This window comes from Corynebacterium aurimucosum ATCC 700975 (genome assembly GCF_000022905.1).
Taxonomy (GTDB): domain Bacteria; phylum Actinomycetota; class Actinomycetes; order Mycobacteriales; family Mycobacteriaceae; genus Corynebacterium; species Corynebacterium aurimucosum_F.
In genome coordinates this window covers 2632974-2746750 of sequence record NC_012590.1, presented here as the reverse complement: position 1 = coordinate 2746750, position 113777 = coordinate 2632974, and the positions used below count along the sequence as shown (strand labels likewise).

Here is a 113777-nt window from a genome sequence, read left to right as displayed (position 1 = left end):
GACGCGGCGGCGTTCGGCCGTCGAAATTGCCGGCGTGACAGTTGTGTGCGACATGGTGTGATTCCTTTCGGCATGTGGTGTGCCATATACGGAAGTGCGTGTGAGTTGAACCACTTGCGGTGGTGGTAGGGATAATATACGATCTGGGCAAGGATTTGTTCACAATTAAGGATTCTTCATGGCTGTACCTGAGTTCTTGCCGGTTAAACCGGGCAAAATGATCGCTGTCCATGTGGCCTTTGAGTCCCGCGCAGCGCAGCGCGGTCGCTGGCCCAAGACCCCGAGTTACTTCCTCAAGGCAACCAGCACGCTGGCTGAGTCGGGCGGGATCGTCGAACGCCCCCAGGGGACAGAGCTGCTGGCTTTCGAAGGTGAAATTGCACTCATCATTGGCACTCCGGCCCGCAATGTCTCCCTCGAAGATGCGTGGAAGCACGTTGCGTACGTGACGGCTTCGAATGACATCGGCCTGTATGACTACAAGGTGCAGGACAAGGGTTCCAATACCCGCTCCAAGTCCCGCGATGGCTACACCCCCATCGGGCCGGAGCTTATCGACGCCCAGGGGATCGACCCGAAGGGTCTTCGCCTCCGCACGTGGGTCAATGGCGAAGTTGTCCAAGAGGGAACCTCTTCCGATGAGGATCTCATTTTCCCGCTCGCACAGTTTGTTGCCGACCTTTCCCAGCACATGACACTAGAGGCCGGTGACATCATCCTCACCGGTACCCCGGCCGGCTCCTCTGTCATTGAGCCGGGTGACGTTGTTGAGGTCGAGGTTGACGTGCCAGGTGGCGTGAGCTCCGGCAGGCTGAAGACCACCGCGAAGGAAGTCCCCGCCTCCTTCGACCCGCAGCTGGGCAACCTGCCCTACGTGGACGATAAGCAGCGCGAGGACGCCTATGGCGACCGCGAATCCGCCGGCCTTCCTCCCAAGGATGAGGGCGGCCTCGCCCCAGAGCTCAAGGCGGCTTTGGAGAAGGCCCCGACCGCTGGCTTGTCCGCCCAGCTGCGCAAGCGCGGCATCAACCAGTCCGTGATCGAAGGCGTGTACCCGCAGGCTACGGGAACCAAGATGGTGGGCGTTGCCCGCACCCTGCGCTTTGTGGCTGGCCGCGAGGATCTGTTCAAGTCCCACGGCGGTGGCCTCAACGAGCAGAAGAAGGTTTTCGACACAGTCAAGGAAGGCGAGGTCATCGTCATTGAGGCTCGCCAGGAATCCGGCTCCGGAACGCTGGGTGACATCCTAGCGCTGCGGGCGAAGGTCCGCGGTGCAGCCGGTGTTGTCACCGATGGTGGCGTGCGTGACTACGAGGCTGTGAAGGAGATTGGCCTGCCCGTCTTCACACAAGGCGCACACCCCTGCGTTCTCGGCCGCAAGCATGTCCCGTGGGATAGCGATATCGCTGTCTCCTGCGGCAATGCCACCGTTCTCCCGGGCGACATCATCGTTGGTGATGATGACGGCGTCGTGGTCATTCCCCGCGATATTGCAGCCGAGGTCGCTGAAGACGCGCTGGCTAAGGAGCACGAAGACGAATGGGTCGCCTCCCAGGTGGAGACGGGCGCCAGCCTGGATGGGCTCTTCCCGCCGACCGGAGCGAATAAGGAAGCCTACATCGCGTTCCGTGATGGAAAGGCGGGTGGTCAATGACGGAACCCGCACTACCAGCTGGGGAAAGCAAGTCCCAACAGGCCTATAACTGGATAAGCGAAAAGATTCGTACTCGCGAGTATGAGCCCGGGTACCGCCTCGTGTTGGCAACAATCGCGGAGGAACTGGGCGTCAGCGTGGTTCCCGTCCGCGAGGCCATTCGCCAATTGGAAGCGGAGGGGATGGTCACCTACGAGCGCAACGTCGGTGCCAGCGTGACCACCTACAATCGCGAGGCCTATTACGAATCCATGGACATCGTGGCCACGCTAGAAGCAAATGCCACGGCCCAATCCGCCCAGTATCTCGATGCGGAGGATATTGCCCGAGCGCGGGAGATCAACCAGCGCATGCGGGAGCTCGATATCCTCCACGATCCAGAAGAATTCACCCAGCTCAACAAAGAATTTCATAGCGTTCTCTTCTCCAAGTGCCCGAACGAGAGGATGAAGAACTTGGTGGTGGACCAGTGGAAGCAATTGGAATACCACCGCGTCTCAACCTTTCGGTATGTGCCCGAGAGAGCTCAAGAGTCAACGCGCGAGCACGAGCAATTGCTCAGCCTCATCGAGGCTGGAGCCGAACCCGCCTACATAGAAAAGGTGGCCAGGCAACACCGACTGACCACTCTCAGCACCTATCGCAAGAAAAACGACTAAGGAGTATCAACCACCCATGGCTATCAACAACGATGCTGCTAAGCCCACCGACCTTCCAGAGAAGATTCTTCACTACATCAACGGCGAGTTTGTTCCGTCGATTGACGGCGATGAATTTGAGGTCCTGGATCCGGTAACGAACAAGACCTACATCAAGGCCGCGTCTGGCAAGCCGGAAGACATTGACAAGGCTGTTGCCGCCGCGAAGGAGGCCTTCGAGAACGGCCCGTGGTCCAAGGCCCTGCCGCGTGAGCGCGCCCGTGTGCTCAACAAGATTGCGGATATCGTCGAAAGCCGCGCGGACAAGCTCGCCGCGTGGGAATCCTTCGACTCCGGCTTGCCCATCACTCAGGCCAACGGCCAGGCGAAGCGCGCTGCGGAGAACTTCCGCTTCTTCGCTGACCTGATTGTCGCCCAGGCCGACGACGCCTACAAGGTACCGGGCCGCCAGATCAACTACGTCAACCGTAAGCCGATTGGCGTGGCGGGCCTGATTACCCCGTGGAACACCCCGTTCATGCTGGAGTCCTGGAAGTTGGCCCCGGCCATCGCCACCGGTAACTCCGTCGTCCTCAAGCCGGCTGAGTTCACTCCCCTCTCTGCACAGCTGTGGGCAGGAATTTTTGAGGAGGCCGGCCTCCCGAAGGGTGTCTTCAACCTGGTCAACGGCTTCGGCGAGGAAGGCTATGCAGGTGACCCGCTGGTTAAGCACCCGGATGTTCCGCTGATTTCCTTCACCGGCGAGTCCCGCACCGGCCAGATCATCTTTGGCAACGCAGCCCCGCACCTCAAGGGCCTGTCGATGGAGCTGGGCGGCAAGTCCCCGGCCATTGTCTTCAGCGATGCCGATCTAGAAACTGCCATCGACGCCTGCATCTTCGGCGTCTTCTCCCTCAACGGTGAGCGCTGCACCGCCGGCTCCCGCATCCTGGTTCAGCGCGATATCTACGATGAGTTCGTGGAGCGCTACGCCGCCCAGGCTAAGCGCGTGAAGGTGGGCCTGCCCTCCGATCCGACCACCGAGGTCGGCGCCCTGGTGCACCCGGAGCACTACGAGAAGGTCACCTCCTACATCGAGATCGGCAAGCAGGAGGCCACCCTGGCCGCCGGCGGCGAGCGACCGGAAGGCTTCCCGGAAGGCAACTTTGTCCAGCCGACCGTCTTCGTTGACGTCAAGCCGGACGCACGAATCTTCCAGGAAGAGATCTTTGGCCCCGTCGTTGCTATCACCCCGTTCGATACCGACGAAGAGGCACTCGAGCTGGCAAATAACACGAAGTACGGCCTTGCTGCCTATGTCTGGACCTCGGATCTGAAGCGCGCCCACAACTTTGCTCAGAACGTGGAGGCCGGCATGGTGTGGCTCAACTCCAACAACGTCCGTGACCTGCGCACCCCGTTCGGCGGCGTCAAGGCTTCCGGCCTGGGCCACGAGGGCGGCTACCGCTCGATCGACTTCTACACCGACCAGCAGGCCGTCCACATCAACCTAGACAAGGTACACAACCCGGTCTTTGGCAAGCAGGACTAAGACGTCCACTCTCTACTCCCCCACCACTAACTAACTAAGGAGCCATCATGGCTGACATTCAGGCCCCCGACATTTTGCGCTGTGCCTACATGGAGATCATCGTTACCGATCTCGCTGCATCCCGTAAGTTCTACGTTGACACCCTCGGTCTTGTCGTCACCGAGGAGAACGAGAACGAAATCTACCTGCGCACCTACGAGGAGTTCATCCACCACAACCTCGTGCTGCGTCAGGGACCCGTTGCTGCTGTCGCTGCATTTTCCTTCCGCGTTCGTTCGCCGGAGGATCTGGACCTCGCCGAGGAGTTCTACAAGGCACGCGGCTGCGAGGTGCGCCGTAACAAGGATGGCTTCGTCAAGGGCATCGGTGATTCCGTGCGTGTACAGGACCCGCTGGGATTCCCGTACGAGTTCTTCTATGAGGTTGAGCACCGTGAGCGTCTGGCCTGGTCATACGACGCCCATATCCCTGGTGCGCTGGTTCGCCTCGACCACTTCAACCAGATCACCCCGGATGTTCCTGCTGCCGTGAAGTACATGGAGGAGCTCGGCTTCCGTACCACCGAGGACATTCGCGATGAGGAAGGAACCGTTTACGCTGCATGGATGCGCCGCAAGCCGACAGTGCACGACACCGCCATGACCGGTGGCGATGGCCCGCGTATGCACCACATCGCATTTGCTACCCACGAGAAGCACAACATCATCGCGATTTGTGACAAATTGGGTGCGCTGCGCGAGTCCGACCGCATTGAGCGCGGCCCGGGCCGCCACGGTGTTTCCAATGCGTACTACTTGTACCTGCGTGACCCGGATGGGCACCGCGTGGAGATCTACACCCAGGACTACTACACCGGCGATCCGGATAACCCGGTCGTGACCTGGGATGTCCACGATAACCAGCGACGTGACTGGTGGGGAACCCCGGTTGTTCCCTCCTGGTACCGCGATGGCTCTACCGTCCTCGACCTCGATGGCAACCCGGTGCCACTGGTTGCCCGTGAGGATGAGTCAGAGCTGGAGGCCACCATTGGTGCGGACGGCTTCTCCTACACCCGCAAGGAAGATGCAGAAGAAATGCCGGAGTGGAAGCAAGGCGAGTACAAGCTGGGACACCAGCTCTAAAACGACCTAAGTACTCAAGTTGATGAACGTGGCCCCGTGGCGTCGAGAAGCAAGCGCACATATCGCGGGGCTGCGTTGTCGTTTCACGTGAAACCTTCAGGTTTAACAAACCTGTTAAACAGAACAAATACGTTCTACAACACCTTAAGGAGCGAAGTACATGCTGGATGAGAAACAGCACATCGCTATCGCAGATGAACTGGCGCAAGCCGAAAAAGATCGCACCATGGTCCCGCTGCTGACCGCCCGTTTCCCTGGGATGAGCATCGAGGATTCCTACGCGGTGCAGCGAGAGTGGGTACGCCGCGGTGAAGAAAATGGGCGCCGCCTCGTCGGCCGCAAGATCGGCTTGACCTCGAAGGTCATGCAGGAGGCCACGGGAATCACCGAGCCGGACTACGGCGCCATCTTTGAAGACCAGGTCTATGAGAACGGCTCCACCATCGAGCACGCGCAGTTCTCCAATGTCCGCATCGAGGTCGAGCTGGCCTTCGTGCTCAAGGAAGAGCTGAAGGGCCCGAATTGCAGTATTTTCGATGTCCTGCGCGCGACGGAGTATGTCGTCCCTGCTCTGGAGATTCTCTCCTCCCGCATCGAGATGGAGGGACGCACCATTGTCGACACCATTTCGGATAACGCAGCCCTCGGTGCCATGGTCTATGGCGGCAACCCGGTGGACCCCGCAGACGTCGATCTGCGCTGGGTGTCCGCGCTCCTCTACCGCAACGAGTCCATCGAAGATACTGGCGTGGCAGCCGCGGTGTTGAACCACCCGGCAATGGGCGTGGCATGGCTTGCCAATAAGCTTCACGCGCACGGCGATAGCCTGGCCGCCGGCGACATCATCCTGGCCGGTTCTTTCACCAAACCCATGTGGGTCGAACCGGGCGATACCGTCCACGCAGACTACGGAAAGTTGGGGTCCATCACATGCCGATTCCAGTAAAGTTGCCGCCAACCTTTGCGGACGTCCTAGAAAAGGCCGAGCAACCGCTCGTTGGCGCATGGATCTGCTCCGGTTCGGAGGCTGCGGCTGAGATCATTGCCTCTGCGGGTTTTGGCTGGACGCTTATCGACGGTGAGCATTCGCCCTATGGCCTGGAGACCATTCTTTCCTTGCTTCGCGCCACCGATGCCTACGGTCTCACGCGCGTGGTTCGCGTGCCCGTGAACAACACGGCGCTGATCAAGCAGTACCTTGACCTGGGTGTACAAAACTTGATGGTGCCCATGATTGATACCGCCGAGGAAGCGGAAGCAGCCGTAGCGGCTATGCACTACCCTCCCCGCGGTGTGCGCGGCGTCGGCTCGGCGCTGGCCCGCTCCTCGCGCTGGAACGGCGTGGAGAACTACCTCGCCAACGCGTCAGACACGGTGAGCCTCACGGTGCAGATCGAATCTGCGACGGCGGTGGAGAATGTGGAAGAGATCGTGGCTGTTGAAGGCGTGGACAACATCTTCGTCGGCCCCTCGGACCTGGCGGCCTCGATGGGGCTGTTGGGCCAGCAGACCCATCCGGATGTGCTCGAGGCGGTCAATCACACATTTGAAGCAGTTCGTGCTTCCGGAAAGAAGGTAGGCGTCAACGCCTTCAATCTTGAACAGGCTCAGAAATACATGGCTTCTGGTGCATCATTTGCCCTGGTTGGGGCGGATGTTCAACTTCTTTCGGGTGCGGCACGCCAACTGGCAGACAAATTCCATTTGGGAGGGTAAAAAAGAACCATGAGTGAAAACAACAAGGTCAATATTGACGAGCTGCTGGCCAAGGTTCCGACCGGCTTGCTGATTAATGGTGAGTGGGTAGAAGCCTCCGATGGCTCCACTTTCGACGTGGAAAACCCGGCGACCGGTGAGGTCATCGCCACCCTTGCCTCCGCTACTTCTGAGGATGCGAAGAAGGCTTTGGACGCCGCCTGCGCCGTGCAGGATGAGTGGGCACGCACGTCCACCCGCGAGCGCTCAAACCTGCTGCGCCGTGCTTTTGACCTGGTGCAGGAGCGCAAGGACGAGTTCGCTGCGCTGATGACCCTGGAGATGGGCAAGCCGCTGGCGGAGTCCTATGGTGAGGTTACTTATGGCGCTGAGTACCTTCGCTGGTTCAGCGAGGAAGCCGTTCGTGACTACGGCCGCACTCTGCCGGCGCCGGAAGGCACCCTGCGCATGGTGACCCGCCGCAAGCCGGTGGGCCCGTGCTTGCTCATTACCCCGTGGAACTTCCCGCTGGCTATGGCTACTCGTAAGATTGCCCCGGCCATCGCCGCTGGTTGCACCATGGTGGTGAAGCCGGCCAAGCTGACGCCGCTGACCACCCAGTACTTCGCACAGACCATGATCGATGCCGGCGTTCCGGCAGGCGTGGTCAACGTGGTGTCCGGTAAGTCGGCCTCTGCCATCTCTGAGCCGATCATGGCGGATTCCCGCCTGCGCAAGGTGTCCTTCACCGGCTCTACTCCGGTGGGCAAGACTCTGCTCAAGGCCGCTGCCGACAACGTCCTGCGCACTTCGATGGAGCTGGGCGGCAACGCTCCGTTCATCGTCTTTGAGGACGCCGACATTGACCAGGCCGTCGAGGGCGCAATGGGCGCCAAGATGCGCAATATCGGTGAGGCCTGCACCGCTGCCAACCGCTTCATCGTTCACGAGTCCATCGCTGATGAGTTCGCGGAGAAGTTCGCCAAGCGCATCGGTGAGCTCAAGGTCGGCAACGGCCTCGACGAGGGCGTCACCTGTGGTCCGCTCGTGGAGCAGAAGGCGCTGGACAACATCACCGCGCTTGTCGACGATGCCGTGGCCAAGGGCGCCAAGGCTATCGTCGGTGGCAAGCCGGGTGAGGGCAAGGGTTACTTCTACTCCCCCACTGTTCTGACGAACGTTCCTCGTGATGCCCGCGTAGCACAGGAGGAGATCTTCGGCCCGATCGCTCCGATCCTGACCTTCTCCGATGAGAAGGAAGCGATTGAGATTGCTAATGACACCGAGTACGGCCTGGCCTCCTACGTGTTCACCGAGGACTCCGACCGCATGTGGCGTATCGGTGACGGCCTTGAATTCGGCCTCATGGGCTTCAATGCTGGCGTCATCTCCAACGCCGCTGCCCCATTCGGTGGCGTGAAGCAGTCCGGCATGGGCCGCGAGGGCGGCGCTGAGGGCTTGGACGAGTACACTTCGCTGCAGTACATCGCTATGCGCGACCCGTACGCGAATGCATAAATAGTGCATTAAATACGCTGATAATAATGCTGGCATCTCCTTTGTGAGAGGTGCCAGCATTATCTTTTGTGCATAGTATTTGCGCCGATGTGGTGTGACAGCACTCATAGACAAATCGTGATCACGCACAAACAACAATACTTCTGTGCGACGGGACACAATTACTAACTACACACCGAGATGCGTTGGGCTCGCTCCAAGGCATCATCGGGCCGACATAGTTAGTAAGGAGGAGTTGGAGTGGACACATCGACGCAGTCACCAGTGCTACCCGCTCGAAACGTACAGCCCGGGCACCGGGCTCCCAACGACCAAGAGGGTGGCCTGGGCGCCGGGCGCCTAGGGACAACGTCGCTAGTCTTTATGATTATTGCGGCTTCCGCCCCCCTTACTGTGCTCGCGGGAGGAGTACCGACCAACTTTGCGGTATCTGGATTGTTGGGGGTCCCTTGGAGCTACTTAGCGCTTGGGATCATCCTCGTGTTCTTTGCAGTCGGGTACGGAATTATGAGTTCGAAGATTCAGAACTCAGGAGCCTTCTACGCCTATGTGTCTGAGGGGCTGGGCAACCGTCAAGGAATCGCAGCGGCGATTCTAGCGCTGGTTTCTTATAACATGATGCAGGTTGGTCTGTACGGTATCTTCGGTTTCTCCCTCGCCAATCTGATCAATGGTTGGTTCGGCACGAGCATTTCGTGGTGGATGGCGGCCTTGGTTGGCTGGCTTTTGGTAGCAGTCATGGGAGTCAGCAACGTCGACTTCTCGGCCAAGGTCTTGGGAGTTTTGGTAGCGCTTGAATTCCTCGTCGTTGCCGGTGTTTCTTTGTTGTCGCTAGGCGTTGCTCCCGAGGGAATCACCGCGGAGACGATGCGTCCAGACCAGTTCTTCACTGACGGCATTGGCGTGCTTCTCGCTTTCGGAATCGCGGCCTTCATGGGCTTTGAGTCTGGTGCGATCTACTCGGAAGAAGCACGAAATCCGGAGCGGACGGTTCCGAAGGCCACGTATATCGCTGTTGGAACTATTGCCCTTTTCTACGCCTTTTCGGCATGGGCATTCGCTCAGGGAGTGGGGCCCTCCGTCGTCATCGACAAGGCAACTGAGTTTGGTCCCGACCTAGTCTTCGTGTGGTTGGGCGACTATTCAGTGTTTGCTTCCAACGTAGCGAACTGCTTGTTTGTAACCTCGCTTATTGCTGCTCTCGTGGCGTTCCATAACGCCGCAGCGCGATACTTTTTCTCCCTCGGGCGCTCACGCGTTCTTCCTAAGAAGTTCGCGACATCATCTGCTAAAGGCGCGCCTATAGCTGGGTCTCTTACCCAGACAACACTTGCAGTCGTTGTCGTGGCTGGCTTCGCAGTGGCTGGAAATGGGAGTGAAATGGGCGAGCTGTTCCCAGTTCTTACTCTCTTTACGTGGCTTACTAACGCGGCGGCATTTGGCCTGGTCTTCCTGCTCGCAGTGGTGAGTGTGTCCATCATGGTATGGCTCAACAAGCAAGAAAAAGGCTACAACCTATTCACTCGCATCATTGCACCGCTTGTGTCAGCTTGCGGACTCTCAGCTGTCTTCGTACTGGTGCTGATGAATTTCCCGCTCATGATTGGCGACACCGGCCCGGATGCCCTCGTGTGGGTAATGCCGGGAATCATCATCGTATCCGGAATCCTTGGCCTTGTCTGGGGCGAATACTTGAAACATAAGAAGCCGCATATCTACGCAGGTCTTCAAGACAATCTTGATCAAATCTAAAACTTGAGGAAGGCAATCATGGAAAAGAAGAATGTAATCGTCGTTGGTGCAGGATTCGCAGGTCTAACGGCAGCGCGCGAGTTGCAAATCGCAGGAATTGACTATCACATCGTGGAAGCACGCGACCGCATCGGTGGCCGTGCATGGACGGATGACAGGCTCGGACGTCCGTTGGAGATTGGCGCAACCTGGGTGCACTGGCATCAGCCGCATGTCTGGTCCGAAATCACTCGTTATGGCCAGGATATTATCGCTTCGCCCGTTGTAGATACCGCCTACTGGTATGCCGGCGGAGAGTTGAAGTCTGGCACGGAGGCAGAAATGGATGCCAAACTGGCGCGGCCGATGGAGAAGATCTTCGAAAATTCTCGCGAATTCTTCCCAGAGCCGCACAAGCCGCTGCTTGTGCTGGATGAAAAATTCGGTGCATCCCAAGAGTTAAAGGATGCTTTCCTAGCTGCAGACCAGGCTGGAGTTCTCGATGCGTTGGAGGACGGTGACTTTACCCAGGAAGAAAAGGACCTCTGCAATGCGTATTGGTCGGCCGGGTACATCGGGTACCCAGAACAGGGCTCCTCTTTGATGGCCAAGCAGTGGGCAGCCTTGTGCGATCACCGTCTTTCCTTGGTGGATGAGCAAACACTGCGATACAAACTCGTCAATGGCATGCGGGGTATCTACGGCAACATTGCAAAGGATCTGACCGGAGAAATCCGTTTGAACACTGTGGTGACTGCGATTGAGCATGGAGAGGATTCAGCCACCGTTACATATGCGGACGGTACTTCCGAAACGGCAGACGCAGTGATTGTCACGGTTCCGGTCGGTGCGTTGGGGAACATTACGTTTACGCCAGGGCTGCCCGAGGGCGCGCAGAAGACTGTCGAGCAGAAGTGGAACTCAACTGGTTTCAAGGCGTGGATCAAGATCAAGGGGCACCACAATATTTTCGGCTACGCGCCTCAGCCGGCCGTTGTGTCTGTGCTGCGTTCGGAGTACTTCGAAGATGACGACACGACCATTTGTGTCGCCTTCGGCTCCGATCACGAGAAGATTGATCTGGAAAGCATTGAGGATGCCCAAAAGGTCGTTGACCAGTGGCGCCCAGATCTTGAGGTTGTTGGTGTCACCGGTCATGACTGGGTAGCCGACGAGTACTCCGGCCAGGCCTGGGCCACACTGCGGCGAGGCCAGTTCACGGAGGGGTGGCACCACTTCCGCACTTCCACTTCCTCGTTACACTTCGCAGGAGCCGATTGGGCTTCCGGTTGGCGTGGAGTGGTTGTTGATGGAGCCATCGAAACCGGAATCTCCACCGCACGCGAGGTCATCAATAAGCTGCGTGGTTAGTCGCTGGCCGCCGCTCGGTACGCACTCGGCGGCTTGTGGAACTCCGCCTTGAAGATGCGTGAGAGGTGCGAGGGATCGTGCAGACCATAGCGGGCGCTGATGTGGCTGATTGATTCCTCGGAGTGCCGCGGGTCCACGAGCTCGCGGCGGATGTGCTCGAGGCGCCTCGTTCTGATGTAGCTGCCTACGGAAAGGCCTTGCTCGGAGAACTTGGCGTGGAGGTGGCGTACCGATACGAAGAGTGCCTGGGCGATGGTGCTGGGGCCTAGGTCCGAGTCGCCCAAGTGCTGTTCGATGTAGGCGGTGGCCTGGTTAAACAGGAGCGTACCCGCAGAGGGTTCGTCGGCCACATCCGAAGCCAGGACTGACACCAGCATGGTGAGCGCGGAGCGGACCAAGGCCGTGGCGTGCGGGCCCTTCAATAGGTCCAAGTTCTCGGCCAGCTGCTCAAAGAGGGGAACCGCCACCGCGCCTAGGCCGTGCGAGCGTGAGATAGGGTTCGCCGTGAGGCGTTGGATCTGCGCGGGTGAAATATCGAGGAAGCTCTGCGGGAAATGCACAATGAGTGTGTTTTGCTCCTCCGGATAGTGCAGGGTGTAGGGCCGCTGGGTCACATACAGAGCAAGGTCCCCTGGACGCAGTTCACAGGTCCGCCCGTCTTGGCTCATGGTTGAGGATCCGGTGATTTGTAGGCTGAGCTTACAAAATGGTGTCTCATCAGTGGCTATCTTGGAGCGATTCACGGTGTGCGGGGAGGTGCACATATCGAAGAGGGAAATATCCCCCACCTTCGTTGAGCGCAGCGTTGCGTGAAAGGAAGAGGGGTCCTCAGCGTCCACGTCGAGTTGGCCAAAAGACTCGGATGACGCGGTGCGCCATGACGCGATATCGAATTGTTCAACGGCGGAAGCAGACATAACTGGAATCATATCGTGAGAGCTGGCACATTTTTGGACAAATTGTGTGCACTCAGAGTCAATCCTGTAGATGTGGTGCAGGTAACATCGTGGGCAAAAGTTTCTTTGGGCTTTGTTCGCGGGGCCCACGACTTCTTCACAAGGAGATCTCATGACTCAGTTCGCTACCTACGCTGATCTACTTAACGCCATCACGGACGAGAACGGACGCGACATCCTCAACCCCGCCACCGGTGAGGTTGTTGGCCGCGCGCCAGAGAACACCGTTGAGGACCTTAACGCTGCAGTTGAGACCGCACGCGCTGCGCAGAAGGACTTTGCCAAGCTTAGCGACGAAGAACGTTGCGCGCTGCTCACCAAGGCGGCCGCCGCCATCGACGCTAATGCGGAGGCACTCGTGGAGCTTCTCTCCCGTGAGCAGGGTAAGCCGCTCAACGGGCCAAACGCCCGTTTCGAGGTCGGTGCGTGCTCCGGCTGGCTGAATGCTACCGCCTCCTTCGAGCACCCCAACTACACCGCTGTCGATGATGACATCACCGCCACCGTCAACTACCGCCCGCTCGGCGTCGTCGGTGCTATTGGTCCGTGGAACTGGCCGATGATGATCACCATCTGGCAGATTGCGCCGGCACTGCGTATGGGCAACGCGGTCGTCGTCAAGCCCTCCGAGTACACCCCGCTCTCCGTACTGGGCCTGCTCAAGGTCGTGAACTCCGTGCTGCCGGAGGGTGTTCTCCAGGTTGTCAGCGGCGCCGGCGAGGTTGGCGCGGCGCTGACCACCCACGAGGGCGTCGATAAGATCATGTTCACCGGTTCCACCGCCACCGGCAAGAAGATCGTGGAGGCTAGCGCGGCCAACCTTACCCGCCTCACGCTGGAGCTCGGCGGCAACGATGCCGGCATTGTGCTGGATGACGCCGACCCGAAGGAGATCGCCGGCGACCTCTTCTGGGGCGCGTTCATCAACACCGGCCAGACCTGCGCGGCGATGAAGCGCGTGTATGTGCCGGAGTCGCTGTACGACGCCGTCTGCGAAGCCCTCATCGAGGTAGCCAAGGCCTCCCCGATGGGCGTGGGCCTGGAGGAAGAAAACGTGCTCGGCCCGCTGCAGAATAAGCAGCAGTTCGACATCGTGGACAAGCTCGTCACCGCGGCCAAGGATTCTGGCGCCCGCGTGCTGCTGGGCGGCGACCCGGACTACGACGCGCCGGGCTACTTCTACCCCACCACCCTGGTGGCGGACATCGACCCGGATAACGCGCTGGTCGTGGAGGAGCAGTTCGGCCCTGCACTGCCGATTATCAAGTACACCGGCCTCGATTGGGCCATCGAGCAGGCCAATAAGCTGGATGTGGGCTTGGGCTCTTCCGTATGGTCTTCCAACCGCGAGCGCGCTCTGGAAGTTGCAGCTCAGCTGGAGGCTGGCACCACGTGGATTAACAGCCACGGTGCCGTGGATCCGCGTGTACCTTTCGGTGGTATCAAGTCCTCCGGCTACGGCGTGGAGTTCGGCACTGAGGGCCTCAAGGGCCTGGCCTACCCGCAGATCATCAACGGCTAAAACCACCATGGCGCTGCTATTCTTAGCGCCATGAGCACTGCCAAAGTCCCGGAGATCGAGTACGCAGCCTTCGACGCCATGAAGGAGGTTGCGTCCTCGCTGAAAGCTGCCTATTTCCGCCAACAGCTCGCGACCGACAGCGCGCTGGAGATTGAATATTGGACTGCACAAGAGGATTTTGTCCAGCGCACTGTGAGCGGTGTTGATAACACCGATCTTGATGAAATCCGTGCGGCAGCGGAGTTCTTTGCTCGCTTGCTCGATGAACTTGAAACCCGGGCAAAGGTGGCGTGACAGTGCTGAAGGCCGCGGATTTTCCGGTAGATGATACTTTTAAACGCCGCGTCCTTGAGCGGCGTATTGCTTATCTTTTTCGTCAGCCATCCGCTGAGCCTGAGGTCATCTATGTAGCAGGACAACCAGCATCGGGAAAGTCCTCGGTGATTGAGATGCTCACGGATGACCACGTCGTTCTAGATTCGGATGAATTACGCAAATATCATCCCGCCCTCGACGAGATCATGGAGCGCGACCCCCTGCGCATGGATGTGCTCACCAACGGTCCGGTCCCCTATTGGATGTCCTCGCTGATCGAGGATGGCCGGCAGCACGGCCACTCCCTCATCATTGAGAACACGCTGTCCAACCCGGAATTCATCGCGGGTGAGATAGCCAAGTTTCGCTCCGCGGGTTTCCGCGTGAGGGTCGTGGGCTTGGCGGTGGCGCAGGAGGTCTCCAGGCTCGGTGTCGTCCAGCGCTACCTGGAGGCGCAGCGCGTGAGCCGCTACCCGCGCTGGACCAATGAGGTTTCCCATACGTCGGGCTTTAAGGCCATCGTCCCAGGGCTTCAAGCGATTGCCCCGCTTGTCGACGACCTCGAGATCCGCACCCGCGACGGCCGCACCTTGAGCGGTATCGAGGATATTGAGGCTGAGCGCGCAACCTGGTTCGACTCCCCCGCTGTTCGGGCCGACTGGCTGGCCCGTTTTGACAGCTGTGACTTGAGTGGCCTTGAAGCGGAAAAGCTCACGCACAACCTCGTGGCTGATGCAGAGCGTATCCGCAAACTTTAAGGCTGTGCCCGTGGAACTATTAGGTTCACCCACAGTTCCCGTGCCTGCACGCATCGAGAAGGACCAGGCGGTGAACTCGAATGACTCGCCTGGTCCAACGTGTGTGTGCGCTCGGCGCGTGGTTCAACCCTTATAAGACTTGCCGGTCACAGCCTCAGCGTTTCGCTCGTGCAGCCCGCAGGCCGTTCAAGATCACGATGACTTCGGCGACTTCGTGTACCAAGACGACGGCGGCCAGGCCCAGTACACCGCTGATCGCCAGTGGCATCAACACGATGATGATGGCCAGAGACAGCACGATGTTTTGGTTGATGATCCTGCTGCCTCGGCGGGCGTGCTGCAGCGCCTGCGGGATCAGCCGGAGGTCGTGGCCAGTGAAGGCGACGTCAGCGGACTCGATCGCGGCGTCAGAGCCGGTTGCTCCCATCGCAATGCCCACCGTTGCGCCCGCCAGTGCCGGCGCGTCGTTGATGCCGTCGCCGATCATCGCCGTCGGCGTCTTGGAGGAGAGTTCGGCGACGATGCTTGCCTTGTCCTCCGGTCGCAGCTCGGCGCGCACGTCGTCGATTCCAGCGATTTCAGCCAGCGCCCGGGCGGTGCGAGTGTTATCGCCGGTGAGCATGCTCACTTCCACGTCGTTGTCGTGCAGGGATTGCACGGCATCGGGCACCTCGGGCCGCAACTCGTCGCGCACCCCGATCGCCCCGGCGAGAGCGTCATCGACGGTGACTAGGACGCAGGTCTGGCCTTCGGACTCCATACGCTCAACGTCCGCCTTCAGTGGCCCGGCGTCGATCCATCGGGGGCTGCCGACCAGCACCCGTCGGCCTTCGACGGTGCCGCCGATGCCATGACCGGCTTCCTCGCTGATATCCAAGGCGGTGGGCGCTTCGGGCTCCGCTGCCACGATCGCCGCGGCGAGGGGGTGCGTCGATTGCTGCTCAACCGCCGCCGCGAAGGAAAGCACCTGCGCCCGATCGAATCCGTCTGCCGGGACCACTCCGGTAACCTCGGGCTGGTTGCGAGTAAGGGTTCCGGTCTTGTCTACCGCTAGGTGACGGATGCCGCCGAGTCGCTCGAACGCCGCGCCGGACTTGATGACTACTCCGAACTGGCTGGCCGCGCCGATCGCGGCCACGACCGTCAGCGGCACGGAGATTGCCAGCGCGCACGGCGACGCTGCGACCAGGACCACCAGCGCACGGGTGATCCACGTCTCGGGGTCGCCCAGCAGCGAGCCAATCACACCGACCAGCACCGCCAGGATCATCACCCCGGGCACTAGGGGTCGGGCAATCCGGTCGGCGATCCGGGCGCGGTCACCCTTCTCCGCCTGCGCCTTCTCGACGAGATCGACGAGTGTGGTCAGCGAGTTGTCCGTTCCAGCTGCGGTCGTCTCGACCTCCAGCACACCGGCGGAGTTGATCGCTCCCGCGGGTACCTCGTCGCCGGGTGCGACCTCCTCCGGAATGGATTCTCCGGTGATCGCTGAGGTGTCAAGGCTGGAGCGTCCGGACCGAATGATGCCGTCCGTGGCGATCCGCTCCCCGGGGCGCACGAGCATCAGCTCGCCAGCCTCAAGGTCCTTCGCAGCGACCTCGGCCGTCGTACCGTCGCGCAGCACGGTCGCGGTTTGCGGTACCAGTTTCAACAGTGCCCGCAGTCCGCCTTGGGCCCGGTCCATCGCCTTGTCTTCAAGCGCCTCGGCGATCGAGTACAGGAACGCCAGCGCCGCGGCCTCTCCGACGAAACCAAGGATCACCGCGCCGACCGCGCTGATCGTCATAAGCAAGCCAATGCCGAGCTTGCGCTTCGTGACAAGGTTCCGGATCGCTCCAGGTGCGAACGTATAAGCGCCCAGCAGCAGGCCAAGCCAATACAGTACCGTTGCGGGCGTCTCCAAGTCGGACCAGTCCAGCGCCAGTCCTGTAATGAGGGCTACACCGGAGAAGATCGGTAGCAGTAGCTCGGGGTCTTTCCACCATGGCCGATCGAGCTCTTCGATCTCCGTGGCGGGTTCGTGTTCGCATCCACATGCTGAACTCATGCGTCCGTTCCTTTCTCGCCGCAGCCGGGCACCGAGCACTCAGTGTCGATGCAGGGGGCATTCTCGTCGACGGCCAGCGTCGCGTTGACCAGCGCTTCGAGCGCCGCCGCGAGGTGCGGATCGGCAATTTCGTAGCGGGTCTTACGGCCCTCCGGCTCAGCGACGACGATGCCGCAATCGCGTAGGCAGGACAGGTGGTTCGAGACGTTCGAGCGCGTCAGATCCAAGCTTTGCGAAATCTCGGCCGGGTAGCCCGGACCGTCGAGTAGGGTCATCAGGATTCGGGAACGCGTCGGATCAGCCATGGCCCGGCCGAGCCGGTTCATGACGTCGAGGCGTGAAGCAATAGTCAGCATGTACTGAACAATACAACGTGCGCTGAACTATTCAAAATGCACTGAACTGACGGTTGCGCGAAGGTCCTGCGATCTGCAGGAATTAGTCGATGGGATAGCAGATGACTGATCCTTTGTGGTTCGGCTGCCACCCAACGCGGGAGCGACGTGCGCGGCGAGGTTCTCCAGAATCTTCACGTTGACGTCCACGCCATCCCGCACAACCTTTACGTGTTTCCATGCGCCCATATGTTCTCTGTGTGCTGACGTAATGACAGTTTTCTGATTGTTGCAGGCTAACGAGAAAGTAACTTTGCAACTACATACCGTGGAGTTCAAATTTAACGCGTAGCGTTATTGACGCTTCGCGTTATGGGGGATCAGGTGAAGCATGATCCAGTCGTTCGCTGACAAGGACACTGAGCGTCTGTGGAATCGAGAGCGGATTCCCCCGGGAAACCGGCTCGAGGCGTTGAAAGGTGATCGGCGGGGCCAGAGGAGGTTGAGATCGTTGACTACCACTGACAAGCTCCCTCCGGTTCACCCCGGTGAGATCCTCATGGAGGACTTCCTCAAAGGAATGGGGATCACCCAGCACAAGCTCGCCGTCTCCATCGGCGTTCCGCCCCGCCGGATCAACGAAATTGTTCACGGTAAGCGCGCTGTAACCGCTGACACGGCCCTTCGTCTAGCGAAGTTTTTCGAGATGAGCCCCCAGTTCTGGCTCGGGTTACAGGCTCAATATGACTTGGACGTGGCGGAAGACAAGATCCTCTCGGAAATCGAGCGGATTCAACCGGTCCAAGCTGTCTCAGCGTAGCGGTTACCCGAACCAGGTCCGTCAGCGTGAGGATATGCATGCGGATGGTTCGAACTAGGGAATTTGGGGCCGCCGTCGCGTGGACTTGAGTTCCGAGCGCCGCTTTTTCGCTTCGAGACGGCGTCGCACCGAGCTCCGCGTCGGCTTGGTCCTGCGCCGCGGGGGAGGAGGCGGAGCGAGCGCCTCGCGCAAGAGGGCGGCCATGCGTTCGCGTGCCTCGGCGCGGTTGCGTACCTGCAATCGCTGGGTCGATGCGGTAACGGTAAGGACGGTGCCGTCTAGGCGGTGCTCGTGGTTGTGGAGGACGCGGCGACGCTGGGCGTCGGAAAGCGATGAGCACGTAGCGATATCGACGGAAAGCTGCACTTTGCTGTCCGTAGTATTGACGCCTTGGCCACCTGGTCCCGACGACTTCGCGAACCGCTCCGTCAGGTCGGCGGCGACGATGACCAGACCCCCGGGGATCCCTGGGCCAGGTGCGATGGTCAGGTCGTTCATACCGCCCAGCTTAGTTAGAGTTGCTTCCGGATCAGACCCGCCGTGCGAGATCAGGGTAGTGTACGACCACGCCGCCACCGTCGACCTCCAACTCGACGTCGACTCCCCGTGTTCCGCTTTCATATCGGACAGTTTCAGAATCGACGGAGCTGTAGTACTGGTCTGATGCGATCACCTGGAGGGACGGTATATCAATCCAAGCCATGATCAGCTGCGTTTTCGGCACCTGAGTCTCAAGCAGCGTCAAGCGACGAATAGGCATTGTGTTGGTGAGAGGGCACAGACCGAGAGCGCAATCGAGTGCGGCTTTCAGGTCGGCTGACTGGACGATACCGGGGGAGGGCAGATCTTCAAGCTGGGCGCCCTCTTCATTGGTTTCCGCCGACCACACGCCTTGCTCGGACCTAAACAGCTCGAGGCTTCGCCCCCATCCGTCGCCTTCAACGTTCACCGACACACGTTCAGTCACCCAGTTCTCCGCGGCGCGCAGCTCCCACGTGGCCTCGTATCCATCGCCGTATTGCACTCCGGAAGCGGTCAAACCGGCTCTTAAAAAATGAACTGCGGCCTAGTTCCGGATGAGGGGAATCTCGACATGCTCCCACTTATACGTGCGCTTTATGGTGAGGATTTTCCCACGCTTGATGGTGCGAAAAGGCAGGTAGCTTTCGATTTGGACCACGTACCGAGGACGAGGCATACCGGCAGAATGGTGTATTCAGTAAGTCCGCGACGCAGAAGAATCCCATGAATGAGAGCACGGCCCACACGGCCGTTGCCATCTGCAAATGGGTGAATCGTTTCGAATTGAGCGTGAGCAATCGCGGCCTGGATGAGAGCACCGTGCGAAGCGCCATCGAGGTAAAGACATAAGTCGTCTACGAGGTCATGGACTAGACGTGGGGGCGCTGGGATGAACTCGGCCCCAATGGGTGTGTGGTTACTTCCACCGATCCAGTTCTGAATAGTGCGAAGACCAGTGGGGATAGAGCCCTTCTCCCCCATCAACTCTCTTTGGAGCTTTTCAAGAAGGCCGACGGATATTGTCGGTTCGGTGGTGTCGATTTGGGGTAGTTGGTACCGCGAGTCCGCGTAGTTGGTACCGGTGTTCCGTGTATCCGGTACTGTAAGGGGTTTTCTTTCATAGTTGATGTTGGCGACACCACAATCCGCTGGTGTTGCGTCAACTTCTACTTGGAAGGAGCTGGTCCTTGTGGCCAACTTCAAGCAGATCATTGCGATGTGCCTTGATGGTGCTAGCTAGGCGCAGATCACACACGCATTGGGGTGTTCACGACGGGAAGTATCTCGTGCAAAGAAAGTCATCTCTGATGAGGGTTTGACTTCAGAGATTTTCCGTCAGCTCTCGCCGGGGTGGTTTGATGATCGATTCAGTGATGGTCGGAGTAAGAGGTCTTTGTCCTATGACCTGCTGTATCTCGGCGGGGCATGTCGGCGTCAACGTCTAGGGGTATTGAGCAGAGTGATATTTAGCCCGCTGCGTTCGGCTTGGTCGATGTGGATTTGGTCAGGAAACCAGGATGAGGCCGCCGATCCAGCTAAGGAAACGGACGGGGCCTATCGGTGCCAAATGGTGCTACCCTAGTGTTATTGCCACCTGTTACGACAGGATCGGAAGAAGACCCTGGGACCCCAGCCGGACGACTGGACTCAGGGTCTTCGCCTGCCTCTAGAGGGAATCCGGGGTGGGACGGTTGAGGACCACTTTCTCGTGCAGCTTCTCCCAGTACTGCTCTTCCCCTAGATGGACGGTGTTCAGTGCTCCCAGAACGGCATCTGGAATCCAGAGCAGGGGATCATCGCCACCGCGTACGTGTCGCAGTCGGATGCCAGCACTTTGTCCTTGGCCCTGCAGGGCAACTATGTGGGCGACGTCTCGCCTGTTTTGTGCTTCTTGCCGGCTTTCCAAAGTGACGTTGTGGACGTGCATCTCGGAGAGCTCGAAGTACATCTGCTCCAAGCATTTCCTGCGGTGCCTCTCCGTCTTCTTGCTCACTTCACTCTGGTGGGTGATGATCGCTTGCATGGAGTCGATCTCAGAAAGGGTGTCCACGATTTTTCGGCGTCGGCTATTACGTTCGTCGGTCCGGTGAAGTTTGACCTGGCCAGGAAGTCGTAGTGGACGTAGCTCCTCGCGTATTTTTTCCAAGTCTTGAGTGTCGATGATGGCTGCACACACCATGTACTCCTGCCGGTCTGGGGGTTTAAGGGCGGAGGACTCATCGATGTAGGCGACTAGCTGTGATTCCACCCTGAAATTGTAGCCCGTCCGGGCCGACCCACCCCTCGGCCCGGTACCAACTACCCGGAACACGGCAGTACCGAGTCCCCAGAACACCGGTACCAAAAACTCGCATCTGACACGGTGGCAAAGCTCTTCTCGATGGAACGCAGAACGGTGAGATTACGGGCAACCTCTTCCGCGCTTTCCTTAAAGCCGCGGACTTCCTCCTTTTGGGCGAGTTCCGCGAGGACAACCTTGTCGACGTTGGGCGCAATACCTTCAATGCGTGAGGAAGAAATCGCCTCAGAACGCATGAGTAAGCGGGCCACAGATTCCAACTGGCCAGAAGCAGCATGACGGTTGAGATCCAAGATCTCTCGCTCGATACGTGCTGCCCGGCTGGTGAGCTCTGGGGAAAACTCCATGCCTTACTTACAAGATGGTCAGGGACATAGACCTAAAAAGGGCCTCCGGCCTTATCGCGCCGGGGAATGCCGGAGCCTGATTCGGGGATCCAGCTCTCGGTAACGTAGTGAGGCTTGTAGAGGCTATCCATTCGTCAGACAGCAAATGAGTGGTTGGATAACTCTTATCCAACCACTCATTGCGGTTTATGCGCTAGATAAAGCTTAAACATACGGGGTTTCAGGGCCATAATTTGGCCTCAATGAGAATGTCAATGACACCTCAATGGGAAGATCAATGAGAACTCTTGTCATTGAAGAGGAATGAAGTTAGCATTGAGCCGTCATTGTTAACATTGAGGGCGGGTATTCATCGTGAACAATTGGTCCGAGAATCAGCTGAGAGAGCTATTGGCTGAGCTTGAGTTGCGCGGCGGTGATTCAACAACAGTCGAGGTCAAAACCGCTCAAGGGGGCATTCCGGACTCTCTACCGCAGACATTGTGCGCGTTCGCAAACATGCCGAGTGGCGGCCTTATCATTCTCGGTGTCAATGAGAAGGAAGGATTCGTTGTCACTGGCATTGAGAATCCTTCGGAGATGGAGGCTGCTCTGGCCTCGCAGGCGCGTCATGCCATCACCCCTCCAGCCACAGTGCATACCGACAGTGTGGCAATAGATGGCACGCATGTCGTGATTGCGGAGGTTACGGGTCTTCCGATTATTGATAAGCCTGCTATCTACAGGGGAGAAGCGTATCTTCGAATGGCTGATGGGGACTACCGTATGAGTGCCTCGGAGCTGCGCATGATGGACGTGGCAAAGCTGCATGCCGAAGAGGCAGTGTCCTATGACACGACGATTGTGGAAGGCACGAGCCTTGCAGACCTAGATAGCGACGTGGTGCAAGATTTCTTGGTTCAGGCGCGGAAAAAGAATCGGCGACTATCGGGACTTACTCAAGATGAGGACGTCTTACGGGCGCTAGCGGTGACGACCGCGACTGGAGAGCTGACGCTTGCTGGCCTGTATGCGCTGGGTTTCTATCCCCAAGGGCATTTTCCCTCCTTAGCAGTAACGGTGGCGCAAAGGCTACCAAATGGTTCGAAGCACGGGCGAGTGTTGGGGTTGGAGACCTTTGAGGGGCCCGTTCCGGTGCTGTTGAACTCGGTAATGGGATGGGTAAGGCAACGTTTAGCCGCCGTACGGCGATATCGAGAGGACGGATCAATGGTGGAAGTTCCTGAACTTCCCCTTCCGGCCATTCGAGAGGCCGTGGCTAATGCATTGGTGCACCGTGATCTTGGGCCAAATACGTTGGGTGCGGGTAAATCGATTGATGTCCGCCTATTACCGGACAAGATGGTTATCTCCAGTCCAGGAGGCCTACGAGATCTGACGGTTGAACAGCTCAAGTCGAGAGATCTGGCGCGCCAGGAGATTAACCAGCGGCTCTATAGACTGTGCCGATATCTCAAAGCAGACGATGGCTCTTTTGTTATTGAGGGCGAAGGCGGCGGCGTGCAGCTCATGCTGGATGCCGCGCGAGAGCAAGGACTACCGGAGCCTGACCTGATAGATTCTGGCGTGCAATTTACGGTGAAAATGTGGCGGCCGGACACTCGTGGAGAGGCCCGTATCTGGGAGCCACTACGCAAGGAGGAATCAGGCACCGGCCCGGAACGACGAGTGGATGCACCAGTGACCTTGGAACGCCTGGGTGTTAACGCCCCGCGCGTAGCGGAGGCGCTGCGTACGGCGGCACAACCGCTGTCTATCGGCGAAATAGAAACAGCCACAAACCTTACTCGAGCGCAGGTCCGATATGCGCTGAAGTCACTGGTGAAGGCACGATTCGTGCGTATGGATGGCACGCGCGGTTCACAAGCGACAACCTATGAATGGCTAGCTAACCGCGGGGCTGCAGACGCTTAACCAGCTGATCGTGGTGGACTGGGGCGAGGCAGCCGGCGTCGACGACGCGCCGGGCTAGCTCCTTGTCCCCCATCTTGGCGGCAAAGGCCATGCCCATGGTGATGTCATGGTCGGGGCGCCCGATAAGCGTGATCTCATTGCCAGGAGTGATGCGGCCAGGCTCGATGATGCGCAGGTAGGAACCGCAATCGCCGCGCTCCGTGAAGGACTTGAGCCAACCGGGCTCGTCCATCCAACCGGAGAAGGTGGCGCAGGGCGTGCGCGGGATAGACACTTCGAGCACGCACTCCCCCACCTGAATCCGCTGGTTGATCAGCATATTCGGCCAGGAAATCCCTTCGGTGGTGAGGTTCTCCCCAAAGTAGCCATCACGCAGCACGCGGTTGAGCGTGCCCTCCCAGTAATCGAGCTCCTCACGGGCCACCGCATACACAGCCTTCTCAGCACCGCCGTGGTGGGCGTGGTCACCGATGGAATCCCCCACCACGCCGGAGCCGTCACCATAATTGGGCCCGGGGATCTCCAGATCCAGGAAGGGGCGCGGCTGCTTATCGATGCCCGTGTACTCGTGCCGCCCATGCGGCTCGGGGCGGCGGACAGCGACGTTCGTGGAGATAACCTTCATGCTCACCTATTGTGGCACACCTCACGCGGTTATAGGTCGCGATTGTGGAAGAGCGCCTCTGCGGTCACGAGGTCGTAGAAGAAGAGGCGGGGGGCGAGGGGGAGGACGTCGGCAAGCATGGGCATGTCCTCCTTGAGCAAGGGGCTTTCCATGATGATGTCATTCGCCGCGGCGCGGGACGCCAGGGCGAAGGCATAGGAAATATAGGGCATCCAGGCCGCCGCATTGAGCTCATCTGCCGTATTTCCGCTGGCGAAGGCGCCCAGCGCGATGAGGGTGTGGCTGACGGACATGTCAACGCCCGCGTTCTGCACCAGCGAGGCCAGTGCCGTGGCGTCCTTGCGCAGGTGATCGATGGTGCCCAGCGCATCGAGGGCGCCGTTGTTGGCAAAGCACTCGCGCAGCGCGGCGACGCGGCCGGCCTCCCCCATCAGATCGTCGACGGGCGGTGTGGGGCTGTGAATGGTTGCAGCATTGAGCAGCATCGGGCGGGTCAGCCCATCAGCGCCGGACTCGCGCAGGGCGGTGAGCTCGGGGTTCTCGCTGGCGGAGGGATCGAGGAGGAGGTCCAGGTAGCTATCGACGCCGGACTCGGCGGTGGCCTCCAGCGGGGAGTGGAACAAGCGCGTGCGCGCAAGCGAGCGGGCCTGTTGGTTCACGCTGACGCCGGTGCGGGCCAAGGCGTGGACCGCGGCCTCCGGTTGGGCGCGCAGGCGATCGATGGTGCTGTCGAACATCGCCTGCAGTTTCGGGTTGGGGCTGCGTTGCGAGAGCACGTGAAGCGCGCGGAAGGTGCCCCAGAGCTGCTCCGGGGTCCAGTCCTTCGAAGCCAGGGCGGCCGGCGAGCCTTCCGGCGTGATCACGATGGAGGCGCTGGATGGGCGAGCGGGGGCGGCGAGGTTGGAGGAGGAGCGGAGCTCGCGGACGTCGACAAGCAGCGAGCCCTGCTCGGCAAGGTCGGCGGGCAGCTCAAACCCCTCTTCGGAGGGAGTGAGTTGGGTAGGCGCCACGGTGGGCTCAGCCAATGGCCAGGCCCAACCCACTACTTCTGCTGGCGGCTCTGCGTTCTGTTCGATGACGATGTTGGCATCGGCGTCGAGGAGGCCGCGGCTGACGAAGGGGGACTTGCGGACGGTGGCCAGCGCCGCATAGATCAGGCTGGTGGATGCGGAAGCCTCGTACTCGACGATGCGCCGCTCCAGGCTGCGGGCCTCGTGGGCCGCGCGCTCCTCTGCCGGGAGCGAATCCAGGTAGTCCTCGTAGGACAGCGTGGACCACATGAGGAAAAGTTCGGCAGAGGGCTGCTTGCGCACGGCGTTGGCCAGCGCGGCGTTGGGAACGGCGAGGCTGGTGACCGCCTGCGTTGTCTTCGAGGTGCGCGCCAGCTCCTTGATTTTCTGCCGGCCATCGATGGTGACGAACTTCGCCAGCGGCAGCGGGCGCGGTGAGTGGACGGTAAACATGTCGTCCTGATCGAGCTGGCCGGCAAAAATCACCGGCTTATCGGAGTGCTCGGTGGGCTCCAGGCCGATGCGCTTGACGCGGCTGAACAGGGCCTCGGGCCAGACATCGAATTCCAGTTCATAGCCGGCCTCGCTGGCCACGACCTCGCGGCGCGAGACCTCGGTGTCCTCGAAGGTGCGCAGCCCCTTTTCCAACGCGATGGGCTTCTTCGGCGGGGAAGCCAACGTGTAGCTGAAGGCCGAGTGCGCGCCGAGAGCATCGATGATGCGGAAATCCATGCCGCGCGGACCGTCGTTGGTGGCGCGCATGTGGAGGCCCTCGGCGAGGGAAATGAAGCGGACGTCGACAAGCTCCTCGTCGTGCCACAGCGACACTTTGTAGCGGCCCACCCACGGGTCTTCGTAGAGGTCACCCGGGAAAGGTTCGGCGATGCCCGCGTCGAAGGTCTGCTCCGAAATCTCCTCCTGCTCGCCGCCGAGGGGCGCATAGGTGAGATCGATGCGCCACTCCCCTTCCGCGATGAGGTGCACGCGCGGGGACTTGGTGAACACGGGCTCGTTGTCGAGGCCACGGGCGTTGGGGAGGATGGCGACGTCAAAGTCCCACTCGAAATCGCCGTGCTTGGCGACGTCCACCGGTTCCCTCTGCGGAACCTTAACCTGATCCGGCAGTGGGCCCACTTCCCAGCCGGCCCAGATGCCGAGGGGCTCAGCGGCCTCGAGCGTGCCCTGCGGCGCGATAAGCGTGGTGCGGTCATAGACGATAAACGGCGCGTCCTCGGTGATGCCGGTGAAGGTGACGGTCTCGATGAGATCCTCATCGCCATCGCGCAGGGTTACCTCGATGCGGGTAAAAGGCCCAGGGATGCCGACTTCCAGCGGTTCTTCGGTGGCGAATTCGCGCACCGAGTGCGGGCGGTCGATGAAATGGGACTTGACCACCCACCGCGGATCCGTCAGGTCCGCTTCCGGGTAAGTAGCGGGCAGCTCCAGCATGAGGATGTTGCTGCCCCGGCGCAGTGAAATCCGGGGGCCCTGCTCGATGATGTCAGTAGTGACCACAGGCGTTGTGGGAAGTGAATAAATCTCCGCGCTCATTTGCCTCATCATAGGACACAGCGGGGTGCGGTTGCCATGTCGCTGGTAGACGGGTTGACTGTCCTACGCTTAGGACAGGTGTCCTATCAGTAGGACAGATGGCTATAGTGGGCTTATGGACCCAGTACAACTCCTCAAGAAAAGCCCGCTGAGTCTAAGTGAGGTTTCTCGGCGTTCGGGGGTCTCGCGAAATACGCTCAATCTGTGGTTGCGCGGGACAGCGCAACCGAGTTTGGCCGGGTTGAACAAAGTAATGCGCGTGCTCGGATATGAGGTTTCCGTATCGGTGCACCGCATGAGTGACGCCGCCGCTGCGACTGCTGCCCGAGTGCTTCTTGGGGAGCTAATAAGTGAGGATCCAGACGTTAAAGGGTGGATTGACCGGTTTGTGCAGTGGGGCGACGCTCCGGGTGAGGACGGAGACTATCAGGCACTCATAGAACGGGCCGGATGGGCGTCCAACCCCTATGGCCGCCGCGGGGCTCTCCACTTCTTGCCGTCGAATCCCATAACGATTGCCTCGGCGGTTGATGCGAGCGGGCAGCCGTGGGCGATGTCGGGTGCTTTTGCAGCTCAACGCAGATCGAAGCAAAGCGCTGGTAGAGCAGAAAAGCCTCACTCGACGTTGATTTGGTGCACAAATCCAGCGGAGATAGTTCCCTCGTTGCCCACTCGGATTCGTGCGAGTGCCGAACCCGTATCCGGAGGAATCACCCTCGTGCCTGCCGCTGGTGAAGAGTTAACGGGCGCAACGAAAGAGTCAGGAATACACTACGTATCACCGCATCAGCATTCTATTGATGTGTGCGCAGAAAACTATGTGGGAGGGGCATAGGTGATGAGAAGAGCAACGAGCCGAGTGAGATGGGAACACCATGAGCGGCCGCACGTTTCGGAGTTGGGGACCGACCGTGCGTTATTTCGATTAACCAAGCAACTTCCTGACTTGGTGTGGAATGCCGCCGCGCTGGAAGGAAACACGTTTACCCTCCCAGAAGTCCGTACGTTGCTCGATGGCGTCACGGTGGGTGGAAAGGCGCTTGCTGAACAGCAACAGATCTTGGACTTGTCAGAAGCTTTCAACCTGCTCCATGAGCTGGTCCTCAAAGAGGAATGTGCGGTGGATAAAGCCACCAGTAACGCACTCCATGCCGTGCTAGCAAGGAACGAGGCCCTGGACGCTGGTCTTTTCCGTGGTGAAGGCCATGTGGAGGGAGATGGCGGTGGAGTGCGGCTCATGGATGGCGGGTTCATCCCTTTCGACCCTGCTGATGAATTGGGTGAAGCTCATGCCGATTTGCTGGTCTCCCTTCAAGGGCTTGAAAACCCAGTCGAGCAAGCGTTGGCCTATTTCTGCTCTGCCACGCGTAGCCAGTTTTACTTCGATGGAAACAAGCGAACCGCACGGCTTGTGGCGTCAGGCCTCTTGATGAGCAATGGCTACGCAGCACTTAATATCCCTAATGCGAGAAGGCTGGAATTCAACCTTGCCCTCGATGAACTGTTCCGATCCGATGACGCTACGACCTTGATGGACTTCCTGTATGACTGCCTAGAGGAGTCCTCCCAGTAAGCGCAGTAGGCCCTCCGCTTCCGAAGCGGAGGGCCTACGTGGGGGCTGAATGCTCAGCGCATCCTTTAGTGCATAGTGCTGTAGTGCTTAGCGGAACATCTTCTGCAGAGCGGAGAAGTCAGCCTTGACCACGCCGACAGACTGCAGGAATGCGGCGATGGCGCCGAGCAGGGCAGCCACAACGCCTGCGCCCAAGAAGCCGGCGCCGACGGGGTGGCGTGGCTAAAAGGAACAGAGTTGACGACACCAGCGGACTTGTTGTGGTCAATTGCCTGCTCGGAGATTTCTTCAGGGAGTGGCCGTATGGGGACTTGTCCAGAACACTGTTGACGTCGGCAAGCACTGCGTGGACACCATAAAACGACAAACGGTGAACCCCAGGAGGTGGGATTCACCGTGGTGAGTGAATGGGCAGATTATGCCATCTGCAGCGTGGTCACGCAGGTACCGCCTTCGTCAGAGGTATCCAGGGGAACCTCGCCGGTCTTGCCGTCCTGCTCGATGGTGATGGTGCCCTTCTTGTCGGCCGGCAGCCAGTAGCCAATGAAGCCGTTGTCGAACGTCGTGGTGTCTTCGTTGACTAGCTCATTTCCTTCGTCATCCGTGATGGTGACGTGGATGTCTTCCTGGCTGAGCTCACCGGTGCAGGTGGTCAGGGAGTGGTTGAAGCAGTCGTGCGTATGGGAGAGGTACGGCGCAATAGAGAGGTAGAACTTGTCCTCCGGCAGCGGCAGGGAGGCCTGACCCTGTTCAGTAGCGAGGATGAGCTCGTTCGGGCGCACGGATGCGAGGAGATCGCTATTGCGCTCGTCCTTGGACTGGCGGTCCAGCTTGTCCACGATTTCCTGGCCATCCAATCCTTCGAGATCGAACTCGGCGAGGATCTCCTCGGCAGGCACCTGTTGGATGTCGGTGCTGGAAGCGGCGCTTTTCGAGGCTTCACTCGGTACGGGGCTGTCAGTAGAGCAAGAGGACAGGGTGATGGCTGCGGCGCAGGCGGCAGCAAGAGAAATGAGGCGTTTCATAAGTCTTCCGAATGGGTCCGATTGTGTTGACCCAAGCCTATACCCCACCGGGGTATCCATCAATGGAATGAGAGAAGGATCATCTTTTCGCGCTACGCGGGCTGAGCCTTCCCATATAGCTGTCTCAATGGCTGCAACAGCTACCCTGAAGTACATGATTACCGGCGCCCTCAAAAACAACGTCGACCGCATTTGGGACACCTTCTGGTCCGGCGGCATTTCCAACCCTGTTTCCGTCATCGAGCAGTTCACCTACCTGCTCTTTATCAAGGACCTCGACGAGCGTCAGGTCCAGATTGACAAGCGCCGAGCGCTAGGAGATCCCACCGCGACGGAAGACATCTTTGACGCCAGCCAACAGGATCTGCGGTGGCGCAACCTCATTGAGGACCGTGACATCGCCCGCCGCAAGGCCACCATTATCAACAAAGTCTTCCCCTTCATCAAAGAGATGGGCGGCACGGGCTTCCAAGAACACATGGCCAACGCCTCCTTTGAGATCGAATCTGAGGCCACGCTCTCGCGTGTCATGGAGCTCATTGACCAGCTGCACTTCTCCAACAAGGACATGAAGGGCGACTTGTATGAGTACATGCTGGACAAGCTGTCCACCTCGGGTACGAACGGCCAGTTCCGCACGACCAGCCACATTATCGAGCTCCTCGTCGCGCTCATGGAGCCCACACCACAGCAGCGCATCATCGACCCAGCGTGTGGCACTGCCGGGTTCCTGGTGGCTGCCAATGATTGGATTGCCCACCATCACCGCGCAGACCTGTTTAACAAGGACACGCGCACAACGTTTACCAATGAGGGCCTGACAGGCTTCGACTTTGACAAAACCATGGTGCGCATCGCGGCGATGAACATGTTCATGCACGGCTTTGAAGAACCCAACATTTCTTACCGCGATTCGCTGCAACAGCTGCCCACAACGTTCGATGAGGCCTTTGACCTTGTCCTGGCCAACCCGCCTTTTGCGGGCAGCCTGGATAAGGATGCCGTCGATCCCAAGCTCAAGTCGGTGACGACGGCCAAGAAGACGGAGATTCTTTTTGTCCACCGCTTCCTGCAGCTACTCAAGCCGGGCGGTCGCGCTGCGGTGATTGTCCCTGAAGGTGTCCTCTTCGGCTCTACCAAGGCGCACAAAGCCCTTCGCAAAACCTTGGTTGAGGATCAGCGCCTTGATGCGGTCATCAAATTACCCTCCGGCGTGTTCAAGCCCTACTCGGGGGTGTCCACCGCAGTTTTGTGCTTTACCCGTACGGACTCCGGCGGCACTGATGAGGTGTGGTTCTATGACGTCACCGCGGACGGTTACTCGCTGGACGACAAGCGCACTCCGCTTCTCGACGCCCCGCTGCTCGGCCCCTCCCCCGCCTCCCACATCCAGGACTTAAGCGATCCCGCGCTTGCCGACGACCCCACGCCCGTCACCCTCACCGACGAGCAGCTGAAGCTCAACAACCTTCCGGACGTGGTTGCCCGTTGGCACTCCCGCACCACCGACGAGCGTGAGCGCGCCCGCACGGACTACTCCTTCACCGTGCCGAAGGAAGAGATTGCTCAAGCCGACTATGACCTCTCCATGAACCGCTACAAGGAGATCGTCCTCGAGGTAGAAGAAACCCGCGACCCCATGGACATCATCGCCGAAATCGAAGAACTCGACCGCGACATAACCCAAGGCCTTGCCAACCTCAAGACCATGCTCAGCGAGGGGAAATAACATGGCGAGCACTGCAAAGCATGACTGGCCGATGGTGCCACTGCCGAAGTTGGTGCAATTCCAATCAGGTGGGACGCCTTCTACCAAAAAACCTGAATATTACAACGGTGAAATACCTTGGGTGACAAGCGCGGATATTTCTGAAAGTCACTGTATAGATGCAAAAAAGTTCATCACAGAAGCAGCGATAAGAAACTCAGCGGCCTGTATCGCTCAACCCGGTTCTGTCCTTTTGGTTACGCGAATCGGTGTGGGGAAATCTGCGTTGGTTGAAGCCCCGGTTAGCTTCAGCCAGGATGTTACAAATTTGAATGATCTGTCAGAAGAATGCAACGCAAGATATTTGCTTCATTTTCTACAGTCTGCTCGTTCTTTCTTCCAATCGAGGAGTCGTGGAGTAACCATCAAAGGGATCAAGAGGACGGACCTAAATGACTTATTGGTTCCCCTCCCTCCCCTCGACGAGCAGCGCCGTATCGCGGCGATTTTGGATGAGGTGGAATCAGCAATTGTCGCTGCGAAGTCGCAGTTGTCAGAGTTGAGTGCAATTCCGTTTTGGATGGGCGACCGAAAGTTCGAACTAGTCGCACTAAGCGAACTGGTCGATATTCGCTCAAGTCTGGTTGATCCGACGAGCGAACCATATATGGATATGCCGCATATTGCGCCAAACAATTTGAGCTCGGGCTCTGATGACTTTGTTGGAGTTAAATCCGCTGTTGAAGATAGGGTGACTAGTGGAAAATATGCTTTTCAAGCAGGCGATATCCTTTATTCAAAAATTCGTCCGTACCTAAACAAAGTTAGCATTGCTGCTTACGACGGAGTCTGTTCGGCGGACATGTATGCGCTGGTTCCTAGAAACAGAACGCAGACTGATTGGATTGTTTGGCAGTTACGATCTAGTCGCTTTTTAGCCTATGCCGCATCTTCATCAGGGCGCGCCAGCATACCTAAGATCAACCGTAAGGCGTTGGGGGCTTTTAAAGTTCAGATAGTTGAACCGGCGGTTTTGGAACAGTTCAACCGTGAGCAAAATGTGAAGAAGACCATAGAAAATTCTGTACGGAAGAAACTTTATCTCCTGCAAGAATTACAAAGTTCCCTATCTACTCGCGCTTTCCAAGGAGAACTCTAATGGCAATTTTGAAGTGGCATGGATACATGGTTCCAGTGCTTCACGTATTGGCGTCAGATGGCCAGGTGTTTAAGCGCAGTGTGCTTATCGAGGAGGCTGCGGTACGCGTTGGCGTTACGGACGAAGAACGTCTTGAGACCATTCCTTCCGGACAGCCGCTCTATGAAAACCGTGTTGGTTGGGCGCTGACATTCCTTAAGAAGGCGAACGCCATCATTTCGCCGGCGCGGGCGCGTTTTCAAATTACAGACTTTGGCCGTGACTTGTTGGCACGCTATCCGGAAGGGATGACGGAGAAGCAGCTGCGTGCAGAAATTGCGGGCACGGAAGCGGAATTAACATGGCGGGGCCCGAGTCAGGGAAGCAAGGCTGTGCACAAGGCGAATTCTGATAAGCAAAGCGACCTTCCGGAGGTCGAAAGTGAGCTCGACCCACTGGAACAGGTGGAAACCGGTGTTTCCCGCAACAACGAGTTGGTGGCTGGTGATCTGCTCACGCGGTTACACGAGAATGAGCCGGCGTTCTTTGAACAAGCAGTACTGGACCTGCTCATGGCCATGGGATACGGCGGAACGCAGGGAAAGGCCACGCGTACGCAGCTATCCAATGATGGTGGTATCGACGGGATCATTGACCAAGATGCGCTGGGTCTTTCCCGGATCTACGTGCAGGCTAAACGGTATGGACTGGATAAGAGTATTGGGCGGCCGGATATTCAGGCCTTCGTGGGCGCGCTGCAGGGCGCGCAGGCGGACCGCGGGGTGTTCCTGACTACGGCGAAATTCTCCGATAGGGCGCAAGAGTACGCGGATGCGGTGGCCTCACGCGTCGTCTTAATCGACGGGAATAGGCTGGCGGAACTGATGATTCGCTATGGCGTGGGTGTTCAGGTCAAGCGGACTGTAGCGCTGGTTGAAGTGGATGAGGATTACTTTGAGTAGTTAGCCTAGTAGGGCCCGGTTTCCCTTTCGAGTATTTCGAATTGCTCTAAGATGGCCCTATGAATGAGGTACGGAATCACCGCCCCCACACGACCGTCCCGCCGCAAGACCTAGAGGCCATGCTCGATGTGAGTAAGTTCCTGGAGAGGTTGGAGGGGCCGCCTGCGCTCGTGGGGTCCGACGGGCAAGCGGTGGATCTGCCCGAAGAGGCACTTGGAGTGTTGTCAGAAGCCGTTCGCGCGATGCAGCAGGGAAAGGCCATCACTGTCGCACCTGTGGACCAGTTGCTCACAACGCAGGAAGCAGCAGATTTCCTTGGTATTAGTAGGCCAACTCTGGTGAAAAAGCTCGAGGACGGGTCGATAGCGTTCGAACGCACCTCAGGAGGCAAGCATAGGAGAGTTCGGCTCGTTGACGTGCTGCAGTACCGGGATGAGCAGCGGGCTGAACGTCGTAAAGCGCTGCGAGAGCTCGTTTCTGAGGCGCAGCGCGCGGGCGCCTATAGCGCGGGTACTGATGATGCAGATGCAGAGGATATTGCCTTGTCCCTCAAGGGCGCACGCAAGGAAGCAGCAGAGAAAGCGCGGCGTGGCTAGGATTTCGGCTCTTTTGGCTGCGTGCACGCTGTTCCCAAAGAGTCCAGGCAAGCTATCACACGCGGTCTTCCCTACCCAGAAGCGAAACAACGTCGGTCTTAGAAGGTAGATAGCTTGTGGTGTCCGGCTCTGGAGCCGTAGTGGTCAGCGGGGAGTAAGGCGCCGGGGTGTGGCTCAAGATTCCGGCAGCTACTAGTTGCTGTACGCGGCTATTGGGGTGTAAGACGGGAACAACCCTAGCAATGGGTTGAGTCCGGTCAGTGTTGATCACAGTCTCTCCGGTAATTGGTGGGCTTTGGGACAGCTCGCAGTTGAACAACGGGATAGTGCTGATCTTAGCGGCGCGTGAAGAAATAACAACGGGGAGTCGGAGCCGTTGGCCAGAGAATGAAGTGATGGCGGTAGCTAGGCCAAGAGCCGTGACTTAGAATTACTGGAATTAAGACGTATCCGATGTGAAACCATGTCCCTGGAGAATTCTATGGTGACCCCTACTCCCCCGTCTCACCCGAATACTGGGCGTAACTCTGTGCAGGGTGGGCCAATCCGCAGCACTAACTTCGGTTTTGTGCGCTACGTCTGGCCCACGGCGTATGAGGAGTGCTTAAAGGTAGAGCGGTTCGTGGACGCGGATCCGGTGATTTCCTGCTTCTATGCGCGCAAGGTGTTAGAGCGAGTAGTCAACCACATCTGGGCATTCCGGAGCTTAGGTGATACTCGGTATCTCAGCTTGGCGGAGATGACCAGGGACCGTGGTTTCCTTCAGTACGTGAAGAACGAGACCATGCTGCGCAAGATGACCATCTTGCGTAAGAGCGGTAATGACGCCGCGCACGCCGATGACATGGAGGGCAAGCAAGCGCCGGCCACCTCGCAGAAGGCGCGGGCAGTGGTAGCGCATTTGTATGACCTCATGGCGTGGGCGGTGCGATACCACTCCGCGAACCCGAAGGCCGCGCCAGGCCCGCAGGCAACCTTTGATACCAGCCTGCTGGGCCAGAGCGCAGCTGATGCCTCAGGTATCCACGTTGCTGGGCGCTCCCAAGCGCAGACCGCCGCCTACCTCAAGAAGCTGGCGCAACAGGATGAGGAGCTAAAGAAAAACCGGCTGCTGCTCGATGAGGCGCAGGAAGCTGCCCGCGAGGCGGAGGAGAAGCGTCTTCGTGAGGCGGCCCAGTTCGAGCTCAAGCGGCGGAGTGCGGAGGTTCGCGCGAAGGCGGATCTCGCCGATGCGCAGGAACAAGCCGAAGCAGAGCGTGCGGCTGCACAGCAGGTAGAAGAGAAGCTTGCTGCCAAAATTGAGGCGCTTGAGGCGAAGCTAGCCGAGCAGGAAGCGGCCGCAGCCGAGCGCGCCGGGGCGGGAGCACAGCCTGATGCGCCTTTGGCGATCGGTGAAGCCGAGACTCGCCGACAGCTCATTGACCCGATGCTGGAAGTGGCCGGTTTTAGTGGTGACTCCGTCACCCGGGAGCTTGAGCTACACGGCATGCCTAACACGTCCGGTGTTGGTTATGCGGACTATGTCCTGTGGGATGATGACCGCACACCGTTGGCCGTCATCGAGGCGAAGAAGTCCATGGAGTCCATGAGCGTGGGCTCCCAACAGGTGAAGCTGTACGCGGACTGCATCGAGCGCGAATACGGAATACGGCCTGTCATGTTGTGCACTAATGGTTATCACATCGACCTGATCGATGATGCGGCCAACCTTCCTGGTTCTGGTGCGGGCTATCCCGCCCGCGAGGTGGAGGGCTTCCCCACCGCGCAGCAATTGCGCCGCATGATTGGCCGGCGCACCATGCGCACCCTGTTGAGCGAGACGCCGGTAGACACGGACATTGCTGGCGGCGGCGCCCGTGCGTACCAACTCGAGGCCATCCGTGCGGTGACGGAGACGTTGGAGGCGCGGAGGCGTCGCCAAGCATTGTTGGTCATGGCAACAGGAACTGGTAAGACCCGCGTGGCCGTAGCCACCGCCAAGCTGTTGCGTCAGGCCGGCTGGGTGGGCAAGGTGCTGTTCCTGGCGGACCGAACTGCCTTGGTCAATCAGGCGCACAAGGCTTTTGTGAGCATGTACGCGGAGTCCACGCCCGTGAACCTCATCAAAAATCCTGAGCAGGTGGGTGATGTGTATGTCACCACCTACAACACGATGATGAATCTCATTGGGGATGACGGTGACAAGCCGGCGAGGTACGGGCCTTTCGACTTTGACCTCATCATCGTGGACGAGGCCCACCGCTCCGTGTACAACCGCTTCAAGCGGATCTTGGAGTACTTCGATGCCTACGTAGTGGGGCTGACGGCGACGCCGAAGAGCGAGATTGACCATGACACGTATGCACTCTTTGAGATGGAGGATAAGACTCCGTCCTTTGAGTACGGACTTGATGAGGCCGTGGCAGACGGTAACCTCGTGCCCTTCAAGACGGCTCGGCAGGACTCGCTGTTCCTGCGGCGGGGCATGGCCTATGACGAACTTTCCCCGGAGGAACAGCTGGCATGGGACACGTCCGACTGGGGTACCGACGAGGACGGCGGGCGCTTGGATCCGCCTGGTCAGGTTTCTTCGGCGGAGATTAACCGTTACCTGTTCAACAAGGACACCATACGCAAGGTGCTGAAAACCGTGGTGGAGAACGGGATCCGCGTGGGCGGTGACCAACTGGGCAAAACCATCATCTTCGCCCGGACTCAACGTCACGCGGAGCTCATCAAGCAAGTCTTTGACGCTACGTTCCCGGAGTATTCGCGTACTGGAGCCTCCGTGATTACCACGCACACGAAGTATGCGCAGTCGGCATTGGACGACTTCGCAGATCCGGACGGGGACGTCAACATCGCGATTTCGGTGGACATGCTTGACACCGGCGTCGATGTGCCCGAGGTGGTCAACCTTGTGTTCTTCAAACCCGTCTACTCCCCCACCAAGTTCTGGCAGATGGTGGGCCGAGGGACGCGATTGCGCCCGGACCTCTTCGGCCCGGGGATGGACAAGACGCACTTCCTCATCTTCGACTTCTGCGGCAACGTGGACGAGTTCTTTAAGGGTGAAGCCCGTGAATCGGTTATTGGCCGCCCACGGTCGCTGTCGGAAAAGCTCTTTGATGCCCGCGTGGGGTTGCTTGCTCAGTTGGATAAGCACGCTAAGGCCCCAGAGATGCGCGCCGAACTTGCTGACTCCCTTCACGCCTCGGCGGCGTCTATACCGCTAGGCCACATCATGGTCCGCCCCAGCGACAAGGAAACCTTGCTGCGATACCGCGAACGCTCTGCGTGGGATGAGCTAAGTGAGGAGAAAGCTGAGCAGCTGCGCCGCCACATTGCGCACTTGCCGCTGGACACGATGAAGGACTCTGAGACAGCTAAGCGCTTTGACCTAGTGATTTTAAAGCTCCAGGTGGGGCTGCTCGACCACAGCCCGGAGTTCGCGGCACTGCGCGAACGAGTCGAGAGGATGGCGAATGACCTCATGGCCGTGAGTTCCACCATCCCCATGGTGGCCGAACGGCGGTCCTTCCTCGAGCGCGCGCTCGATCCGGAGTGGTGGAATAACGTGACGGTCGAGGACCTCGAGACCATCCGCATCGGCATGCGTTCGCTCATTCAGTTCGTGCCCAAGGGAAAGCGCAACGCCGTCACCCTCGACATCCAAGATGAGATGGGTGAGCTCACGATTGATGACGAGATGCCGGCGCGGCTGCCCGGCACCGGTTCCTACCCCACCCAACTGGAGCAACGCCTGCGCGAATTGCTGCAGGAGCATGCCAACGACCTGGCGATGATCAAATTGCGCAGTGCACGGACGCTTAACGCAGAGGACGTCGCAGCGCTGGAGGCGATGGTAGCCCAGGCAGGCGGGGGAAGTGGGGGTTCCACGGAAAGCGTCGACAAGCTGCGTGAGCGCATGGGTGGGGACAGCATTCCTGCCTTCATCCGCCGCTTGGTGGGCCTTGACGAGGCGGCAGTCCGGGAGCAGTTTGCAGACCTGCTCAGTAATACGTCTTTCAATGCTGCCCAAATACGCTTTATCAAGATGCTGGTAGATGTGCTGGTTCACAACGGTGGTGTGGCCTACGAGGAGATCTTCCAGCCTCCCTTTGATGAAGAGGGTTCCGTCATCGACATTTTTCACAACAAAACCGACGTCATTGTGGATCTACGCAAGCGCCTTGAACGGATTGAAGCGACGGCGCAGGCTACCTAGTTACTACCATGCCTCAGAACAGGAATACGGTCCGGCTGGGTCTAACTGGGGAGATGTCCGTGCGGTGACTACACTGTCTAACCATGACTAACCCGAGCGATAACACCACCCACCGCTACACGCCGGAGCTCGCCGCGCAGATTGAAAGTGCCTGGCAGCAGTACTGGAAGGACAACGGTACGTTCAACGCGCCGAACCCAGTTGGGCCGCTCGCGGAGGAGGGTAAGGAACTTCCCGCGGAGAAGATGAACATTCAGGACATGTTCCCCTACCCGTCTGGCGCGGGTCTGCACGTGGGCCACCCGCTGGGTTATATCGCCACGGATACTTATGCCCGCTTTAACCGCATGCTGGGCAAGAACGTCCTGCACACGCTGGGTTATGACGCCTTTGGCCTGCCAGCGGAGCAGTACGCCATCCAGACTGGTACGCACCCGCGCACCACCACGGAGGCGAATATCAACAATATGCGCCGCCAGCTGGGCATGCTGGGTCTGGGCCACGATCCGCGCCGCTCGGTGGCTTCGACTGACCCGGAGTTTTATAAGTGGACGCAGTGGATCTTCCTGCAGATTTATAACTCCTGGTTTGATGAGGAGCAGCAGAAGGCACGCCCGATTTCTGAGCTCATCAAGGAACTTGAGGTGGGCAAGCGCACCACCAAGGATGGTCGCTACTACGCGGATCTGACCAAGGAAGAGCAGCGCCAAGCACTCGATGAATTCCGTCTGGTCTATCTGTCTAACTCCACCGTGAACTGGTGCCCGGGCCTGGGCACGGTGCTGGCCAACGAGGAGGTCACCGCGGAGGGCAAGTCCGAGCGCGGTAACTTCCCGGTCTTCCGCAAGAACCTGCGCCAGTGGATGATGCGCATTACCGCTTACTCGGACCGCCTGCTCGATGACCTGGAGCTTCTGGATTGGCCGGAGAAGGTCAAGTCCATGCAGCGTAACTGGATTGGCCGCTCCCGTGGTGCAGAGGTCAGCTTCCACGCCGAGGGTTACAACATCGACGTCTTCACCACCCGCCCGGATACCCTCTTCGGCGCCGAGTACGTGGTGCTGGCCCCGGAACACGAGCTTGTCGACGCCCTCCTCTCCCCCATCCCCTACGAGGATGATGTGGATAAGCGCTGGACCTTCGGCCACGATGATCCGAAGGAGGCCGTAGAGGCCTACCGCGCCTCCATTGCCGCGAAGTCCGACCTCGAGCGCCAGGAGAACAAGGAAAAGACCGGTGTCTTCCTGGGCACCTACGCCACCAACCCGGTCAACGGCAAGCAGATCCCGATCTTCATCGCGGACTACGTTCTGACCGGCTACGGTACCGGCGCCATCATGGCGGTCCCGGCGCACGATACCCGTGACTACGAGTTTGCTACCGTCTTTGGCCTGCCGATTACTGAGGTGGTTGCTGGCGGCGACATCACCAAGGAGGCGTACACGGAGTCCGGCCAGGCTGTGAACTCCGCCAACGATTCTTTGGACATCAACGGCATGTCCAAGGATGAGGCAATCGCCACCATCATTCCATGGCTGGAGGAGCAGGGAGTAGGCCGCGAGAAGATCCAGTACAAGCTGCGTGACTGGCTGTTTGCCCGTCAGCGCTACTGGGGCGAGCCCTTCCCCATCGTTTACGACGAGGCCGGCCAGGCCTACCCGCTGCCGGAGTCGATGCTGCCCATCGAACTGCCGGAGGTAGAAGACTACAAGCCGGTCTCCTTTGACCCGGACGATGCCGATTCCTCCCCGCAGCCGCCGCTGGCCAAGGCCCGCGAGTGGGTCGAGGTGGAGCTGGACCTGGGTCTTGGGGATGGCCCCAAGACTTACTACCGCGATACCAACGTCATGCCGCAGTGGGCAGGTTCTTCCTGGTACCAGCTGCGCTACATCGATCCGACGAATGACGAGATCTTCTGCGACTTGGAGAACGAGCGCTACTGGACTGGCCCGCGCACAGAAGAGCACGGCGCCAACGACCCGGGTGGCGTTGACCTCTACGTCGGTGGCGTTGAGCACGCCGTGCTGCACCTGCTCTACGCTCGTTTCTGGCACAAGGTGCTCTTCGACCTGGGCTACGTGAGCTCCAAGGAGCCCTACCGCCGCCTCTACAACCAGGGCTATATCCAGGCCTATGCCTACACCGATTCCCGCGGCGTCTACGTCCCGGCCGCCGAGGTTGAGGAGAAGGATGGCAAATTCTACTACAACGGTGAAGAGGTCAACCAGGAGTACGGAAAGATGGGCAAGTCCCTGAAGAACTCCGTCGCCCCGGATGACATTTGCCGCGACTATGGTGCCGATACCCTGCGCGTGTACGAGATGTCCATGGGCCCGCTGGATACTTCCCGCCCGTGGGCAACCAAGGACGTCGTCGGTGCGCAGCGCTTCTTGCAGCGCCTGTGGCGCTTGGCTATCGACGAGAACTCTGGCGAGCTGTCGACGACGGACGCAGAGCTTTCCGAGGATGACCTGAAGCACCTCAACCGCACCATCGCCGGCGTGCGCGATGATTACGAGAACCTGCGCCTGAACACCGTGGTGGCCAAGCTCATCGAGTACGTGAATTACCTGACCAAGGCCTACCCGAAGGGCGCGCCGCGTGCCGCCGTGGAGCCCTTGGCCCAGCTGGTCTCCCCCGTTGCCCCGCACATCGCGGAGGAGCTGTGGAAGCGCTTCGGTCATGAGGGGACCATCACCTACGAGGCTTTCCCGGAGTTCGACGAGAAGTACCTGGTCGATGACGAGATCGAGGTTCCGGTGCAGATCAACGGCAAGGTCAAGGCACGCGTGATGGTGCCTGCTGACGCCGACCAAGCCACCGTCGTGGGCATCGCCAAGGACGATGAGCGCATCGCTGAGCTGACCGCTGGAAAGAACGTGGTCAAGGAGATCTACGTCCCGGGCCGCATGGTCAACCTGGTGGTGAAGTAAATCGCCCCAAGAAAGCGCCGCTCCTGCGGTTACTCCGGCACCGCCTCTGAGGTACCTCAGGAACGGCCCTAGGAGGACACCTCATCCACGCTGTGTTCAATGCGCTCTAAGCGCTCCTTGATGTCGTGGATGGTGGCCACGTTGCCGTCGAAGACGTCGAAAGGGGAACCATAGTCGTCGTAGGGTGCCTCAAAGAGCTCCGCGACAGTGACGATTCCGTTGTGGACCAACCCGCCGATGATCTGGTTCATGAAGGCCAGCTGCACCGAGTTCAGGCGTGCGCCGTCCATCATGTCCGCAAACGCGGAACGCGCCGCGGATTCGTCCAACCCGATGATGGTGCGGACAAAGCGGGGAAGGCCCACGCCGAGCTGTTCCTCCAGGGCGGGGGAGACCGCGACTAAATTCCCCAGCTCATCGGCTAAATCCATGACCGCGGCCTTGCGCGTGTCACGGTCCATGCCATTAGTAAAAGCTATCTTCTATTAAGTAGCCATATGTAATTTTCGGGGCGGCGCGACTTTTAGGGTTTAAGGCGCAAATGACGGTACGTCCAATTCTGCAGGTGGAATTCATACTCATTCCTTCTTTCAAAATTGCTGGTTGTATGCGGTTGGCGCTCCTTCTTTGAGTCCAAAACATGGACGTGCGCATTCCCTCGAGCGTGAACTTTCAAAAAATCCCTTGCCTGGTTCACCTCTCTTCGGTATCCATTTCCCAGGAAGTTGTTTTTCTGAGGCTTGAGTGTCGTGAAAAACAACTCTGAAACAACTCTGAAACAACTTTGCCAACAACTGTGTCTAGTTTAGAGCTCCCCTTTGTTGTGAAAAAGCAGGTCAGACAGGTTGTTGCTGGTTGTTTGTAGTTGTTTCGAGGTTGTTGTGGGTTGTTTGTCGTTGTCTAAGGTTTTCGCCTACGGGGCGATCCAGCGGGTGGGACCTGACCCCTGTTTGGTAGACACCTGATATCCAGCCCGGTTGGGTTGGGAAGAAAGGTAATCTACCACCATGCCTAGGTACTCCGAACAGTTCAAACGTGATGCTGTGGCCCTCTACGAAAACAATGAGGACCTCTCACTTCACGCGGCTTCAGCAGAGCTTGGAGTCAATCGTTCCTCACTTTATTCCTGGCTTAAGCAGTACGGCACCGGCAAGCGTGCCCGCACGAAGACCCTGCGTGACAAGGCCCAGGCGACGACTGATTCTGAACGGATCCGCCAGCTAGAAAGAGAAAACGCAAAGCTGCGCGAAGAACGCGACATCCTGCGCAAGGCCGCGAAGTATTTTGCCGAAGAGACACGCTGGTGATCCGCTTCCAGTTTGTCTATGACCACCGAACCGAATACTCGGCTCACACGGATGTGCCACGTGTTAAAGCTCAATCGCTCCTCGTTCTACAAATGGCTCAACACTCGCGAAAAACGCAGGTTAAAGACGTGTTCTGATGCTCTTATTGGCGCAAGAATCAAGACTATCTTCGATGATGAGCACGGGCTTTATGGTGCTAAACGCATCGCTGCAAGCCTCAACGACGATACGGACTTTCCCCCGATCAACCACAAGAAGATCGCACGCATCATGAAATCCATGGGGCTGAAAGGCTTTACTAAACGGCGTCGATGCATCACCACCAGGTGCAAGCCTGGCCACCGCGTCATGCCAGATTTAATAGGCCGCAAATTCACAGCTGATAAGCCGAACCAGGTCTATGTAGGCGACATCACCTACCTGCCGTGTAAGGGCGGCAAAAACATGTACCTGGCCACGGTCGTCGACGTCTACTCGCGCAAACTTGTCGGACATGCACTCGCAGATCACATGCGGGTATCGCTAGTTATCGAAGCTTTATCTCATGCCAGAAAAGTCCGCGGAAGCCTCAACGGGGCAATTTTCCATTCCGATCACGGCAGTGTGTACACCTCACAGGCATTTAGGGACCACTGCGCCCAACTTGGTGTGCGCCAATCCATGGGAGCCGTGGGAACGAGTGCCGATAATGCCCTGGCAGAATCATTTAACGCCACCTTAAAGCGTGAAGTTCTGCGAGATAGGAAAGTCTTTGACAATCCCATCGTCTGCCGCCAAGAAGTCTTCCGATGGTGCATGCGCTACAACACCCGCAGACGGCACTACTGGTGCAATCTTCTAGCCCCCGATGACTTCGAAGAACTCACATCAGCTACACTGACCCAAGCAGCATAGCTAACCCCCGACGTGTCTACCTTCCGGGGGGTCAGGCCCCCTCTTTGAATTCGAGGACCTCTGATTCCACCGCGTCGGCCTTCGCCCCGGCCCAGATTGCATCCAGGGCATCGCGGACGTGGGCGGGGAGAAAATCAAGCTCGGGAACTGTTGAGTCCATGTTCTTATTGTACATTTCCCCAGGAAGTTGTTTTTCTGAGGCTTGAGTGTCGCGAAAAACAACTCTTAAACAACTTTGCCAACAACTGTGTCTGGTTTAGCGCTCCCATCGGTTGGAAAAGGGCAGTTCAAAAGGGTTTTTGCTGGTTGTTTGTAGTTGTTTCGAGGTTGTTGTGAGTTGTTCGCGGTAGTGGGGTTGCCCGCAAATCGTGGACACGTAGTGGAGCTACCTAGTGGTTAGGCAGCTATTTCTTTTCTGCTGTTGATTGCGCCGGCGTGGTTCTCGAAGTCGACGGGGCTGACCATTCCGAGTGCAGAGTGCCGGCGCCGACGGTTGTAGACGACTTCAATCCAGTAGGCAACAGCCTTGCGTGCAGCATCACGGCTCGCCCAGCGCTTACGGTCGTAGAATTCAGTCTTTAGCGTCGACCAGAACGACTCAGCCATCGCGTTATCGAAGCACACACCAGTACGCCCCACAGACTGAGCAATGCCCAGTCTGCTGCAGACCTCCCAGAGCTTCTCACTGGTAAATTGCGTTCCGCGGTCAGCGTGAAACACCAGCCCATCAGGAACATCACCGCGCAGTGTATGCGCCATCCGCAGGGCCCGTTCGACCAAACTTGTGTCTTGCACGCTATCCATAGCCCAGCCCAATACCCTGCGGGAATGACCATCGCGGACCGCGCACAAATACAGCCAGCCCTCACCGGTGCGAAGGTAGGTAATATCCGACATCCACACCCGGTTGAGCTCACCAGTATCAAACATGCGCTTGACCAGGTCAGGAAGACTCGACTTACGCTTGGCTTGGATTGTAGTCACCGGGACAAAGGCACGCGGTGAAATCCCTTCAATGCCCATCATGCGCATCCGCTTCGCCACAGTCTTACGGTTAAGCGAAATGCGGTAGCGCTCGGCGAGCTCTGCGGTGATCCGCGGAGCACCATAAACCTCATCAGAGTCTTTCCAAATCTGATGAATCTTACGGTCAACATCATCGTAAAATGCTGCCCGATCATCCTTTCCGGATAGTCGTTTCTGCTGCACATGGGCCCATTTGTAGTATCCAGACCGAGATACTTTTAATAGTCGTGCCATGCGCTTGATGCTGTAGTTCGCCTTCTCCTGCTGCATTAGTTCGAACTTTTCTGCTCGCGTTGCTTCGCGGCGAAGAAGGCTGTCGCTTTTGACAAAAACTCGTTATCCATCTTGGCTTCCGCCAACTCACGGCGCAGACGAGCATTCTCAGCACGAAGATCAGCCTCACTCATCCCATCCGAGGCTCCTCGGCGTTCACGCTCTAGTTTGACCCACCGGCCTAAAAGCCCGGCGGAAACACCAATCTCTTTAGCCACATGGGCAATCGGGCGCTCTGACTCGATTACCAGGTTCGCGGCTTCACGCCGGTACTCAGGCGTGTACTTCTTGCGCTGTTGACTCACAATGAACATCCTCTCTTACGGACACAAGATCCGTACAAATAGGGTGTCCACTAAACGAGGGTAACCTCAGTAGTTGTAGGCAGCGGCATGCGGCCTGGAGGGGGGCTGAACCAGGGCTAATCCAGCTCTTGGTTCAGCTCCTGGCGCACCTTGGTGATGATCGCGCCGAGGAAGCCCTCGCAGCCATCGGTGATGTCAGGGAATGTGGAGTCATCCTCGATGACGCCGAGCGTGAATAACAGATCGCGGGTGATGGCGTGCGTGTAGTCGTATTCCGGATTGAACTCCCACTCGCCGCGGAATAAATGGACTAGTTCGAAGGAAAGCTGAGGAATGCCCTCCGGTTCGGCGTAGGCGTAGGGGATGTTGTTCAGGACAACCTGCGTTGCCCAGAGCGGATCGCTCATGGCCTTGCGGCCATATTTGGTGAGCTTGATATCCGTGGTCGTGGTCTTGATCCAATCCAAGTCCGTCAAGAAACCCCGCAGGTTCAGCAGCGGCTGGTGGTAGTCTTCGCGCTTGACCTCATCAAAATCATTGGGACTATTCAGTCCCTCCTTGAGGCGCGCGACGGCCGCCTGCTTGAGGTAGCCGGCACCGGTGAGCCGCGGAAATTCTTCGATGACCTCGAGGTACTCGCGTATGCGCTGGCCTACGTGGGCGGCGGTGGCGGCGTCAAGCGCCGGCAGCTCATAGTCGGGACGCAGCTCCGGGTAGGCCGCGTGGATGTCCGCGCGCCATTCCTCCAGCATCTCCGAGGAGGGCACGGGGATGTCCTCGAAAGGCGTGGAGCGGAAAGGATCGAGAGGGAGATCCCCAGGCAGCGCGGGCTTGGTGCCGCCCTCCAGGTTGGCGGCCTCCGTGCCCATGGTGGCCAGGCGCTGTGCCACCGCTGGCGGGAAGAACGTGGTGAGGCGCTGGTGGATTTGGTCCAGTGTGTAATTGGGGAAGAGCGCGAAAATGCGCTCCATACTATCCGTGGGTACGGCCATGTAGGCCATGGTGGCCTGGACATCGAGGACCACCTTGAACATCGCCTCGGCACTGCCCAGCTCACTCATGAGATCGGGACCCTCACCGGCGATAAGCGCGGGAAGGCCCATGACGACGCGCGAGCTATCGGCCACGCTGATGCTGATATTCCAGGCACCGTCCGAGGGGTGGTAGTGCGCCACCTCCCGGAAAGTCTCGAAAAAGTCCTGGTCGATGATGCTGAGGACGTCGATCGGCGTGCCTTCCTCGCCCACGAGGATTCCCGGATGAGAGGGCTCAAGGCCGAGTGCGGCGTGGACGATGATCATCATCTCGCCCACGGTGAGTTCCGCGGGGGCGGCGACGAAGCGGGACGTGGTGAAGAAGGGATTCTCCACGTCGATGCGGACGTTCCTAGCGAGGTTCATAGTGACCGACAGTATTAGAAAACCGTGCTAGCCGCGCGCCAACGCTTCGCCCACGCGCTTGCCCGAATGGATGCACCCGCCGAGGAAGGTGCCTTCCAGCGCATTCTTGCCGTGCATGCCGCCGCCACCGAAACCGGAGGCCTCGCCGCAGGCATAGAGGCCGGGGAGGACCGTGCCATCGGGGTTGAGGCACTGGCCATCGAGGTTGGTCTCCAGGCCACCCAGCGTCTTGCGGGTGAGGAATTTCAGGCGCACTGCGATGAGCGGGCCCTTGGATTCATCGAGGATGCGGTGTGGGGGAGCCACGCGGATGAGCTTGTCGCCCAGGAAGCCGCGGGCCACGCGCAGGTAGTTGACTTGGGCGTCTTTGCTGAAGGGGTTATCAAGCTGGGAATCGCGATCTTCCAGGACTTTTTTCAGTTGGGTTACCTCAATGGTGGGGGAGCCCTCCGGCGAAATCTGGTTCATTCCGGCGACGAGATCCTCCAGGTTGTCTTCCACGACCCAGTCGATACCGTTGTCCATGAAGGCCTTGACGGCCACGTGCGTGCCGGGGCCAAGCTTGCCGGCGAGTTTCTTGAATTCCTTATCCGTCAGATCCGGATTCTGCTCGGAACCGGAGAAGATGAACTCCTTGTCCACGATGGCCTTGTTGAGCACGAACCAGGAGTAACCGTGGCCGGTCTGGCCAATGTGGGCCAAGGCCGCAAGGTTATCGGTGCCGGGGAAGAGGTTGGTGGGCAGGCGGTTGCCTTCGGCGTCGATCCACAGCGCCGAGGGCCCGGGGATGATGCGGATGCCGTGGCCGGGCCAAATGGAGTTCCAGTTGGTCATGCCCTCGGTATAGGCCCACATGCGGTCGGTGTTGACCACGGAGGCACCGGCCTGTTGGGCGATGTCGATGCCGCGGCCGTCGACATGCGCGGGAACACCCGTGACCAGCTCGTTCGGGCATTCTCCCCAACGCTCAGTGGGCCACATCTTGCGTACCTTCTCCAGATTGCCGCCGATGCCGCCGGTGGCGATGACCACGGCGGAGCCGCGCAGCTCGAAGTGCTTGACGACGTCCCTCGGGCTCGCCTCGCCACGTACCTGGTTGGTGGGGGAGAGGACGCTGCCGCGCACGCCGACGACCCGCGGATTGCCGGCGTCGTCGTTCTCCACGACGAGCTCATCCACGCGGTGGCGGAAATGGAACTCTACCTGGCCTTGTTCTTCTGCTTTAAGGAGCGGCTCGCGGAAGACGCGCACGACCTCCGGGCCCGTACCCCACGTGAGGTGGAAGCGCGGTACGGAATTGCCGTGGCCGGAGGCATCGCCCGAACCACGCTCGGCCCAGCCGATGGTGGGCAGGACGTTGAGGCCCAAGGACTTGAGATAGCCGCGCTTTTCATTGGCGGCGAAGCGCACGTACTCGCGGCCCCATTTCGCGCCCCAGAAATCGTGCCGGTCATCCTCGGTCACCGGGTCATAGTCAGCGGAATTGGCCCAGTCCCGCCAGGCCAATTCTTCGGAGTCCTTGACCCGCATCATCTTCTGCTCGGGGGAGTCGACATAAAACAGCCCGCCGAGGGACCAGAAGGCCTGGCCGCCCAGGTTATTGCGGTTTTCCTGTTCCAGGAAGATGACGTGCTTGCCGCCCTTGAGGGCCTCGTAGCCGGCGACCATGCCGGCGAGGCCGCTGCCGACGATGATGACGGAGCCAGTGACCGAGTTAGTTTCTTTCATGACAGTAATGATAAAAGAAACCGGCCGCGATTGTGTGACTTGGCTCGCACGCTGAGTGTCTCAGCTTAGCCATGACTCTGCACGATATCAGGCCTCATCGCTCGGGCCTCTTCCGGATTTACCGTTCCGGACAGGAGCTAGGCGTTGAAGGGGAGTGGTGGTTTTGAGGCCCTGGCCATGGGGTTTGGTCAGAGATAAAGATCTAGAAATAAATATTCAAAACGGTGCCTATAGGTCGGCAGGTAGGCTATGCTTCTCGCTAATACTCGTCGTACGCGGCCCGTATAAACGATTCCTACGGTCTTGCCGTGCGCGATATTTGCTCAAGAAGAAAGTTCTCTCATGACTACATTGACCACGCATAAGACTCGTTCGACGCGCGATACTTTTAATACGCGTTTTGTCTTCCTCATGGCCGCCATCGGCTCCGCCGTCGGCCTGGGAAATATTTGGCGCTTTCCTTACGTTGCCTATGAGAACGGCGGCGGCGCCTTCCTCATCCCGTACATGGTTGCCCTGCTCACCGCGGGTATTCCCATCCTGTGGTTCGACCTGGCCATTGGTCACCGCTTCCGCGGTTCTGCACCGCTAGCATTCCGCCGTATCAGTAGCCGCTGGGAGGGAATCGGCTGGTTCAAGGTCGGCGTGAACTTCTTCATCGCCATCTACTACGCCGCCATCATTGCCTGGGCGGCGCTCTACACCATCAAGTCCGTGACCCAGGCATGGGGCGATGATCCCGCGGAGTACTTCATGGGTGATTTCCTTCAGGCAGAGCCGGAGGCGACCTACTCAGGGCACATCGTCCCGTCCATCCTTGGCGTGATGATCCTCGTGTGGATTGTCTGCATCGCCACGCTGGCCACGAGCATCAATGAGGGCATCGGCAAGCTGACGTCAATCTTCCTGCCGGTCCTGGCCGTCATGTTCATCATCTTGGTCATCCGCGCCTTCTTCCTCGACGGCGCCGCAGAGGGCCTCAACGCCTTCTTCACCCCGGACTGGTCCGTGCTGAGCAACCCATCGGTATGGATCGCAGCCTACGGACAGATTTTCTTCTCCCTGTCCATTGGCTTCGGCATCATGATTACCTACGCCTCCTACCTCAAGCCGCGCACCAACCTCACCAACACCGGCCTGGTCACGGCCTTTGCCAACTCCTCCTTCGAGGTTCTCGCCGGCATCGGCGTCTTCGCCACTCTGGGCTACATGGCCGCCCAGCAGGGCGTGGCTGTGGATGAGGTGGCGTCCTCCGGAATCGGCCTGGCCTTCATTGCTTTCCCGACGATCATCAACCTCATGCCACTCGGCGGACTGTTCGGTGTCCTGTTCTTCGGCTCCCTCTTCCTGGCCGGTGTGACCTCGCTGATTTCCATCATGGAAGTCGTCGTCTCCGCCGTGGCAGATAAGTTCAACATTTCCCGCCGCGTTTCCGCCATCACTGTCGGCGGCGCCATGGCGGTGCTGTCCTGCTTCCTGTTCTCCACGTCCTCGGGCCTGGTCACGCTAGACATCATGGATAAGTTCACCAACAACCTGGGCATCGTCTTTGGTGCCATCTGTGCCTTGGTGGTCGTCGGCTGGGTTACCGGCCGCCGCCGCGAGATTCAGCAGCACCTCAACGCCGTGTCGCAGTTTAAGGTGGGTGGCTTCTGGCAGTTCCTGACCTTCATCGCTACCCCGCTGCTGCTCGTCTACTTCCTGGTCAATGAGATCATCACCATTGCCCGCGAGGGATATGAGGGCTACTCCTCCACCCAGATTGGCCTCTTTGGCTGGGCGGCGCTGGGAATCATCCTGCTCGCCAGCTTCCTCATGCCGCTGGTGGCCTTCCGCGGAAACAAGTACCTGGATGGCATGGAGACCTCGGACTACGGCGTCCCCGTAGGTGGGCGCCCAGCCGGCACCCCGAACCCGCTTGCCACGGCTAACACCGCGACACAGACCGCGGATGACAAGTAACGAGTATTAGGAAAGGTCAACGACAATGACTACAAGCGCAATCCTGCTCTTCATTCTCTTCGTCGTCGTCATCTGGGGCGGGCTGGTGGTGTCCTCCATCTGGCTGGCACGCAGCGACGATGACACCACGGGCGAGCTGGGCAATGCCCCCGGCACCGGCGACGAATCCCTGTCCCACCGCGTGCACTAAACAGCGGGACGCGGTGCGCTCTGTGCCCGCTTAAATCTCAACCACCGTGCGGCCGTGGCGCGAGCCGGCGCGGAGCTCGGTGGCCGCGGTGGCGACGTCGGAAAGCGGCACCGTTTCCGTGATCGAGTTCAGCATGTTGAGGTCGAGGTGTTCATCGAGAAGCTGCCAGGCAGCCTCGCGCACCTCGCGGGGCGCGTCGACGGAGTTTCCGCCGGCCAGCACGATGCCGCGCAAGATGAACGGCAGCACCGAAGCAGGAAGATCCGGGCCGGCCGCCATGCCGGTGGCCGCAACCACACCACCCCAGCGCACCTGCGCCAACACGTTGGCCAAGACGGTGGAGCCGGCGGTGTCAATGGCGCCGTCGTACAGCGCCTTCTGCAGCGGGCGGCCGGTCTCAGACAACGCCGCGCGGTCCAGAACGTGATCCGCGCCGAGTGCGGTGAGGTAGTCCGACTGGGAATCCACGCGTCCGGTCACGGCGGTGACTTCGTAGCCAGCGGACTTGAGCAGCTGGACCGCGACGGATCCCACGCCGCCAGTGGCACCGGTGACCAAGATGTGACCCTGCGTGGTTCCGTGCGTGTGCAGCTGGTTCACGCAGATAGCGGCGGTGTAGCCGGCCGTGCCAATCGCGGCGGCATCGTGTGCGCTGAAGCGCTGGGGCACGGGGATGGTGGCCTCTGCATTGACGCGCTGGCGCGTGGTGTAGCCGCCGTGGCGGAACTCGCCCAAGCCATCGCCGCAGGCGACCACAAGTTGGCCGGGGCTCAAGCGCGAATCGGAGGTCTCCGCCACAGTGCCCACCGCATCGATGCCGGGGACGAGGGGATCGATGCGCATGACGCCTTTGTCACCCTCCAAGGCCATGGCGTCCTTGTAATTGAGGGAAGAAAACTGTACATCTACCAGCGTGTCACCTTCCCCGAGCAGGGGCTGCTCCTGGAAAGAATGAGTTACTCCGGAATCCGTGCGAGTGACAATGAGTGTGCTCATGGGCACTATCGTACAGAGGATGTGAAGCAGCGTTTTCCGGCTAATGCTTCAGCCAGCGTCCAGAGAACATCGTTAGGGTGAAGCGCATGACTGGGATAGAAGCTCAACACTCGCGCAATAGGCTGCGGCCCGCGCCGGATCCATATCCGCACCTGCGTCGTGATTCCTTCCTGGTCACGGCCTTGTCCTTGATGGTCGTGATGTTGGCGACGGTGGGCAAGCCCTTCATGGATATCCCCGGTGTGGTGGATGGTTCCGCGCATGCGGTGCGCCAGGTAAATACACAGCTCTTTGGTGGTTTTGAGAACGCCTCCGTGTGGTACGGCGCGTGGACCGACCTCGTGGGAAATATCGCTCTCTTCATGCCTTTGGGGGCGGCGCTTTACGTAGTTGGACGCAACCTGTCGGGTATTAAATGGGGCCTGGGCGGGGCGATGCTCATCGGCCTCATGGCCAGCCTGTGCATAGAAAGCGCCCAATACATCTTTGCCCTGGGCTTTAGTGATGTCGATGACCTTCTCTACAACACCGTGGGCTCTGTCCTCGGCGCCGTACTCATGGCGCGCTTGCGGCGCGAAGGGCAGACAAAGGTCCTGCGCCGCCTGGGATTCCTCCTTGCGCTGGCAGCGGTGGTGCTCCTCGCCATGGTGACGCTGTAGTACTTAGCTGGGCGTACGCACGAGCTTAGCGACGTCCCCCGCCACCTGCCGCGCATAGGGTGACACTCCAGTAATCGTGGCCGAGCCTGGGCCCGTCCACGAGCCATAGCCCACGGGGAAGAAACCTTCCACCGTGGGCTTTCCTTCTGCCAATAACCCAGGGAATGGGCGCAAGGCCGGCCGGAAGCCGGTGGCCCAGATGAGATCGCTAAAACCTTCGCGGTTGAGCTCCTCGAGTGAGGAGAACATGCCGGTGGCGTTCAGAATCCCACTATCGCGGGCTTTGAGCACTGGCGGGACCATGACGATATCCCCCAGTTCTGTTTCGGGGCCCGGGTCCGGCTCGCCCCGAAGCTTGGCCAGCATGCGCTGGCGGTTGCGAGTAAAGAGCACGCGCCCGTCCACATCATCCGGCATCCAGCGCGGCGGGTGCGCGGTAAACCATGTGGTATCCACACCAGCGAGGGCGAGCTCGGCGGCGATCTGCGCGCCGGAATTACCAGCACCGACAACGGCTACAGGATTGTTGTGGCCGCGCTCTAAGAAAGGACCGCACCCCGGGTAGTTCGCCGTGTGCCATTGGCGCCCCTGAAATTCACCGGGGTAGAAGGGGATAAAGGGCGCGGACCAGGTGCCCGTCGCGGCCACGACGGTGCGGGCACGGAACTCACCGTGGGTGGTGAGGAGGCGGAAGAAGGGGGCGTCGTCAAGCACGCGCTCCACCGCCACCCCGTGCCGGACCGGCAGGTCATAGCGCTGCTCATAACGGGTGAGGTAGTCCACCACGTGGGAAGCCGGCGGGAAGCCCGGGTAGGAGGGCATGGGCCAGCCGGGCAGGGTGGAGGACTGAGCATCGCTGAAGAGTGTGAGTGAATCCCACACGTGCTGCCAGGCGCCGCCGGGGGAGGCGTTGGCGTCGAGGACGAGGAAGTCGAGTTTCTGGCGGCGCAGGTAGTAGCCGGTGGCCAGGCCGGATTGGCCGCCACCCACCACGATGCAATCGTAGGTATGCATCTATTGGATGAGCTTTCGTTCGCGGGCGGCGGAGACGGCTGCGGTGCGGGTTTCCACGCCGAGCTTCTGATAGACGTGGATGAGGTGGGTTTTGACCGTGGCCTCGGAGATGAAGAGCCGCTGGGCAATCTGCTTGTTGGAGGCCCCCGTGGACAGCGCTTGCAGGATCTCCAGCTCGCGGGGAGACAGCGCGGTTTCCGGCTGTGCCAAGCGCTCCGCCAGGAGGTTCGTGACTTCAGGCGCCAAGGTCCGCTTGCCCGCGGCGGTGTCGAGCACCGCGGTGTGCAGGGTGTCCTCGGGGGCGTCCTTGAGCAGGTAGCCCAACGCGCCCGCCTCCACGGCGGCCAGGATATCCGCCTGCGTGTCATAGGTGGTCAGGATGAGCACCGGGGGCCCATCGAGCTCGCGCACGCGCCGGGTGGCGGCGATACCGTCGACGTCCGGCATTTGGATATCGCAGACGACGACATCGATATGGGGGCCATCAGCATCCGCCAGCTTTTCGACGGCCGAGCCATCGGAGCCTTCCAACACCACCTCGATATCGGGGAAGGCGTTAAGAATCGCGCGCAGCCCGGCGCGGACCACGGGGTGATCATCGATGAGCATCACGTTGACCATTGCTGCTGCCTCCTGTTGGGATTCGCACCGCGAGCGCGGTGCCGGCGGGTGAAGATTCTACCTGGACGCTGCCACCGACGCTGCGAACTCGCTGCTCCAGGCCGGTGAGCCCAAAGCCGCGCGGGCCCTCGATGCCGCGGCCGTCATCGGCGACATCCAAGGTGATCTCATCCTTGAAAGAACCGAGGGTGACCACGGCGCGGTCGGCGTCGGCGTGTTTCATGACATTGGTGAGACCTTCGCGCGCGGCGCGCAGGATGACGTGGGAAAACTCGGTGGGGACGTCGGCGCTGCCGGTGAGCTTGAGTCCAAAATAGGTACGCAGCCCGAGGCCCTTGGCCTGGGCTTGGAGCTCATCCACGAGTGTGCGCAGTTCCTTATCGATGGAGGAGGCAGGGGCCGCGAGCTCCTTGACGAAGCGCCGGGCCTCGGCCAGGTTGTCCTGGGCCACCTTCTCAATGAGCGCGAGCTGCTCGGTGACGTCCTGTTGCGTCGACGTGTTCTTGGCGGCGCGGCTGAGCAGGACGATGGAGGACAGCCCCTGCGCCACGGTGTCGTGGATTTCGCGGGAGAGCCGCTCCCGCTCCTCGAGGCGCCCGGCTTGGTGCTCGCTGGCGGCCAGTTCTTCCTGGGTCTCACGCAGCTGCTTGGCGACGGCCTCGTGGTGTGCCGCTTCCGCCTGAACCCGGCGGGCGGCGTGGTAGACGGCCACGGCGAAACACGTGCCGATGAATGGCCCGATGGCCGCGGCCGCGGTCCAGAATTGCGGGTGGATCCACGCGGGGACGAAGGCGGCCACGGCCCACAGGATCACGCTGGCGACGATTCCTGGCCAGAAAGGAAGCGCATGGATGAAGACGAAGACCAGCGGGAACTCGAGCCACATGAAGTCTTGGGCGTGCACCATGAGGCCGATCCACAACAAGCACAAAGCGGCGAGCCACAGCGTGGTGGGGACGGGGCGGGTAATGGTGCGGGAACCGACGATGACGAAACACGTGTAGACCACTGCGAGTGCAATGGAGAGGCCGAGGACGCGGGCGTCGAGGCGCTCATCGGCCCAGGCGCGGAGCACTCCGAACACGAGGAGGAAGCCGAACATGGCATGCAGTCCCACGGTCCACAGTTTGTTGCTCATCATCACGAGGCACCAGCCTATCGCCTAGGTGGGGGAGCGCGAATCAACCAACTGGTTGAGTAGAGGTTCAACTGGCTACCCGATTACTTTCGGCGCCCGCACACGCAGGATAAATAGTATGTTCCTGGCATTGAGAGAGATAGTCACCGCCCGCGGTCGGTTCTTCCTGATCGGCGGCGTCGTGGCTCTAATTACGTTGTTGCTCGTTATGTTGTCCGGCCTGACCCAAGGCCTGTCCAAGCAAAATACTTCCGCCCTCGAGGCACTCGGGGAGCAGAATCCTTATGTGACCTTCTCGACGGAAGACCCCTCCTTCACCGAGTCGGAGATTTTTGCTGAGGACGTGCCCACCTCTGGTATTCCGCTGGGTACCTCCCAAACCAAGCTGGAGGGCCACGGCGGTGTGGCGGTTATCGGTTTGCCCGCCGGCACCCAGATTCCTGGCTCCGGAACCGTGATTCCGGAAGAAGGCATGGTCTTGAGCCAATCCATCGACGACGCCCTGAACGCGCCCTCCCGGGGCACGCTTGGCGGCGTGGACCTGGACGTGAACGCGGTGGTTGAGGATGAGTATTACTCCCACTCCCCGGTGGTGTGGGTCTCTACCGAAACCTGGCAGAAGGTCTCCCATTCCCCCGAAGACATGGTGGGTGTGGCCGTGCTTTCCCACGAGCCGACCGACACCTCCGTGTCCATGAGCAAGGCACTGTCCGGTCTTCCGGCTTATAGTTCGGAGCGCGGTTCCCTGCTGACCATGCAGGCCTTCCTCTACGGCATCTCCGCGCTGGTGACCATCGCCTTCCTGAGCATCTGGACCATCCAGCGCACCCGTGACCTGTCCATTCTGCGCGCCCTTGGCGCCAGCGTGAAGTACCTGCTCAAGGACGCCATCGCGCAGGCCGCCATCATCCTGGCGATTGGCGTGGGAGTCGGCGCGCTCGTCGGCTGGCTGCTGGGCCTTGCCGCCCAGGGCGCTGTGCCCTTCGAGGTCTCCGCCATGACCGTCATCGTCCCCGCGTTGGGAATCTGGTTGCTCGGCATCGCCGGTGCTTTCCTGGCCACCCGCCGCGTCTCCAAAATCAATCCGCTCGACGCCCTAGGAGGCAATGCCTAATGACTACCACCGCTTCTTCCCCTGCACTGTCTCTTCGCGACATCGTGGTGACCTACCCCGACGGCCAGTCCCGCACCACTGCACTCGACGGCGTGAGCCTGGACATCAAGCCCGGCGAGCTCACCGCCGTGATCGGCGAATCCGGTTCCGGTAAATCCACCCTGCTCTCTGTAGCCGCCGGTCTCATCGAGCCGGACTCCGGAACTGTTGAGATGCACGGCACCCGCGGGCTCATCTTCCAGCAGGCCAACCTGCTAGCTGCCCTGACGGCCCGCGAGCAGTTGCTCATTATTGACCACATGGAGGGCCGCAAGCCCCGCGGTGACCGGGCTGACGAGCTGCTCAGCTTCGTGGGTTTGGAAGGCTTTGGCAACCGCCGCATGAACCAGCTCTCCGGTGGTCAGCGCCAGCGCGTCAACATTGCGCGCGCGCTCATGGGCCAGCCTTCCGTGTTGCTTGCGGATGAGCCGACCTCCGCCTTGGACTCCAAGCTCTCCCGCGAGATTGCCAAGCTCCTGCGCGGTGTCACCGATGACTTCGACACCGCAACGCTGTTCATCACGCACGACCGCCGCCTCCTTGACTATGCCGACACCGTGGTGGAGGTCAAGGACGGAAAGCTCTCCGAATATTCCGAGCTAGCAGCGTAGGAACCCGCTTATCTCTCATATGTTCATACAAAGGGGTAAATTATTACCCCGTTATGATTCGACCCCGCAAGCCCCGAGTAAGCCCAACTGACTACCCGCGCATGCAGCAGTGGACCGCGCTGCATGCGCTCATGTTGAGCATCACTGTGGTGGCCTGCGGGGTCTTTATCGTCGCTGCCCGCAGAATCAAGGGAACCTCCCGCGAGACCTTCATCCGCCGGATGGTGGGCTGGGCCTTGCTGGTGGCGGGCACTGCGTGGACGGTCATCTCCCTGGACCCGAAGCAATTCGATATCCGGGAGTCTTTGCCCTTGCACCTGTGCGATGTGCTGCGCCCGATCCTGGCGCTGGGCCTCATTACCGGCAACGAGCATGCCCTGACCTTGACCTACTTCTGGGGCATCATCCTCAACCCACAGGCCATCATCACCCCGGACGTCTTCTACTACTTCTTACCGCGGTGGCTGCGGTTTGGCACCTACTGGTTCTTCCACATCGTGGCTCTCGCTGTGCCGCTAGTGCTGACCTTTGGCTTGGGCTACCGGCCGACGTGGAAGGGCTACCGCTTCGCAGTGAAGGTCACACCTGTGTGGATGGCCACCGCCATGGCGGTCAACGCGAAGACCGATGGCAACTACGGCTTCCTTAACCACGCGCCGGGCAGCCCCTCCATCATCAACCTGCTGGGGCCCTGGCCTGGCTACATCGCGGCAGAGACCCTCGCCGTCGCAGCAGCGTGGGCCGGGATGACGTGGCCGTGGGAGAACACTTCGCTGCGCCGCGGCACGGTGGCGGTGGGGCCACGCGGGCTCATGCGCAAGTCCGTCGGTACCGCGTCCGGGATCCTGCGCCGCGCCACGGTACGTTTTGGTAAATAGTGGACCGCAAATCGCGAAATTCTAGGGCTTCGTTGCGAAAACGTACCAACACGGCGGCGGCCAGGTACGGATCGATCAAATAAGGTCCCAGATCTTCGAGTTTTTGGGGTGCTATTTGATCGAAACGTACCTTGCTGCGGAGCTAGTGCCGGGCCACGGAGCTAACGCTTCGCGTTGACCAGCCGCGCGATGGCCTGCGGGATGGCCGCCGCGATCTGGGAGGCGGAGCAGGGGGCGAACCCGTCGGGGGTCTCGGCTGCGATGGCCGCCGCATGCGCGTGGATGGCACCGGCGTGGAGGACCTCGGTGATGGTTCGGGCGGTGGGGTCGGCGCCAGTTTCGGTGGAGGGGCTGGCGAAGAGCTGGGCTACGACCGCGCCCAGGATGCCGGAGAGGGCGTCCCCGGAGCCGGGGGTCGCGGCAAAGGAGTGACCGGCGTTGAAGGAATAGATCGGCTGGCCCGGGGCGGTGACGCGGGTTAGGCGGCCCTTGAGCAGGATGATGCTGTGTAGCTCTTCGGCAAGCTCGTGGAGGGCAGCGGCCCACCCAGCAGACGCATCGGGAGCAGAGCCGAAAGTGGCCTCATAGAGACGGCTGAACTCGCCTTCATGCGGGGTGAGGATGGTCATCGGGTGTTCGGTGGCTTTCTGGCGCAGGGAGGTATTGCGTGCCAGAAGCGTTAGGGCATCGGCATCGATGACGGTGGGCAGACCCTGCGCCAGGACCTTTCGCAGTTCGGTGGCGGCCGCTGCATCGGTGCCGCGGCCGGGGCCCACGACCCAGGCCTGGGCTTGGCCGGCGGAGGACACATCGGGATGGCAAACCAGCTCGGGCAGCAAACAGGTGATTGAGTTATCGCCGATGAAGCGCACCATCGAGGGCGTGGCGCGCACCGCCGCGGTGGTACACAGGATCCCCGCACCCGGGTAGATATCGCTGCCGGCGGCCAGGGCGACGACGCCACCGGAATACTTATCCGAGCGCGCGCCTGGTGTGGGATCAACGATGGGTCCGGTGCAGCCAACCGGCCAGGGGCGGGATGCGCGCCCGTCAGGAAGATCGAGTTCGCCCGATTGCCACGTAAAGGGCGTCGGCACGGAGGGCTCGTGGGCGATGAAGGCCGCTGGTTCGTCCAGTTCAGCGAGGGTCGCAGCAAACGAGGGCGCGCCGGGTAAGAAGAGATCGGAGACCACGACCTGTCCGCATTCGGCGGCCAGCGCGTGGCCGAGGCGCGGCGAGCCGAAGGTGACGGTGATATCGGCGCGGACGGCATCCGCGGCGCACACTCCCGTGTCGGCATCGACGCCGGTGGGCATGTCGACGGCTAAGACTGTAGCCCCGGCAGCGGTGGCTTCGCGGTAGAGCGAGAGCGCGGTGCCGCTTAAGCCCCGGGCGGAGCCGAGGCCGGCGATGGCGTCAATAACCAGCGCGCTGCCTGACGGCAGCGCGTCGGCAGAAAGGACCGCGCCACCGGCGGAACGGAACGCAGCGAGAGCCTCCTCGTGACAGCGCTCTGGAACCAGGGCATGGACCGAAACCCCGCGCGAGGCCAGCGCCGCACCGGCGTAAAGCCCGTCCCCGCCGTTGCCGCCGGAACCGGCAAGAATGAGCACCGCTCCGGGGCGTTCCTCCAGCATCACCGAAGCAGCCTCTGCCACCGCCGCGGCGGCCAGTTTCATAAGCTGCTCCTCATGAGACTGCTGTTTAAGCAGGCGCTTCTCAGCGGCACGGACGGCGGCAACGGTATAAGCAGGGCGCATAACCCACACCCTAGCGCGCGGGTTGGCAGGTAGGGCACCAGAAGAGGTTGCGGCCCTGCATGACCTGCTCGCGGATCTCGGTGCAGCACACATGGCACGGCAGGCCGGCGCGGCGATAGACATAGACCTCGCCGCCGTGGTCATCCTTGCGCGGCTCGCGGCCCATGGCCTCCGGCGTATGGGCGGGACGGACCGTGTCGATGCGGCCGTGCTCGACACCGTAGTCCATGAGATCGACCAGGTCAGACCAGATGGCATCGAACTCGGCGCGGTCGAGCTGGTTGCCGGGGATGAAGGGGGAAAGCTCTTGTCGGAAAAGAGCTTCTGCGCGGTAGATGTTGCCCACCCCGGCGAATAGACCCTGGTCCATGAGCATCGCGCCGATGCTGCGTCGCGAGGCATGCACGCGGTCCCATAGGGTATCTGGGTCGGCATCCTTGCGCAGCGGATCCTGGCCCACCTTCGCCACCTTGGCCTGGTACTCCTCCTCCGTGATGAGCGTGCAGAACTGCGGGCCGCGCAGGTTCGCGGCCGTTGTGCCGTTATCGATGCGTAGCCGGATCTGGCCCCACACATCGGCAGAAGGCTCAAAGCGCAGGGAACCGATGAGGCCCAGATGGATATAGATAACGTGGCGCGGGTTATCCGTATCGAAGTGGACAAAAAGGTGCTTGCCAAAGGCTTCGGCGAGGGAGAGGGGAGAGGCGTCGACAAGCGCGGCCTCCGTAGCGAACCGGCCTTGGGGGCTGCTCACGGCCAGCGGCTTGTTACGGAAATCCGCATTCAGTGTGCGGGCAAGGCGGTGAATAACGTGTCCCTCAGGCATGTCAGGAAGTCTACGCGGGGGCTGTGCTGCTGTAGACTTTCCGGGTACTACCCGTTGAACGGAAGGGCCTAAATACTATGGGGCGCGCAATCGGTTTTGACCGTGAAAAATACATTGAGCTGCAGTCGGAGCACATTAATGCTCGGCGCAAAGAAATTGGCGGGAAGCTTTACCTGGAAATGGGCGGCAAGCTTTTCGATGACATGCACGCCTCCCGCGTTCTGCCCGGTTTCACCCCGGATAACAAGATTGCGATGCTCGAGCGCATCAAGGATGACGTAGAAATCCTCGTCTGCATTAATGCCAAGGACATTGAGCGCCAGAAGATGCGCGGTGACTTGGGGATCCTCTACGAAGATGATGTGCTGCGGCTTGTCGACGTCTTCCGGGACCGCGGCTTCCTGGTTAACAACATCGTCATGACCCAGCTAGAGGATGGCAATAGCCAGGCGGAGGCTTTCATCGAGCGCCTCGAGCGTTTGGGGCTGACGGTGGCACGCCACCGCATCATTCCGGGCTACCCCGCCAACATCGACCTCATTGTCTCCGAGGATGGCCTGGGCAAGAATGACTATGTGGAGACCACCCGTGACCTCGTGGTGGTCACCGCGCCGGGGCCGGGCTCCGGCAAGCTGGCTACCGCGCTCTCGCAGGTCTACCACGAGAATCTGCGCGGCGTGCCAGCAGGCTATGCCAAGTTTGAGACCTTCCCGATCTGGAACCTGCCGCTCGATCACCCGGTGAACCTGGCCTATGAGGCGGCCACCGTGGACCTGAACGACGCCAACGTCATCGACCACTTCCACCTCTCCGCGCACGGCGAATCCACGGTGAACTACAACCGCGATGTCGAGGCCTTCCCGCTGCTGAAGTCTCTGCTGGAGCGCCTGACCGGCACCGTTCCCTACCAGTCTCCGACGGACATGGGCGTGAACATGGTGGGCTTCTGCATCACCGACGATGAGGTCTGCCGCGAGGCCTCCCAGCAGGAGATCATCCGCCGTTACTTCAAGACGCTGGTGGAGGAGGCCCGCAATGGCCTCGACACCACGCAATCCGAGCGCGCCGCCGTAGTCATGGCGAAGGCCGGCATTAAGTCCACCGACCGTCCGGTTGTGCTCCCGGCACGTCAGAAGGCGGAAGAGACGCAAGGCCCGGCAGCCGCGCTGCAGCTTCACGACGGCACCATCATCACCGGCCGCACCTCCCCGTTGCTGGGCTGCTCCGCAGCCGCGCTGCTCAATGCGCTCAAGCACCTCGCTGGCATTGATGATGAACTGCATTTGTTGTCCCCGGAATCCATCGAGCCCATCCAAACGCTGAAGACGAAGCACCTGGGCTCCCAGAACCCGCGTCTGCACACCGACGAGGTGCTCATCGCGCTGTCGGTATCCGCGGCGAAGGACGAGAACGCCCGCCGCGCGCTTGATGCGCTCAAGGAGCTTCAGGGCTGCGATGTCCACACCACCACCATCTTGGGTTCGGTGGATGAGGGCATCTTCCGCAACCTGGGTGTCCTGGTGACCTCCGATCCGGTCTTTGCCCGCAAGAGCGCGCTGTACCAGAAGCGCTAAACCTCACCTGCTGGACCTTGGCTGGAAGCGCCTTCCCGCAGGCATTCCCCCAGACCTCGATCCCGAAACTCCCTGCTCGCTGACTCAGACGCACCACGCGCTTGGCGACGCCCCACGCTGCAGGTTGCGGGTTTCAGGTCTGGGGCTTTGGGCTAAGAGCGGTTGCAGCGTAGGGCCCAAAAGATTGGGGTTTTACCTCGCAGCAGGCCTAGACTTGCAGGCGTGACTATTGGCAAGATTCTCCTCTACTACTGCTTTACTCCCATCGAGGACCCCACCGCGATCATGCTGTGGCAGCGCTCCCTGTGCGAGAAGCTCGGGCTGAAGGGCCGCATCCTCATCTCGGAGCACGGCATCAACGGCACCGTGGGCGGGGACATGGATGCGTGTAAGCGCTACGTGCGCGAGACCCGCGAGTACCCGGGATTCAAGAAGATGGAGTTCAAGTGGTCCGAAGGCGGAGCGGAAGACTTTCCGCGCCTGTCGGTCAAGGTGCGCGATGAAATTGTGGCCTTCGGCGCGCCGGGCGAGCTCAAGGTGGATGAGAACGGCGTCATCGGCGGTGGTGTCCACCTCAAGCCCGAAGAGGTCAACAAGCTGGTGGAGGAGCGTGGCGAGGAGGTCGTCTTCTTCGACGGCCGCAACGCCATGGAGGCGGAAATCGGCAAATTCAAGAATGCCGTGGTGCCGGATGTGCGTACGACCCATGACTTCATCGCCGAACTCGAGTCCGGCAAGTATGACTGGATGAAGGATAAGCCCGTGGTCTCCTATTGCACGGGCGGTATTCGCTGCGAAATTCTTTCCGCCTTGATGAAAAACCGAGGCTTTAACGAGGTCTATCAGATTGACGGCGGCATTGTCCGCTACGGCGAAAAGTACGGCAACGATGGCCTGTGGGAAGGCTCGATGTATGTCTTTGACAAGCGCATGCACCACGAGTTTGGCCAGGGCCTAGAGGATCCGGGCTTTATTCAGCTCGGCCACTGCGTGCATTGTGGGAAGGGGACGAATACCTTCCACAACTGCATTAATGAGGACACCTGCCGCAAGCAGGTGCTCATCTGTGATGACTGCATCCAGCACGTTGAGACACAGCACTGTGGGCGCCCAGATTGCGCCGAGGTGGCTGCGTCCCAGGCGCAGGCCTAGTTTTCGTTAGTTTTCGAGCACTGGGGCCAGCAGGATCTGGATATCGTTGATGCACCAGATCATGAAGTTGCCGGCCATGACCCAGAAAATGGCCATCCAGCCGCGCCAACGCACGTAAGCCTTGAGTTTGCGCACCATGATGACCGCGCAGCCAATCATGCCAATGAAGGGGATGATCAGTGTCGTCGTGGCGAACACGGTGCGCTGGGTCCTCGTGCAGAGCCAGGCGGCATATTCGGCCTGGAGGCAGTCGGTCGTGGTTCCGGCAACCTTGAAGATGCCCGCGAGGAGAAGCGCATAGAGCACCGAACCGACGAGGATCAAAATCATAAAACACAGAGCTTGGCGCGAGGAACGGCGGTTGGCTTCGGCGACGGCGAGGGGATCGGGTTCGTCGGCAAGCTCGTCAAAGTTGCGGGGCTCGGGGCGCGGCAGGTTGGTATAGTCCGCGTCGGACGTGAGATCGTTTTCAGGGTGCTCTGCTGCCATGGTTTGTTAGTCTAACGTGCTTCTTTATCGTAGGTGCTGGGACAGACCAGTACTGGAACGCCCAGGTGGGGAAGCAGCTCGGTGGCGGTGCTGCCGATGAAGACGCGTTCGATGGGCCCCATGGGAGAGGAACCCAAGCAGAGCAGATCGCCCTTCTTCCACTTCAGTGAATCCACCGCGCCGGACCAACCATGGCCGCTGCCGATGGCCGTCGTGACCGAAAGCTCGGGGTAGGCATCCGCAATGAAATCGTGCGCCCGGTCCAACAGTGAGAGTGAGTGCTCGCGCCAATTGGGGGCATCGGAGGGAAAGGTCGGAGAGTATTCGAGGGGGACGTCGACAAGCCCCTTGGCGGAAAACGCCAGGATACGCAGGGGGATTCCGCCGCGCTGTGCAATGCATGCGGCATGCAGGAGGGCGGGGTCGTCGGCACTGCCCAAGTCGGTGAAGGCGAAATTGATGCGAGTGACGCCGTGCTTGGACAGCTTGATACCACGCGGGATGAGACCGACAGGGAGGGGCGAGTAGTGCAGAAGCGCGTCGGCAGTAGAACCAGAGAAGAAACGGCCCTTCGGCGCGGATTGATTGGCCCCAAGGAGGATGACGCTCGCCTTGAAGTCCTCAGCCGCCTGCTCCAAGAGCTGTGGGCGAGAAGGCCCTGCCAAGAGAACGGAGACGTTTTTATCGAGCTGGTCCTTGTCCACCCCGGCTGCGTGCAAGGCCTGCTTGACGGCGCGTTCGCAGGTGGCGCGCTCCTTCTTGAACCACTTCTTGTAGGAACCGCTGAGCTTGCTGAGCGACGTCACGGTGAGGGGCTGCGAAATCGTTGAAACCACGCGAATCCGAACGGAGGTGGAACGCGCGAGCCACGCGGCAAATTCGATAGCCTCCGTGCCGGTGGAGCTAGGGCTCCACGACACCAGGACGCGGAGCGGAGGGAGCTGGTCGTCCGGGGAGCATGGCCCTTCCGCAGGGTGTGAAGAATTCTTAGCCATTCAATAAAAAGTTCGGGGTCGTTTTCTTCATTATCGACCCTTCATGCCGGAAAATAAAATCCGCTCTACCGGCACTTTTTGGTCTATTTCCCTTCCATGATTGGACGGTAGACATCGGCAAGCTTGGAGATGAGATTGACCAAAGTGTCAGCGTCCTTGATGTCCTCTGGGTCGAGCCAGCGCAGGATCTCAGCCAAAGCTGCCGCGCGTTGGCGGGAGACAATGGTCAGCTCGGATTCCCCGAGCTGGGTGAGGGCGACGAGTACGCCGCGGCGGTCTTTTTCATCGCGGTGCCGTTCCACGAAGCCTTGGCGCTCCAATTGGTATAGCGCATTGGAGGCGGTCGGCATTCGGATGAGTTCTGCTTGCGCGATGGTGCTCACGCGGGAGGGGCCGCGCATGCGCAGCTGGTTCATGATGGAGACCTGCGACGTTGTCAGGGACGTGCCCTCCGTGGTGCGCTGGAAGATGAGCATGAGCTTGTTGAGCGCCGGCTGGATCTGGCGGGCGACTTCCAGGGCATCCTCATAGGGGACTGGGGATTCAATAGTTTCTTCACTCATGGAAAATAAGTGTAGCTAGGAATCACGGGGTTCGGTAGTTAGTTATTTAAAAAATTAGGTGTTCTATCACGAAGTGTTTAGGAGCACTCTAGATTGTTAGCGTCGTCGGCATTACACTGTCCGGCGTGAATTCTCCGTCTAAGGCAGAGTCGGCAAAGGCAAAGCCAACCGTGGCCTACCGCAATGAGGTCTCCTATGAATGGGAGCGCGCGCAACATCTGCGTGAACTTCGTGCGGGGAAGCTCGGGCCCGAAGAGGTATGCGATGCCGATTTTTTCCTTCGTGCTGCGGCGGAGCACCACGGCGTCGACATGCACAAGCCGTGCCCAGTCTGCGGTGAGGAAATGCGGCTGACTCGGTGGGTGTACGGAGATGCCTTGAAACGCCGAGCAGGCAGCGCGCGCAGCGAAGCAGAAATCGCGGAGATAGCCGCCGAGGGAATCGAGTTCACCGTGCATTTCGTGGAAGTGTGTCCGGCGTGCCGCTGGAATCATCTGCTTCGAGCCGCCACGGTCTATGCTCTAGGGTAGTTTTGGCTTCCCAGTTCGCGCCGGTAAGCTGCATATATTTACAGTTTCTGTACAGGATTGATGAGGACACGGATCAGTGACCGAGAAGGAAACCTCTGGGCGAAAGTCCGGTAAAAGTAGGAAGAGCCCCTCGCGCAGCGCACGGCATTCGTCGAGCTCTAAACGCCGCTGGCCGTGGATCGTGCTCACTGTCTTATTTGTTTTGGTGGGCATCCCCGCCCTTCTCTTCGGCTTCGCGTATACGCAGTACGACGTCCCGGAGCCCGAGGAGCTGCAGCCGAGTCAGATTTCCACCATCGTCGCCGGCGATGGGGAAACGCAGTTGGCCAAGCTGGTTCCGCCTGAGGGCAACCGGCGCCAGGTGACCCTGGACGAGATCCCGGATTATGTAGAGGGATCCGTGCTGGCCGCCGAGGACCGCGAGTTCTGGACCAACTCAGGCTTTTCCTTCACTGGATTGGGCCGCGCTGTCTTGGGCAAGCTCACGGGCGACAGCACTGCCGGCGGTGGTTCCACGATCACCCAGCAGTACGTAAAGAACACACTGGTGGGTGATGAATACTCCTACGTTCGCAAGATTCGTGAGCTCATCTACTCGGTGAAGATGACCAACGAGTGGTCCAAGGAAGAAATCCTCAACGCCTACCTCAATACGGTCTACTTCGGCCGTAATGCTTATGGCATCGAGGCTGCATCTAACGCCTACTTCAACAAGGACGCTAAGGACCTCACCGTAGAGGAAGGCGCTATGCTCGCCGGCCTCATCCAGTCTCCATCCGTGTTGGATCCGTGGGTGGATGAGGAACGCTCGCAGGCCCGTTGGAACTACGTCATGGATGGTCTCGTCGAGATGGGCGAGCTGGATTCGGCTGAACGTTCCCAGATGGCCTTCCCGGAGACGCGCGACCCGGGCGAGTACTCTGCCTACACCGAGGCGCCCGGCGCCTATGGGCACATCAAGAACCAAGTCACCGGCGAGTTGGCACGCGTGGGAATCACCGAGGACCAGCTGGCCACCGGTGGCCTCAAGGTGACCACCACCATTGATATGACTGTGCAAAACGCGTCGACCGACGCCGCCCACGAGCAGCTTGCCGTGCTGCAGGAGGACGCTCGTGCCGCAGCCGTGACCATCGACCCAGCAACGGGCGCTGTGCGCGGTTACTTTGGCGGCGATGACTCGAATGGTTGGGACTACGCTAACTCCCCGCTGCAGACCGGCTCGGTCTTTAAGATCATGGCGCTGGCCGCAGCCCTCCAGCAGGGCATTGACCTCAACACCTATTACTCCTCTGCTCCCTACCAACTGCCTGGTTCCCAGACCGTGACCAACGTGGGCGGCGGCTGTGGAAGCTGTTCCATCGCTGAGGCACTGAAGAATTCTTATAACACGTCCTTCCTGCGCCTCCAGGATGACCTGGAAAACAAGATGCAGGACACCGCGGACATGGCCCACGCGTTGGGCGTCGCCCGCAGCCTGCCGGGGATTGAGAAGACCCTGACGGAAAACGGTGGCACGCCGTACGAAGGCGTGGTGTTGGGCCAGTACCAGTCCCGCCCGCTCGATATGGCAACCGCCATGGCTACCTTGACCAACCAGGGCGTCTGGCACCAGCCGCACTTCGTACAGAAGGTAGAAAACGCCGCCGGCGAGGTCCTCTACGAGAATCCGACCGATGGCGGTGAGCGCCGTGTCTCCGCCAACGTTGCTAATAACGTTATTTCTGCGATGCAGCCGATTGCGGCATGGTCGAATGGCGCACTGGCTGGTGGACGCCCGTCGGCCTCCAAGACTGGTACCACCCAGCTGGGTGATACGGGTACAAACAAAGATGCCTGGATGGTTGGGTCCACGCCGCAGCTGGCTACAGCAGTGTGGGTAGGCACGGCTGATAACACCTCCGCAATCTTTAATCAGTGGGGCGGAATCATGTACGGCTCGGACGCACCGACGAAGATCTGGAAGTCCATCTTGGACACCTCTCTGGCCAACGTCGAGCAGCAGTCCTTCCCGCAGGCTTATCCGATTCACTATGGCGTCGGCAGCTGGGGCTCCGGGTATGTCTATGACCCGAGCCAGAGCACCACGTGGAACCAGGCGCCGGCAAGCCCGGAGAACGAGGGCGACGAGGAAGCGCCAGCCGAAGACGGCGAGAACCACGATGAGGGACGGGGGGAGACCCCAGGCCGGCCAGCGCAGCCTGAGCAACCGGCCCAACCCGCAGAGCCCGAGGTCCCTTCGCTCGATGACATTCTCAATGGAGATGGACTCGACCAATTACTTGGTCAATAGGAGATTGATCGCCCGGTGAGCCATCACACTACTTCGCAGATCGTGTCTCTCTCATCTGAGTCTATGACCCGCAACGCGGTCGACGCCTTGGGTGGGCCGACGGGGCGCTTTGCTCGTTCGGCCTATTCCGGGTGGTGGACGCCCCTGCGCGTGGCTATCACGCTGGCGTGGACGTTTTTGGCATTTGGGTTTTTGAGTAAGGCAACCTGTGCGGGTAGTCGCCGGGGCGAGGATGGCCTCATCAGCCTGAACTGGGATGGCAACCGCCAATACACGGCCTTTTGCTACAACGACATCGTCCCGCTCTATGGTGGGCGCGGACTCGATCAGCCGGGCTTCCCCTATGCCTATTCCTGGGTTGAGGGCGATCTCACCCGCTACATGGAGTACCCGGTACTGGCTGGCCTCTTCCAGGGAGCCGTCGGATGGCTGGCGCGCACCACCTATCCGGCGGTCGAGTGGCTTGGGATGGCAGATGTCAGCTGGTACTTTGGGCTGACCGCGTTCATCATGTCCCTCGTGTGGGTCGGTACGGTGGTGATGGTCTTCCAGCTCACGGGTAACCGGGCATGGGACACCATCCTCATGGCGGCCAGCCCGCTCGTGGTTATTCACGCTTTTACGAACTGGGACATCCCGTCGGTGGCCTTCATGGCGGGCGCGCTTCTTGCAGTGACAAAGCGTAAGAACTGGCTCGCCGGCATCCTCATTGGGCTCGGCACAGCGTTTAAGCTGTGGCCCCTGTTTATCTTGGGCGCTTTTTTGGTGCTGGCCATCCGCCACAAGCGCTGGGCGCCTTTCTTCAAGATGTTCGCGGCAACCGCTGTGACGTGGCTCGTGGTGAACCTTCCCGTGGCGCTGGCCTACCCCGAAGCCTGGGGCGAGTTCTTTAGGCTCAATCAGGAACGCGGTGCGGATTGGACCACGATCTATGCGCTGTTGAGCCGCGTGACGGGCGTGGGCTTCGAAGCGGACTTCCTCAACACCTTCTCCCTCGTGGCTTTCCTGGCGTGCTGCGCGGCAATCGCCATCATGGGGCTCAAGACACCGCGTGCGCCGCGGGTGGCTGAGATGATCTATCTCATCATCATGGCCTTCTTGATCTTCAACAAAGTGTGGTCGCCGCAGTACTCACTGTGGCTCGTCGTACCGGCGCTCTTGGCCCTGCCACGTTGGCGTCTCATCTTTAGCTGGGCGCTTGCCGACGCCCTCCTCTGGCCCATCCTTACCTGGCACATGCTCGGGGCTGAGAACAAGGGCCTGCCGCACGAGATGCTGGATATCGCGGTGATTACCCGTGATGGCTTCATCATCGCCATCGGCGTGCTGATCATCCGTCAGATGTGGGGCAAATCGGAAGATAAGGTCCGTGCTGCGCACGGCGGTAGGGATCCATTGGCGGGGGATTTTGCGCGATGACTATGACGATCCTGGGCATCATCTCCATCACGCTGGGTTTTATTTGCGTGTTGAGCGCCTATTACCTTTTTCAGCGCTCTCAAGACCGCACCTGGCCCATTGTGCTGGGGCTGCTGGCCCTCCTGTTTCTCACCGTGATTCCTGCTGGTTCGGCGATCTTTGTCGCGGCGACCCACTAGAGGCGGCCGAGGATATAAGGGATTTCCTTTTCCGCCGGTCAGTGCGGTACTGTGTGAGGGTTGCTTGACGCAACAGACCCTCCTGCCATATCCGCAAAGGTGATATGGCCGATACCAATTACTAGACCATAGGAGGTGATGAGGTCCGTGCGTCACTACGAAGTCATGATCATTCTGGATCCTAATCAGGATGAGCGCACCGTAACCCCGTCCCTAGACAAGTTCCTCGAGGCAATCCGCAAGGATGGCGGCAAAGTCGAAAAGGTTGACGTGTGGGGCAAGCGCCGTCTTGCATACCCGATCAACAAGAAGGAAGAGGGCATCTACGCAGTCGTGGAGCTGGAGTGTGAATCCCACTCCGTTCTCGAGCTCGATCGCCGTCTGAACCTGAACGACTCCATTCTGCGTACCAAGGTTCTGCGCACCGACAGCAAATAGCGGATACTGGGTTTCGAGCAATCCACGTAACCGATATTAAGGAGTAAAGACATGGCTCAGGGAGATACCAACATCACGGTTGTCGGCAACATCGTTGCTGATCCGGAACTGCGCTTCACCCCGGCGGGTGCCGCAGTGGCGAATTTCCGTGTTGCCTCCACCCCGCGTCGCTATAATCAGCAGACTTCCCAGTGGGAGGATGGCGAGGCCATGTTCCTCACCTGCAACGTGTGGCGCCAAGCCGCAGAAAACGTTGCGGAGACCCTAACCAAGGGCATGCGCGTTATCGTTACTGGCCGTTTGCGCCAGCGCTCTTACCAGACTCGTGAGGGCGAGAATCGCACTGTTTTTGAGATTGAGGTCGATGAGGTCGGCCCTTCCCTGCGTTATGCAACCGCTCAGGTTAACCGTAAGTCCGGCAACGGCGGCGGCAACTATGGCGGCGGCCAGCAGCAGGGTGGCGCTAACTACGGTGGTGGCAACCAAGGCGGTTTCTCCGGAAACCAGGGTGGTTTCTCTGGAAACCAGTCCCAGTCCTCTGCCCCGCAGCAGTCCCAGCAGTCGGCTCCGAGCAACGATCCGTGGAATTCGGCACCCCAAGCAGGAAGCTTTGGTGGTGCGGATGCAGAACCCCCGTTCTAAGACTGTCACGCAAGTATTCATTTAACTCAATTGAAAGGCAGGGATCATGAAGCTGATCCTCACCGCTGCCGTTGAGAACCTCGGCGCCCCCGGCGAAATTGTAGAGGTTAAGGACGGCTACGGACGTAACTACCTGCTTCCGCGCGGCCTGGCTATCGTCGCCACCCGCGGTGCTGAGAAGCAGATCGAGGGCATCAAGCGCGCCCAGGAAGCTCGCGCAATCCGCGACCTGGACCATGCACGCGAGATCCGTACCCAGCTGGAGGAGCTCAAGGACGTTAACGTCCCGGTGAAGACCTCCGAGTCCGGCAAGCTCTTCGGCTCCGTGTCCGCAGAGGACATCGTGAACGCCGTTGCCGCCGCTGGCGGCCCGAAGCTGGACAAGCGCATTGTTGTGCTTCCCAAGGGCCTGGTCAAGAAGACCGGCAACTACCAAGTCGAGCTGAAGCTGCACGCTGACGTTATCGGCAAGGTGAACTTCTCGGTCGTCGCTGCCTAAGAATTAAGGCGCACGACGGTCACCCTCCGTCCGTCCGCGTGTGAGGCGCGGCGCCGGTACGCAGGACGTGACCTTAAGACAACAGCAAGGCTTGAGGCCGTGCTCCTCCCACTATGTGAGGTGGTGAGAGGAAGCACGGCCTCAGGCCGTTTTGTGGGCCTGTGGGGATAGAGACTCGGAGTCACGCTCAGACTGTGGATAACTCGCATTATCTGTGGATAACTCGGCGGCGCGTTAACGGTGAATTTACTCACGGCGCATGGTGTTAACCCGCTGGTAGGGGCGATTTCCAGTTGAGGGGCCTACTTTTCCACCGGTTTTGTGCGGATTTTCACACTAAGAAAAACCCATACTGACCTGCGGAAATAATCTTCGCTGGTCACAGCGCCGCAAAGTTATCCACAGCTCTGACCTCTACCTTTGCACACCATGTCTTTGGTGACCTGGCAATTCCACAGGGATCTGTGGATAACTCTGAAAGTTATGCCCAAGGGGTGGTGTCTTGACCCTCGGCTAGACTGTTGTGTATCGCGCGCGGTTGCCGCTTGGCACTGCATCGAAACCTGGCCGTCCGGCGCGGAGAAGAGTGAGAACTTCAGGCACACGGCCAGGGTGGGATTAATGAACGGTGGGATTAATGAGCAATGACTAATGCCAGTTTTGATGATGACCAGGTTCCACCACCACCGGAGCCGGTAGAGGAGGAGCCCCGCCGCTCCTACCGGCAGGAGGAACCTAAGCGCTACGGTGAATTCCGCCAGCCGCCCGCGGACCGCGAGGCCGAACAGGGCGTTCTCGGCGCCATGCTCCTGAGCCCGAACACGGTCATGGAGGTCATTGAGGAGCTAGAGCCGGAGGATTTCTACTACCCTGCGCACACGCTCATCTACCAGGCCATGATTGACCTTTATGCCGCAGGAACCGACATCGATGCGGTGATTGTGGCGGCCCGGCTCGATCGCTATAACAACCTCGAGCGCGTTGGCGGCGCGCCCTACCTGCATACCCTGCTGGCCACGGTGCCAACCGCCGCCAACGCCCGCTACTACGCGGAGATTGTTGCGGAGAAGGCGGTGCTGCGCAAGCTGGTGGACGCCGGAACCAGAGTCGTCCAACTCGGCTTCCAGGGCTCTGAGGATATGGAGATCGAGTCCGTCTTGGACCGCGCCCAGCAGGAAGTTTTCGCCGTGGCGCAGAAGAAGACCACCGAGGATTACCGTGCCTTAAGCGATCTCATCGATCCCACCATTGATGAACTCGCTGCCCTGCAGCAAAACGGTGTGGAGTCCGGCGTGCCCACGGGGTTCATCGACCTCGATAACCTGACCAATGGCCTACGCGCCGGCCAGATGATTATTGTCGCCGCCCGCCCCGGCGTTGGTAAGTCCACGCTGGCCATGGACTTCATGCGCTCGGCCTCCCTGCAGCACAACAAGACTTCCGTGGTGTTCTCCCTGGAGATGTCCGCCTCAGAGATCGTCATGCGCCTGTTGTCGGCGGAGGCGGAAGTGAAGCTATCGGATATGCGCGGTGGCCGCGTGTCCACGGAGGATTGGGCCAAGATCGATGACACCCTCAACCGCATCCAGGATGCGCCCCTGTTCATCGATGATTCCCCGAACCTCACCATGATGGAAATCCGCTCGAAGGCCCGCCGCCTGAAGCAGCAGCACGGTCTAGACCTCATTGTGTTGGACTATATGCAGCTGATGTCCTCGGGCAAGAAGGTAGAGTCCCGTCAGCAAGAGGTCTCGGAGTTTTCGCGCCAGCTCAAGCTGTTGGCCAAGGAGCTGGAAGTTCCGCTCATCGCGATTTCGCAGCTGAACCGTGGTCCAGAATCCCGTACCGATAAGAAACCGCAGCTGGCGGATCTGCGTGAATCCGGCTCGCTTGAGCAGGACGCCGATATGGTTATGCTGCTCTACCGCCCAGACTCACAAGACCGCGATGATCCCCGCGCCGGTGAGGCGGATATCATCCTGGCCAAGCACCGTGGCGGCCCGATCGACACGGTGAAGGTGGCGCACCAGCTGCACTACTCCAAGTTCGTCAACATGGCGCACGGTTAAATTACAGGTCCACGACAGCGTTGGGGTCACCCAACCGTGGGCCGAGGATGACCAAGACCAAGAAGACCGCAGCCGCGGCGAGCGCCAGCCATCGCCACACCGGGAAGAAGCGCTCGCCACAAAGCCGGGCGAATGCCGCGCCGATGAGCACGCCGATCGTATTGAAGATGAGGTCATCAATATCAGTGCGTCCTAGCGTGAAGGCATACTGGACTGTTTCCAGTGCCAAACTCAGCGCGAATCCCCACGCGGCCGTTGCCTTGATTGATCGGCACATGCTGAAGACGAGCATGCCGAAAGGAATGAAAAAGGCGGTATTGCCCGCATACTCAAAAAGCGGGCCAAACCAGGTGCCTCCGGAGAACTCATCAAGTGGCACCAAACGCAGGTCACGAACTCGCTGGTTCTCCGGCTTCCAGAGGTAGCCAATCTGATAGAAGGGCTTAAGCGTGGTGAGCGCGGCCATGACCGCGATCCACGCGCCAAGGGCGACCCTATTGAGCAAGGGTCCTGCCCTTGAACTCTGGCAGTGTCAGTGCTGCTACAGCTGCGAGGCCGAAGGCTGCTGCGAACAGCGCGAAGAGCGAGCCCGTTCCTGCCACCGCGATGAGCGGCGGAACGATGAGCGGTGCCAGGATTGATGCGAGTCGGCCGAAGCCAGCTGCCGCACCGGTACCGCGCCCGCGCAGGGCGGTGGGGTAGAGCTCCGGGCCGATGGCGTACAGCGCACCCCACGCGCCAAGGTTGAAGAAGGAGAGCAGGCAACCGGCCAGGATGATCATGGCTTCAGTGTTAGCGAAACCAAAGAACCCGGCCGACAGGGCGGAACCCACGAGGAATATCGCTAGGGTCGAGCGGCGGCCCCAGACCTCGATGAGCCAGCCGGCTGCGGCGTAGCCGGGTAGCTGGGCGAGAGTGATAATCAGCGTGAAGCTGAAGGACTTCACCAGGGAGAAGCCATCCGCGACAAGCAGTGACGGAATCCAAATGAAGGCGCCGTAGTAGGAGAGGTTGACGCAGAACCAGATGGTCCACAGCGCCAGCGTGCGCCCGCGCAAGGACTTTGACCAAATGCTGGTGGCGGTGACATCTTCCTCGGAGTAGGTCGGTGCCGGGGTCGTGCGGTCAATGTCCGCCTCGTCTACCTCGGCCTCAAAGGAAGCGACGATTTCTTCTGCTTCCTCGTGGCGGCCCTTCGACTCTAGGAAGCGCACTGATTCAGGCAAGTGAAGGCGTACATAGAGAGCGTAGAGCGCGGGCACCATGCCGAGCGCTAGGGCCCAGCGCCAGCCGCTTTCCGACGCCCCCACCACGAACGTTCCAATTACCGCAGCGAGGATCCACCCCACCGCCCAGAAGGCCTCCAGCAGAACGACCATGCGCCCGCGCACCTTGAGCGGTGCGAACTCGGAAATCAGCGTGGAGGCCACCGGCAGCTCAGCGCCGAGGCCAAGTCCGATGAAGAAGCGCAGGATGATGAGGAGCGTGAGGCCCGTTGCCAGGGCAGAAGCGCCCGTGGCAAGGCCATAGACCAGCAGGGTCAGAGCAAAAATGTGGCGGCGGCCGAACTTATCGGCCAAGAGGCCGCCGAAGGTGGCGCCCAAGGCCATGCCGATGAAGCCCACGGACGCCAGCCAGGAGGATTGGGTCGGTGTGATCCCCCAGTGCACGGCCAAAGCGGCCATGATGAAGGAGATGAGGCCCACGTCCATGGCGTCGAGCGCCCAGCCGATGCCGGAGCCGAAGAGGAGACGTTTGTGTTTTCCAGTGACGGGAAGGCGGTCGAGCCTCTCCGTGCGTGAGATAGAGCGATGATCAAGACGATTCATGCAGGCTAAGCTTACTCCTCGGGGGTAAAGCTTTTCAGCCGCAGAGAATTGGTCACCACAAAGACTGAGCTCAGGGCCATTGCCAACCCCGCCAGTAGGGGGTTGAGCAGGCCAAACGCTGCCACAGGAAGAAGAATAATATTATAGGCGAAGGCCCAAAATAGGTTGCCCTTGATGATGCGCAGGGTGCTGCGCGCGAGTCGCACTGCCTCGGCAACGGAGCGCAGGTCGTTGTTCATCACCGTGATATCGGAAGCTTCGATGGCCACGTCTGCTCCCGCGCCCATCGCGATTCCGAGGTCCGCCTGCGCGAGCGCTGCGGCGTCGTTGACGCCATCGCCCACCATGGCCACAGTGCGCCCCTGCTCCTGCAGACGAGCAATAGTATCCACTTTGTCTGCGGGCATGACCTCCGCTGTCACGTTGGCATCATCAATGCCAACGGCTCGCGCCACTGCACGCGCCGCGCCGGCGTTATCCCCGGTGAGTAGGTGGGGTGTAAGTCCTAGCTTGTGCATTGCTGCGATGGCGGCGGCGGAGGATTCCTTGATGCGATCCTGCAGCTCGATGGAGCCTGCCAGGGTGTCATCGACGTAGACGCCGACTTGGGTCCCGGTGCCCTCATAGCCCGCAGGCGGCCGGCCGACTCGCACGTGCGCGCCCTCAATCGTTGCCTCGATGCCTTGGCCGGGAAGCTCGTGGAAGTCTTCGGCTGTGGGGAGCTCGCCGTCGTAAGCCGTGCGGATGGCGCGTGCGATGGGGTGCTCGGAGCCCTGCTCTGCGGCCGCGGCGAGACGAAGAACGTCCTGCTGCGTGTGCCCTGCCGTAGATTGGATTGCTCCCACCGACATCTGGCCTTCCGTGATGGTGCCCGTTTTATCTAGAACGATGGTGTCGATCTGGCGCGTCGATTCCAAAATCTCCGGGCCCTTGATGAGGATTCCCAGTTCGGCGCCGCGCCCGGTGCCCACGAGGATTGCGGTGGGCGTCGCCAAGCCCATGGCGCACGGACACGCGATGATGAGGACGGAGACGGCGGCCACGAAGGCTGGGGCGATACCACCGAACAACAGGTGTGCCACGAGGGCGAGGAGAGCGATGCCGATGACGATCGGGACAAAGACGGCGGCGATGCGGTCCGCGAGACGTTGTACAGGGGCCTTCGAGGTCTGGGCCGCAGTGACCAGCGCGCCCATCTGGGCCAAAACGGTGTCGGAGCCAACGCGGGTGGCGCGCACCTCAAGGCGCCCAGAGGCGTTGATGGTAGCGCCCGTCACCGTGCTGCCGGGTGAAACCTCAACCGGCATTGACTCGCCGGTGAGCAGGGATTCATCCACGGCGGAATGACCGCTGAGAACCACGCCATCGGTGGCGATCTTCTCGCCGGGACGGACCACAAAAACATCGCCTACGTGGAGCTCGCTGGCGGGAATGCGGGTTTCGGTGCCGTCGCGAAGCACGGTGGCTTCTTTAGCCCCCATAGTCAGCAGCGTGGTGAGCGCCTCGGAGGAGCGCCCCTTAGCTTTGAGCTCAAACCACCGTCCAAGCAGCAGGAAGGTGATAACCATGCCGACGGATTCGAGGTAGATGTGGTCCATCTGCGCGTCATTGGAGCGTAGCGTCATGTGCATGGTCATACCGGGCATTCCGGCATCGCCGAAAAAGAGCGCGTAGAGGGACCAACCGAAAGCGGCGGTAGTGCCCAGTGTGATGAGAGTATCCATCGTGGCAGCGCCATGCTTCAGATTGGCCCAGGTAGCGCGGTGGAAGGGTGCTCCGCCGATGACGTAGACGAGTGTCGTGAGCATCAAGCAGGCCCACTGCCAGTGCTGAAACTGCAGGGCCGGGACCATGGAAAGCAGCATCACTGGTAGGGAGAGTGCCGCAGAGAGCAGGGTGCGCTGAAGGATGTCGGAGGCTTCGCTCTCGCGAGCATCCTCCGCCGTGCTTGCTGGTTCCTCCCCCTCACCGTCCATGGTGAAGGCTCCGTAGCCCGCGCCTTCGACGACGTCGATGAGATCGGCGGGCGTCGTCGTTGCAGGGTCATAACTCACGGAGGCAGACTCCGTGGCGAAGTTGACCGTGGCTTCAACGTTGTCGAGTTTGTTGAGTTTGCGCTCGACGCGGGAGGAGCACGACGTACAGGTCATCCCAGTGATGCCGAGGGTGAGGCTGGTAGTCATGGTGTTTAGGCCAATTCGTAGCCGGCTTCGGCGACGGCAGCAGCAACTTGCTCATCGCTAAAACCCTCCCCGGTGACGGTGACTGCGCCGGTGGTGTGGTCGGCAGTAACGTCGGTTACGCCACTGATCTCTGAGATCTCTTCCTTGACGGAAAGCTCGCAGTGGCCACAGGTCATGCCGGTAACGGTGTAGGTTGTGGTGCTCATGGTGATGAATCCTTCTCTCTTCTTAACGGTTAATGCTACTGCCAAGAATATACCCCCCTGGGGTATACGCGCAAGGAATAATCGAGTCTTGTGTACCGTTGAGGGTTGATAGAACCGACAAAAATCCCCGAGACTGATAGGAACAACATGGCAACGATTGACATTACTGAGGACACGTTCCAGGAAACCATCTCCGGCGACGGCATCACGCTCGTCGATGCCTGGGCGGAATGGTGCGGCCCGTGCAAGCGCTTCGGTCCCGTCTTTGAGAAGGCATCTGAGGAGCACCCCGATGCTACGTTTGCCAAGCTGGATACCGAGGCCAACCAGGAGCTATCCGCGAAGCTGCAGATTCAGTCCATCCCTACCTTGATGGTTTTCCGCGATGGCATCCTGGTCTTCCGCGAGGCTGGCGCCCTGCCGCCGGCAGCCCTGGAGGATCTCATCGGCCAGGTTAAGGCCCTTGACATGGACGAAGTCCGCGCCCAGGTGGAGAGCCAGAAGGCGGAATAGTCCCGGAGAATTCTTCTTGGCGCTGAGGGTCCAGGTACGCCCGCCGCGCGCGCTTTCCTGTGAGTATCGCTACACTCGCAGGAAAGCGTCTTTTTATATAGGCACTAATAAGAGCTGCATTAACTACTGCTGCAGGAACCACTAAGGAGTGAGTGCGATGGCAAATCCATTTAGCAAAGGCTGGAAGTATGTGATGGCTTCTTTCGATCAGAAGATCGACGAGAACGCTGACCCCAAGGTCCAGATCCAGCAGGCCGTGGAAGGTGCGAAGGAGCAACATCGCCAGATTTCCGAACATGCGGCGGAGATTATTGGACGCAAAACCCAGCTGGAAATGCAGCTCAACCGTCTGGTGAAGACCCAGAAGGACTATCAAGACCAGACCCGCCGGGCGTTGGAGCTGGCGGATGCTTCCGAGGATCCGCAGAAGGCCGCCGAGTACAACCAAGCGGCCGAGGTCGTGGCGAGCCAGCTGGTCGCCGTAGAGAATGAGTTGGCCAATCTGAAATCCCAGCACGAGGCTGCTTCCCAAGCTGCCGAGCAGGCGAAGGCCCAGCAGCAGCAGTCGGAGGCCCGCCTTAAGGAGCAGCTGGCGCAGGTGGACCAGTTGCTGTCCCAGGCTGATCAGGCAGCGATGCAGGAGAAGAACGCTGAGGCCTTGGACTCTATGAACGAGCTCAAGCCCGATGATTCCACGCCAACGTTGGATTCGGTACGCGCCAAGATTGAGAAGCGCTACGCTGATGCTCTCGGCGCTCAGGAGCTGCACCAGGCAGCTGGCGGTAGCCGGATTCAGGAGATTTCGGCCGCAGGCCACGACATGGCCGCCGCGTCCCGCTTGGACGAGATTCGCGCCGAGATGGCCAAGAATAAGGAGATCGAAGGTTCCCCCTTCGCTAGCGACCAAGCGCTTGAGGCGGGCACCGAAACTGGTGCTGGTTCCGAATCGGACACCGCCGAGGGCAAGCAGTAGCCACCGCGGAGCACATCCCCGCATAGAAAAGGGACCTTTGAGGGCGGGCACGCAGCGCGGCCGGGGTGTTTCAACACCTTATGCTCTCAAAGGTCCCTGTAGTGTTTTAGCTATCTTGGCGGCGGATATTGATGAGCACGCCGCGGATGCCCGAGTGGAAGCCATCGCGCAGGTTGACGCGCTGGGTTTCGGTGAGCGTGTACTCGTGCAGGGTTTCACAGGCGAACTGCAGCAACGGGCGGTCGATTTCCGGTGGCAGGCCGCCGCCCGAGAGCAGGTGGGCCTGGTCACGTTGATCGGCGCTCGCGGCGTTGTCGAACCACCACGAGGCATATTGCTGCCCCACGTCAAAGGGGGACTGGAAGCCGGCGGAGCTCCACACTTCTTCGGGGAGGGGAACGTACTTCGAGCGAAGTTTACGGCGCGGCGCCATCATGGACGGCTTTGGCGCGGCCGGCTTGGGGGCCGGCTTCGGAGCGTCGGTGCCTGCTTCCGGCTCTTCGTCGGCAGACTCCTGCGCAGCGGTTCCGGGCTGGGAGGGCTCCTCGTCCTCGGCGGGGACGCTGGGTGCCGCTGATTCGGGGTGAGCGGCCGTGGCCGCCACGTCTTGTGCCGCGGCAGAAGGAGTGGCCGGCCCGGGTTTCGGCGCGGAGGGGAAAGCAGCTTGCGCCTCGGTAGGTTCTTCGCATTCCGGAGCGAGCTCGCTAGCGGCATCGCTCACTTCCTCGCCGACGTCCTCGGAATTCTGGGGTTCGCGGATGGTCGGCGGCAGCGGGCCTTCGAGGACCTCGAGCTCCATTGCATCGGCGAAGTCTTCGCGCGGATCAAGGATTGTGGTGGAGTCGCACGCATGGCGCAACGCCGAGGACATCGAATCCCATCCGAAGCCATAAAGGTGCACGCGCACACCATTGTTGACGGCCTCCTGGACCCCGGGAATCATGTCAGCATCGCCGGAGACCAAAACAAAGTCCGTGACTTGGCCCTTCATGGCGGAGACGATCATGTCGGCGACAAGGCGGGTATCCACCGCCTTTTGGGTGCGGCGCTCGCCCCATTCGATGAGCTGACCTGTTCGCAATTGCACGCCATCGCAGACGCGCAACGCTCGCTGGTAGCGGTGGGGCCCGGTATCGGGGATGCCGTCGTACCAGTACTGGCGGTGAATGCGGTTTCCAACCTGGTTCTCAATCATGGAACCAAGGGAGCTGACTACTTCAGGTAAATCGATTTCTAGCTGGGCCCGAGCACCCGTTTCCCAAGAGTTGTAGAAACTGGCGAGTAGATATGACGTGTCGACGAAGACAAGTGTTCGTTCAAGCATGGCTCCTAAATTCCGTTCTATTTCTTCTAAATAATTTTCTTAGGTCACTTCTGTGAGGTCTTCCAGCCTAGGGCCGGTGTATTCCAGTGTGCCCCATTAGTCACAAAACGTCGATAACCTTGAGGGAATTCCCAGGTAATGCAGGTGTTAGTCGAAGGGCTTGCGGCGGTCATGGGGCTGGTTATATGGTTAGCTACATGAGTAACCAACCAGCTAAGGGGGCGGCATGGATAACTCCGCGCAGCCACTCTTTCGTCAGATAGCGGTACTCATCGAGGACGCCATCATTGAGGGCACTCTCGCCGAGGGCGCCCAGGCGCCGTCCACGAATGAGCTCGCCGCCTTCCACAGCATCAACCCCGCCACTGCCCGAAAGGGCCTGACCCTCCTCGTGGATCTTGGAATCCTCGAAAAACGCCGAGGTATCGGCATGTTCGTCACCTCTGGTGCCGCAGACCTTATCCGGGCGCGGCGTCGCCAAGACTTTGCGGCTGAATACGCCGCACCGCTTATCGACGAAGCCGTGCACCTGGGCTACACCCGCCAGCAACTCCATGACCTCATCGACCTTGTCGCAGAAAGTCGAGGACTCTACTCATGATTTCCACTCCGCACTTCACCTTCGACGACGGCCTTACGCACGGCCTCGTCGGCCCCAACGGCATTGGCAAGACCACTCTGATGCGCAAAATTTCCGGGCAATTAGGCGGCTCCGGTATCAAAGTCGACGGCGACAAGCCCTACGACAATGAAAAGGTGCTCAACAAGATCGTGCTTATGGGCATCGATAATCCCCTGCCCGAAGGTTGGAATATGAAGAAAATCTTCACCGTAGCCAGCCTGCGCTGGCCCACCTGGGACAAGGAGCGCGCCGAGGAATTGGTGGAGCGTTTCGAGCTGCCGATGAAGAACTACTCGGGTCTTTCCCGTGGTCAGAAATCGGCCGCGAGTTTCATCGTTGCGGTGGCTTCGGGGGTGCCGTACATGCTTCTCGACGAGCCCTACCTCGGCCTCGACGCCGCTAAGCGGGAGGTTTTCTATGACGTCCTGCGCGAGGAGCATGGCCGCACCATTATCGTCTCCACCCATCACCTCAACGAGCTGTCCGGTTTGCTCGATACCGTAGCCCTGATGGGGGAGAGCCCGCTGTCCGGTCCCATCGATGAGTTCATCGAAGGCGTCGTGCAGCTTACTGGCTCTGCCGAAACCCTCGATCGCGCGCTGGGGCGCCTACAGCTCCCGGTGCTTGAGCGCGAAAGCTCCGCCGTGGCGGACCGCGCGCTTGTCGACGCCCGCCCCAACCACACCGCCAACGTCTTTGCCATGGCCCAGGAAATGGGGCTTCGCGCCACCGAGGTATCCCTCGAACAGGCAGTTCTGGCATTGGGGGAGGCGTGATGAAGCTTTATAGGCATATGGCGCTGAGCTGGATCAGCTTCTTCTACGCCTTGTGGATTGTCATCCTTCCGGTGCTGGGAATGGACCGTGGGCAAGGCTGGGCCATCGGGTATTCACTCCTTATGGCGCTCCAGCTCTACCTGGTCCAGCCTGACTTCTCGCGCTACCTCACCTTTGGTCTCAGTACGCGCGTCTGGAACGGGCACCGGCGAATCAATGCCTCCCTGGCGCTTTTGCTCCTTCTCGTCAGCGCACCCTGGGCTTTCCCGTGGTGGACTCTCATCGCGCCAACGGCAGTGTGGATATTCTGCATGGCCAAGCGCGTCGAGCCATCACGACTGACCACTAGCTCCCTCATCGTAGGAAGCGATGGTGATTCTTCGACGGGCTGGTTCTCAGCGTCCCCGGTCTCCCAAATTGTCTTGCGCCCTCAAGCTCGCGCGTGGATGTGGGCTGCATTCGGTATAGCCATCGCAACTGCGATAAACATCGTGGTGAGCAAGCTGTGGGATAAGGGTGTGGGCATCGTAGGCGCCATAGTCACGTTGATTGTCCTGCCGCTAGTGGCTGACGCGGTTCGCAGCTCGATGAAGGATGCGGTGACCTATGGCGTTCCACGCGCGGCCTGGTCCACAGCGACGTTATTGTGTACCGCGATTCCAGTGGGCTTGGGAGCTGTCACTGATGTGGTGACGTTGATGTGGACCGGAAGCCTCGCCGGATTCACCATCGTTCCCCTTGCAATGGCTGCCGTTCTCGTGAGCTTTGCGATCACCGACAAAGAGACATGGCCCTATACGGCGGCCACGGCCGGAGCCATTGCTGCCGTGTTGCTTGCGTGGCTGCTTAAATCTGACATTCCTGTGTGGTGGCCGCTGGCCGGAATGGGCGTTCTCTACTTGGTATGGGCGGCAGTGCTCCCGCGGATGGCGCAGAAAGTAAACGTATTTACGCCGGGACTCATGGGCTGGTTCGGGGTGCGCTAGGTGCTGTCCGCAGAGCCGCTTTGAAGGCGCGTTTAAGTGCCTCTTTAGGCGCCCGAAAACCTACTATGACGTGCGTATTTGTGTTTCTTTGGGGCCGTGTGTAACTTTATATGAGTCAGCGCGACCGACAGCGCCCCACAGGAACTGAGGTTCTTGAAGCGAGGCGGTAGGAAAACAGGCCCTGACAACAAATATTTTCTTTACTCGCAGTACTGCGTTTCGCTTAAAGCGGGCCGTATGGCTGTGTGGTGACGATGTCTGAGAACTCAATAGTGTGCCAATGTACTTTTTTGTTGGTTGATTTTTTGTTCTGGCCGTGTTGTGTCGTATGTATGGCACGGTTGGTGTATGCCGGATGGCGCTTTTCTTTCAAGCGGCGTCATTGTAAATAACATAAGTTGTTTGGGCATATGGTTTAAATCTTCTAACTAGGCCAGCCTCTTTTTTGCCCCGTCGGGTTGGGGGTTGGTTTTGGATTTTTTCTTTATGTAATTTTTGGATAGCCAGTCCATGCTGTGCGTGGTTTGGTTTGTCTTTTTGACTAGGTTTGGGCTTTTCACGGCCTTTTTTGTGGAGAGTTTGATCCTGGCTCAGGACGAACGCTGGCGGCGTGCTTAACACATGCAAGTCGAACGGAAAGGCCTCAGCTTGCTGGGGTACTCGAGTGGCGAACGGGTGAGTAACACGTGGGTGATCTGCCTTGCACTCTGGGATAAGCTTGGGAAACTGGGTCTAATACCGGATATGAACTGCCTTTAGTGTGGTGGTTGGAAAGTTTTTTCGGTGCAAGATGAGCTCGCGGCCTATCAGCTTGTTGGTGGGGTAATGGCCTACCAAGGCGTCGACGGGTAGCCGGCCTGAGAGGGTGTACGGCCACATTGGGACTGAGATACGGCCCAGACTCCTACGGGAGGCAGCAGTGGGGAATATTGCACAATGGGCGGAAGCCTGATGCAGCGACGCCGCGTGGGGGATGACGGCCTTCGGGTTGTAAACTCCTTTCGACAGGGACGAAGCGTTATGTGACGGTACCTGTATAAGAAGCACCGGCTAACTACGTGCCAGCAGCCGCGGTAATACGTAGGGTGCGAGCGTTGTCCGGAATTACTGGGCGTAAAGAGCTCGTAGGTGGTTTGTCGCGTCGTCTGTGAAATTCCGGGGCTTAACTTCGGGCGTGCAGGCGATACGGGCATAACTTGAGTGCTGTAGGGGAGACTGGAATTCCTGGTGTAGCGGTGAAATGCGCAGATATCAGGAGGAACACCGATGGCGAAGGCAGGTCTCTGGGCAGTTACTGACGCTGAGGAGCGAAAGCATGGGTAGCAAACAGGATTAGATACCCTGGTAGTCCATGCCGTAAACGGTGGGCGCTAGGTGTAGGGGGCTTCCACGTCTTCTGTGCCGTAGCTAACGCATTAAGCGCCCCGCCTGGGGAGTACGGCCGCAAGGCTAAAACTCAAAGGAATTGACGGGGGCCCGCACAAGCGGCGGAGCATGTGGATTAATTCGATGCAACGCGAAGAACCTTACCTGGGCTTGACATACACCAGATTGCTGCAGAGATGTAGTGTCCCTTGTGGTTGGTGTACAGGTGGTGCATGGTTGTCGTCAGCTCGTGTCGTGAGATGTTGGGTTAAGTCCCGCAACGAGCGCAACCCTTGTCTTATGTTGCCAGCATTTGGTTGGGGACTCATGAGAGACTGCCGGGGTTAACTCGGAGGAAGGTGGGGATGACGTCAAATCATCATGCCCCTTATGTCCAGGGCTTCACACATGCTACAATGGTCGGTACAACGCGCAGCGACACTGTGAGGTGGAGCGAATCGCTGAAAGCCGGCCTTAGTTCGGATTGGGGTCTGCAACTCGACCCCATGAAGTCGGAGTCGCTAGTAATCGCAGATCAGCAACGCTGCGGTGAATACGTTCCCGGGCCTTGTACACACCGCCCGTCACGTCATGAAAGTTGGTAACACCCGAAGCCAGTGGCCTAAACTTGTTAGGGAGCTGTCGAAGGTGGGATCGGCGATTGGGACGAAGTCGTAACAAGGTACCCGTACCGGAAGGTGCGGGTGGATCACCTCCTTTCTAAGGAGCATTTTATGTGGCACCAGTTGGTGCTTATAGCCATGAGTTTGTTTCATGGTGTGGTGGTTGAGTAAACAAAAGTTTTGCTGCCACCGTAAGTTAATCGGGTGGAGATACATCTTAACCAGAATAATTATTTAGCTAACGCGGCACTTGTTGAGTGTCTGTTTTTAAAAAAAGTACGTGGTGCATTGTTGGGTGTCTGGGGCATTGTTCCCTGGTTGTAACCCACATAAGTTTCAGTAACTGCTTTGCCTTTTAGGGGTGTGGTTGTTGGGTTGTGTGGGGTGTTGTGTGAGAACTGTATAGTGGACGCGAGCATTAAACCATGTGCTTGCCATCTTCTTTTGTGTTGGTGGTGGGTTGTGGTTTGTGTGATTTCTTTGTTCTTTTGTGTTTTGTGTGTTCACACCAGCACGGTTTGACTTCCGCCATGTTTGTGGTGGTTGTTGTGTTGGTTGTGTGTTCGTTATTTAGGGCGCATGGTGGATGCCTTGGCATGCTGAGCCGATGAAGGACGTGTAAGGCTGCGTTAAGCCTCGGGGAGTTGTCAATAAAGCGTTGATCCGAGGATGTCCGAATGGGGAAACCTGGCACCTGTTATGGGGTGTTACCCTTCAGTGAATTCATAGCTGTTGTGGGGGTTTACGCGGGGAAGTGAAACATCTCAGTACCCGTAGGAGAAGAAAATAAAATTATGATTCTGCTAGTAGTGGCGAACGAACGTGGATGAGGCTAAACCGTGTGCATGTGATACTTGGTAGGGGTTGTGTGTGCGGTGTTGTGGGCCCCAATGGGCGGTGACTACCATCATCGTGCTTGTGTGTTGTTGTTAGGTGAAGTGGTGTGGAAACGCCGACCGTAGAGGGTGATAGTCCCGTAGTTGAAGGCTTCAATGTGCAAGTTGTTGGGTTGCCCGAGTAGCAGCGGGCTCGTGGAATCTGCTGTGAATCTGCCGGGACCACCCGGTAAGCCTAAATACTCAGTGTGACCGATAGTGTATTAGTACCGTGAGGGAATGGTGAAAAGTACCCCGGGAGGGGAGTGAAATAGTTCCTGAAACCATGTGCTTACAATCCGTCAGAGCACCTTTTTGTGTGTGATGGCGTGCCTTTTGAAGAATGAGCCTGCGAGTCAGCGGCATGTCGCGAGGTTAACCCGTGTGGGGTAGCCGTAGGGAAACCGAATCCTAATGGGGTGTTTTTAGTGGCATGTCCTGGACCCGAAGCGGGGTGATCTACCCATGGCCAGTGTGAAGCAGTAGTAAGATGCTGTGGAGGCGCGAACCCACGTAGGTTGAAAACTGCGGGGATGAGCTGTGGGTAGGGGTGAAAGGCCAATCAAACTCCGTGATAGCTGGTTCTCCCCGAAATGCATTTAGGTGCAGCGTCGCATTAGCTTGGTGGAGGTAGAGCTACTGGTTGGTTGAGCGGGACTACAATCTTAGCAATGTCAGCCAAACTCCGAATGCCATCAATTGTGTTGTGCGGCAGTGAGACTGTGGGGGATAAGCTTCATAGTCGAGAGGGAAACAGCCCAGATCGCCGGTTAAGGCCCCTAAGGGTGTGCTAAGTGGAAAAGGATGTGGGATCGCGAAGACAGCCAGGAGGTTGGCTTAGAAGCAGCCATCCTTGAAAGAGTGCGTAATAGCTCACTGGTCGAGTGGTCCTGCGCCGACAATGTAGTGGGGCTCAAGCACACCGCCGAAGCCGCGGCAATACTTTTTGTATTGGGTAGGGGAGCGTCGTGCATGTGTTGAAGCGTTACCGTGAGGAGGCGTGGAGTGTGTGCGAGTGAGAATGCAGGCATGAGTAACGAATTGGAAGGTGAGAATCCTTCCCGCCGGTTGACTAAGGGTTCCTGGGTCAAGTTCGTCTTCCCAGGGTGAGTCGGGACCTAAGGCGAGGCCGACAGGCGTAGTCGATGGATAACCAGTTGATATTCTGGTACCCGTATATCCGCGCCCATGATGAAGCACTGATACTAACCACCGCGGATGCGACTGGGGTGTTCTTTGAACACGTTGGTTGTTGATGTCGTGGGGCCTGATGTGTGGTTCAAGTGATGGGGTGACACAGTGTAGTAGCCATGCCGCTGAGTGGATTGTTGGTGTAAGCGTGTGAGGTGGTGTGTAGGCAAATCCGCACACCGAGTAAGCCTGAGGCGTGATGCGTAGCCCATTGGGGTGAAGTTGGTGATCTAGTACTGTCGAGAAAAGCCTCTAGCGATGTGGATGTATGGCCCGTACCCTAAACCGACACAGGTGGTCAGGTTGAAAATACTAAGGCGTTCGGGTGAACTGTGGTTAAGGAACTCGGCAAAATGCCCCCGTAACTTCGGGAGAAGGGGGACCACACGACTTAAGCCAACCAAAGCGTTGGTGTGGGTTGTGGGGTCGCAGAGAATAGAGGGAAGCGACTGTTTATCAAAAACACAGGTCCATGCGAAGACGTTAAGTTGATGTATATGGACTGACGCCTGCCCGGTGCTGGAAGGTTAAGAGGACCGGTTAGTAGTCTTTGACTGCGAAGCTGAGAATTTAAGCCCCAGTAAACGGCGGTGGTAACTATAACCATCCTAAGGTAGCGAAATTCCTTGTCGGGTAAGTTCCGACCTGCACGAATGGCGTAACGACTTCTCTGCTGTCTCAACCACAGGCCCGGTGAAATTGCACTACGAGTAAAGATGCTCGTTACGCGCGGCAGGACGAAAAGACCCCGGGACCTTCACTATAGCTTGGTATTGGTGTTCGGTTCGGTTTGTGTAGGATAGGTGGGAGACTGTGATGCATGCACGCCAGTGTGTGTGGAGTCGTTGTTGAAATACCACTCTGATCGGATTGGATGTCTAACCTTGGCCCATGATCTGGGTTGGGGACAGTGCCTGGTGGGTAGTTTAACTGGGGCGGTTGCCTCCCAAAATGTAACGGAGGCGCCCAAAGGTTCCCTCAGCCTGGTTGGCAATCAGGTGGTGAGTGTAAGTGCACAAGGGAGCTTGACTGTGAGACAGACATGTCGAACAGGGACGAAAGTCGGGACTAGTGATCCGGCACCTACTTGTGGATGTGGTGTCGCTCAACGGATAAAAGGTACCCCGGGGATAACAGGCTGATCTTCCCCAAGAGTCCATATCGACGGGATGGTTTGGCACCTCGATGTCGGCTCGTCGCATCCTGGGGCTGGAGTAGGTCCCAAGGGTTGGGCTGTTCGCCCATTAAAGCGGCACGCGAGCTGGGTTCAGAACGTCGTGAGACAGTTCGGTCTCTATCCGCCGCGCGCGTTGAAACTTGAAGAAGGCTGTCCCTAGTACGAGAGGACCGGGACGGACGTACCTCTAGTGTGCCAGTTGTTCCGCCAGGAGCATGGCTGGTTGGCTACGTACGGAAGGGATAACCGCTGAAAGCATCTAAGCGGGAAGCCTGTTTTAAGATGAGGTTTCATTTGAGGTCCCCCAAAGACGATGGGGTTGATAGGCCAGACCTGGACGCACCGCAAGGTGTGAAGGCTACTGGTACTAATAGACCAAAACAAACACACACACCCATCTAGGGTGTGTTGACAACAAAACATGACAAACAATTATCACACTGTCGCTTGCGTCCACTACACAGTATCTGACACAACACCAGCAAACCAGATTTGCCCTGTGTGTTTGTCGGTGGCCTATAGCAGCAGGGAAACGCCCGGACCCATTCCGAACCCGGAAGCTAAGCCTGCTAACGCTGATGGTACTGCAACCGGGAGGTTGTGGGAGAGTAAGAAACCGCCGACACCAAACAACAACAAACAACTCAATAACAAACCGTGAAGGCCCTAGACAACACACCACGTCTAGGGCCTCCAGGCCGTTTTCACACCTCACCCAAAACTACAGACCGAAAATGCAGAATGCTGGTCACGGATCCCACTCCTACCATAGGCAGTCACCTGCGACCTGAGGTCTGCACATCCAGGACTAGACTTATGGCTTTGTAGTCAACGATTCATTAGGCCCCGCCTCGGCACCACGTCTGTCGATGCTGGGGTGAAGTTGTACTGTTCGTCTTCCTCGGCAGGGTCAGTTACAGTATCAGCTGTGGTTACTGGTGGTGTTTGTGCAGACTGTGAAAGTTGGGGGCGTTGCGTTTGAGCGACAAGATTGACCTGTGGGAACTTCCCTATGAGGGAAAGACCGTCTATGTTCTGCTTGCAGCACGGGGTAAAGTTTCTGCCCTGGCGGACTCAGAAAATGCTGAAAGTCTTGCTCTACCTCGGATGAGATTCATACGCGGGTTGCGCAGTGTCCTACACCCCGTGGATTGATGGATAGGGTGCCGGCTGCATGTCTGATACGTGAGGGGCAGGTTGTCTCCCGGGTGAAAGATGTTGGGCATTCTCTGGTCTTGAGTGAGAAGCCGGCCCCAGGGTGGGAAGAGGACGGTCTGAGCCACTTCTTTGCGGGCAGGACTGTAGATGTCTCTGAGTCAGGTAGTCGCGCAGCGCGGGTAAGGCTCAGGGATGGTCTTCAGCGTATAGACTTTCTTCCGTTTGGCAACGAGTCAGTACGGAAGACGCAAGTTGGCCTAGCCACGCTTCTTTACCGCGCGGGCGCGTGGGAGCTCAGTAAGAAGTTTGCGTTGGCGGCGCTGTCCTTCGTTCTCTTGATGTTTGGGCCGGCGATTCGTGACCGACTAGATCCGGTGATTGACCCGGTGGCCGAGCGCGTCCCGGACATGCATAGCAGGGGTGAGCTTTACGGCATGGTATTTGAGTTCCTCCATATCGACCACGTGATTGATGTCGTGGCTTCACTGTTCACCCCGATTGGCGCTGTCGTCGCTCCGGTCACAGGCTTGGCGGTGGCTTACGCTGCCGGGTGGAAGGGCGCGAGAGACGCGGACGCGTGGTGGGAGCCGGCGGGGCGTCCGCTTGGAAATGAAAGCGAGATCCCGGCCTTCGAAAGGTAAGTCAAAGCCCTTGACGGTGGTTAAAGGTTCCTAATTATGGGCTCAATAAATGGTCGGTTTCAAACGGTAGTTGAGAGAAGAATTCTCGGGGTCTGGCTGTTAATGGATCAACAAAGGAAATGTGTGTCGCCGTCAGGTGCATGGGAATCCGCATGTCTTCGGCCTCTGCAGGGAAAATGACAGGGTAGATGGGGTCACCAATAATGGGTACACCTGCCTGAAGCATGTGCAGTCGCAGTTGGTGTGTCTTCCCGGTCTGCGGCTTCAAGGTGTACTTCGCGAGCTCTGGTAGTGAACCGTGGATGGACTCGTAGGGGGCCTTATCTATTGGCTCTACGGCGGCGACCTCGGTGATGGCGTTGACCTCGCCCTCGACAATGCGGCCTTGCAGTTCCCCCGGGGTCTTCTCCATACGGGAGCGCCAGACGGTGCCTGGTGAGACGTCGGCAAGCGGGGCGATGGCTTCGTAAGTCTTGGTGACGCGGCGCTCGGCGAAGAGCGTTTGGTAGGCGCCTCGTACTGAGCGGTCCTTGGTGAAGACGAGAATGCCCGAGGTAAGCCGATCGAGGCGATGTGCTGGGGAGAGCTCGTTGTTGCCTGTCTTCCGACGTAGGCGCACGGTGGCAGTCTCCGTGATGTGGCGGGCGCGCGGCATCGTGGCCATGAAGGGTGGCTTGTCCACTACTAAGAGGTGCTCGTCTTCGAACAGGATTGGAATATCGTAAGGGACGGGCGTCTCTGGAGCCGGCATGCGATAGAAGTAGACCACCGCGTTGGTGGCGAGGGTGCTGTCGGGGCGAAGAGGGGAACCATCTTGGCGCACAACTTCGTTGGTGTCGAATCGTGCCTGAAGAGCGGCCTCGTTGTCCTCGGGATGGCGATGGCGCTGCGTGGTGATGAGATTGTGTATGAAGTCCCACGCGCTGATTGGCCCGTCGGACACGCGAGCGTGGGTGGGGTTTAGTCCATCGCGAATAGGAAGTGGTGTTGCGCCACGCCTTTTTTGCGATATTCTTTGTCTCATGGATTTCAACTCTATTCTCGCACCCGTCATCGATTTCTTTTCCAATGGTATCGGTGCCGTGATTCGTGACATTGTCGTGGCCGCCTACAATCTTCTTTTCCCTGCGAACGCAGATGCAGCGACCACCCCACAGGTCTAGTAATAGGTATTAGACTGGGAGTGTAAGCACTTCGAAAGGAAAGGTCATGGCAAAGGAAGACATTGTCGTCGTAGCCGTCGATGGTTCGGAAGCGTCGGAGAACGCCGTCCGCTGGGCTGCCAACACTGCGGTGAAGCGGGGTATCCCACTGCGTATCGCGTCGAGTTATACGATGCCGCAGTTTCTCTACGCCGAAGGCATGGTCCCGCCGAAGGAGCTTTTTGATGACCTCCAAGCGGAAACCTTGCAGAAGATCGAAGAGGCCCGCGCTGAGGCCCACAAGGTTGCCCCGGATCTGAAGATTGGTCACACCGTGGCTGAAGGTTCCCCGATCGACATGCTGTTGGAGATGTCTAAGGACGTCACCATGATTGTCATGGGCTCCCGCGGTATGGGCGGTCTTTCTGGAATGGTCATGGGTTCGGTTTCTGCCTCCGTGGTTTCCCACGCCTCCTGCCCGGTGGTCGTAGTTCGTGAAGATAACCACGTCACTGAGTCCACCAAGTACGGTCCTGTCGTCATCGGTGTCGATGGATCCGAGGTCTCCCAGAAGGCGACTGATTATGCCTTCAAGGAAGCGGATGCCCGTGGTGCAGAGCTGATTGCCGTTCACACGTGGATGGACATGCAGGTTCAGGCTTCCCTGGCCGGCCTTTCGGCAGCCCAGGCTGAATGGGCTGAGGTGGAGAAGGAACAGGCAGAACTGCTGACCGAGCGCCTCGCAGATTTCCAGGAGAAGTACCCGGATGTACAGGTCAAGAAGGTTATCGCTCGTGACCGTCCGGTCCGTGCGCTGACGGAAGCTTCCGAGGGCGCTCAGCTGCTTGTCGTGGGTTCGCATGGCCGAGGTGGCTTCAAGGGCATGCTGCTTGGGTCTACCTCCCGCGCGCTGCTGCAGTCCGCACCGTGCCCGATGATGGTGGTACGCCCGGACTCCGAGTAACCTTCGCATAACCCCGCTATAACGATTCGGGCCCTTTTATTGGATAGATGGTAAGCCCGAGTCGTTTTGGTGTTTTAACGCGTACGGTGGGGTGTACGTAAATAAAAGCTATTTACTGTTATTAGAAGGAGTGAGCGACATGGGACTTGGTCTCGGTTTCTTTGGTTCGATTGTTGTTGGCATCATTGCGGGTTGGCTCGCAGAGAAGATTATGAAGCGTGACCAGGGGCTCTTCACTAACCTCATCGTTGGTGTTATCGGTGGCCTCATTGGTGGCGGTTTGCTGGCGCTCTTTAACAAGAGCGTTGGTGATAGCTGGTTCTTGATGATTATTACGGCGACCGTCGGCGCTTGTATCCTGCTGTGGATCGTGGGTGCCATTACGGGCCGCAAGAAATAATAATTCGCATACATACCGGTTTGTCTATATTGTATAGATGAACCGGTTTTGTCATGTAAGGAGAAGAAATGGCCGAAAAGAAGTCGCGCCGCAATCGCCCGAGCCCGCGTAGCCGACTACTCGAATCTGCCACGCGGCTCTTTACCACCGAGGGTATCCGCGTCATCGGAATCGACCGCATCCTGCGCGAGGCAGATGTTGCAAAGGCTTCGCTCTATTCTCTTTTCGGCTCCAAGGATGCCCTAGTTATCGCATACGTCGAGGCCCTCGATGAGGAATACCGCGCAGATTGGCAAAAGCGCACCGAGGACGCCACCGACCCGGAGAGCAAGATCCTGGCTTTCTTCGACAAGGCCATCGAAGAGCAGCCAGCTATGGAGTTTCGCGGATCGCACTTCCTTAACGCGGCTGGCGAATACCCACGCCCAGAGACAGACGCCGAGCGGGGCATTGTGGCTGCCTGCGTAGAGCACCGCACGTGGATTCATTCCACCATCACGGCGCTGCTTAACACCAAGAATGGCTACCCCTCAGAGGAGCAGGCGAGCCAGATTCTTATCTTCCTTGATGGCGGCCTCGCCGGCGCGCGCCTGACCCGCGACGTCGCCCCGCTCGTCACCGCGAAGCAGCTGGCTATTCAGCTTCTGTCGGCGCCTCCGGCCGATTATTCGATTTAATAATCTTGCGCGCCTCCGCCACGATGGCCGAGTGGCGTTTGCGGGCAGCAGCCACTTCTTCCTTGTGTTTGGGGTCTTCCTTAAGGCGCCGTTTAGCGGCCTTCTTTTCTTTTTTCTCTTCCTTATCCCGCCAACGTCGAATGCTCTCGCGCCGTAGTTCGTGGACAGCTTCTGGTAGGGGATAACGGCGGCGCAGGATGAATTCATACACCAAGGTCTGTAGCAGGGTAAAGAGATAGGTGCAGCCCCAGTAGAAGATGATTGTCACGGGGATGGGGCCGTTCCAGGCCACTGACCACAACATCCAAGGGATCAGAATCACCATGAGTGCCATGAACCACAGCAGGCGGCGCGGTATTTTCTGATCGAAACGCGTGGTGAGGTAGCTGCGGTAGAGCGTGATCAGGGTGTTGAGGGATGTAAACACGAGCGCCGCCAGAAGCATCGGCAGGATCAAGTCGTGATGTTCGCGAGCGAAATCGGTCAGCGGGACCCCAAAAACTGTGGAGTTGCGGAATGAGGAGACGTCGTCAAGCGTGAGCATTCCTACTGGTTCATTCGTGGAACCGGAAACCCTAAGCACCACCTGGTAGAGGCCAATGAAGGCCGGGGTGATGAGGAAGATGGGAAAGCAGCCCACCGCGGGGTTGTGCTGAAAGCGTTTATTGAGCTCACGCTGCTGGGTCAGGATGGTAACGGCTTCTTCGACCGAATCAGCCTGGTTGAGCTGTTCTTCGAGCTTGGTCATCTCCGGGCGTATGAGAGCGCCAATGCGGCCTTGTTTTACCGAGAGCCAATTGAGTGGAGCGATGATTCCGCGGACCGTGAGTACGAGGAAGACGATGGTGAGAATCCACGCCATCGAACCGTCCAGGAAAGAAGAAAAAAGTAGGTGCCAAAGTTTCATGATTCCGGAGACCGGGTACATGAAGATGCTGATCATCGCCTTTTCCTTTTCCTGCAGGGTGGTGGGGCATCTACACATTACAGGGAAGCTAAGATGCTTGTATGCCCCACCCCACCTCGCGTACGCGGCCGACCGTAGGTACCGTCATCGGTGAGCTTATGCTGACGGTCGGCGTCCTGCTGCTGCTTTTCGCTTTCTATGAGTCATATTGGACCAACATCAAGTCTGGCCAGATGCAGGACCAAGCCAATGAGACGCTGCAGGAAGAATGGCACAACCCGCGTGGAGGGGGCCACGCCCCGAAACTTGGTGAGGCCTTCGCGCGCCTCTACATACCGGCCTTTGGCTCGGATTTCGCTTTCGCGGTTCTGGAAGGCACCAACGAGGATGACCTGTTGCGCGGACCGGGGCGCTACACGGAAACGCAGATGCCCGGCGAGTCGGGAAATTTTGCCGTCGCCGGGCACCGCGTGGGCAAAGGGGCCCCTTTTAATGATCTGGGAAACCTGGACACCTGTGATGCCATCGTCATCGAAACCGAAACGGAGTGGATCACCTATCGCGTGCTGCCCATTGATGGTGTTCGGGGCGACTGTTTTAGTCCGGAGCAACAGGCCAAACCGGAGTACCAACCGGTGCAGGGCCGTCATATCACGCTGCCGGGCGATGTCAGCGTGCTTCAACCCATCCCCGGTGCGGAGGGGGTTGAGCCCAGCGAATCCCTCCTCACCCTCACCACCTGCCACCCGCAGTTCTCCAATGCGGAGCGCATGATCATTCACGCGATGGAGACTGACCGGGAGGCTAAAGCGCCCGGCACGGATGACAATGACCGCCCCGCTGTCTTGGAGGAGAACTAATGTATCGCGCACTCTGGAACTTGTTGCCTGGCCCCACCGCGGTGAAGGCGGTGTTGGCGCTGGCGCTCGCTGTGGGTGTTTTCTTCCTGCTCATGGAGGTTATTTTCCCCTGGGTAGCAGCGCAGATGCCCTATAACGACGTCGCCGTTTAGGCTATTAAATGCTTAGGACGTTACAGGCCTAAGCGCTTGATCGCTTCCTGCGCTATGAGCTGGGGTTTGAGGGTCTGCAGCTGATTCGACCACACCACCACGGCATGGTTGTCCTTCTGCACGGCATAGACCGTGTGATCCTCAAAGACACCGCGTCCGCCTGACCACCCATCGAATTCGGTGAGCTCTGTGTCCTCCACTGGCGCAGCCCAATCCACGACCGCCCGGGCCTCCTCCACGCTGGGCATCTGCCGCACCAGGACGGTGGCTTGTGGGTCCTCGGGGTAGGACCAGAACACGCAGGCGGGGGTGCTAAAGCGCTTGTCGACGCCCCACCGTGTCATCCTTTGTCCGTTCGTATCGGCCACCCACTGGGTATCCAAGTAAGGGCAGTCTTCCCAGTCGCTGACCTCGGCGGTAGCGTCCGCGGGCAGGCCATCGCCTGCGTTGTGTTCTGACGCGGGGCTGGTGGTGTGGGTGCTGGTGGTGGGGTCCTGGGCCTCCGAGCACCCCACGGTGGCTAAGCCGATGCCGATCACGCAGGCGGCAAAAGAGGGAAGTAGGCTGTGGCGCATGACGTCCACACTAGACCAGCGCTCAGTTGAATCGGATGCCCTGCGCAATGGTATTCACGTCCTGACAGCGACGCTGCTGGTGGTGGCGATTTTTACCACAGTGCGCCTACCGCTGTGGCAGGGCGTGTTGAACCTCCTGCTCTTGGTTTCCTTTGCCGTGGTCTACTTCGGGGGATCGGCTTACTTGGAGGCCCTCCCGCGCGTCGCGCGTTATGGCTGGATGGTCATCCTCACGGTGTTGTGGCTCGCTGATTTGGCAGTGGCGCCCGCGGCCATCTACCTGGTGTTTTCCCTGTACTTTGTGTATCTCTACGTGCTGGAGATGATCCCCGGCGTCATCTGCGTTATCGCGGCCACGGTGATGACCGTGCTGGTGCAGATACCGGGCGGGCTGTCCTTTGGCGGCATCATGGGCCCCGCGGTATCGGCCATGGTGACAATCGCGATTACCTACGCCTTCCGCGCGTTGAGCAGTATGAACCAAGAATTGGTGAAGACCCGTTCGCAACTTGTGGAGTCGGAGCGCACGGCCGGCATGACGGCTGAGCGCCAGCGCATCGCCCACGAGATCCACGACACCCTGGCACAGGGCCTGTCCTCCATCCAGATGCTGCTGCATGCCGCTGACCGTGACCTCGACCAAGAAGATATTCCCAAAGCACAAGAGCGCATTGAGCTCGCGCGGCGCACCGCAGCGGATAACCTCCATGAAGCGCGCGCCATGATTGCGGCACTTCAGCCGGCGGCACTATCGGAAACTTCCCTGGGAGCTGCCATGACGCGGATGGCGGATAACTTCGCGGCAACCGGTGGGGTCGACGTGTCTGTGGACGTTGAAGGCGATACGCAGCAGTTGCCCATGAAGGTGGAAGCGGCGTTGCTGCGGATTGCGCAGGGGGCGATGGGGAACGTCGTCAAGCATGCCCACGCCAGCAAGGCGCGGGTCACCGTGACCTATGCGCCGGATGAGGTGCGCGTGGACGTGGTGGATAACGGCCAGGGCTTTGATGTCTCGGCGGTGGAGAATAAGCCGGCGGGTTTGGGGCATATTGGTCTATCGGCCATGCGCAGGCGTGCAGAGGAGCTCGGCGGAGAAGTCGTGATTGAATCCACGCCAGGCAGCGGCACGGCGGTCTCAGTTAGTGTGCCCTTAGATAACGATGTAGATTAGGAAATTGTCCACACTGTACCAATGAGGAGGAAGCCCGTGATTAGGGTCTTGCTTGCCGACGACCACGAGATCGTACGCCTAGGTCTACGCTCGGTGCTCGAGGGGGCAGAGGATATCGAGGTAGTGGGCGAGGTAGCTACGGCTGAAGCTGCTGTGTCCGCGGCACAGGCGGGCGGCATCGACGTCCTCCTCATGGACTTGCGTTTTGGTGCGGGCATCGAAGGCACGCGCGTCATGGGCGGCGCGGAGGCAACCGCGGCTATCCGCTACTCCATGGAGAATCCCCCCAAGGTGCTCGTGGTGACCAACTATGACACCGACGCGGATATCCTCGGAGCGATTGAGGCCGGAGCGGTGGGCTACCTGCTGAAGGATGCACCACCGGTGGAGCTGCTCGCGGCGGTGCGCTCGGCGGCCGAAGGAGATTCGGCGCTCTCGCCCGTGGTGGCCGATAAGCTGATGACCCGCGTGCGCACCCCGCGCACCTCTCTCACCCCGCGCGAGCTTGAAGTATTGAAGCTGGTGGCGGCGGGTTCCTCCAACCGTGAGATCGGTGTGGAACTGATGCTTTCGGAGGCGACGGTGAAGTCCCACCTAGTCCACATCTACGACAAACTAGGTGTGCGCTCCCGCACCTCCGCCGTGGCTGCTGCCCGCGAGCAGGGCGTTCTTTAAAGATTGTTGGCGTTGCGGTACGCCAAGATGACATCGTTGGGGATTTTGCCGCGCTCAGCTACTTGATAGCCGTGCTTGGCGGCCCACACGCGGACATCGGCCGGCTTATAGCGGCGGGTGTCCTTTTTGACGGGGTGGCGGGCAGCTTTCACGAAGGGTTCCAGTGCCGCGTGGAACTTGTCGGCGTTGTCCTGGGACACGTCGAGGAGATAGTCCTTACCGTCAACGCTAAAGCGGATGACGATCAGCTCTTCCTCGCTGAGGGGCTTGTTATCGATATCGTCAAAGAATTGGGTGATTTCGCGGCGGGCCATGAATCTCCATTCTGGCTTAACAATGATGATGCGCCGCGACGGCTGCCCTCCCCGCCCGGGGGAAGGTAAGTGCGGCCTGGAGGTAAGAGCGTGCGCGCCACAAGGCTAAGCGCGCAGCTTGGACTGGATTTCCTCGTTCAGCGAGTCGATCTCTCCGGAGATGGAGCGGTGCGCGCGCTGACGCTGTTGGTCGGTCATGTACTCGGCATTGTCAATCGCGGAGTCAAGCTCGTTGAGGCGCTCCTTGACGTCGCGCTTGAAGCCAGCGGGAAGCTGCGCGTCCTTGAGGGAGTTGCGGATGCCAGCCGTGCGGGCCTTGAGCGGCGCGCCGTGACCGGAGAAGGACGCTAGCTGCTCAGCGCTGACTCCGGCCTTCTGCGCGCGCTTCTTCTCCACCTCGCGCTGGGCAGCGGTGATGCCGCGGTAAAGCAGCGGCAAAAGAAGAGGTGCTGCGGTACGCAGGGCGCCGGCATAACGCTTGACGTTGTTCTTATTAAAGCGGCCCTGCTTAATGCGTTCGAGTTCCTTCTTGGCCATTTTGTACTCGTGCTTGCGGCGATTCTTCAGGCCCTTTTCCTCAGACTTGATAAGCGCCTTCTCTTGCCTAGCCAACAGCTTTTGTTGGCGGTGCTTGGCCTTATCCGCAGCCTTGACCTCTGCCTTTGCGCGGGTCTTAGCGGCCTTGATCTCAGCGCGGGCCTCACGGCGGGCCTTGCGGATCTTCTTCATAATGCCCATTGAAACGTCCTTTTATTTAGCTATCTTTAGGGTCTCGCTACAACTCTAGCAAGGTGGTCTACTAAGCTCACCTGCTGTGAAGGATGTGCTCGTTGCCACGGATCTTGTGGGCTGCCGTTATCGCTTAGTGCAGCGCCGCGCGCATCCTGAGATCCCACGCACCGCGGTGAGCCAAGCCCGGGCGGAGCGCCACGCCGCGGCCATTGATGCTGCACTTAGCCGCCTCCCCAAAAAGGGGCCGGGCCGGTTCCGCCGGATCGACCTGGAGGGGGATGATTTCGAGCGGGCGCTTGCCACGCTGGAAGCACTTGTTCGCGGCTATACGCACATCACAAACGCGGTCTTTTCGACCTCCGAATGGATGGTGCGTGTGGAGCTCCTCGTGCGTGACGGGGATAAATACAGCCCTGTCATCGTCTCCGATCACCGCGTGGCCCGCCCGCACGAGGGATCGCGCACGCTGGTTGTTCCCACCCACCGCTTGGGGTTGAGTGAGCCGCTCCCGGCGAAATACAAAATTCGACACCATGCCGTCGACGGCTACCGTTTGGCCTTGGCCGCGCGGGGCCTGGAAGAAGTGGGCTTGAACTCTGGCAGGGGCGCGGCGATTGGCCAGGACCGCAGCCAGGCTTTTGTCACGGATACCTCGCGTTTCGCCATCGATGAGGCGTTGGCGCAGCCGCTCCCCTCTGGGCCGCGCCGCGTCAAAGAGTGCGCCTCCTGCCGCTTTTGGCCCTTGTGCCGGGAGGAGCTCGAAGCCCGCGATGATATCTCCCTCTTCCTGCCGGGCGATCGCGCTAACCCCTACCGCGAGCGTGGCATCACGACGGTGCAAGGGCTTATCGACGCCTCTCTCGGCGCCCCCTCCGCCCTCGCCGCTGCCTGGCGCGAAGACATCCCACTGTTGCGCCGCGAACGGGTTAGTGTTCCCCGAGCGGATGTCGAAGTTGATGTCGACATGGAGGCCTACCTGGATCAAGGCGCATACCTCTGGGGTGCGCTCCTGGACGGTGAGTACCATTCATTCGTTACATGGGAACCGCTCGGTGGCCGCGCGGAGGCGGAAAATTTTGCCGAGTTCTGGGAGTGGCTCATGGGGGTGCGTGCTGAGGCACATGCGGCTGGAAAGACCTTCGCAGCCTACTGCTACTCCGCCCACGGTGAGAACCATTGGATGCGCAGATCCGCCCAGCGCTTTTCTACACCGAACCTGCAGGAGGTGGAAGAGTTCATCTCCTCGGAAGAATGGGTAGATATGTTCGTCCACGTCAGGCGCAGTTTCGCCGGTACTGCGGGGCTGGGTCTGAAGACCGTGGCACCGGTTGCGGGCTTCGAATGGCCGGAAGAGTTTGACGGCGAGGAATCCGTTAATGCCCGCCGCGCCGCACTTGCCGGTGACACAGACGCGCGTGCGCAAATTCTGCGCTATAACGCGGGCGATGTGCGCGCTACCCACGCCGTCCGAGAGTGGATGTCCGATGACGCGCCGGGAGTATTACCCCTCGAGCCCTAGCAGGCCCGCCTTATCTCCTGTTTGCACACCCCCAGACCTGAAACCCGCAACCTGCAGGTGGGGCGTCGCCAAGCGCTTGCCGACGCCCACCGCTCACGCAGGAGGTTGCGGGTTTCAGGTCTGGGGATCTACACAATGAGGCTGATACCGCCGAGGATGATGAGCACCGCAAGGGCCACCCAGGCCTGGTCCCAGTCTGTGGTGTTCGTCGGGGCTGGACCTTCAGCCTTCTTGAGCAGCACGGCTTTCTGGGCCTTGACCGCGCGGGCGGTGAGGATGGGGAAGACGGCCAGGGAACCAAGGCAGAGCAGCGAGGCAGCAACCATGGTGAGGGAACTAGAGGTGGCTAGCCACAGGGCGAGTCCGCCATTAACGAAGACGGAGCGCCCCAGGCCCCAGCGGTTATACTCGCGCAGGCCAGCTCGCACCGCTGAGGGGCCGCCGCCCATAGTGGTCGGGAGCATGTAGCCCATGACGCCGATGAGCAGTTGAGCGCCAAAGCCTACGACGAGCGCGAGCATGGGAATCTTTGGCTCGCTGGAGAAGAAGTGCTGGGTGGTGAAATAGATCAGACCGCCGAGCAGCCAGAAAGAGGAAAAGAGCACGGAAAGTGCCGGGAAGCTAATGCGTCCGCGCGGGTCATGGAGCACGGTGAGGACGTTGACTAGCCAGCCCTGCAGGCTGAGCGCCCAGCCCAGGCAGTAGAGGATGAGGCCTACCTGCGGAATATTCCAGATGCTGCCCACCAGAGTGGCGATGACGCCCAGGCCCAGCAGGGTAAAGCTTAGGCCCATGCGCGGATTGATTCCTTTGGTGCGCCAGATGGACGGGAACAAGATGGTGAGTGAACCGGCCGCCGCTAGACCCACGAAGCCGCCAATATTGGCGGCCACGTGCGCGATGAGCAGGCGCGGATGGGAGGGATGCGTTGCGAGGAAAGCGCCGAGACAAGCACCCACGGCAAGGAAGAGGGCTGAGGCCACGTAAGCGGCAACGACGGGACGGAATCGTTTGGATTCCGCGCGGCGCCACAACATAAAGAGGGTCATCCCGTGCCAGGACACCGCAAGAGCCACAAGTGTGGCGCCGATCTGCGTGAGTACCCAGTGCAGATCCCAGAATTCGGTAAGAAGCTGACCCACGAGGGTGAAGATAACGCCTGTGTTCAGCAGATAGATGCGTGCGAGCTGCCTCGGGCGGGCCGACATCGGAACTTTGAGCTGCACGAATTTTTCGGTGAGGTGCTGGGACCACACCACGATGCTGTTGCTGAGGATGCCCAGCGTGAAAAGGTGGATGAGGACCCAACGGTAGTTCGGGATAAAGGTATGGATTGCGCCCGCGAGAAGAAAAACCATCATCCACAGGCTGACAGGGCGGGATGCTTTCCTGTGCCACGTGCGCGACGACCACTTATCCATAAAACACGAGTTTATCCGGTTTTTCTCACCATCCAACTCAGCAGCGCGATACCAGCGGCGAGGGCAGCGTAGACGGCGATGAAGCCGGTCCACGACAGGGAATCAAAGAGCACGCCGGCCAGCGCGCCCAGGATGGAGCTGCCGAGGTAATAGAAGAAGACATAAAGGCTGGAAGCCTCCGCACGGTCATGGGTAGCGATGTGGCCCACCCAGCCCGAGGCAGTAGAGTGCGCGGCGAAGAAGCCGATGGTGAAGAGCACGATGCCCAACAGGGTGGGGATGAGCGACCCCATGCAGAGCGCGATGCCCACGGCAAAAAGCAGGCACGACAGCAGCAAGGTGTTGGCGTGGCCCACTTGGCTAACCAGCCGGCCAGCGCGCGCCGAGGACCACGTTCCGGTGAGGTAGAAGAGGAAGACCAAGCCGGCCAAGCCCGGCGAGAGATGGAAGTGGTCGATGAGCCTGAAAGCTAGGAAGTTATAGAGGGAGACGAAGGTACCCATCGCCACGAAAGCCACGATGAACAAGGGGATAAGGCGGATATCCCGGGCATGGCGAAAAATCGCGCGCAGCTCTGATCGAAAGTGGATTTCCTTGGGCGTGAAATTCTGCTGGTAGGGCAGCAAAATAGCGGCGATAATAGCGAGGATGAGCGTGACCAGGCTGGAGCCCGCTAGAGCCCAGCGCCAGGATGTGAGCTCGAGCAGCCCGGTGGGGATGAGGCGGCCGGTGAGCCCACCGATGGTGGTGCCGGCGATATACAAGCCCATGGCGCGGGCGACGTAAGAGCTTTCCAGTTCCTCTGAGATCCAGGCCATGGCGGTAGCGGGCGCGCCGGCGATGACGGCCCCCTGGAGCGCGCGGGTGGCGATGAGGATCTCTGGATTGGGGGCCAGCGGAACGAGCATGCCGATGAGCGTGGCCGCGATGGTGGACACGAGCAGCAGTTTTCCGCGGCCGATGCGCTCGGAGATGATGGACACGGGGATGACGCAAATAGCCAGGGCACCCGTGGCCGCGGAAATGGTCATGGCGGCTTCCGTGGGGGACATGCCCATGTCCTCCACCAGGGTAGGCAGCATGGCTTGGGTGGGGTAGAGGCAAGAAAAAATTGCCAGGCCCACGAAGAGCATGGCAATGGTGGCGCGCCGCGTTCTGGTCATGCACCAAGCATGGCCTAGCGCGGATTATGTGTAAAATGTCCGAAAGTTACATAAGCCATGCGAGGTGTGCATGAATCTGGAGGATGTCCGCGGAGTCGTCGCCGTGGCCGACCATGGCCTCGTCGGCGCCGCTGCCGACTCCCTCGGGCTCTCCCAATCCGCGTTGACCCGCCGCGTTCAGCGTATCGAGACGGCCGTGGGGGCCAGCCTTTTTGAGCGCAGCGGCCGACGCCTGCGGCTCAATGCGCGCGGCCGGGCCTTCGTGGACCATGCGCGGCGGATGCTCTTGTCGGAAGCCGCCGCGCGCGATGCCGTCTCCCGACTTATGGATCCGGAGCGCGGCACCGTGCGCCTCGATTTCATGCATTCCCTCGGCACGTGGATGGTTCCGGAGCTGCTCAAGGCCTATCGCGCCAGGCACCCCCACGTGGATATTCGCCTGCACCAGGGCGCGGCCCGCGAGCTCGTGGACAGAGTAGCGGCCGGCGAATCCGACTTGGCGCTCGTCGGTCCCCGGCCTATAAGCCCGGGCCCGCTGGGCTGGCACCAGCTCAAGCTGCAAAGACTCGGACTCGCGGTGCCGGAAGGGCATTGGGCTGCCGGAAGAAACAGTGTGCGCATGGAAGACTTTCGCGATGAGCCCTTCATCGGCATGTTGCCTGGCTATGGAACACGCATGCTTCTCGATTCCCTAGCGAGCGAGGCCGGTTTTAGCCCGCGCCTCGTCTTCGAATCCATGGAGCTGACCACCGTGGCCGGCCTCGTGGCCGCCGGACTGGGATCGGCGTTGCTGCCGCTTGATGACCCGTACCTGAAAGCCCGCAACCTCATTCCCATAGAACCCGAGGCCTATCGCGAGCTGGGGTTGGTGTGGCGCGAAGGCGATGATGCCCCGCCGGTTGAGCACTTCAAGGATTTCGTGGTGGCCCGCACCGCCGAGGGCAGTAGCTTGGTCGAGGCCGATTAGCTGCCGAAGGGAAGCTCGGCGGCCAGGGCGGCGAGCGCCTCGGGGGTGGATACCTCGTGCGGCAGCCAAGGCAAGGTGTGCACCGGCTGGCCCGGCAGCTTCTCAGCGAGCAGCGCGAGGGCCGCGTCCTCCGAGGAGCGGCGCTGTTGAAGAAACCCTCCCGTGCTTTCCGGAGTGCGGCGGTTGACCAGCAGTCCACCGCAGTGCACGCCGTGGGAACTCAGTTCCGCGTAGAACTCGGCGGTCTCTAGCACCGGGGTGCGATCCGCGGTGAGGACGAGGAAGAAGGACGTGGTGGCGTCGTCGGAAAGTTCGGAGCGCAAACGTTCGAAGCGGCGGCGGCGCTTGAGCAGCGTGGAGCGGATCTCCTGGTTACGGCGGTCCACCGGGTCCTGCGAGCTGGCGGATACGGCCTTCTCCGCCGAGGTCATGCCGCGCACCACCGCGCCGAACTTATCGGATTTCTCGCGCCGAGCCAGCAGTCCATCGGTATACGCGGCCATGATTTCCGGCAGCGCCATGAGTCGCGAGGTGTGGCCGGAGGGCGCGGTATCGAAGATGATGTGCTCAAACTCCCCACCAGCCTGCTGCTCTTCGACGAGCTGCGCGATGCGCTCCAACATCGCTGCCTCGTGTGTGCCAGGCGAGTGCCGGGCCAGGTCCACGTGCCGGCCGACCTCGCGGTGGAGGCGCTCCGGCATGAACCGACGCATCTGCTTGGCGACGCCCTCCAGGTGCTCCTCCGTTGCCCGCGCCGGGTCGATCTCGATGACGCTTAAGTGGGGGCGGATGGTAGTGGGGACGTCGCCAAGCGTGGTGCCAAAGATGTGCCCCAGGTTGTGCGCCGGGTCCGTAGATACCAGCAGCACACGCTTGCCTTCCTGGGCCAGGCGCAGGGCGGTGGCGGTGGCCAGCGTGGTCTTACCCACCCCGCCCTTGCCGCCAAAGAACATGATGGGGGCTAACAACATGAGATTCCGTTCAATGGTGAGCGCTCCATGCCCATGCGCGTGTGCCAGGCGTGGAAATCTTCATACATCAGCGGCAGCAATTCCAAGGTGTAGTAGCTGGCGGGATTCGGCAGCCCGAGAGCTTCCGAGAGGACCAACAGCATGAAAAGATCATCTTCCTCCTGCTGCGCCTTGGCAAAGGAGCGCCGATAGGGCGCGGAATAGAACTCGTCTAGACCGCGCCCAAAGGCCTTCAGTTTATCGAGCATTGACTGGCAGGGGAGGCTCGATGTCTTCGTCATTCCATACCACCTGCGGGGCCGTGCGCGCGCGGGAGATGGCGGCGATGGCCTCGGCGATGACCCAGATAGCGGCGATGATGATGACGCCATCGATAACCAACAGGAGCCAGTTCCCGGCCTGGAACAGCGTCTTGAGCTGCAGCACCGCTGCCCACAGGGACATGGCGGTAACGAAAACCAGCGGGAGCAGCACTGGCCATGTCGGGCGGCGCAGCTGGGTCAGGATGACCACGATGATAGCCAGCGTCAGGCCCGCCATGAGCTGGTTGGTGGTACCGAAGAGTGGCCAGATGAGCATACCGCCGGAGCCGTCGACACCGGTGGAGAAGGTCAGGCCCAAAGCGCAGCCGACAGCGATGATGGTGGCAACCAGTCCGCTGAGCTTGATACCCATGAGCTCGGCTGCCTCGGAGACCACCATGCGCTGCAGGCGCACGCCGGAGTCCATCGTCGTCGCGGCAAAGAGAACGGCCATGGTGGCCAGGATGGTGGCGGAGAGCGAAGTAGGGATGCCCAAACCTTCGTTCATGAGGGCTCCGCCGCCCTGCACGAAGGCCTCGACGCCGCCGGCGTTCCACTCGTTGTAGACGGCCTCCCAATCGGCGGCGGTCTTGAAACCAGATGTGGTGGCCACGATGGTGCCCAGTGCTAGGAGGCCCTCGCCCACTGCGCCAAAATAGCCGACGAAGCGGGCGTCGGTTTCCTTATCCAGCTGCTTGGAAGAGGTACCGGAGCTCACCACGCCGTGGAATCCGGAAACGGCGCCGCAGGCGATGGTGACGAAGAGCAGCGGGAAGATGCCTGGTGTGTTGTCGGGGACGTGATCCGACACGGTCGGTGCAACAACCTCGGGGCGGGTGACGAGGAAAGAGCCGTAGAGGATGATGAGGCCGACGAAGAGCTGCAGGCCGTTGATGTAGTCACGCGGCTGCAACAGGACCCACACCGGCAGCAAGGAGGCGATGAAGGCGTAGACGAAGAGCAGGATGATCCACACGCCGCGGTCCGGGATACCCAGGACGGTTTCCGGCAGTGCCAGCGGGACGCGGTCACCGAGGATCATTAGCGCGTAGAGCGCGGCGACGCCCACGATGGAGACGATGGTCAGGTTCCACCGGAAGCGGTAAATAGCTTGGCCGATCAGCAAAGCGACGAGGATAGCGCCCCAGGTGGGGATGACGGCGGTGGGCGTGGAAATCAGCAGGTTGGAGATGACCACGGCGAAGGCCGCGTTGACCATGAGCAGCAGCAAGAAGATCACGACGAGGAAGAGCGCACGCCCGCGGGCGCCGATATACCGCCCGGAGAGGGTACCGATGGACTGCCCGCGGTGGCGCTGGGAAGCCCACAGCGCGCCCAAGTCATGCATTCCGGCGAAGAAGACCGTGCCCAGCGTGACCCAGAGGAAGGCCGGTAGCCAGCCCCAAATCACGGCGACGGCGGGGCCGATGATGGGAGCCGCGCCCGCAACCGAGGTGAAGTGGTGGCCCCACAGCACGTACTTGTTGGTGGGGACGTAGTCGACGCCATCTTCCATGGTGTGGGAGGGCGTGGAGAAACCCTCGGAGAGTTGGTACACCTTCGATGCGAGGAAGCGCGAGTACAGCAAGTACCCCGCCAGCATCATGGCGAGTCCGATAAAGACGAGAAGTAGTGAGTTCACAAAACCACCTGAAGAGAATCAATTGAGATGTCGCATCAGCGTTGGCTTTTCAGCAAGAAAGGCAAGCCTGTAATACGCATCCACATGTGCAGGTGGTGTGAATTATGCCATAGTCGTTTTGTGAAGGTGGGTTTAATTTCTAAAACTCTATAGGGAAGGGTGGGGTGGGTGGGGCAGAAGGGGTTTAGGTCATCCCCGCCCACGGGCTGGAGGCGGATGAAAACGCGAAACCGCGCCGAGCCTCAATGAAGAGGACCCAGCGCGGTCGAAGCTATATGGCCTTAAAGGAGGCCACAGTGCTTATTTGGTGGCAGCTGCGTAACGCTCAGCAACGTCATCCCAGTTGAAGACGTTCCAGACAGCCTTGACGTAATCAGCCTTCACGTTCTTGTACTGGAGGTAGAAGGCGTGCTCCCACATATCCAGCATCAGCAGCGGGGTGAAGTTCACGGAGATGTTGCCCTGCTGATCGGTGAGCTGCTCAATAATCAGGCGGCCAGCAACGTGGTCGTAGCCCAGAACTGCCCAACCGGAGCCCTGCAGGCCGGTAGCAATGGCGGAGAAGTGAGCCTTGAACTTCTCGAAGGAACCGAAGTCGCGGTTAATAGCCTCAGCCAACTCGCCGGTGGGCTCGCCGCCGCCGTTCGGGGAGAGGTTCTTCCAGAAGATGGAGTGGTTGGTGTGGCCACCCAGGTTGAAGGCAAGGTTCTTGGACAGAGCGCGGATAGCGTCAGCGTTAGCCTCGCCGTTGCGCTGCTCCTCCAGGGCCTCGAGCGCAGCGTTAGCGCCAGCAACGTAGCCAGCGTGGTGCTTGGAGTGGTGCAGCTCCATGATCTCAGCGGAGATGTGCGGCTCCAGAGCGTCGTATGCGTAGTCGAGTTCCGGAAGTTCGTAAACAGCCATTTGTGTCATCCTTTCTTTGGGGTACGAGGCCCCATGGTAGGGCGCGGATGAGGATTTGGCCACAATATTTTTTCTATGGGAGAGGCCCTGAACAAAAACCTGGATTGTGGGCAGCGCAGCGGAGTATAAGGGGAGGGCAAGACTAAGCGAAGGAGAACCCAGCATGTTTCTTTTCACACCAGAACCCAAGCTGGTGGCGGCGGAGGACGCCCTTCCCGGGCGCGCCGAGCCCGTCCTGGACAACCCACAGCCCCACGCGGTGCTAGGCACTCCGATTACTGGACCGTGGAAGGAAGGACAGAAATCCCTCATCATCGCCATCGGTTGTTTCTGGGGGGCCGAGAAGATGTTCTGGGAGACCGAAGGCGTGGAGTCCACGTCCGTGGGCTATGCGGGAGGAACCACGCCGAACCCCACGTACTACGAGGTGTGCCGTGGGCTGACCAACCACGCGGAGGCGGTGCAGATTACCTATGATCCGCAGCGCGTGAGCCTGCGCGACCTTGTGGTCAAGGCCTTGGAAGCTCACGATCCGACTCAAGGATTCCGCCAGGGCAACGACGTGGGTACGCAGTACCGCTCGGCCTTTTATCCAGAGACTGAGGAGGAACGCGAGGTGATCCAGCAGCTTGTGGATTCCTACGCAGGCAAGCTTGCCGACGCCGGCTTCGGCGCCACCACCACCGAAGTCACCCTCCTCAGCGAGACGGACTCGGGGGAGTATTACCTGGCCGAGGACGAGCACCAGCAGTACCTGCACAAGGTGCCCAACGGTTACTGCCCGCACCACAGCACCGGCGTCAAGTGTGGCTAGCGCAGTGAGCGCACGTGCGTGCGGCTAGAGCTGTTTGCGCACGTGCGTGCGGAAGTCAGAAGGTTTATTGAGCTGGTCGCGCTCCACAAAATCCCGCATGCGCTCAGCTAGCTCCGGAGTGAGCTGGGTGCGCGTTTGGGAGCCGAGGACGGAATCCCAGTACCAGAAGGTTTCCTCGAAGTAGTTATGCCCGTGGCCGCCCGGCACGTTGAGCGAGTTGATCTGGTCCAGTGCTACCTGCCAGAAGGTGATGAACGGGTGCCAGCGCAGGTTTTTAAAAGTATCTGCGTACAAGGTCTGCGGGGTCGGCTCGTGGATCCAGTTGGGACGAGCATAAATGAGCTTGCTATCCCACCACACGATGGCATCGGAGGCGTGCTGTCCCACCGCCACCCGCGGGCGTTCCCAGGGACCGTAGGGTTCGCCGAAAGCATCGTGTTCCATGTGGGCGGGGACTGCGGCGAAGCGGAGGTGCCGGCCGCCGTCGACAAGCGGCAAGCGCTCCAAGGAACCGCGTTCGCGGTGCAGGCGCCGCATGAAACTGGTCATCCGGGGCGGCCCAGTGAATACCGCACCATCGCACGCCGCCAGCAACTCTTCGACCGTCTCGTAGTTTTCCACGATGGCATAGCAGCCCAGGGATTCGCCGCTTAAGTACAGCTTGGGGCGGTTGTCCTCGGGCAAGAGCTCGAGGCGGGCGTGAACGGCGGCAATGAGCTCGCGCGCAAAAGTGCGGGAGAGGTTCTTATCCACCAGGTAAGAAAACATGGAGGGCAGGTAGTCGAATTGCAAGGCCACGGTGGCGCAGTTGCCGCGCGTGAGGAATTCATAGCCACTGACCGAATAATTATTGATCCAGCCTGAGCCGGAGGGCATCTGCAGCACGATGGTGTCGCGGTGGAAGGCCCCCGTGCGGTCCATCTCCGCCACCGCGTGGCGGGCAGCGGCGTGCGGACCGCGGCCGCGGATGAGGCCGATGTAAATGCGTATTGGTTCGCGTGCTCGGTCAAAGTGCATGACCTCTTTGATGTCCTGGGCGCGGGGGCCGCGGTCGAGAAAAACCCGGCCTTGAGAGCCGACAGCCGTCCATTGCTCGTGGGACCATGGACTGCCAGAGCGCTCCGGCTCCCAGGGCATGACGGAGCCCGGATAGACGAGCTTGTTGAGGGCAAGGCCCTGGATAGTGGCCTTGCGGAGCAGCCGGCGCCAGACCATGCGGTCGCTGGCCACAGCCGCGGCGAAGCCCACCGCGCCGCCGGCTAGGGGCCAGGCAATCCACCGGGGCAGCCAGCGCTGGACCTGGAGGGAAAGCTGGGTGACGGTGAGCTGGGCTGCCTCCCCCACGATGAGCAAAGCGCCGTAGCCGGCGGTGCCCGCCACCATGCCTAGTGCGGCGGATTGCGGGCCGCGGTCATTGAGCTTGCCCACGAGGCGGGCCTGCTCCGTTTGGTTGCGCAGGGAGCGTATGCCCGCGATGAAGGTTCCGAGCCCCAGTAGGTAGTAGGAAAAGCGCCGAGTGGTAGGGCCGACGCGGTCCTGGGGGCGCCGGCCAGCGTGGTGTAGCGCGCGCTTGGCCGCGAAAGCCGCGGTGGTGGCGGCGAGGTGTCCCGCGCCTTGGCCGATGGCCACGTTGGCAGCGGTAACCCACCACGGGCGTGGCAAGAGCGACGGGGAGACAGCTGCCCAGGTCGCGACTTCGGCGCCGAAGAGCCCGGGCCACATATTTTGGGGCAGGCGCCGCCTGCCGGTCATGCGCATGCCGGGGGTGAGATCGCTGATGAGCTCCAGCGAAAAGATGGCAGCCTGAAGTCCCGTGCGGGCGGTCCTGAGGGCGATGCGGCGCGCAAGTTGACGCATGCTGGCCATTGAACCAGCTTTGGGGCGGACGTGCAGTGATGCCACTAATCAGACCCAATCGGGCGTAAAAATGTGAGATCGGACTACCGAACCTGTGAATTCGGGCGCATAACGAGCAAAACTCGGACATTAGGGGCACAATAGGAGTCATGGGAAATCATGTTGGAAACAAAGTAGTACTCATCGGCGCTGGCGATGTTGGAGTTGCTTACGCCTACGCTCTGGTCAACCAGGGCACTGTTGATCACCTGGCCATCATCGACATCGACGAAAAGAAGCTCGAAGGCAACGTCATGGACCTCAACCATGGTGTCGTCTGGGCCCCGTCCCGCACTCGCGTGACCAAGGGTACCTACGAAGACTGCAAGGACGCCTCCATGGTCGTCATCTGCGCCGGTGCCGCACAGAAGCCCGGCGAGACCCGCCTGCAGCTCGTGGATAAGAACGTCAAGATCATGAACTCCATCGTGGCGGACGTCATGAAGAATGACTTCGACGGCATCTTCTTGGTCGCCTCCAACCCGGTGGACCTGCTGACCTACGCAGTGTGGAAGGCCTCCGGCTTCCCGCACGAGCGCGTCATCGGCTCCGGCACCGTCCTGGACTCGGCCCGCTACCGCTACATGCTCTCTGAGATGGATGACGTGGCTCCGACCTCCGTCCACGCCTACATCATCGGCGAGCACGGCGATTCCGAGCTGCCGGTTGTCTCCTCCGCCAACATCGCAGGTGTCTCCCTGTCCCACCGTTCTGAGAAGGACCCGGGCTACAACGAGCGCATCGAGAAGATCTTCGAGGACACCCGGGACGCCGCCTACCACATCATCGACGCTAAGGGCTCCACCTCCTACGGCATCGGCATGGCCCTGGCCCGCATCACCCGCGCGGTCATCCAGAACCAGGCCGTCGCCCTTCCGGTCTCTGCTTACCTGCAGGGCGAGTACGGCCACGAGGATGTCTTCATCGGCACCCCGGCCATCGTTGACCGCTCCGGCGTTAACCGCGTTATCGAGCTGGCCCTCGATGAGCACGAGAAGGAGCGCTTCGAGAACTCCTTCAACACTCTCAACACCATCAAGGAAGAAATCTTCGGCTAGTGAAGATTGTCGCCCACAGGGGATACTCCGGGAAATATCCGGAGCTATCCCCTCTTGCCTTTGAAAAAGCGCTCGAGCTTCCCATTCACGGCATCGAGTGCGATATCCGCCTGAGCAGCGACGGCAAGGTGGTGGTTCACCACGATCCCACGCTGGACCGGACCACGAATGGCTCAGGTCGAGTGTCTCGCATGACATGGGAGGAGCTGCGCCGCCTCAAGATTGGCGGCGGCCAGCGCATGCTGCTTCTCGACGAACTCCTCGACATGCTCGGGGAAAAGAAGCACCACCTCTACATTGAGACCAAGCATCCCTCGGGGCAGGGCGACATCCTCGAAGAACAGATGGTGCTGCGGCTGCGCTACGCCGGGCTTCTCGACGACCCCCGGATCCACATGATTTCCTTTTCCCACCGGGCCATCCGTCGAATGGCAGCGCTCGCCCCGCACGTCGACCGCATCTATCTGCGTCGCGATTGGGAGCGCCATTTCAATCGCCCAGATATCCTGTTATCGCAGCCCACAGGCTTAGGTATGTCGCTGTTGCGCGGCAAGCTCCAACCTGGTGCCATCGGCGCGCATGGTCTGCCCACGTACATGTGGACCATCGATAAACCTGAGGACATGAAGTGGGCATGGGCCAATGGGGTGGATATTCTCGCCACGAACCAACCGGAAGTGGCCCTGCATGCCATTGAGCTGTAATGAACAGGTAAGTTGTTCAGTATGGCCAAGAAGAAAAAGAAGAACGAACAGCTGCCGGAGGGCATGTCCCGCCGCCAAGCTAAGCTCGCTGCCCGCGCCGCCGAGCGCGCTGCCCTGGAAAAGGACCCTCGCCCCTTCGGTGGGCTCGCCGCTGAGGCTAGCCTCGTCGCCCTGCAGGAATTTGTTCCTTCCGCAACGGCGAAGCTGTCCGTCAAGGGCTTTGACAAGGATGTCTATGTCGCCACTGTGCTGCCTGGTGCTACCGCGGCGCTCATCCGTGAAGAGGAGTCCGGTGGTGAGGCTTTCGTGGGCCTGCAGGTGCAGTCCCACACGCACAACCCGGGCCGTGACCTGGCTTTCGCCCTGAACTGGGTGAAGAACAACGCGCCGGGCTCCACCCTGGAATCCACTGCTGCTGATGGCTCCCAGCCGGAGCTCAAGGAGCTGCTGGAGGAGGACGCCGAGCTGGAGATCAACGTCTACCAGGACTTCGCGTGGTGGATGCCGGAGGGCGCGCAGGTTCCTCCGCAGATGGCGCAGGCTCTGCAGCGTGCTAATGATTCCGTCATCGAGTCCTACCAGGTGGGCCAGGAGGCCGAAGGCTTCGTCGGCACCGCCTTCTGGGCTAACGCCGGTGGCGGCAAGGCGCACATCCGTTGGGTCCGCCCGTGCGATGACGAGAATGCTTTCCTCAACGCCCTCGCGCGCATTGCCGCTCGCGGTGAGCTCAACCTGGGCGAGAACACGAAGTTCGCCGGTGTCTTCCGCACCCACGGCCTGATCGCCCCGGTCTTTGACCTTGACCCAGAGGTTGCGCACGACTCCTACGAGGTCGAACTGTCTCGCGTGAACAAGGCGTTGGAGGAGGAGATTTCCAACGACGCTAACCTCGACGCCGATGAGCGCAAGCAGCTGCAGAACATCAAGTCCCGTCAGGTGACGCTGCGCTAATTCTTCGGTGCCTCCGCCCCCGAGGCGTGGGTGCGAAACGATCAAATAAGGCTCCAAAACCTTGTGGTTTTGGAGCCTTATTTGATCGAAACGACCGGACGAGTCTTAGCGCATGGAGTCCCAGAGCGCTTGGGCCTCAGCGTCATCCCAGAGGACGACATTGCCCACGACCGTGTCCTGGAAGCCGCCGATCGGCACAGTCTTTGTCTCCACGCCCGAGGCCATGGATAGCGCCACGCGGGCAAGGTGCCAGACGTGGTCCTTCTCGTTGACGATGAAGGAATCCGCGGTGTGGTTGACCAGGGAGACGGCCTTGAAGGGGTTGCCAATTGTCGAGAAGGACGTTGCCTTATCTAGCAGCGCGGCGAAGAACTCGCGCTGGCGCTCGACGCGGTCTAGGTCACCCATCGCGGTAGCGCGGGTACGCACATAGCCGAGCGCGTCAGGGCCGCGGAGCTTCTGGCAGCCCGCTTGGAGGTCGATGCCCGCGAGCGGATCGTTGATGGGCTCCTTGACGCAAATCTCCACGCCGCCCACGGAATCCACCACGTTTGCCAAGCCGCCCATGCCGATCTCCGCATAGTGGTCGATGTGGAGGCCGGTGGCTTGTTCCACGGTTTGGGTCAGCAGCTGCGGCCCGCCGTAGGTGAAGGCGGCGTTGACTTTGTCTATGCCGAAGCCAGGCACGTCGACGTAGCTATCGCGCGGAATGGAGACCAACTGGGCCTTCCCGGAGCTAGGGATGTGCAGAAGCATGATGGTATCGGTGCGGCCGACACCTACATCGCCACCGGTACCTAGCTCCGCTTGTTGTTCTTCGGTAAGGCCCTGGCGTGAGTCTGAGCCCACCAACAGCCAGTTCGTTCCAGAGGTCTGTGCCACCTGCTCGTTGGGCAGGGCATCGATGCGGGTGAGGCGTGAATCCGTCCACAAGGTGAAGGCCACCATGGAAACGAGGACGATGACGACGAGCCAGCCCAGGCAACCGAAAGCCTGCTTGGCCGGGTTGACCTTTTTACGACGGCTATGCGGGCGCCCCGTGGGACGCCCGCGGGACGGGGTCTGTGGGGAGTAGCTGCGTGGCGGAGCGTCGGGGCCTCGCCGGTAGGCGCCGGCGGCAGGTTCCCGGGTGGGCGCGCTCTGGCGGGGCGCTGGGCGCGCGGGAGAGTGCTGGGCCATGTAGGCATCGACGTCGAAGCGGGTTTCCTCCGGGCGTGAGCGACGCGGGCTGGGACGCTGGGCGCGTGCGGAATTATGGGACGGCGTGCTGCGCGGTGTGGAGGGACGGCGGCGCACTGGGCGGCCGTAGCGATCACGCAAGGGCTGTCCGTCGGCACCAAGGACAAATTCGCTGGCGTCCTGCCCGGCGGCATGCGCAGCGCGCGGGCCAGCCGGGTCGTAGGGGCGGGAAGGGTTCGCTGAATCAGCAAAGCCCGCGCGGCGGGAATCGCCGTGGGGCTCGCCGGCACGGCGAGCTTCGCGCTCTGGGTCGCGTCCTTGGTAGGTCATGGGGAACACTGTACCGCGAAACCACTTCCGCCCCATCTATCACACAGGGTGTGGTCGTGGTCTTCGTGACGCTACGAACTCTTGTCTCGTGCTTAAGCACCGAAGAGCAGCGCGTAGCCCACGAAAGCGACGGCGTCGATAAGAAAGTGCGCGATGACCAGCGGCCACACCTTCCCGGTGCGATGGAAGTACCAGCCATAGAGCACACCCATGATGATATTGCCGAAGCCCGCGGAAACACCCTGGTAGAGGTGATAAGAGCCACGCAGGATGGAGGAAGCAGCCAGTGTTGCGGGCAGGGCCCACCCGGACTGCTTGAGCCTGGTCATGAACCAGTACACCACCACCAGTTCCTCTGCCCAGGCGTTGGCAAAGGACTTGATGAGCAGCACGGGAATCTCAATCCCCGTATCGAAAGCCCCTGGGACGATCTCCTTGGTCCAACCGACGTGCAGCGCCACGTAATACAGCACCAACCCCGGAAGACCAATGACTGCCGCTAGCGCTGCACCGTGCAGGCCGTCCCGCCACTGCGGGCGGGGTGGAGAGGAAATCAAGTACAGAGCAAGCGCTCCCCACGCGAAGAGCACCGCGGCACTGCAGAGCTGGAAAGCGAGGTCAAGCAGCGTCGTCGCCGACTGCGAGGCGTTGATGGTGACCGATTGCTCGTTGAGTGGGGCCGGGTTCAGCAGGGAATCGGTCAGACGCAGCGCGGCGCGCACACCCGAGATACCAAACGTGATGGTCAGGACGATGAGGATTTCCGCGCGCAGGCGGGAACGGGCGGTCATGGGTGAAGCACCTGGGCGAGGCCGAGAAGGGAGGCGTCGTCAAGCGTGAGCGAACCTAAGTGCACGCCCACGGGCGGATGATCGCGCACCGGCCACGGCACGGAAATAGCGGGCAGCTGTGCCACG

Annotated in this window: 103 protein-coding genes, 3 rRNA genes and 2 pseudogenes (2 of these 108 cut by a window edge); 62 read left to right on the top strand and 46 right to left on the bottom strand. The window is 59.9% G+C overall.

What is annotated here, in order from left to right; genetic code table 11:
- Positions 1-54, bottom strand: the beginning of a protein-coding gene (locus CAURI_RS13055; protein WP_010187997.1) for an MFS transporter. It extends 1311 nt beyond the left edge of the window; only the first 54 of its 1365 coding nucleotides appear in the window; its start codon is at positions 52-54; its stop codon lies off the left edge, out of view.
- A gap of 124 nt (positions 55-178) precedes the next feature.
- On the opposite strand from CAURI_RS13055, the gene CAURI_RS13050 reads away from it, so the two are divergent.
- From CAURI_RS13050 to CAURI_RS13010, 9 genes are all read left to right on the top strand, one after another.
- A complete protein-coding gene (locus tag CAURI_RS13050; RefSeq protein ID WP_010187995.1) occupies positions 179-1654 on the top strand; it encodes a fumarylacetoacetate hydrolase family protein in 1476 nt (491 codons plus the stop codon).
- Positions 1651-2313 carry a GntR family transcriptional regulator gene (locus tag CAURI_RS13045; protein WP_010187993.1) on the top strand — a complete coding sequence of 221 codons (663 nt, stop codon included), beginning with the start codon at positions 1651-1653 and terminating at the stop codon, positions 2311-2313. Before CAURI_RS13050 ends, CAURI_RS13045 begins: the two co-directional genes overlap by 4 nt.
- 16 nt (positions 2314-2329) lie before the next feature.
- Positions 2330-3844: a 5-carboxymethyl-2-hydroxymuconate semialdehyde dehydrogenase gene (hpaE, locus tag CAURI_RS13040; RefSeq protein WP_010187991.1), complete on the top strand. Its 1515-nt coding sequence runs from the start codon at positions 2330-2332 to the stop codon at positions 3842-3844.
- Positions 3845-3891: 47 nt separating this feature from the next.
- Positions 3892-4968: a 3,4-dihydroxyphenylacetate 2,3-dioxygenase gene (hpaD, locus tag CAURI_RS13035; protein ID WP_010187989.1), complete on the top strand. Its 1077-nt coding sequence runs from the start codon at positions 3892-3894 to the stop codon at positions 4966-4968.
- A 160-nt stretch (positions 4969-5128) separates the two neighbouring features.
- Positions 5129-5914 (top strand): 2-oxo-hept-4-ene-1,7-dioate hydratase, encoded by a 786-nt coding sequence (gene hpaH / locus CAURI_RS13030; protein WP_010187987.1) that lies wholly within the window; start codon positions 5129-5131, stop codon positions 5912-5914.
- Positions 5899-6684 carry an HpcH/HpaI aldolase family protein gene (locus CAURI_RS13025; RefSeq protein ID WP_010187985.1) on the top strand — a complete coding sequence of 262 codons (786 nt, stop codon included), beginning with the start codon at positions 5899-5901 and terminating at the stop codon, positions 6682-6684. The genes hpaH and CAURI_RS13025 overlap by 16 nt, the downstream gene beginning before the upstream one ends.
- Before the next feature lie 9 nt (positions 6685-6693).
- Positions 6694-8181, top strand: a complete 1488-nt coding sequence (locus CAURI_RS13020) for an NAD-dependent succinate-semialdehyde dehydrogenase (RefSeq protein ID WP_010187984.1) — start codon at positions 6694-6696, stop codon at positions 8179-8181.
- 240 nt (positions 8182-8421) lie between these two features.
- Complete coding sequence (locus tag CAURI_RS13015; protein ID WP_010187983.1) at positions 8422-9933, top strand: APC family permease; 1512 nt, start codon at positions 8422-8424, stop codon at positions 9931-9933.
- Positions 9934-9951: 18 nt separating this feature from the next.
- Positions 9952-11283 carry an NAD(P)/FAD-dependent oxidoreductase gene (locus CAURI_RS13010; protein ID WP_010187982.1) on the top strand — a complete coding sequence of 444 codons (1332 nt, stop codon included), beginning with the start codon at positions 9952-9954 and terminating at the stop codon, positions 11281-11283.
- Here CAURI_RS13010 and CAURI_RS13005 read toward each other — a convergent pair.
- Positions 11280-12200, bottom strand: coding sequence for an AraC-like ligand-binding domain-containing protein (locus tag CAURI_RS13005; RefSeq protein WP_010187981.1), 921 nt, complete (start codon positions 12198-12200; stop codon positions 11280-11282). The two genes, CAURI_RS13010 and CAURI_RS13005, sit on opposite strands and share 4 nt — an antisense overlap.
- Positions 12201-12351: 151 nt before the next feature.
- Between CAURI_RS13005 and CAURI_RS13000 the strand changes: the two genes are divergently transcribed.
- The 3 genes from CAURI_RS13000 to CAURI_RS12990 are packed head-to-tail and all read left to right on the top strand — an operon-like array spanning position 12352 to position 14834.
- Positions 12352-13761, top strand: a complete 1410-nt coding sequence (locus CAURI_RS13000; RefSeq protein ID WP_010187980.1) for an aldehyde dehydrogenase family protein — start codon at positions 12352-12354, stop codon at positions 13759-13761.
- Positions 13762-13791: 30 nt separating this feature from the next.
- Entirely contained in the window at positions 13792-14055 is a 264-nt protein-coding gene (locus CAURI_RS12995; protein ID WP_010187979.1) for a hypothetical protein, read from the top strand.
- The gene (locus CAURI_RS12990) at positions 14052-14834 is read left to right on the top strand and encodes a zeta toxin family protein (RefSeq protein ID WP_236660858.1); all 783 of its coding nucleotides are present in this window, start codon (positions 14052-14054) and stop codon (positions 14832-14834) included. The genes CAURI_RS12995 and CAURI_RS12990 overlap by 4 nt, the downstream gene beginning before the upstream one ends.
- Before the next feature lie 154 nt (positions 14835-14988).
- Here the strand turns inward: CAURI_RS12990 and CAURI_RS12985 are convergent, their stop codons facing one another.
- Together CAURI_RS12985 and cmtR are read right to left on the bottom strand one after the other, a co-directional pair.
- A complete protein-coding gene (locus CAURI_RS12985; RefSeq protein ID WP_010187976.1) occupies positions 14989-16881 on the bottom strand; it encodes a heavy metal translocating P-type ATPase in 1893 nt (630 codons plus the stop codon).
- The gene (cmtR, locus tag CAURI_RS12980; RefSeq protein ID WP_005530797.1) at positions 16878-17237 is read right to left on the bottom strand and encodes a Cd(II)/Pb(II)-sensing metalloregulatory transcriptional regulator CmtR; all 360 of its coding nucleotides are present in this window, start codon (positions 17235-17237) and stop codon (positions 16878-16880) included. Before cmtR ends, CAURI_RS12985 begins: the two co-directional genes overlap by 4 nt.
- Before the next feature lie 490 nt (positions 17238-17727).
- On the opposite strand from cmtR, the gene CAURI_RS12975 reads away from it, so the two are divergent.
- The gene (locus CAURI_RS12975) at positions 17728-18036 is read left to right on the top strand and encodes a HigA family addiction module antitoxin (protein ID WP_029158886.1); all 309 of its coding nucleotides are present in this window, start codon (positions 17728-17730) and stop codon (positions 18034-18036) included.
- A 54-nt stretch (positions 18037-18090) separates the two neighbouring features.
- Here the strand turns inward: CAURI_RS12975 and arfB are convergent, their stop codons facing one another.
- The 5 genes and pseudogenes from arfB to CAURI_RS12950 form a co-directional block, all read right to left on the bottom strand.
- The gene (gene arfB / locus CAURI_RS12970; RefSeq protein WP_010187974.1) at positions 18091-18534 is read right to left on the bottom strand and encodes an alternative ribosome rescue aminoacyl-tRNA hydrolase ArfB; all 444 of its coding nucleotides are present in this window, start codon (positions 18532-18534) and stop codon (positions 18091-18093) included.
- A gap of 31 nt (positions 18535-18565) precedes the next feature.
- Positions 18566-19075 carry a putative glycolipid-binding domain-containing protein gene (locus CAURI_RS12965; RefSeq protein ID WP_227485926.1) on the bottom strand — a complete coding sequence of 170 codons (510 nt, stop codon included), beginning with the start codon at positions 19073-19075 and terminating at the stop codon, positions 18566-18568.
- A 131-nt stretch (positions 19076-19206) separates the two neighbouring features.
- Positions 19207-19590, bottom strand: a pseudogene (locus tag CAURI_RS14155) (Fic family protein); the annotation flags it as partial.
- 634 nt (positions 19591-20224) lie between these two features.
- Positions 20225-20806 carry a hypothetical protein gene (locus CAURI_RS12955; protein ID WP_012715381.1) on the bottom strand — a complete coding sequence of 194 codons (582 nt, stop codon included), beginning with the start codon at positions 20804-20806 and terminating at the stop codon, positions 20225-20227.
- Positions 20807-20856: 50 nt separating this feature from the next.
- Positions 20857-21204: a Fic/DOC family N-terminal domain-containing protein gene (locus CAURI_RS12950; protein ID WP_012715380.1), complete on the bottom strand. Its 348-nt coding sequence runs from the start codon at positions 21202-21204 to the stop codon at positions 20857-20859.
- Positions 21205-21558: 354 nt separating this feature from the next.
- Between CAURI_RS12950 and CAURI_RS12945 the strand changes: the two genes are divergently transcribed.
- A complete protein-coding gene (locus tag CAURI_RS12945) occupies positions 21559-23118 on the top strand; it encodes an ATP-binding protein (protein WP_010187954.1) in 1560 nt (519 codons plus the stop codon).
- On the opposite strand, the gene CAURI_RS12940 is transcribed toward CAURI_RS12945, so the two are convergent.
- Positions 23093-23743 carry an MOSC domain-containing protein gene (locus CAURI_RS12940; protein ID WP_010187953.1) on the bottom strand — a complete coding sequence of 217 codons (651 nt, stop codon included), beginning with the start codon at positions 23741-23743 and terminating at the stop codon, positions 23093-23095. The genes CAURI_RS12945 and CAURI_RS12940 overlap by 26 nt on opposite strands.
- A 29-nt stretch (positions 23744-23772) precedes the next feature.
- Positions 23773-26304, bottom strand: coding sequence for a hypothetical protein (locus CAURI_RS12935; protein WP_010187952.1), 2532 nt, complete (start codon positions 26302-26304; stop codon positions 23773-23775).
- Between the two features lie 115 nt (positions 26305-26419).
- Between CAURI_RS12935 and CAURI_RS14350 the strand changes: the two genes are divergently transcribed.
- The gene (locus tag CAURI_RS14350) at positions 26420-27139 is read left to right on the top strand and encodes a helix-turn-helix domain-containing protein (protein WP_157753247.1); all 720 of its coding nucleotides are present in this window, start codon (positions 26420-26422) and stop codon (positions 27137-27139) included.
- A gap of 3 nt (positions 27140-27142) precedes the next feature.
- Positions 27143-27877 (top strand): Fic family protein, encoded by a 735-nt coding sequence (locus CAURI_RS12930; RefSeq protein ID WP_012715377.1) that lies wholly within the window; start codon positions 27143-27145, stop codon positions 27875-27877.
- A 416-nt stretch (positions 27878-28293) separates the two neighbouring features.
- Here the strand turns inward: CAURI_RS12930 and CAURI_RS12925 are convergent, their stop codons facing one another.
- Entirely contained in the window at positions 28294-28902 is a 609-nt protein-coding gene (locus tag CAURI_RS12925) for a CueP family metal-binding protein (RefSeq protein ID WP_010187949.1), read from the bottom strand.
- A 127-nt stretch (positions 28903-29029) separates the two neighbouring features.
- Between CAURI_RS12925 and CAURI_RS12920 the strand changes: the two genes are divergently transcribed.
- The 6 genes from CAURI_RS12920 to leuS all read left to right on the top strand — a co-directional run bounded on the left by CAURI_RS12920 (position 29030) and on the right by leuS (position 40446).
- A complete protein-coding gene (locus CAURI_RS12920) occupies positions 29030-30631 on the top strand; it encodes an N-6 DNA methylase (RefSeq protein WP_010187947.1) in 1602 nt (533 codons plus the stop codon).
- Position 30632: 1 nt separating this feature from the next.
- A complete protein-coding gene (locus tag CAURI_RS12915; protein WP_012715374.1) occupies positions 30633-31769 on the top strand; it encodes a restriction endonuclease subunit S in 1137 nt (378 codons plus the stop codon).
- Positions 31769-32710, top strand: a complete 942-nt coding sequence (locus tag CAURI_RS12910; protein WP_010187945.1) for a restriction endonuclease — start codon at positions 31769-31771, stop codon at positions 32708-32710. Before CAURI_RS12915 ends, CAURI_RS12910 begins: the two co-directional genes overlap by 1 nt.
- Positions 32711-32769: 59 nt before the next feature.
- Positions 32770-33306 (top strand): excisionase family DNA-binding protein, encoded by a 537-nt coding sequence (locus CAURI_RS12905; RefSeq protein ID WP_010187944.1) that lies wholly within the window; start codon positions 32770-32772, stop codon positions 33304-33306.
- 463 nt (positions 33307-33769) lie between these two features.
- Positions 33770-37513 (top strand): type I restriction endonuclease subunit R, encoded by a 3744-nt coding sequence (locus CAURI_RS12900; RefSeq protein ID WP_236660859.1) that lies wholly within the window; start codon positions 33770-33772, stop codon positions 37511-37513.
- Positions 37514-37596: 83 nt separating this feature from the next.
- Positions 37597-40446, top strand: coding sequence for a leucine--tRNA ligase (leuS, locus tag CAURI_RS12895; protein WP_010187942.1), 2850 nt, complete (start codon positions 37597-37599; stop codon positions 40444-40446).
- 68 nt (positions 40447-40514) lie between these two features.
- Here leuS and CAURI_RS12890 read toward each other — a convergent pair whose 3' ends face one another.
- Entirely contained in the window at positions 40515-40907 is a 393-nt protein-coding gene (locus tag CAURI_RS12890) for a type I restriction-modification enzyme R subunit C-terminal domain-containing protein (protein WP_010187941.1), read from the bottom strand.
- A 546-nt stretch (positions 40908-41453) separates the two neighbouring features.
- Between CAURI_RS12890 and CAURI_RS12880 the strand changes: the two are divergent.
- Positions 41454-42647 (top strand): annotated as a pseudogene (locus CAURI_RS12880) (IS3 family transposase).
- A 31-nt stretch (positions 42648-42678) separates the two neighbouring features.
- Here CAURI_RS12880 and CAURI_RS14205 read toward each other — a convergent pair.
- The 4 genes from CAURI_RS14205 to CAURI_RS12860 all read right to left on the bottom strand — a co-directional run bounded on the left by CAURI_RS14205 (position 42679) and on the right by CAURI_RS12860 (position 47379).
- A complete protein-coding gene (locus tag CAURI_RS14205) occupies positions 42679-42807 on the bottom strand; it encodes a hypothetical protein (protein ID WP_256380860.1) in 129 nt (42 codons plus the stop codon).
- Positions 42808-43043: 236 nt separating this feature from the next.
- A protein-coding gene (locus CAURI_RS12875) for an IS3 family transposase (protein WP_157860598.1) occupies positions 43044-44260 on the bottom strand; the annotation gives its coding sequence in 2 pieces (ribosomal slippage) (positions 43044-43999 and positions 43999-44260; 1218 coding nt in all).
- A 107-nt stretch (positions 44261-44367) separates the two neighbouring features.
- Positions 44368-45651, bottom strand: coding sequence for a hypothetical protein (locus CAURI_RS12865; RefSeq protein ID WP_010187940.1), 1284 nt, complete (start codon positions 45649-45651; stop codon positions 44368-44370).
- A 27-nt stretch (positions 45652-45678) separates the two neighbouring features.
- The gene (locus CAURI_RS12860; protein WP_012715369.1) at positions 45679-47379 is read right to left on the bottom strand and encodes an FAD-binding dehydrogenase; all 1701 of its coding nucleotides are present in this window, start codon (positions 47377-47379) and stop codon (positions 45679-45681) included.
- 342 nt (positions 47380-47721) lie between these two features.
- On the opposite strand from CAURI_RS12860, the gene CAURI_RS12855 reads away from it, so the two are divergent.
- On the top strand, positions 47722-49341 hold the full coding sequence (locus tag CAURI_RS12855; RefSeq protein ID WP_010187937.1) for a sodium-dependent transporter: 1620 nt from the start codon (positions 47722-47724) through the stop codon (positions 49339-49341).
- Positions 49342-49366: 25 nt separating this feature from the next.
- On the top strand, positions 49367-49531 hold the full coding sequence (gene metS / locus CAURI_RS12850; RefSeq protein ID WP_010187936.1) for a methionine/alanine import NSS transporter subunit MetS: 165 nt from the start codon (positions 49367-49369) through the stop codon (positions 49529-49531).
- A gap of 30 nt (positions 49532-49561) precedes the next feature.
- Here the strand turns inward: metS and CAURI_RS12845 are convergent, their stop codons facing one another.
- On the bottom strand, positions 49562-50527 hold the full coding sequence (locus CAURI_RS12845) for an MDR family oxidoreductase (protein WP_010187934.1): 966 nt from the start codon (positions 50525-50527) through the stop codon (positions 49562-49564).
- Between the two features lie 86 nt (positions 50528-50613).
- Here CAURI_RS12845 and CAURI_RS12840 point away from each other — a divergent pair, with 86 nt between their 5' ends.
- Complete coding sequence (locus CAURI_RS12840; RefSeq protein WP_012715368.1) at positions 50614-51186, top strand: VanZ family protein; 573 nt, start codon at positions 50614-50616, stop codon at positions 51184-51186.
- Positions 51187-51189: 3 nt separating this feature from the next.
- Here the strand turns inward: CAURI_RS12840 and CAURI_RS12835 are convergent, their stop codons facing one another.
- The 3 genes from CAURI_RS12835 to CAURI_RS12825 are packed head-to-tail and all read right to left on the bottom strand — an operon-like array spanning position 51190 to position 53962.
- Positions 51190-52200: an NAD(P)-binding domain-containing protein gene (locus CAURI_RS12835; protein ID WP_010187931.1), complete on the bottom strand. Its 1011-nt coding sequence runs from the start codon at positions 52198-52200 to the stop codon at positions 51190-51192.
- Complete coding sequence (locus CAURI_RS12830) at positions 52201-52821, bottom strand: response regulator (RefSeq protein WP_010187929.1); 621 nt, start codon at positions 52819-52821, stop codon at positions 52201-52203.
- A complete protein-coding gene (locus CAURI_RS12825) occupies positions 52796-53962 on the bottom strand; it encodes a sensor histidine kinase (RefSeq protein WP_010187927.1) in 1167 nt (388 codons plus the stop codon). Before CAURI_RS12825 ends, CAURI_RS12830 begins: the two co-directional genes overlap by 26 nt.
- Positions 53963-54077: 115 nt before the next feature.
- On the opposite strand from CAURI_RS12825, the gene CAURI_RS12820 reads away from it, so the two are divergent.
- From CAURI_RS12820 to CAURI_RS12810, 3 genes are read left to right on the top strand one after another with little or no spacing between them, the layout of a single operon-like run.
- Complete coding sequence (locus CAURI_RS12820; protein WP_010187925.1) at positions 54078-55073, top strand: ABC transporter permease; 996 nt, start codon at positions 54078-54080, stop codon at positions 55071-55073.
- Complete coding sequence (locus tag CAURI_RS12815; protein WP_010187924.1) at positions 55073-55723, top strand: ABC transporter ATP-binding protein; 651 nt, start codon at positions 55073-55075, stop codon at positions 55721-55723. The genes CAURI_RS12820 and CAURI_RS12815 overlap by 1 nt, the downstream gene beginning before the upstream one ends.
- Positions 55724-55776: 53 nt before the next feature.
- The gene (locus CAURI_RS12810; protein ID WP_012715367.1) at positions 55777-56601 is read left to right on the top strand and encodes a YwaF family protein; all 825 of its coding nucleotides are present in this window, start codon (positions 55777-55779) and stop codon (positions 56599-56601) included.
- 161 nt (positions 56602-56762) lie between these two features.
- Here the strand turns inward: CAURI_RS12810 and CAURI_RS12805 are convergent, their stop codons facing one another.
- Both CAURI_RS12805 and CAURI_RS12800 read right to left on the bottom strand, forming a co-directional pair.
- Positions 56763-58361 (bottom strand): NAD(P)H-hydrate epimerase, encoded by a 1599-nt coding sequence (locus CAURI_RS12805; protein ID WP_010187921.1) that lies wholly within the window; start codon positions 58359-58361, stop codon positions 56763-56765.
- A 10-nt stretch (positions 58362-58371) separates the two neighbouring features.
- Positions 58372-59187 (bottom strand): Fpg/Nei family DNA glycosylase, encoded by an 816-nt coding sequence (locus CAURI_RS12800; RefSeq protein ID WP_010187920.1) that lies wholly within the window; start codon positions 59185-59187, stop codon positions 58372-58374.
- 77 nt (positions 59188-59264) lie between these two features.
- On the opposite strand from CAURI_RS12800, the gene CAURI_RS12795 reads away from it, so the two are divergent.
- Positions 59265-60761 (top strand): DUF1846 domain-containing protein, encoded by a 1497-nt coding sequence (locus tag CAURI_RS12795; protein ID WP_010187918.1) that lies wholly within the window; start codon positions 59265-59267, stop codon positions 60759-60761.
- Positions 60762-60983: 222 nt separating this feature from the next.
- Complete coding sequence (gene trhO / locus CAURI_RS12790) at positions 60984-61913, top strand: oxygen-dependent tRNA uridine(34) hydroxylase TrhO (protein WP_010187915.1); 930 nt, start codon at positions 60984-60986, stop codon at positions 61911-61913.
- Between the two features lie 6 nt (positions 61914-61919).
- On the opposite strand, the gene CAURI_RS12785 is transcribed toward trhO, so the two are convergent.
- The 3 genes from CAURI_RS12785 to CAURI_RS12775 all read right to left on the bottom strand — a co-directional run bounded on the left by CAURI_RS12785 (position 61920) and on the right by CAURI_RS12775 (position 63960).
- Entirely contained in the window at positions 61920-62402 is a 483-nt protein-coding gene (locus tag CAURI_RS12785; RefSeq protein ID WP_010187913.1) for a hypothetical protein, read from the bottom strand.
- 11 nt (positions 62403-62413) lie between these two features.
- Complete coding sequence (locus CAURI_RS12780; protein ID WP_010187911.1) at positions 62414-63397, bottom strand: universal stress protein; 984 nt, start codon at positions 63395-63397, stop codon at positions 62414-62416.
- Positions 63398-63480: 83 nt separating this feature from the next.
- Positions 63481-63960, bottom strand: a complete 480-nt coding sequence (locus tag CAURI_RS12775; RefSeq protein ID WP_010187909.1) for a MarR family winged helix-turn-helix transcriptional regulator — start codon at positions 63958-63960, stop codon at positions 63481-63483.
- Between the two features lie 170 nt (positions 63961-64130).
- Here CAURI_RS12775 and CAURI_RS12770 point away from each other — a divergent pair, with 170 nt between their 5' ends.
- From CAURI_RS12770 to dnaB, 8 genes are all read left to right on the top strand, one after another.
- On the top strand, positions 64131-64490 hold the full coding sequence (locus CAURI_RS12770; protein WP_010187907.1) for a DUF5318 family protein: 360 nt from the start codon (positions 64131-64133) through the stop codon (positions 64488-64490).
- Positions 64491-64566: 76 nt separating this feature from the next.
- The gene (locus tag CAURI_RS12765; RefSeq protein WP_012715365.1) at positions 64567-66783 is read left to right on the top strand and encodes a transglycosylase domain-containing protein; all 2217 of its coding nucleotides are present in this window, start codon (positions 64567-64569) and stop codon (positions 66781-66783) included.
- Positions 66784-66846: 63 nt separating this feature from the next.
- Positions 66847-68202: a glycosyltransferase family 87 protein gene (locus tag CAURI_RS12760; protein ID WP_010187903.1), complete on the top strand. Its 1356-nt coding sequence runs from the start codon at positions 66847-66849 to the stop codon at positions 68200-68202.
- The gene (locus CAURI_RS12755; protein WP_010187901.1) at positions 68199-68381 is read left to right on the top strand and encodes a hypothetical protein; all 183 of its coding nucleotides are present in this window, start codon (positions 68199-68201) and stop codon (positions 68379-68381) included. The genes CAURI_RS12760 and CAURI_RS12755 overlap by 4 nt, the downstream gene beginning before the upstream one ends.
- A 147-nt stretch (positions 68382-68528) precedes the next feature.
- Positions 68529-68819, top strand: coding sequence for a 30S ribosomal protein S6 (rpsF, locus tag CAURI_RS12750; protein WP_010187899.1), 291 nt, complete (start codon positions 68529-68531; stop codon positions 68817-68819).
- 51 nt (positions 68820-68870) lie between these two features.
- Positions 68871-69461, top strand: coding sequence for a single-stranded DNA-binding protein (locus CAURI_RS12745; protein WP_010187897.1), 591 nt, complete (start codon positions 68871-68873; stop codon positions 69459-69461).
- A 46-nt stretch (positions 69462-69507) separates the two neighbouring features.
- Positions 69508-69960 (top strand): 50S ribosomal protein L9, encoded by a 453-nt coding sequence (gene rplI, locus CAURI_RS12740; protein WP_010187895.1) that lies wholly within the window; start codon positions 69508-69510, stop codon positions 69958-69960.
- Between the two features lie 644 nt (positions 69961-70604).
- On the top strand, positions 70605-72029 hold the full coding sequence (gene dnaB, locus CAURI_RS12735; RefSeq protein WP_010187892.1) for a replicative DNA helicase: 1425 nt from the start codon (positions 70605-70607) through the stop codon (positions 72027-72029).
- A gap of 1 nt (position 72030) precedes the next feature.
- On the opposite strand, the gene CAURI_RS12730 is transcribed toward dnaB, so the two are convergent.
- Genes CAURI_RS12730 through CAURI_RS12715 form a run of 4 tightly spaced genes read right to left on the bottom strand, consistent with a single transcriptional unit; the run spans position 72031 to position 76247 of the window.
- The gene (locus CAURI_RS12730; RefSeq protein ID WP_029158879.1) at positions 72031-72534 is read right to left on the bottom strand and encodes a VanZ family protein; all 504 of its coding nucleotides are present in this window, start codon (positions 72532-72534) and stop codon (positions 72031-72033) included.
- Positions 72524-73858 carry an MFS transporter gene (locus CAURI_RS12725; protein ID WP_010187889.1) on the bottom strand — a complete coding sequence of 445 codons (1335 nt, stop codon included), beginning with the start codon at positions 73856-73858 and terminating at the stop codon, positions 72524-72526. Before CAURI_RS12725 ends, CAURI_RS12730 begins: the two co-directional genes overlap by 11 nt.
- 11 nt (positions 73859-73869) lie before the next feature.
- The gene (locus CAURI_RS12720) at positions 73870-76041 is read right to left on the bottom strand and encodes a heavy metal translocating P-type ATPase (RefSeq protein WP_010187888.1); all 2172 of its coding nucleotides are present in this window, start codon (positions 76039-76041) and stop codon (positions 73870-73872) included.
- Positions 76042-76046: 5 nt separating this feature from the next.
- Positions 76047-76247: a heavy-metal-associated domain-containing protein gene (locus CAURI_RS12715; protein ID WP_010187886.1), complete on the bottom strand. Its 201-nt coding sequence runs from the start codon at positions 76245-76247 to the stop codon at positions 76047-76049.
- Between the two features lie 147 nt (positions 76248-76394).
- Between CAURI_RS12715 and trxA the strand changes: the two genes are divergently transcribed.
- Together trxA and CAURI_RS12705 are read left to right on the top strand one after the other, a co-directional pair.
- Entirely contained in the window at positions 76395-76760 is a 366-nt protein-coding gene (trxA, locus tag CAURI_RS12710; protein ID WP_010187883.1) for a thioredoxin, read from the top strand.
- 157 nt (positions 76761-76917) lie between these two features.
- A complete protein-coding gene (locus tag CAURI_RS12705; RefSeq protein WP_010187881.1) occupies positions 76918-77733 on the top strand; it encodes a PspA/IM30 family protein in 816 nt (271 codons plus the stop codon).
- A 106-nt stretch (positions 77734-77839) separates the two neighbouring features.
- Here CAURI_RS12705 and CAURI_RS12700 read toward each other — a convergent pair whose 3' ends face one another.
- Positions 77840-79057, bottom strand: coding sequence for an NYN domain-containing protein (locus CAURI_RS12700; protein ID WP_012715363.1), 1218 nt, complete (start codon positions 79055-79057; stop codon positions 77840-77842).
- A 226-nt stretch (positions 79058-79283) separates the two neighbouring features.
- Between CAURI_RS12700 and CAURI_RS12695 the strand changes: the two genes are divergently transcribed.
- The 7 genes from CAURI_RS12695 to CAURI_RS12665 all read left to right on the top strand — a co-directional run bounded on the left by CAURI_RS12695 (position 79284) and on the right by CAURI_RS12665 (position 88471).
- On the top strand, positions 79284-79658 hold the full coding sequence (locus CAURI_RS12695; RefSeq protein WP_010187877.1) for a GntR family transcriptional regulator: 375 nt from the start codon (positions 79284-79286) through the stop codon (positions 79656-79658).
- Entirely contained in the window at positions 79655-80455 is an 801-nt protein-coding gene (locus CAURI_RS12690) for an ATP-binding cassette domain-containing protein (RefSeq protein ID WP_010187875.1), read from the top strand. The genes CAURI_RS12695 and CAURI_RS12690 overlap by 4 nt, the downstream gene beginning before the upstream one ends.
- Entirely contained in the window at positions 80455-81441 is a 987-nt protein-coding gene (locus CAURI_RS12685; protein WP_010187874.1) for a hypothetical protein, read from the top strand. Before CAURI_RS12690 ends, CAURI_RS12685 begins: the two co-directional genes overlap by 1 nt.
- Before the next feature lie 567 nt (positions 81442-82008).
- Positions 82009-83526 (top strand): 16S ribosomal RNA (locus CAURI_RS12680).
- A gap of 462 nt (positions 83527-83988) precedes the next feature.
- Positions 83989-87062, top strand: a 23S ribosomal RNA gene (locus tag CAURI_RS12675).
- Positions 87063-87179: 117 nt separating this feature from the next.
- Positions 87180-87297: ribosomal RNA gene (rrf, locus tag CAURI_RS12670) — 5S ribosomal RNA — on the top strand.
- The 16S, 23S and 5S rRNA genes sit together here, the layout of an rRNA operon.
- Positions 87298-87907: 610 nt before the next feature.
- Positions 87908-88471, top strand: coding sequence for a hypothetical protein (locus tag CAURI_RS12665; protein WP_157753253.1), 564 nt, complete (start codon positions 87908-87910; stop codon positions 88469-88471).
- A gap of 34 nt (positions 88472-88505) precedes the next feature.
- Here CAURI_RS12665 and CAURI_RS12660 read toward each other — a convergent pair whose 3' ends face one another.
- On the bottom strand, positions 88506-89558 hold the full coding sequence (locus tag CAURI_RS12660) for a pseudouridine synthase (RefSeq protein ID WP_100067425.1): 1053 nt from the start codon (positions 89556-89558) through the stop codon (positions 88506-88508).
- Here CAURI_RS12660 and CAURI_RS13960 point away from each other — a divergent pair.
- From CAURI_RS13960 to CAURI_RS12645, 4 genes are all read left to right on the top strand, one after another.
- A complete protein-coding gene (locus CAURI_RS13960; protein WP_010188455.1) occupies positions 89494-89634 on the top strand; it encodes a hypothetical protein in 141 nt (46 codons plus the stop codon). The genes CAURI_RS12660 and CAURI_RS13960 overlap by 65 nt on opposite strands.
- Before the next feature lie 46 nt (positions 89635-89680).
- Entirely contained in the window at positions 89681-90577 is an 897-nt protein-coding gene (locus CAURI_RS12655; protein ID WP_010188456.1) for a universal stress protein, read from the top strand.
- Between the two features lie 139 nt (positions 90578-90716).
- Positions 90717-90977 carry a GlsB/YeaQ/YmgE family stress response membrane protein gene (locus tag CAURI_RS12650; protein ID WP_010188457.1) on the top strand — a complete coding sequence of 87 codons (261 nt, stop codon included), beginning with the start codon at positions 90717-90719 and terminating at the stop codon, positions 90975-90977.
- Positions 90978-91045: 68 nt separating this feature from the next.
- Positions 91046-91654: a TetR/AcrR family transcriptional regulator gene (locus CAURI_RS12645; RefSeq protein WP_010188458.1), complete on the top strand. Its 609-nt coding sequence runs from the start codon at positions 91046-91048 to the stop codon at positions 91652-91654.
- Here the strand turns inward: CAURI_RS12645 and yidC are convergent.
- On the bottom strand, positions 91611-92597 hold the full coding sequence (yidC, locus tag CAURI_RS12640) for a membrane protein insertase YidC (protein ID WP_010188459.1): 987 nt from the start codon (positions 92595-92597) through the stop codon (positions 91611-91613). The genes CAURI_RS12645 and yidC overlap by 44 nt on opposite strands.
- A gap of 65 nt (positions 92598-92662) precedes the next feature.
- Between yidC and CAURI_RS12635 the strand changes: the two genes are divergently transcribed.
- Both CAURI_RS12635 and CAURI_RS13955 read left to right on the top strand, forming a co-directional pair.
- Positions 92663-93421 carry a class E sortase gene (locus tag CAURI_RS12635; protein WP_010188460.1) on the top strand — a complete coding sequence of 253 codons (759 nt, stop codon included), beginning with the start codon at positions 92663-92665 and terminating at the stop codon, positions 93419-93421.
- A complete protein-coding gene (locus CAURI_RS13955; RefSeq protein WP_010188461.1) occupies positions 93421-93573 on the top strand; it encodes a hypothetical protein in 153 nt (50 codons plus the stop codon). The genes CAURI_RS12635 and CAURI_RS13955 overlap by 1 nt, the downstream gene beginning before the upstream one ends.
- A gap of 20 nt (positions 93574-93593) precedes the next feature.
- Here the strand turns inward: CAURI_RS13955 and CAURI_RS12625 are convergent, their stop codons facing one another.
- Positions 93594-94148, bottom strand: a complete 555-nt coding sequence (locus CAURI_RS12625; protein WP_029158905.1) for a DUF2020 domain-containing protein — start codon at positions 94146-94148, stop codon at positions 93594-93596.
- Between CAURI_RS12625 and CAURI_RS12620 the strand changes: the two genes are divergently transcribed.
- Positions 94147-95319 (top strand): sensor histidine kinase, encoded by a 1173-nt coding sequence (locus CAURI_RS12620; protein WP_010188463.1) that lies wholly within the window; start codon positions 94147-94149, stop codon positions 95317-95319. The two genes, CAURI_RS12625 and CAURI_RS12620, sit on opposite strands and share 2 nt — an antisense overlap.
- 36 nt (positions 95320-95355) lie before the next feature.
- Positions 95356-95994 (top strand): LuxR C-terminal-related transcriptional regulator, encoded by a 639-nt coding sequence (locus tag CAURI_RS12615; RefSeq protein WP_010188464.1) that lies wholly within the window; start codon positions 95356-95358, stop codon positions 95992-95994.
- Here CAURI_RS12615 and CAURI_RS12610 read toward each other — a convergent pair.
- A complete protein-coding gene (locus CAURI_RS12610; RefSeq protein ID WP_010188467.1) occupies positions 95991-96308 on the bottom strand; it encodes a histone-like nucleoid-structuring protein Lsr2 in 318 nt (105 codons plus the stop codon). The two genes, CAURI_RS12615 and CAURI_RS12610, sit on opposite strands and share 4 nt — an antisense overlap.
- Positions 96309-96413: 105 nt before the next feature.
- Positions 96414-97046 carry a DUF6474 family protein gene (locus CAURI_RS12605; protein WP_010188469.1) on the bottom strand — a complete coding sequence of 211 codons (633 nt, stop codon included), beginning with the start codon at positions 97044-97046 and terminating at the stop codon, positions 96414-96416.
- Between the two features lie 76 nt (positions 97047-97122).
- Between CAURI_RS12605 and CAURI_RS12600 the strand changes: the two genes are divergently transcribed.
- The gene (locus CAURI_RS12600; protein WP_010188471.1) at positions 97123-98559 is read left to right on the top strand and encodes a TM0106 family RecB-like putative nuclease; all 1437 of its coding nucleotides are present in this window, start codon (positions 97123-97125) and stop codon (positions 98557-98559) included.
- A gap of 128 nt (positions 98560-98687) precedes the next feature.
- Here the strand turns inward: CAURI_RS12600 and CAURI_RS12595 are convergent, their stop codons facing one another.
- Positions 98688-99980 (bottom strand): hypothetical protein, encoded by a 1293-nt coding sequence (locus tag CAURI_RS12595; RefSeq protein WP_012715356.1) that lies wholly within the window; start codon positions 99978-99980, stop codon positions 98688-98690.
- Between the two features lie 11 nt (positions 99981-99991).
- Positions 99992-101143: an MFS transporter gene (locus tag CAURI_RS12590; protein ID WP_010188474.1), complete on the bottom strand. Its 1152-nt coding sequence runs from the start codon at positions 101141-101143 to the stop codon at positions 99992-99994.
- A 70-nt stretch (positions 101144-101213) separates the two neighbouring features.
- On the opposite strand from CAURI_RS12590, the gene CAURI_RS12585 reads away from it, so the two are divergent.
- Positions 101214-102110, top strand: coding sequence for a LysR substrate-binding domain-containing protein (locus tag CAURI_RS12585; protein WP_010188476.1), 897 nt, complete (start codon positions 101214-101216; stop codon positions 102108-102110).
- Here the strand turns inward: CAURI_RS12585 and CAURI_RS12580 are convergent.
- The 4 genes from CAURI_RS12580 to CAURI_RS12565 all read right to left on the bottom strand — a co-directional run bounded on the left by CAURI_RS12580 (position 102107) and on the right by CAURI_RS12565 (position 105928).
- Positions 102107-103081 carry an ArsA family ATPase gene (locus CAURI_RS12580; protein ID WP_010188478.1) on the bottom strand — a complete coding sequence of 325 codons (975 nt, stop codon included), beginning with the start codon at positions 103079-103081 and terminating at the stop codon, positions 102107-102109. The two genes, CAURI_RS12585 and CAURI_RS12580, sit on opposite strands and share 4 nt — an antisense overlap.
- Positions 103072-103329, bottom strand: coding sequence for a cory-CC-star protein (locus CAURI_RS12575; RefSeq protein ID WP_010188480.1), 258 nt, complete (start codon positions 103327-103329; stop codon positions 103072-103074). The genes CAURI_RS12580 and CAURI_RS12575 overlap by 10 nt, the downstream gene beginning before the upstream one ends.
- Entirely contained in the window at positions 103319-105025 is a 1707-nt protein-coding gene (locus CAURI_RS12570) for a carbon starvation CstA family protein (protein ID WP_010188482.1), read from the bottom strand. Before CAURI_RS12570 ends, CAURI_RS12575 begins: the two co-directional genes overlap by 11 nt.
- Before the next feature lie 300 nt (positions 105026-105325).
- Positions 105326-105928, bottom strand: coding sequence for a superoxide dismutase (locus tag CAURI_RS12565; RefSeq protein ID WP_010188484.1), 603 nt, complete (start codon positions 105926-105928; stop codon positions 105326-105328).
- 163 nt (positions 105929-106091) lie between these two features.
- Here CAURI_RS12565 and msrA point away from each other — a divergent pair, with 163 nt between their 5' ends.
- On the top strand, positions 106092-106742 hold the full coding sequence (msrA, locus tag CAURI_RS12560) for a peptide-methionine (S)-S-oxide reductase MsrA (protein WP_010188485.1): 651 nt from the start codon (positions 106092-106094) through the stop codon (positions 106740-106742).
- A gap of 24 nt (positions 106743-106766) precedes the next feature.
- On the opposite strand, the gene CAURI_RS12555 is transcribed toward msrA, so the two are convergent.
- Positions 106767-108608 carry an alpha/beta-hydrolase family protein gene (locus CAURI_RS12555; RefSeq protein ID WP_010188486.1) on the bottom strand — a complete coding sequence of 614 codons (1842 nt, stop codon included), beginning with the start codon at positions 108606-108608 and terminating at the stop codon, positions 106767-106769.
- A gap of 140 nt (positions 108609-108748) precedes the next feature.
- On the opposite strand from CAURI_RS12555, the gene CAURI_RS12550 reads away from it, so the two are divergent.
- Genes CAURI_RS12550 through CAURI_RS12540 form a run of 3 tightly spaced genes read left to right on the top strand, consistent with a single transcriptional unit; the run spans position 108749 to position 111351 of the window.
- The gene (locus CAURI_RS12550) at positions 108749-109696 is read left to right on the top strand and encodes an L-lactate dehydrogenase (RefSeq protein ID WP_010188488.1); all 948 of its coding nucleotides are present in this window, start codon (positions 108749-108751) and stop codon (positions 109694-109696) included.
- Entirely contained in the window at positions 109696-110400 is a 705-nt protein-coding gene (locus CAURI_RS12545) for a glycerophosphodiester phosphodiesterase family protein (protein ID WP_010188490.1), read from the top strand. Before CAURI_RS12550 ends, CAURI_RS12545 begins: the two co-directional genes overlap by 1 nt.
- 21 nt (positions 110401-110421) lie before the next feature.
- The gene (locus CAURI_RS12540) at positions 110422-111351 is read left to right on the top strand and encodes a DUF5926 family protein (protein WP_010188492.1); all 930 of its coding nucleotides are present in this window, start codon (positions 110422-110424) and stop codon (positions 111349-111351) included.
- Positions 111352-111456: 105 nt separating this feature from the next.
- On the opposite strand, the gene CAURI_RS12535 is transcribed toward CAURI_RS12540, so the two are convergent.
- From CAURI_RS12535 to CAURI_RS12525, 3 genes are all read right to left on the bottom strand, one after another.
- Positions 111457-112860 (bottom strand): LCP family protein, encoded by a 1404-nt coding sequence (locus tag CAURI_RS12535; RefSeq protein ID WP_041729633.1) that lies wholly within the window; start codon positions 112858-112860, stop codon positions 111457-111459.
- A gap of 92 nt (positions 112861-112952) precedes the next feature.
- Positions 112953-113651 (bottom strand): CPBP family intramembrane glutamic endopeptidase, encoded by a 699-nt coding sequence (locus CAURI_RS12530; RefSeq protein WP_010188506.1) that lies wholly within the window; start codon positions 113649-113651, stop codon positions 112953-112955.
- Positions 113648-113777 carry the final stretch of an amidase gene (locus CAURI_RS12525; RefSeq protein ID WP_010188512.1) on the bottom strand. Its footprint extends 1016 nt past the window's final position, so the window shows 130 of its 1146 coding nt (coding positions 1017-1146); its start codon lies beyond the right edge, outside the window — the gene reads right to left on this strand; the stop codon is at positions 113648-113650. Before CAURI_RS12525 ends, CAURI_RS12530 begins: the two co-directional genes overlap by 4 nt.

Excerpts from the sequence above, each read along its gene's own strand:
- CAURI_RS12725 (WP_010187889.1), bottom strand. The coding sequence starts at position 73,858 with ATGAATCGTCTTGATCATCGCTCTATCTCACGCACGGAGAGGCTCGAC.
- CAURI_RS12890 (WP_010187941.1), bottom strand. The coding sequence starts at position 40,907 with ATGGACCGTGACACGCGCAAGGCCGCGGTCATGGATTTAGCCGATGAG.
- CAURI_RS13050 (WP_010187995.1), top strand. The coding sequence starts at position 179 with ATGGCTGTACCTGAGTTCTTGCCGGTTAAACCGGGCAAAATGATCGCT.
- CAURI_RS12775 (WP_010187909.1), bottom strand. The coding sequence starts at position 63,960 with ATGAGTGAAGAAACTATTGAATCCCCAGTCCCCTATGAGGATGCCCTG.
- CAURI_RS12745 (WP_010187897.1), top strand. The coding sequence starts at position 68,871 with ATGGCTCAGGGAGATACCAACATCACGGTTGTCGGCAACATCGTTGCT.
- CAURI_RS12840 (WP_012715368.1), top strand. The coding sequence starts at position 50,614 with ATGACTGGGATAGAAGCTCAACACTCGCGCAATAGGCTGCGGCCCGCG.
- CAURI_RS13005 (WP_010187981.1), bottom strand. The coding sequence starts at position 12,200 with ATGTCTGCTTCCGCCGTTGAACAATTCGATATCGCGTCATGGCGCACC.
- CAURI_RS12925 (WP_010187949.1), bottom strand. The coding sequence starts at position 28,902 with ATGAAACGCCTCATTTCTCTTGCTGCCGCCTGCGCCGCAGCCATCACC.
- CAURI_RS12695 (WP_010187877.1), top strand. The coding sequence starts at position 79,284 with ATGGATAACTCCGCGCAGCCACTCTTTCGTCAGATAGCGGTACTCATC.
- CAURI_RS14205 (WP_256380860.1), bottom strand. The coding sequence starts at position 42,807 with ATGGACTCAACAGTTCCCGAGCTTGATTTTCTCCCCGCCCACGTCCGC.
- CAURI_RS12605 (WP_010188469.1), bottom strand. The coding sequence starts at position 97,046 with ATGGGCATTATGAAGAAGATCCGCAAGGCCCGCCGTGAGGCCCGCGCT.
- CAURI_RS13020 (WP_010187984.1), top strand. The coding sequence starts at position 6,694 with ATGAGTGAAAACAACAAGGTCAATATTGACGAGCTGCTGGCCAAGGTT.
- CAURI_RS12760 (WP_010187903.1), top strand. The coding sequence starts at position 66,847 with ATGACCCGCAACGCGGTCGACGCCTTGGGTGGGCCGACGGGGCGCTTT.
- CAURI_RS12810 (WP_012715367.1), top strand. The coding sequence starts at position 55,777 with ATGATTCGACCCCGCAAGCCCCGAGTAAGCCCAACTGACTACCCGCGC.
- CAURI_RS12565 (WP_010188484.1), bottom strand. The coding sequence starts at position 105,928 with ATGGCTGTTTACGAACTTCCGGAACTCGACTACGCATACGACGCTCTG.
- CAURI_RS12800 (WP_010187920.1), bottom strand. The coding sequence starts at position 59,187 with ATGCCTGAGGGACACGTTATTCACCGCCTTGCCCGCACACTGAATGCG.
- leuS (WP_010187942.1), top strand. The coding sequence starts at position 37,597 with ATGACTAACCCGAGCGATAACACCACCCACCGCTACACGCCGGAGCTC.
- CAURI_RS12650 (WP_010188457.1), top strand. The coding sequence starts at position 90,717 with ATGGGACTTGGTCTCGGTTTCTTTGGTTCGATTGTTGTTGGCATCATT.
- CAURI_RS12940 (WP_010187953.1), bottom strand. The coding sequence starts at position 23,743 with ATGAAGGTTATCTCCACGAACGTCGCTGTCCGCCGCCCCGAGCCGCAT.
- CAURI_RS12795 (WP_010187918.1), top strand. The coding sequence starts at position 59,265 with ATGGGGCGCGCAATCGGTTTTGACCGTGAAAAATACATTGAGCTGCAG.
- CAURI_RS12900 (WP_236660859.1), top strand. The coding sequence starts at position 33,770 with ATGTCCCTGGAGAATTCTATGGTGACCCCTACTCCCCCGTCTCACCCG.
- CAURI_RS13025 (WP_010187985.1), top strand. The coding sequence starts at position 5,899 with ATGCCGATTCCAGTAAAGTTGCCGCCAACCTTTGCGGACGTCCTAGAA.
- CAURI_RS12935 (WP_010187952.1), bottom strand. The coding sequence starts at position 26,304 with ATGAGCGCGGAGATTTATTCACTTCCCACAACGCCTGTGGTCACTACT.
- CAURI_RS12540 (WP_010188492.1), top strand. The coding sequence starts at position 110,422 with ATGGCCAAGAAGAAAAAGAAGAACGAACAGCTGCCGGAGGGCATGTCC.
- CAURI_RS12595 (WP_012715356.1), bottom strand. The coding sequence starts at position 99,980 with ATGGATAAGTGGTCGTCGCGCACGTGGCACAGGAAAGCATCCCGCCCT.
- CAURI_RS12780 (WP_010187911.1), bottom strand. The coding sequence starts at position 63,397 with ATGGCTAAGAATTCTTCACACCCTGCGGAAGGGCCATGCTCCCCGGAC.
- CAURI_RS12855 (WP_010187937.1), top strand. The coding sequence starts at position 47,722 with ATGACTACATTGACCACGCATAAGACTCGTTCGACGCGCGATACTTTT.
- CAURI_RS12535 (WP_041729633.1), bottom strand. The coding sequence starts at position 112,860 with ATGACCTACCAAGGACGCGACCCAGAGCGCGAAGCTCGCCGTGCCGGC.
- CAURI_RS12575 (WP_010188480.1), bottom strand. The coding sequence starts at position 103,329 with ATGCTCGATAAACTGAAGGCCTTTGGGCGCGGTCTAGACGAGTTCTAT.
- CAURI_RS12655 (WP_010188456.1), top strand. The coding sequence starts at position 89,681 with ATGGCAAAGGAAGACATTGTCGTCGTAGCCGTCGATGGTTCGGAAGCG.
- CAURI_RS12910 (WP_010187945.1), top strand. The coding sequence starts at position 31,769 with ATGGCAATTTTGAAGTGGCATGGATACATGGTTCCAGTGCTTCACGTA.
- rplI (WP_010187895.1), top strand. The coding sequence starts at position 69,508 with ATGAAGCTGATCCTCACCGCTGCCGTTGAGAACCTCGGCGCCCCCGGC.
- CAURI_RS12590 (WP_010188474.1), bottom strand. The coding sequence starts at position 101,143 with ATGACCAGAACGCGGCGCGCCACCATTGCCATGCTCTTCGTGGGCCTG.
- CAURI_RS12865 (WP_010187940.1), bottom strand. The coding sequence starts at position 45,651 with ATGAACCTCGCTAGGAACGTCCGCATCGACGTGGAGAATCCCTTCTTC.
- arfB (WP_010187974.1), bottom strand. The coding sequence starts at position 18,534 with ATGAACGACCTGACCATCGCACCTGGCCCAGGGATCCCCGGGGGTCTG.
- CAURI_RS12530 (WP_010188506.1), bottom strand. The coding sequence starts at position 113,651 with ATGACCGCCCGTTCCCGCCTGCGCGCGGAAATCCTCATCGTCCTGACC.
- CAURI_RS13955 (WP_010188461.1), top strand. The coding sequence starts at position 93,421 with ATGTATCGCGCACTCTGGAACTTGTTGCCTGGCCCCACCGCGGTGAAG.
- CAURI_RS12720 (WP_010187888.1), bottom strand. The coding sequence starts at position 76,041 with ATGACTACCAGCCTCACCCTCGGCATCACTGGGATGACCTGTACGTCG.
- yidC (WP_010188459.1), bottom strand. The coding sequence starts at position 92,597 with ATGATCAGCATCTTCATGTACCCGGTCTCCGGAATCATGAAACTTTGG.
- CAURI_RS12685 (WP_010187874.1), top strand. The coding sequence starts at position 80,455 with ATGAAGCTTTATAGGCATATGGCGCTGAGCTGGATCAGCTTCTTCTAC.
- CAURI_RS12610 (WP_010188467.1), bottom strand. The coding sequence starts at position 96,308 with ATGGCCCGCCGCGAAATCACCCAATTCTTTGACGATATCGATAACAAG.
- CAURI_RS12785 (WP_010187913.1), bottom strand. The coding sequence starts at position 62,402 with ATGGCAGCAGAGCACCCTGAAAACGATCTCACGTCCGACGCGGACTAT.
- metS (WP_010187936.1), top strand. The coding sequence starts at position 49,367 with ATGACTACAAGCGCAATCCTGCTCTTCATTCTCTTCGTCGTCGTCATC.
- CAURI_RS12830 (WP_010187929.1), bottom strand. The coding sequence starts at position 52,821 with ATGGTCAACGTGATGCTCATCGATGATCACCCCGTGGTCCGCGCCGGG.
- CAURI_RS12625 (WP_029158905.1), bottom strand. The coding sequence starts at position 94,148 with ATGCGCCACAGCCTACTTCCCTCTTTTGCCGCCTGCGTGATCGGCATC.
- CAURI_RS13960 (WP_010188455.1), top strand. The coding sequence starts at position 89,494 with ATGGATTTCAACTCTATTCTCGCACCCGTCATCGATTTCTTTTCCAAT.
- CAURI_RS12820 (WP_010187925.1), top strand. The coding sequence starts at position 54,078 with ATGTTCCTGGCATTGAGAGAGATAGTCACCGCCCGCGGTCGGTTCTTC.
- CAURI_RS12920 (WP_010187947.1), top strand. The coding sequence starts at position 29,030 with ATGGCTGCAACAGCTACCCTGAAGTACATGATTACCGGCGCCCTCAAA.
- CAURI_RS12690 (WP_010187875.1), top strand. The coding sequence starts at position 79,655 with ATGATTTCCACTCCGCACTTCACCTTCGACGACGGCCTTACGCACGGC.
- CAURI_RS12715 (WP_010187886.1), bottom strand. The coding sequence starts at position 76,247 with ATGAGCACCACAACCTACACCGTTACCGGCATGACCTGTGGCCACTGC.
- CAURI_RS12985 (WP_010187976.1), bottom strand. The coding sequence starts at position 16,881 with ATGAGTTCAGCATGTGGATGCGAACACGAACCCGCCACGGAGATCGAA.
- CAURI_RS13010 (WP_010187982.1), top strand. The coding sequence starts at position 9,952 with ATGGAAAAGAAGAATGTAATCGTCGTTGGTGCAGGATTCGCAGGTCTA.
- CAURI_RS12950 (WP_012715380.1), bottom strand. The coding sequence starts at position 21,204 with ATGGAGTTTTCCCCAGAGCTCACCAGCCGGGCAGCACGTATCGAGCGA.
- CAURI_RS12815 (WP_010187924.1), top strand. The coding sequence starts at position 55,073 with ATGACTACCACCGCTTCTTCCCCTGCACTGTCTCTTCGCGACATCGTG.
- CAURI_RS12860 (WP_012715369.1), bottom strand. The coding sequence starts at position 47,379 with ATGAAAGAAACTAACTCGGTCACTGGCTCCGTCATCATCGTCGGCAGC.
- CAURI_RS12645 (WP_010188458.1), top strand. The coding sequence starts at position 91,046 with ATGGCCGAAAAGAAGTCGCGCCGCAATCGCCCGAGCCCGCGTAGCCGA.
- CAURI_RS12845 (WP_010187934.1), bottom strand. The coding sequence starts at position 50,527 with ATGAGCACACTCATTGTCACTCGCACGGATTCCGGAGTAACTCATTCT.
- CAURI_RS12825 (WP_010187927.1), bottom strand. The coding sequence starts at position 53,962 with ATGATGAGCAACAAACTGTGGACCGTGGGACTGCATGCCATGTTCGGC.
- CAURI_RS14350 (WP_157753247.1), top strand. The coding sequence starts at position 26,420 with ATGGACCCAGTACAACTCCTCAAGAAAAGCCCGCTGAGTCTAAGTGAG.
- cmtR (WP_005530797.1), bottom strand. The coding sequence starts at position 17,237 with ATGCTGACTATTGCTTCACGCCTCGACGTCATGAACCGGCTCGGCCGG.
- CAURI_RS12915 (WP_012715374.1), top strand. The coding sequence starts at position 30,633 with ATGGCGAGCACTGCAAAGCATGACTGGCCGATGGTGCCACTGCCGAAG.
- CAURI_RS12755 (WP_010187901.1), top strand. The coding sequence starts at position 68,199 with ATGACTATGACGATCCTGGGCATCATCTCCATCACGCTGGGTTTTATT.
- CAURI_RS12805 (WP_010187921.1), bottom strand. The coding sequence starts at position 58,361 with ATGCGCCCTGCTTATACCGTTGCCGCCGTCCGTGCCGCTGAGAAGCGC.
- CAURI_RS12700 (WP_012715363.1), bottom strand. The coding sequence starts at position 79,057 with ATGCTTGAACGAACACTTGTCTTCGTCGACACGTCATATCTACTCGCC.
- trxA (WP_010187883.1), top strand. The coding sequence starts at position 76,395 with ATGGCAACGATTGACATTACTGAGGACACGTTCCAGGAAACCATCTCC.
- hpaH (WP_010187987.1), top strand. The coding sequence starts at position 5,129 with ATGCTGGATGAGAAACAGCACATCGCTATCGCAGATGAACTGGCGCAA.
- msrA (WP_010188485.1), top strand. The coding sequence starts at position 106,092 with ATGTTTCTTTTCACACCAGAACCCAAGCTGGTGGCGGCGGAGGACGCC.
- CAURI_RS12635 (WP_010188460.1), top strand. The coding sequence starts at position 92,663 with ATGCCCCACCCCACCTCGCGTACGCGGCCGACCGTAGGTACCGTCATC.
- CAURI_RS12580 (WP_010188478.1), bottom strand. The coding sequence starts at position 103,081 with ATGTTGTTAGCCCCCATCATGTTCTTTGGCGGCAAGGGCGGGGTGGGT.
- CAURI_RS13000 (WP_010187980.1), top strand. The coding sequence starts at position 12,352 with ATGACTCAGTTCGCTACCTACGCTGATCTACTTAACGCCATCACGGAC.
- CAURI_RS12705 (WP_010187881.1), top strand. The coding sequence starts at position 76,918 with ATGGCAAATCCATTTAGCAAAGGCTGGAAGTATGTGATGGCTTCTTTC.
- CAURI_RS12835 (WP_010187931.1), bottom strand. The coding sequence starts at position 52,200 with ATGCATACCTACGATTGCATCGTGGTGGGTGGCGGCCAATCCGGCCTG.
- CAURI_RS12930 (WP_012715377.1), top strand. The coding sequence starts at position 27,143 with ATGAGAAGAGCAACGAGCCGAGTGAGATGGGAACACCATGAGCGGCCG.
- CAURI_RS12555 (WP_010188486.1), bottom strand. The coding sequence starts at position 108,608 with ATGGCCAGCATGCGTCAACTTGCGCGCCGCATCGCCCTCAGGACCGCC.
- dnaB (WP_010187892.1), top strand. The coding sequence starts at position 70,605 with ATGACTAATGCCAGTTTTGATGATGACCAGGTTCCACCACCACCGGAG.
- CAURI_RS12620 (WP_010188463.1), top strand. The coding sequence starts at position 94,147 with ATGACGTCCACACTAGACCAGCGCTCAGTTGAATCGGATGCCCTGCGC.
- CAURI_RS12550 (WP_010188488.1), top strand. The coding sequence starts at position 108,749 with ATGGGAAATCATGTTGGAAACAAAGTAGTACTCATCGGCGCTGGCGAT.
- CAURI_RS13045 (WP_010187993.1), top strand. The coding sequence starts at position 1,651 with ATGACGGAACCCGCACTACCAGCTGGGGAAAGCAAGTCCCAACAGGCC.
- hpaD (WP_010187989.1), top strand. The coding sequence starts at position 3,892 with ATGGCTGACATTCAGGCCCCCGACATTTTGCGCTGTGCCTACATGGAG.
- hpaE (WP_010187991.1), top strand. The coding sequence starts at position 2,330 with ATGGCTATCAACAACGATGCTGCTAAGCCCACCGACCTTCCAGAGAAG.
- CAURI_RS12905 (WP_010187944.1), top strand. The coding sequence starts at position 32,770 with ATGAATGAGGTACGGAATCACCGCCCCCACACGACCGTCCCGCCGCAA.
- CAURI_RS12995 (WP_010187979.1), top strand. The coding sequence starts at position 13,792 with ATGAGCACTGCCAAAGTCCCGGAGATCGAGTACGCAGCCTTCGACGCC.
- CAURI_RS12585 (WP_010188476.1), top strand. The coding sequence starts at position 101,214 with ATGAATCTGGAGGATGTCCGCGGAGTCGTCGCCGTGGCCGACCATGGC.